Annotated in this window: 112 protein-coding genes and 4 tRNA genes (1 of these 116 only partly in view); 93 read left to right on the forward strand and 23 right to left on the reverse strand. The window is 70.9% G+C overall.

Going from position 1 to position 112089, the window contains the following annotated elements; all coding sequences use genetic code 11:
* Positions 1–324 precede the first annotated feature (324 nt).
* The 3 genes from ACZ4YY_RS18705 to ACZ4YY_RS18715 form a co-directional block, all read right to left on the reverse strand.
* Positions 325–996, reverse strand: coding sequence for a LuxR C-terminal-related transcriptional regulator (locus tag ACZ4YY_RS18705; protein ID WP_468290965.1), 672 nt, complete (start codon positions 994–996; stop codon positions 325–327).
* Between the two features lie 654 nt (positions 997–1650).
* Positions 1651–3018 (reverse strand): sensor histidine kinase, encoded by a 1368-nt coding sequence (locus ACZ4YY_RS18710; protein WP_468290967.1) that lies wholly within the window; start codon positions 3016–3018, stop codon positions 1651–1653.
* Between the two features lie 113 nt (positions 3019–3131).
* Positions 3132–4301, reverse strand: a complete 1170-nt coding sequence (locus ACZ4YY_RS18715) for a sensor histidine kinase (protein WP_468290970.1) — start codon at positions 4299–4301, stop codon at positions 3132–3134.
* 684 nt (positions 4302–4985) lie between these two features.
* Between ACZ4YY_RS18715 and ACZ4YY_RS18720 the strand changes: the two genes are divergently transcribed.
* The 12 genes from ACZ4YY_RS18720 to ACZ4YY_RS18775 all read left to right on the forward strand — a co-directional run bounded on the left by ACZ4YY_RS18720 (position 4986) and on the right by ACZ4YY_RS18775 (position 16876).
* Positions 4986–5384, forward strand: coding sequence for an NADH-quinone oxidoreductase subunit A (locus tag ACZ4YY_RS18720; RefSeq protein ID WP_468291565.1), 399 nt, complete (start codon positions 4986–4988; stop codon positions 5382–5384).
* On the forward strand, positions 5375–5974 hold the full coding sequence (locus ACZ4YY_RS18725; protein ID WP_468290973.1) for an NADH-quinone oxidoreductase subunit B: 600 nt from the start codon (positions 5375–5377) through the stop codon (positions 5972–5974). Before ACZ4YY_RS18720 ends, ACZ4YY_RS18725 begins: the two co-directional genes overlap by 10 nt.
* A complete protein-coding gene (locus ACZ4YY_RS18730; protein ID WP_468290976.1) occupies positions 5971–7818 on the forward strand; it encodes an NADH-quinone oxidoreductase subunit C in 1848 nt (615 codons plus the stop codon). Before ACZ4YY_RS18725 ends, ACZ4YY_RS18730 begins: the two co-directional genes overlap by 4 nt.
* Positions 7815–8783 (forward strand): complex I subunit 1/NuoH family protein, encoded by a 969-nt coding sequence (locus ACZ4YY_RS18735; protein ID WP_468290979.1) that lies wholly within the window; start codon positions 7815–7817, stop codon positions 8781–8783. The genes ACZ4YY_RS18730 and ACZ4YY_RS18735 overlap by 4 nt, the downstream gene beginning before the upstream one ends.
* Before the next feature lie 2 nt (positions 8784–8785).
* A complete protein-coding gene (locus tag ACZ4YY_RS18740; protein ID WP_468290982.1) occupies positions 8786–9337 on the forward strand; it encodes a NuoI/complex I 23 kDa subunit family protein in 552 nt (183 codons plus the stop codon).
* Complete coding sequence (locus ACZ4YY_RS18745) at positions 9334–9960, forward strand: NADH-quinone oxidoreductase subunit J family protein (RefSeq protein ID WP_468290985.1); 627 nt, start codon at positions 9334–9336, stop codon at positions 9958–9960. The genes ACZ4YY_RS18740 and ACZ4YY_RS18745 overlap by 4 nt, the downstream gene beginning before the upstream one ends.
* Complete coding sequence (nuoK, locus tag ACZ4YY_RS18750) at positions 9960–10343, forward strand: NADH-quinone oxidoreductase subunit NuoK (protein WP_468290988.1); 384 nt, start codon at positions 9960–9962, stop codon at positions 10341–10343. The genes ACZ4YY_RS18745 and nuoK overlap by 1 nt, the downstream gene beginning before the upstream one ends.
* Entirely contained in the window at positions 10340–12334 is a 1995-nt protein-coding gene (locus tag ACZ4YY_RS18755; protein WP_468290991.1) for an NADH-quinone oxidoreductase subunit 5 family protein, read from the forward strand. The genes nuoK and ACZ4YY_RS18755 overlap by 4 nt, the downstream gene beginning before the upstream one ends.
* 6 nt (positions 12335–12340) lie before the next feature.
* On the forward strand, positions 12341–13915 hold the full coding sequence (locus ACZ4YY_RS18760; protein ID WP_468290994.1) for an NADH-quinone oxidoreductase subunit M: 1575 nt from the start codon (positions 12341–12343) through the stop codon (positions 13913–13915).
* Entirely contained in the window at positions 13912–15426 is a 1515-nt protein-coding gene (locus ACZ4YY_RS18765; RefSeq protein ID WP_468290997.1) for an NADH-quinone oxidoreductase subunit N, read from the forward strand. Before ACZ4YY_RS18760 ends, ACZ4YY_RS18765 begins: the two co-directional genes overlap by 4 nt.
* A 197-nt stretch (positions 15427–15623) precedes the next feature.
* Positions 15624–16487 (forward strand): zinc metalloprotease HtpX, encoded by an 864-nt coding sequence (htpX, locus tag ACZ4YY_RS18770; RefSeq protein ID WP_468291000.1) that lies wholly within the window; start codon positions 15624–15626, stop codon positions 16485–16487.
* Entirely contained in the window at positions 16484–16876 is a 393-nt protein-coding gene (locus ACZ4YY_RS18775; protein ID WP_468291003.1) for a YccF domain-containing protein, read from the forward strand. The genes htpX and ACZ4YY_RS18775 overlap by 4 nt, the downstream gene beginning before the upstream one ends.
* A gap of 326 nt (positions 16877–17202) precedes the next feature.
* On the opposite strand, the gene ACZ4YY_RS18780 is transcribed toward ACZ4YY_RS18775, so the two are convergent.
* The gene (locus ACZ4YY_RS18780; RefSeq protein ID WP_468291006.1) at positions 17203–18456 is read right to left on the reverse strand and encodes an APC family permease; all 1254 of its coding nucleotides are present in this window, start codon (positions 18454–18456) and stop codon (positions 17203–17205) included.
* A gap of 169 nt (positions 18457–18625) precedes the next feature.
* Between ACZ4YY_RS18780 and ACZ4YY_RS18785 the strand changes: the two genes are divergently transcribed.
* Positions 18626–18892 carry a GlsB/YeaQ/YmgE family stress response membrane protein gene (locus ACZ4YY_RS18785; protein ID WP_468291009.1) on the forward strand — a complete coding sequence of 89 codons (267 nt, stop codon included), beginning with the start codon at positions 18626–18628 and terminating at the stop codon, positions 18890–18892.
* Positions 18893–18961: 69 nt separating this feature from the next.
* Here the strand turns inward: ACZ4YY_RS18785 and ACZ4YY_RS18790 are convergent, their stop codons facing one another.
* Positions 18962–19450 (reverse strand): YajQ family cyclic di-GMP-binding protein, encoded by a 489-nt coding sequence (locus ACZ4YY_RS18790; protein WP_468291012.1) that lies wholly within the window; start codon positions 19448–19450, stop codon positions 18962–18964.
* 225 nt (positions 19451–19675) lie between these two features.
* Between ACZ4YY_RS18790 and ACZ4YY_RS18795 the strand changes: the two genes are divergently transcribed.
* A tRNA-Tyr gene (locus ACZ4YY_RS18795) sits at positions 19676–19757 on the forward strand.
* A gap of 309 nt (positions 19758–20066) precedes the next feature.
* Positions 20067–21284, forward strand: coding sequence for an acyltransferase family protein (locus tag ACZ4YY_RS18800; protein WP_468291015.1), 1218 nt, complete (start codon positions 20067–20069; stop codon positions 21282–21284).
* Between the two features lie 48 nt (positions 21285–21332).
* Here the strand turns inward: ACZ4YY_RS18800 and ACZ4YY_RS18805 are convergent, their stop codons facing one another.
* Positions 21333–21644 carry a hypothetical protein gene (locus ACZ4YY_RS18805; protein ID WP_468291018.1) on the reverse strand — a complete coding sequence of 104 codons (312 nt, stop codon included), beginning with the start codon at positions 21642–21644 and terminating at the stop codon, positions 21333–21335.
* Between the two features lie 98 nt (positions 21645–21742).
* On the opposite strand from ACZ4YY_RS18805, the gene ACZ4YY_RS18810 reads away from it, so the two are divergent.
* A complete protein-coding gene (locus ACZ4YY_RS18810) occupies positions 21743–21955 on the forward strand; it encodes a hypothetical protein (RefSeq protein WP_468291020.1) in 213 nt (70 codons plus the stop codon).
* A 68-nt stretch (positions 21956–22023) separates the two neighbouring features.
* On the opposite strand, the gene ACZ4YY_RS18815 is transcribed toward ACZ4YY_RS18810, so the two are convergent.
* Both ACZ4YY_RS18815 and ACZ4YY_RS18820 read right to left on the reverse strand, forming a co-directional pair.
* Entirely contained in the window at positions 22024–22680 is a 657-nt protein-coding gene (locus tag ACZ4YY_RS18815) for an NAD(P)H-binding protein (protein WP_468291023.1), read from the reverse strand.
* A gap of 65 nt (positions 22681–22745) precedes the next feature.
* Positions 22746–24005 carry an amidohydrolase family protein gene (locus ACZ4YY_RS18820; protein WP_468291568.1) on the reverse strand — a complete coding sequence of 420 codons (1260 nt, stop codon included), beginning with the start codon at positions 24003–24005 and terminating at the stop codon, positions 22746–22748.
* A 268-nt stretch (positions 24006–24273) separates the two neighbouring features.
* On the opposite strand from ACZ4YY_RS18820, the gene ACZ4YY_RS18825 reads away from it, so the two are divergent.
* The 6 genes from ACZ4YY_RS18825 to ACZ4YY_RS18850 all read left to right on the forward strand — a co-directional run bounded on the left by ACZ4YY_RS18825 (position 24274) and on the right by ACZ4YY_RS18850 (position 26864).
* A tRNA-Thr gene (locus ACZ4YY_RS18825) sits at positions 24274–24346 on the forward strand.
* Positions 24347–24392: 46 nt separating this feature from the next.
* Positions 24393–24465 (forward strand) — tRNA-Met (locus ACZ4YY_RS18830).
* A gap of 89 nt (positions 24466–24554) precedes the next feature.
* Complete coding sequence (gene rpmG, locus ACZ4YY_RS18835; protein WP_003948671.1) at positions 24555–24719, forward strand: 50S ribosomal protein L33; 165 nt, start codon at positions 24555–24557, stop codon at positions 24717–24719.
* 96 nt (positions 24720–24815) lie between these two features.
* A complete protein-coding gene (locus ACZ4YY_RS18840) occupies positions 24816–25268 on the forward strand; it encodes an FAS1-like dehydratase domain-containing protein (protein ID WP_468291026.1) in 453 nt (150 codons plus the stop codon).
* Between the two features lies 1 nt (position 25269).
* Positions 25270–25695: a MaoC family dehydratase gene (locus ACZ4YY_RS18845; protein ID WP_468291029.1), complete on the forward strand. Its 426-nt coding sequence runs from the start codon at positions 25270–25272 to the stop codon at positions 25693–25695.
* A gap of 113 nt (positions 25696–25808) precedes the next feature.
* Positions 25809–26864: a UDP-N-acetylmuramate dehydrogenase gene (locus tag ACZ4YY_RS18850; protein WP_468291032.1), complete on the forward strand. Its 1056-nt coding sequence runs from the start codon at positions 25809–25811 to the stop codon at positions 26862–26864.
* 72 nt (positions 26865–26936) lie between these two features.
* On the opposite strand, the gene ACZ4YY_RS18855 is transcribed toward ACZ4YY_RS18850, so the two are convergent.
* Positions 26937–27968: an adenosine deaminase gene (locus ACZ4YY_RS18855; protein ID WP_468291035.1), complete on the reverse strand. Its 1032-nt coding sequence runs from the start codon at positions 27966–27968 to the stop codon at positions 26937–26939.
* A 131-nt stretch (positions 27969–28099) separates the two neighbouring features.
* A complete protein-coding gene (locus tag ACZ4YY_RS18860) occupies positions 28100–29326 on the reverse strand; it encodes a pyridoxal phosphate-dependent aminotransferase (protein WP_468291037.1) in 1227 nt (408 codons plus the stop codon).
* A 216-nt stretch (positions 29327–29542) separates the two neighbouring features.
* Between ACZ4YY_RS18860 and ACZ4YY_RS18865 the strand changes: the two genes are divergently transcribed.
* The 12 genes from ACZ4YY_RS18865 (at position 29543) to ACZ4YY_RS18920 (ending at position 44412) form a co-directional block, all read left to right on the forward strand.
* Positions 29543–29615, forward strand: a tRNA-Trp gene (locus ACZ4YY_RS18865).
* Positions 29616–29725: 110 nt separating this feature from the next.
* Complete coding sequence (gene secE / locus ACZ4YY_RS18870) at positions 29726–30013, forward strand: preprotein translocase subunit SecE (RefSeq protein WP_468291040.1); 288 nt, start codon at positions 29726–29728, stop codon at positions 30011–30013.
* Between the two features lie 79 nt (positions 30014–30092).
* Entirely contained in the window at positions 30093–30962 is an 870-nt protein-coding gene (gene nusG, locus ACZ4YY_RS18875) for a transcription termination/antitermination protein NusG (protein WP_468291043.1), read from the forward strand.
* A gap of 179 nt (positions 30963–31141) precedes the next feature.
* Complete coding sequence (gene rplK / locus ACZ4YY_RS18880; protein ID WP_316750050.1) at positions 31142–31576, forward strand: 50S ribosomal protein L11; 435 nt, start codon at positions 31142–31144, stop codon at positions 31574–31576.
* Positions 31577–31677: 101 nt separating this feature from the next.
* Positions 31678–32403: a 50S ribosomal protein L1 gene (rplA, locus tag ACZ4YY_RS18885; protein WP_468291046.1), complete on the forward strand. Its 726-nt coding sequence runs from the start codon at positions 31678–31680 to the stop codon at positions 32401–32403.
* A gap of 122 nt (positions 32404–32525) precedes the next feature.
* Entirely contained in the window at positions 32526–33368 is an 843-nt protein-coding gene (locus ACZ4YY_RS18890; RefSeq protein WP_468291049.1) for an SCO4651 family lipoprotein, read from the forward strand.
* Between the two features lie 105 nt (positions 33369–33473).
* Complete coding sequence (locus ACZ4YY_RS18895) at positions 33474–34322, forward strand: SCO4651 family lipoprotein (protein ID WP_468291052.1); 849 nt, start codon at positions 33474–33476, stop codon at positions 34320–34322.
* A 282-nt stretch (positions 34323–34604) separates the two neighbouring features.
* On the forward strand, positions 34605–35135 hold the full coding sequence (gene rplJ, locus ACZ4YY_RS18900) for a 50S ribosomal protein L10 (RefSeq protein WP_468291054.1): 531 nt from the start codon (positions 34605–34607) through the stop codon (positions 35133–35135).
* A gap of 125 nt (positions 35136–35260) precedes the next feature.
* Positions 35261–35650 (forward strand): 50S ribosomal protein L7/L12, encoded by a 390-nt coding sequence (rplL, locus tag ACZ4YY_RS18905; RefSeq protein WP_468291057.1) that lies wholly within the window; start codon positions 35261–35263, stop codon positions 35648–35650.
* Between the two features lie 571 nt (positions 35651–36221).
* The gene (gene rpoB / locus ACZ4YY_RS18910) at positions 36222–39707 is read left to right on the forward strand and encodes a DNA-directed RNA polymerase subunit beta (RefSeq protein WP_468291060.1); all 3486 of its coding nucleotides are present in this window, start codon (positions 36222–36224) and stop codon (positions 39705–39707) included.
* 94 nt (positions 39708–39801) lie between these two features.
* Positions 39802–43701: a DNA-directed RNA polymerase subunit beta' gene (locus ACZ4YY_RS18915; protein ID WP_468291063.1), complete on the forward strand. Its 3900-nt coding sequence runs from the start codon at positions 39802–39804 to the stop codon at positions 43699–43701.
* Between the two features lie 222 nt (positions 43702–43923).
* A complete protein-coding gene (locus ACZ4YY_RS18920) occupies positions 43924–44412 on the forward strand; it encodes a DUF1707 and DUF4190 domain-containing protein (protein WP_468291570.1) in 489 nt (162 codons plus the stop codon).
* 665 nt (positions 44413–45077) lie between these two features.
* On the opposite strand, the gene ACZ4YY_RS18925 is transcribed toward ACZ4YY_RS18920, so the two are convergent.
* Entirely contained in the window at positions 45078–46355 is a 1278-nt protein-coding gene (locus tag ACZ4YY_RS18925) for a hypothetical protein (protein WP_468291066.1), read from the reverse strand.
* 129 nt (positions 46356–46484) lie between these two features.
* Between ACZ4YY_RS18925 and ACZ4YY_RS18930 the strand changes: the two genes are divergently transcribed.
* The 37 genes from ACZ4YY_RS18930 to truA all read left to right on the forward strand — a co-directional run bounded on the left by ACZ4YY_RS18930 (position 46485) and on the right by truA (position 71406).
* On the forward strand, positions 46485–47477 hold the full coding sequence (locus ACZ4YY_RS18930) for a glycosyltransferase family 2 protein (protein ID WP_468291069.1): 993 nt from the start codon (positions 46485–46487) through the stop codon (positions 47475–47477).
* A 252-nt stretch (positions 47478–47729) separates the two neighbouring features.
* Positions 47730–48101 carry a 30S ribosomal protein S12 gene (gene rpsL / locus ACZ4YY_RS18935; protein ID WP_003948652.1) on the forward strand — a complete coding sequence of 124 codons (372 nt, stop codon included), beginning with the start codon at positions 47730–47732 and terminating at the stop codon, positions 48099–48101.
* A 2-nt stretch (positions 48102–48103) separates the two neighbouring features.
* Entirely contained in the window at positions 48104–48574 is a 471-nt protein-coding gene (gene rpsG, locus ACZ4YY_RS18940; RefSeq protein WP_168371942.1) for a 30S ribosomal protein S7, read from the forward strand.
* A gap of 39 nt (positions 48575–48613) precedes the next feature.
* Positions 48614–50740: an elongation factor G gene (fusA, locus tag ACZ4YY_RS18945; protein WP_468291072.1), complete on the forward strand. Its 2127-nt coding sequence runs from the start codon at positions 48614–48616 to the stop codon at positions 50738–50740.
* A gap of 155 nt (positions 50741–50895) precedes the next feature.
* Positions 50896–52089, forward strand: a complete 1194-nt coding sequence (gene tuf / locus ACZ4YY_RS18950; RefSeq protein WP_468291074.1) for an elongation factor Tu — start codon at positions 50896–50898, stop codon at positions 52087–52089.
* A gap of 810 nt (positions 52090–52899) precedes the next feature.
* Positions 52900–53379, forward strand: coding sequence for a hypothetical protein (locus ACZ4YY_RS18955; protein ID WP_468291077.1), 480 nt, complete (start codon positions 52900–52902; stop codon positions 53377–53379).
* Between the two features lie 493 nt (positions 53380–53872).
* On the forward strand, positions 53873–54181 hold the full coding sequence (gene rpsJ / locus ACZ4YY_RS18960) for a 30S ribosomal protein S10 (RefSeq protein WP_003948644.1): 309 nt from the start codon (positions 53873–53875) through the stop codon (positions 54179–54181).
* Positions 54182–54198: 17 nt separating this feature from the next.
* Positions 54199–54843, forward strand: coding sequence for a 50S ribosomal protein L3 (gene rplC / locus ACZ4YY_RS18965; RefSeq protein ID WP_014674369.1), 645 nt, complete (start codon positions 54199–54201; stop codon positions 54841–54843).
* A gap of 8 nt (positions 54844–54851) precedes the next feature.
* On the forward strand, positions 54852–55508 hold the full coding sequence (gene rplD / locus ACZ4YY_RS18970) for a 50S ribosomal protein L4 (protein ID WP_468291080.1): 657 nt from the start codon (positions 54852–54854) through the stop codon (positions 55506–55508).
* Positions 55508–55927, forward strand: coding sequence for a 50S ribosomal protein L23 (gene rplW, locus ACZ4YY_RS18975; protein ID WP_385066698.1), 420 nt, complete (start codon positions 55508–55510; stop codon positions 55925–55927). Before rplD ends, rplW begins: the two co-directional genes overlap by 1 nt.
* A 40-nt stretch (positions 55928–55967) precedes the next feature.
* Entirely contained in the window at positions 55968–56804 is an 837-nt protein-coding gene (rplB, locus tag ACZ4YY_RS18980) for a 50S ribosomal protein L2 (protein ID WP_030788280.1), read from the forward strand.
* Between the two features lie 12 nt (positions 56805–56816).
* A complete protein-coding gene (rpsS, locus tag ACZ4YY_RS18985) occupies positions 56817–57098 on the forward strand; it encodes a 30S ribosomal protein S19 (protein WP_033528345.1) in 282 nt (93 codons plus the stop codon).
* Positions 57099–57140: 42 nt separating this feature from the next.
* Positions 57141–57488: a 50S ribosomal protein L22 gene (gene rplV / locus ACZ4YY_RS18990; protein WP_030778516.1), complete on the forward strand. Its 348-nt coding sequence runs from the start codon at positions 57141–57143 to the stop codon at positions 57486–57488.
* Complete coding sequence (gene rpsC, locus ACZ4YY_RS18995) at positions 57488–58312, forward strand: 30S ribosomal protein S3 (RefSeq protein WP_391998786.1); 825 nt, start codon at positions 57488–57490, stop codon at positions 58310–58312. The genes rplV and rpsC overlap by 1 nt, the downstream gene beginning before the upstream one ends.
* A 5-nt stretch (positions 58313–58317) precedes the next feature.
* The gene (rplP, locus tag ACZ4YY_RS19000) at positions 58318–58737 is read left to right on the forward strand and encodes a 50S ribosomal protein L16 (RefSeq protein WP_468291085.1); all 420 of its coding nucleotides are present in this window, start codon (positions 58318–58320) and stop codon (positions 58735–58737) included.
* Positions 58737–58961, forward strand: coding sequence for a 50S ribosomal protein L29 (rpmC, locus tag ACZ4YY_RS19005; protein ID WP_007494763.1), 225 nt, complete (start codon positions 58737–58739; stop codon positions 58959–58961). The genes rplP and rpmC overlap by 1 nt, the downstream gene beginning before the upstream one ends.
* Positions 58958–59242 carry a 30S ribosomal protein S17 gene (rpsQ, locus tag ACZ4YY_RS19010; protein ID WP_263231444.1) on the forward strand — a complete coding sequence of 95 codons (285 nt, stop codon included), beginning with the start codon at positions 58958–58960 and terminating at the stop codon, positions 59240–59242. Before rpmC ends, rpsQ begins: the two co-directional genes overlap by 4 nt.
* 97 nt (positions 59243–59339) lie before the next feature.
* Positions 59340–59708 carry a 50S ribosomal protein L14 gene (gene rplN / locus ACZ4YY_RS19015; RefSeq protein ID WP_003998823.1) on the forward strand — a complete coding sequence of 123 codons (369 nt, stop codon included), beginning with the start codon at positions 59340–59342 and terminating at the stop codon, positions 59706–59708.
* Positions 59709–59710: 2 nt separating this feature from the next.
* Positions 59711–60034, forward strand: coding sequence for a 50S ribosomal protein L24 (gene rplX / locus ACZ4YY_RS19020; protein ID WP_055632348.1), 324 nt, complete (start codon positions 59711–59713; stop codon positions 60032–60034).
* Positions 60034–60591: a 50S ribosomal protein L5 gene (gene rplE / locus ACZ4YY_RS19025; protein ID WP_016434630.1), complete on the forward strand. Its 558-nt coding sequence runs from the start codon at positions 60034–60036 to the stop codon at positions 60589–60591. Before rplX ends, rplE begins: the two co-directional genes overlap by 1 nt.
* Positions 60592–60596: 5 nt before the next feature.
* Positions 60597–60782: a type Z 30S ribosomal protein S14 gene (locus tag ACZ4YY_RS19030; RefSeq protein WP_003948630.1), complete on the forward strand. Its 186-nt coding sequence runs from the start codon at positions 60597–60599 to the stop codon at positions 60780–60782.
* A 210-nt stretch (positions 60783–60992) separates the two neighbouring features.
* The gene (gene rpsH / locus ACZ4YY_RS19035) at positions 60993–61391 is read left to right on the forward strand and encodes a 30S ribosomal protein S8 (RefSeq protein ID WP_468291089.1); all 399 of its coding nucleotides are present in this window, start codon (positions 60993–60995) and stop codon (positions 61389–61391) included.
* 24 nt (positions 61392–61415) lie between these two features.
* Positions 61416–61955 carry a 50S ribosomal protein L6 gene (rplF, locus tag ACZ4YY_RS19040; protein WP_468291092.1) on the forward strand — a complete coding sequence of 180 codons (540 nt, stop codon included), beginning with the start codon at positions 61416–61418 and terminating at the stop codon, positions 61953–61955.
* A 2-nt stretch (positions 61956–61957) separates the two neighbouring features.
* Entirely contained in the window at positions 61958–62338 is a 381-nt protein-coding gene (rplR, locus tag ACZ4YY_RS19045; protein ID WP_468291095.1) for a 50S ribosomal protein L18, read from the forward strand.
* Positions 62339–62381: 43 nt separating this feature from the next.
* A complete protein-coding gene (gene rpsE / locus ACZ4YY_RS19050) occupies positions 62382–62987 on the forward strand; it encodes a 30S ribosomal protein S5 (RefSeq protein ID WP_003998815.1) in 606 nt (201 codons plus the stop codon).
* A 2-nt stretch (positions 62988–62989) separates the two neighbouring features.
* A complete protein-coding gene (rpmD, locus tag ACZ4YY_RS19055) occupies positions 62990–63172 on the forward strand; it encodes a 50S ribosomal protein L30 (protein ID WP_009190145.1) in 183 nt (60 codons plus the stop codon).
* A gap of 2 nt (positions 63173–63174) precedes the next feature.
* Positions 63175–63630 carry a 50S ribosomal protein L15 gene (gene rplO / locus ACZ4YY_RS19060; RefSeq protein ID WP_067018996.1) on the forward strand — a complete coding sequence of 152 codons (456 nt, stop codon included), beginning with the start codon at positions 63175–63177 and terminating at the stop codon, positions 63628–63630.
* A gap of 241 nt (positions 63631–63871) precedes the next feature.
* Entirely contained in the window at positions 63872–65185 is a 1314-nt protein-coding gene (secY, locus tag ACZ4YY_RS19065; protein WP_468291098.1) for a preprotein translocase subunit SecY, read from the forward strand.
* On the forward strand, positions 65185–65847 hold the full coding sequence (locus ACZ4YY_RS19070; RefSeq protein ID WP_468291101.1) for an adenylate kinase: 663 nt from the start codon (positions 65185–65187) through the stop codon (positions 65845–65847). The genes secY and ACZ4YY_RS19070 overlap by 1 nt, the downstream gene beginning before the upstream one ends.
* A gap of 136 nt (positions 65848–65983) precedes the next feature.
* Positions 65984–66820, forward strand: coding sequence for a type I methionyl aminopeptidase (gene map, locus ACZ4YY_RS19075; RefSeq protein ID WP_468291104.1), 837 nt, complete (start codon positions 65984–65986; stop codon positions 66818–66820).
* Positions 66821–67017: 197 nt separating this feature from the next.
* Positions 67018–67239 (forward strand): translation initiation factor IF-1, encoded by a 222-nt coding sequence (gene infA, locus ACZ4YY_RS19080; RefSeq protein WP_003948620.1) that lies wholly within the window; start codon positions 67018–67020, stop codon positions 67237–67239.
* A gap of 65 nt (positions 67240–67304) precedes the next feature.
* On the forward strand, positions 67305–67418 hold the full coding sequence (rpmJ, locus tag ACZ4YY_RS19085; RefSeq protein WP_003998809.1) for a 50S ribosomal protein L36: 114 nt from the start codon (positions 67305–67307) through the stop codon (positions 67416–67418).
* A 198-nt stretch (positions 67419–67616) separates the two neighbouring features.
* Positions 67617–67997 carry a 30S ribosomal protein S13 gene (gene rpsM / locus ACZ4YY_RS19090; protein ID WP_003974244.1) on the forward strand — a complete coding sequence of 127 codons (381 nt, stop codon included), beginning with the start codon at positions 67617–67619 and terminating at the stop codon, positions 67995–67997.
* Positions 67998–68065: 68 nt separating this feature from the next.
* Positions 68066–68470, forward strand: coding sequence for a 30S ribosomal protein S11 (gene rpsK / locus ACZ4YY_RS19095; RefSeq protein WP_010354218.1), 405 nt, complete (start codon positions 68066–68068; stop codon positions 68468–68470).
* A gap of 275 nt (positions 68471–68745) precedes the next feature.
* The gene (locus ACZ4YY_RS19100) at positions 68746–69768 is read left to right on the forward strand and encodes a DNA-directed RNA polymerase subunit alpha (protein ID WP_003966937.1); all 1023 of its coding nucleotides are present in this window, start codon (positions 68746–68748) and stop codon (positions 69766–69768) included.
* A gap of 180 nt (positions 69769–69948) precedes the next feature.
* The gene (gene rplQ / locus ACZ4YY_RS19105; RefSeq protein WP_468291107.1) at positions 69949–70467 is read left to right on the forward strand and encodes a 50S ribosomal protein L17; all 519 of its coding nucleotides are present in this window, start codon (positions 69949–69951) and stop codon (positions 70465–70467) included.
* 84 nt (positions 70468–70551) lie between these two features.
* Complete coding sequence (gene truA, locus ACZ4YY_RS19110; RefSeq protein WP_468291110.1) at positions 70552–71406, forward strand: tRNA pseudouridine(38-40) synthase TruA; 855 nt, start codon at positions 70552–70554, stop codon at positions 71404–71406.
* Between the two features lie 8 nt (positions 71407–71414).
* Here truA and ACZ4YY_RS19115 read toward each other — a convergent pair whose 3' ends face one another.
* Positions 71415–72293 (reverse strand): hypothetical protein, encoded by an 879-nt coding sequence (locus ACZ4YY_RS19115; RefSeq protein ID WP_468291113.1) that lies wholly within the window; start codon positions 72291–72293, stop codon positions 71415–71417.
* Positions 72294–72623: 330 nt separating this feature from the next.
* On the opposite strand from ACZ4YY_RS19115, the gene rplM reads away from it, so the two are divergent.
* The 3 genes from rplM to glmM all read left to right on the forward strand — a co-directional run bounded on the left by rplM (position 72624) and on the right by glmM (position 75200).
* Positions 72624–73067, forward strand: coding sequence for a 50S ribosomal protein L13 (gene rplM / locus ACZ4YY_RS19120; RefSeq protein WP_031034795.1), 444 nt, complete (start codon positions 72624–72626; stop codon positions 73065–73067).
* 44 nt (positions 73068–73111) lie between these two features.
* A complete protein-coding gene (gene rpsI / locus ACZ4YY_RS19125; protein WP_468291116.1) occupies positions 73112–73624 on the forward strand; it encodes a 30S ribosomal protein S9 in 513 nt (170 codons plus the stop codon).
* A gap of 217 nt (positions 73625–73841) precedes the next feature.
* Positions 73842–75200: a phosphoglucosamine mutase gene (gene glmM, locus ACZ4YY_RS19130; protein WP_468291119.1), complete on the forward strand. Its 1359-nt coding sequence runs from the start codon at positions 73842–73844 to the stop codon at positions 75198–75200.
* Between the two features lie 190 nt (positions 75201–75390).
* Here glmM and ACZ4YY_RS19135 read toward each other — a convergent pair whose 3' ends face one another.
* A complete protein-coding gene (locus ACZ4YY_RS19135; RefSeq protein ID WP_468291122.1) occupies positions 75391–76332 on the reverse strand; it encodes a DUF389 domain-containing protein in 942 nt (313 codons plus the stop codon).
* 44 nt (positions 76333–76376) lie between these two features.
* On the reverse strand, positions 76377–77366 hold the full coding sequence (gene coaA, locus ACZ4YY_RS19140) for a type I pantothenate kinase (protein WP_468291125.1): 990 nt from the start codon (positions 77364–77366) through the stop codon (positions 76377–76379).
* A 158-nt stretch (positions 77367–77524) separates the two neighbouring features.
* On the opposite strand from coaA, the gene glmS reads away from it, so the two are divergent.
* Positions 77525–79372 carry a glutamine--fructose-6-phosphate transaminase (isomerizing) gene (gene glmS, locus ACZ4YY_RS19145; protein WP_468291127.1) on the forward strand — a complete coding sequence of 616 codons (1848 nt, stop codon included), beginning with the start codon at positions 77525–77527 and terminating at the stop codon, positions 79370–79372.
* A 130-nt stretch (positions 79373–79502) separates the two neighbouring features.
* Here glmS and ACZ4YY_RS19150 read toward each other — a convergent pair whose 3' ends face one another.
* Both ACZ4YY_RS19150 and ACZ4YY_RS19155 read right to left on the reverse strand, forming a co-directional pair.
* Positions 79503–81233: a M16 family metallopeptidase gene (locus tag ACZ4YY_RS19150; RefSeq protein WP_468291130.1), complete on the reverse strand. Its 1731-nt coding sequence runs from the start codon at positions 81231–81233 to the stop codon at positions 79503–79505.
* The gene (locus tag ACZ4YY_RS19155) at positions 81230–82204 is read right to left on the reverse strand and encodes a hypothetical protein (RefSeq protein WP_468291133.1); all 975 of its coding nucleotides are present in this window, start codon (positions 82202–82204) and stop codon (positions 81230–81232) included. The genes ACZ4YY_RS19150 and ACZ4YY_RS19155 overlap by 4 nt, the downstream gene beginning before the upstream one ends.
* Positions 82205–82396: 192 nt before the next feature.
* Here ACZ4YY_RS19155 and ACZ4YY_RS19160 point away from each other — a divergent pair, with 192 nt between their 5' ends.
* From ACZ4YY_RS19160 to ACZ4YY_RS19185, 6 genes are all read left to right on the forward strand, one after another.
* The gene (locus tag ACZ4YY_RS19160; RefSeq protein ID WP_468291136.1) at positions 82397–82768 is read left to right on the forward strand and encodes a holo-ACP synthase; all 372 of its coding nucleotides are present in this window, start codon (positions 82397–82399) and stop codon (positions 82766–82768) included.
* Positions 82769–82810: 42 nt separating this feature from the next.
* A complete protein-coding gene (locus ACZ4YY_RS19165) occupies positions 82811–84241 on the forward strand; it encodes an NAD(P)H-hydrate dehydratase (RefSeq protein ID WP_468291139.1) in 1431 nt (476 codons plus the stop codon).
* Between the two features lie 430 nt (positions 84242–84671).
* On the forward strand, positions 84672–85859 hold the full coding sequence (alr, locus tag ACZ4YY_RS19170; protein ID WP_468291141.1) for an alanine racemase: 1188 nt from the start codon (positions 84672–84674) through the stop codon (positions 85857–85859).
* Positions 85860–86014: 155 nt separating this feature from the next.
* Positions 86015–87268: an alpha/beta fold hydrolase gene (locus tag ACZ4YY_RS19175; protein ID WP_468291143.1), complete on the forward strand. Its 1254-nt coding sequence runs from the start codon at positions 86015–86017 to the stop codon at positions 87266–87268.
* A complete protein-coding gene (tsaE, locus tag ACZ4YY_RS19180) occupies positions 87234–87746 on the forward strand; it encodes a tRNA (adenosine(37)-N6)-threonylcarbamoyltransferase complex ATPase subunit type 1 TsaE (RefSeq protein ID WP_468291146.1) in 513 nt (170 codons plus the stop codon). Before ACZ4YY_RS19175 ends, tsaE begins: the two co-directional genes overlap by 35 nt.
* Positions 87747–88101: 355 nt before the next feature.
* Positions 88102–88278 (forward strand): hypothetical protein, encoded by a 177-nt coding sequence (locus ACZ4YY_RS19185; RefSeq protein WP_468291149.1) that lies wholly within the window; start codon positions 88102–88104, stop codon positions 88276–88278.
* Between the two features lie 54 nt (positions 88279–88332).
* On the opposite strand, the gene ACZ4YY_RS19190 is transcribed toward ACZ4YY_RS19185, so the two are convergent.
* Positions 88333–88881 (reverse strand): hypothetical protein, encoded by a 549-nt coding sequence (locus ACZ4YY_RS19190; RefSeq protein ID WP_468291151.1) that lies wholly within the window; start codon positions 88879–88881, stop codon positions 88333–88335.
* Between the two features lie 187 nt (positions 88882–89068).
* Here ACZ4YY_RS19190 and tsaB point away from each other — a divergent pair, with 187 nt between their 5' ends.
* The 4 genes from tsaB to ACZ4YY_RS19210 are packed head-to-tail and all read left to right on the forward strand — an operon-like array spanning position 89069 to position 91629.
* On the forward strand, positions 89069–89725 hold the full coding sequence (tsaB, locus tag ACZ4YY_RS19195; RefSeq protein WP_468291154.1) for a tRNA (adenosine(37)-N6)-threonylcarbamoyltransferase complex dimerization subunit type 1 TsaB: 657 nt from the start codon (positions 89069–89071) through the stop codon (positions 89723–89725).
* Between the two features lie 53 nt (positions 89726–89778).
* A complete protein-coding gene (rimI, locus tag ACZ4YY_RS19200; protein ID WP_468291573.1) occupies positions 89779–90276 on the forward strand; it encodes a ribosomal protein S18-alanine N-acetyltransferase in 498 nt (165 codons plus the stop codon).
* Positions 90269–91372, forward strand: a complete 1104-nt coding sequence (gene tsaD / locus ACZ4YY_RS19205; protein ID WP_468291157.1) for a tRNA (adenosine(37)-N6)-threonylcarbamoyltransferase complex transferase subunit TsaD — start codon at positions 90269–90271, stop codon at positions 91370–91372. Before rimI ends, tsaD begins: the two co-directional genes overlap by 8 nt.
* Positions 91369–91629 carry a hypothetical protein gene (locus ACZ4YY_RS19210; protein ID WP_468291160.1) on the forward strand — a complete coding sequence of 87 codons (261 nt, stop codon included), beginning with the start codon at positions 91369–91371 and terminating at the stop codon, positions 91627–91629. Before tsaD ends, ACZ4YY_RS19210 begins: the two co-directional genes overlap by 4 nt.
* Before the next feature lie 82 nt (positions 91630–91711).
* On the opposite strand, the gene ACZ4YY_RS19215 is transcribed toward ACZ4YY_RS19210, so the two are convergent.
* Together ACZ4YY_RS19215 and ACZ4YY_RS19220 are read right to left on the reverse strand one after the other, a co-directional pair.
* A complete protein-coding gene (locus ACZ4YY_RS19215) occupies positions 91712–92686 on the reverse strand; it encodes a hypothetical protein (protein ID WP_468291163.1) in 975 nt (324 codons plus the stop codon).
* On the reverse strand, positions 92683–94131 hold the full coding sequence (locus ACZ4YY_RS19220) for a M48 family metalloprotease (RefSeq protein WP_468291166.1): 1449 nt from the start codon (positions 94129–94131) through the stop codon (positions 92683–92685). Before ACZ4YY_RS19220 ends, ACZ4YY_RS19215 begins: the two co-directional genes overlap by 4 nt.
* Positions 94132–94505: 374 nt before the next feature.
* On the opposite strand from ACZ4YY_RS19220, the gene ACZ4YY_RS19225 reads away from it, so the two are divergent.
* Both ACZ4YY_RS19225 and ACZ4YY_RS19230 read left to right on the forward strand, forming a co-directional pair.
* Positions 94506–100562 (forward strand): DNRLRE domain-containing protein, encoded by a 6057-nt coding sequence (locus ACZ4YY_RS19225; RefSeq protein ID WP_468291169.1) that lies wholly within the window; start codon positions 94506–94508, stop codon positions 100560–100562.
* 20 nt (positions 100563–100582) lie between these two features.
* Complete coding sequence (locus ACZ4YY_RS19230; RefSeq protein ID WP_468291172.1) at positions 100583–100867, forward strand: hypothetical protein; 285 nt, start codon at positions 100583–100585, stop codon at positions 100865–100867.
* Between the two features lie 161 nt (positions 100868–101028).
* Here the strand turns inward: ACZ4YY_RS19230 and ACZ4YY_RS19235 are convergent, their stop codons facing one another.
* Entirely contained in the window at positions 101029–103512 is a 2484-nt protein-coding gene (locus ACZ4YY_RS19235) for a glycoside hydrolase family 3 N-terminal domain-containing protein (protein ID WP_468291175.1), read from the reverse strand.
* 141 nt (positions 103513–103653) lie between these two features.
* On the opposite strand from ACZ4YY_RS19235, the gene ACZ4YY_RS19240 reads away from it, so the two are divergent.
* Positions 103654–104727 (forward strand): LacI family DNA-binding transcriptional regulator, encoded by a 1074-nt coding sequence (locus ACZ4YY_RS19240; RefSeq protein WP_468291178.1) that lies wholly within the window; start codon positions 103654–103656, stop codon positions 104725–104727.
* 82 nt (positions 104728–104809) lie between these two features.
* Entirely contained in the window at positions 104810–105691 is an 882-nt protein-coding gene (locus ACZ4YY_RS19245; protein WP_468291180.1) for an endo-1,4-beta-xylanase, read from the forward strand.
* 266 nt (positions 105692–105957) lie between these two features.
* Here ACZ4YY_RS19245 and ACZ4YY_RS19250 read toward each other — a convergent pair whose 3' ends face one another.
* Positions 105958–107118 (reverse strand): THUMP-like domain-containing protein, encoded by a 1161-nt coding sequence (locus ACZ4YY_RS19250; RefSeq protein WP_468291183.1) that lies wholly within the window; start codon positions 107116–107118, stop codon positions 105958–105960.
* Positions 107119–107251: 133 nt separating this feature from the next.
* Here ACZ4YY_RS19250 and ACZ4YY_RS19255 point away from each other — a divergent pair, with 133 nt between their 5' ends.
* From ACZ4YY_RS19255 to groL, 4 genes are all read left to right on the forward strand, one after another.
* Positions 107252–108148 carry a polysaccharide deacetylase family protein gene (locus ACZ4YY_RS19255; RefSeq protein ID WP_468291185.1) on the forward strand — a complete coding sequence of 299 codons (897 nt, stop codon included), beginning with the start codon at positions 107252–107254 and terminating at the stop codon, positions 108146–108148.
* Positions 108145–108834 carry a polysaccharide deacetylase family protein gene (locus ACZ4YY_RS19260; RefSeq protein WP_468291188.1) on the forward strand — a complete coding sequence of 230 codons (690 nt, stop codon included), beginning with the start codon at positions 108145–108147 and terminating at the stop codon, positions 108832–108834. The genes ACZ4YY_RS19255 and ACZ4YY_RS19260 overlap by 4 nt, the downstream gene beginning before the upstream one ends.
* Positions 108835–109140: 306 nt before the next feature.
* Entirely contained in the window at positions 109141–109449 is a 309-nt protein-coding gene (gene groES, locus ACZ4YY_RS19265; protein ID WP_039652762.1) for a co-chaperone GroES, read from the forward strand.
* A gap of 122 nt (positions 109450–109571) precedes the next feature.
* On the forward strand, positions 109572–111197 hold the full coding sequence (groL, locus tag ACZ4YY_RS19270; protein ID WP_468291192.1) for a chaperonin GroEL: 1626 nt from the start codon (positions 109572–109574) through the stop codon (positions 111195–111197).
* 82 nt (positions 111198–111279) lie between these two features.
* On the opposite strand, the gene ACZ4YY_RS19275 is transcribed toward groL, so the two are convergent.
* Complete coding sequence (locus ACZ4YY_RS19275; protein ID WP_468291195.1) at positions 111280–111969, reverse strand: ester cyclase; 690 nt, start codon at positions 111967–111969, stop codon at positions 111280–111282.
* 88 nt (positions 111970–112057) lie between these two features.
* Positions 112058–112089, reverse strand: the 3' end of a protein-coding gene (locus tag ACZ4YY_RS19280) for an SDR family NAD(P)-dependent oxidoreductase (RefSeq protein WP_468291198.1). The gene runs 742 nt beyond the window's last position; only the last 32 of its 774 coding nucleotides appear in the window; the start codon falls outside the window, past its right edge; the stop codon is at positions 112058–112060.

Raw genomic sequence — 112089 nt, forward strand, 5'->3', positions numbered from 1 at the left:
GGTGAACCGGTCCCCGGTGAGCTGCATCCCGTCACCCGAGTCACCCGCGAACCTGATGATCACCCGATCGAGACGACGAACATCCTTCGCCCCGCCCGGTTTGCGCTGCTCTCCCACGACGGTTCCGTCGGCTCCGTCGGCCTGTTCCGCTGGGCTGCTGACCTGACTGGTCACTGAACTGGACCTCCCTCGAGGCGGCTGTCCCCGGAGGGACCTTCCCGAAGGCCCTCCAGGATCAACCCTACGTCGGTAAGGGTCGCCTTCCTCGGTGATTCGCTCGACGGTCACTGGTGCGAGCCGGCCCGGCGCCCTGAAAGGCCATGATCACGAGTTCAGGTACGTCAGCACCGCGAGCACCCGCCGGTGGTCCCCGTCGCTCGGCGACAGCCCGAGCTTGAGGAAGATGTTGCTGACGTGCTTCTCGACCGCGCCGTCGCTCACCACCAGCTGTCTGGCGATCGCCGAGTTGGTCCGCCCCTCCGCCATCAGCCCCAGCACCTCGCGCTCCCGCGGGGTGAGTCCGGCCAGCACGTCCTGCTTGCGGCTGCGCCCCAGCAACTGCGCGACCACCTCGGGGTCCAGCGCCGTGCCCCCCTCGGCGACCCGCACCACCGCGTCCACGAACTCCCGTACCTCGGCCACCCGGTCCTTGAGCAGGTATCCCACCCCCCGACTGGAACCGGCCAGCAGTTCCGTGGCGTACCTCTCCTCCACGTACTGCGACAGCACCAGCACCCCGAGCCCCGGATGCGACCTGCGCAGTCGGACGGCGGCCCGCACCCCCTCGTCGGTGTGCGTGGGCGGCATCCGCACATCGGCCACCACCACGTCGGGCAGGGCACCCTCGGCGTCCAGCTCGGTGATCGTCTTCACCAGCGCCTCGGCGTCGCCCACCCCCGCGACGACCTCGTGCCCCCGGTCGGTCAGCAACCGCGTCAGGCCCTCCCTCAGCAGCACCGAGTCCTCGGCGATGACCACCCGCACCCTGTCCTCCACGATCCTCGGCCCCCCAGCCAACCCGCCCGTCCCGTTCACCGGGCCCAGCATTCCAGCATCCGGTTCCACCCGTCCCCGGGCAACGGGAATACGGCCGCGACCCACCGCATTCCGGCCTCCGCGAGGCCGGTTGTCGATCATCGGGGCGGGGCGGGGCGGGGCGCGCGCTCGGCGGAGGGTGGGTGCACTCAGCCCGTCCGCCGTTTGAGGACGAGGCCCTTTCAGGGCCGATGCGGGGCAGCACAGGGGCGCAGCCCCGCCGGGGTCCGGGGTGGGGCTCCTCCGGGGTTCGGGGGGATCCTCCGGGGTCCGGGGCGGGGTCCCGCCGGGGTCTGGGGGTGGGTCCCGTCGGGGTCTGGAGGGTTCCGCCGGGGTCCGGGGTGGGGTCCGGTCGGGGTCTGGAGGGTTCCGCCGGGGTCCGGGGCGGGGTCCCGGACCCCGGCGGCCGAGTGGAATCCCGTAGGGGTCGAAGGGGCGGAGCCCACGGGGACGGAAAGGGGTAGGAGCGGCGGGGGCGAAATCCCCTCACCGCCCCGACCCCGCCCCTCACCGCCCCCTCCGAGGAACCCCTCACCGACGCCCGCTCAGCCCGCCCCGGAACCCCCGCTGAGCCATCCCCCCGAACCCCGCTCGGTCCTGCCTCCGACCCCCCGCTCAGACCCCCGCCGCCCGCCAGGGCAACTCCGCCGTCACCCGCGTGGGCCCGCCCACCGGCGAATCCACCACCAGAATCCCGTCCACCGCATCCACCCGCTCCGCCAAGCCCGCCAGCCCCGACCCGCCGGAGGCCTCCGCCCCGCCCACGCCGTCATCCACGACCTGCACCAACAACCGCTCGTCCACCCGCCACACGTCCACCGACGCCGTCCGCGCCCCACTGTGCTTGCTGACGTTCTGCAGCAGCTCGGAGACGGTGAAGTAGGCGATCCCCTCGATCGCCGGAGCAGGCCGCTCCACCAGGTCCACCTCCACCCGCACCGGCACCGCACACCGCGAGGCCACCGCCGACAGCGCCGCGTCCAGCCCCCGGTCCGTGAGCACCGCCGGATGGATCCCGCGCGCCAGGTCCCGCAGCTCCTGCAACGCCGTCTTCACCTCACCGTGCGCCTCGTCCACCATCCGCGCCGCCGTCTGCGGGTCCTCGTGCAGCTTCTCCTTGGCCAGCCCCAGATCCATCGCCAGCGCCACCAGCCGCGCCTGTGCCCCGTCGTGCAGGTCCCGCTCGATGCGCCGCAGGTCGGCCGCCGCCGCGTCCACGACGACCCCGCGGTCCGACTCCAGCTCCACCACGCGCGACGCCAGCCGCGACGGTCCGAGCAGTCCGTGCACCAGCACCCGGTCGACCGTCGTCAGCGCCCGCACGATCCACGGCACGGCCATGGTGACCAGCAGGCCCACCAGCGCCGTCACCGCGATCTCGAACGGGTTGTCGAGGTAGATCCGGTGCTGCTCGTCCCCGTACAGCTGGAGGCCGTCCTGGCCGCCCCACATCGGGAAGAACCAGAACCACAGCGGGTACGTCAGCATCGACCAGCCGGTGGTCGCGAGGACCACGGTGACGCAGAAGGAGAACGTCGCCCACGGCAGGTACAGCACCGCGTACAGCATGTGCCGCCACGACGTGCCGCTGCGCAGGACGGCGCCCATCCAGGCCAGCGCGCCGCCCTTGCCGCGCTGGCGCAACGGCTCCGGCGCGGCCACCTCCAGGCCGAGCAAACCGCGCGCCCGGACCCGCTCGAGCGCCCCGAACCCCCGGCACGCGGCCAGTCCCGCCGCCAGCACCGGGATGCCGAGGAACGTCACCAGCAGGCCCGCCCCCAGCGAGAGCATCGTGACGGCGAAGGTGAACAGGACGACGCCGATCGGCAGGCTCAGCAGCACGTAGGCGAGCTCGCGCCAGGCCCGCCCCTCGACCGGAGCCCGCAGCGCGAGCGGCAGCCGGTGCCGCCGCCCGCCGTCGCCGGGCCGGTACCCGTCGGCGTACCGGGTGCGGTCCCCGTACTCGCTGTAGTGCGTGGCCATCGGCGTGATCCGTTCTACTCGTCGTCCGCAGGTGTCGTCCCTGTCTCCACCCTCCTCGGCGGCGGGGCCCCTGGGCCATGGAGTCCGTCGGCGTCTCGGGAGGGGGGTTTTCCCTACCTCCCGGCGCCGGTCGCGTCGCTGCGGTCCCGGTCCCGGTCCCGCCAGGGCAGCTCCGCCGTCACCGTCGTCGGACCGCCCTCCGGCGAGTCCACGACGAACAGGCCGTCCACGGCGCCCAGCCGCTCCGCGAGCCCTCGCATCCCCGTGCCGCCGTCGAGCCGCGCGCCGCCCCGGCCGTCGTCCCGCACCTGCAGGAGCAGCCGGTTCTCCACCCGCCACACGTCCACCGAGGCGGCCTCGGCCCCGCTGTGCTTGCTGACGTTCTGCAGCAGCTCGGAGACGGTGAAGTAGGCGATCCCCTCGATGGCCTGCGCGGGCCGGCACGGCAGGTCGACCGTCACCTTGACCGGGACCGTGCAACGGGACGACACCGACGACAGCGCGGCGTCCAGGCCCCGGTCGGTCAGCACGGCCGGGTGGATGCCCCGGGCCAGGTCGCGCAGTTCCTGGAGCGCCAGCTTCACCTCGCCGTGCGCCTCCTCGACCATGGCCGCCACCAGGTCGTCGGCCTGGCCCTCCAGCAGCTTCTCCTTCGCCAGGCCCAGCCCCATCGCCAGGTTGACCAGCCGTGCCTGCGCCCCGTCGTGCAGATCGCGCTCGATGCGCCGCAGGTCGGCTGCGGCCGTGTCCACCACGACCCCGCGGTCGGACTCCAGTTCGGCGATCCGTCGTTCCAGTTCGTCGGAGGGCGAGAGCAGGGCCCGCACCATCGCCCGGTCCGCGTTGGTCAGCCCGCGCGCCACGAACGGCAGCACCGGCCACAGCACGAACAGGGACGTGAGGACGACGGTGAAGGTGACGACCCCCCACGGCAGCCGGATGAAGTCGTACAGCACCGTCCGCCAGGCCACCGGGTCCTTCAGCGCCAGCCACATTCCCTGGAAGAAGTTGCCCGCCCGGCGCAACGGCAGCGGACTCGGCTCGTCGATGCGCACCCCGAGCAGCAGCCGGGCACGCCCGCGCTCGAACCGGCCGATCAGCCGCGCCCCCAGCAGCCCGAGCGCGAGCAGCGGCAGCCCCACCACCGTGACGGTGAGCGCGGCGCCGGTGAGCAACACGGTCATCACATAGGTGAAGCCGACCAGCGACATCGGCAGGTTCGTCAGGAGGTGCGCGATCTCCTTCCAGGTCTGCGCGTCGTAGGCGAGACGGGCGGGCGGCAACGGACGCTCGTCCGCCCCGGCCCCCTTCCCCGGTCCGGTTCCCGGTCCCCACCCGGTTCCCGGCCCTCGACCCGCCCCTGGTTCCCGCCCGGCGGCGGGCACGGTCGGCAGGGGGCGCCCGTGTGCGGCCGCCGCGTGATGCCGGGCCGAGGGGGCCGCAGGGGATGCTGGGGCGATGGGGGACGCTGGAGCCATGGGGGGCGCGGGGGATGCGGGGGCCGCAGGAGGCGTGGGGGATACCGGGTGACCGTGGGATCGGGGAGGCGTGGAAGGGGCGGGGGCGGCCGACGGCGCGGGAGGCACGGCGGACCGGTGCTCCGGGGGCGCGGGGCGCCCGGGGTACCCGGGTGGCGTGGGATGCGTGCGTGGCGCCGGGTGCGCCGGATGATGCGGGGGTGGCGCGGGCGGCGCGGGGTGCGGGGTCGGCCGGTGCGCCGGTCCGGGGCCGGGCGTGGGTGCGGTCATACGGGTCAGCCTGCCGCGCCGCGCGGCCGTCCGCCATGGAGTCCGCCACCTCCGATGCCTGGGGAAAACCCCACCCCCGTTGCCCCGGGCGCCACGGCCTGCTTACCGTGCCTTTATCAGGCCCTAGACTCCCGTGCGTACAGATCGTCGAACAGGCCGAGGCCGACGCCGGAGCCGGGGAGCGAGGGACGGACGGTGTCGCAGACGTCGCACGCAGCGCTGAGGGACTCGACGGTCGTCGTAGCGTCGGACGACTACTTCCACGCCTACGCGGTCGTCGGACTGCTCGCCGCCCTCGGCGTGCTCTTCGTCGCGGTCGCCTTCGGCGCGGGCCGCCTGCTGCGCCCCGTGGTCCCCACCCCCGAGAAGCTCCTGACCTACGAGTGCGGCGTGGACCCCGTCGGCGAGGGCTGGGCCCACACCCAGGTCCGCTACTACGTCTACGCCTTCCTGTACGTGATCTTCGCGGTCGACTCGATCTTCCTCTTCCCCTGGGCGACGGTCTTCGCGGCCCCCGGCTACGGCGCGACCACGCTGGTGGAGATGTTCGTCTTCCTCGGCTTCCTCGCCGTGGGTCTGCTCTACGCATACAAGAAGGGCGTCCTGACATGGACGTGAACCCGTCTGTCTCCGAGCCCGTGGCGCTCCCCGAGCCGAAGCGGCTCGGCGCCCTCGCCCGCCTCGCCCCCGAACCGATGAAGGTGGTCCTGAACTGGGGCCGCCGCTACTCCCTGTGGGTCTTCAACTTCGGTCTCGCCTGCTGCGCGATCGAGTTCATCGCCGCGTCGATGGCCCGCCACGACTTCATCCGCCTCGGTGTCATCCCCTTCGCGCCCGGCCCCCGCCAGGCCGACCTGATGGTCGTCTCGGGCACGGTCACCGACAAGATGGCCCCGGCCGTCAAACGCCTCTACGAACAGATGCCCGAGCCGAAGTACGTCATCTCCTTCGGAGCGTGCAGCAACTGCGGCGGCCCCTACTGGGACTCCTACTCGGTGACCAAGGGCGTCGACCAGATCATCCCCGTGGACGTGTACGTCCCCGGCTGTCCGCCGCGCCCCGAAGCGCTGCTCCAGGGCATCCTCAAGCTCCAGGAGAAGATCGCCCGGGAGTCCCTGGGCGAGCGGTACGGCACCTCGCGCCCCTCGGCGGCCGCGCTGCAGAGCGGGCTGGTGCAGCCCCCGGCCCCGGAAGGTGACGCCCGATGACCGCGGCCGGCTGGCTGCCCGCCACCGCCGAGGATCTCTTCGGCCCCGAGTCCACGGCCGAGGAGTCGTACGAGGTCCTGACCGTCGACGTCCCCCCCGCCTCCTGGATCACGGCGCTGGAGACCGCCCGCGACCGCCTCGGCTGCACCTACTTCGACTGGCTGAGCGCCGTCGACGAACCCGGCACGGGCTTCCGCGTCTCCGCACACGTCGTCGCCCTCGCCCCGGTGCGCCGACTGATGCTGCGCACGACGGTCCCGCACGAGACCCCGGCCCTTCCCTCCGCCGTCGGCGTCTACGCGGGCGCGGCCTGGCACGAGCGCGAGACGCACGAGATGTTCGGCGTCCACTTCACCGACCACCCGGCCCTCGACCACCTCCTCCTCCCGGAGGGCTTCGAGGGCCACCCCCTCCGCAAGGACTTCGTCCTCGCGGCCCGCGTCGCCAAGGCCTGGCCCGGCGCGAAGGAACCCGGCGAGTCCGAGCACGGCGGCCCCAAGCGGCGCCAGATGCTCCCGCCGGGCGTCCCCGACCCCAACGAGTGGGGCCCCCTCAAGGGCCAACTCCCGCCCGCCCCGGCCCGCCCGACCCGGGCCTCGGCCGCAAGCCGCGGCACCGGCGAACGCCCGCCCCGCCCAGCGGGAGAACGCCCGCCCCACCCAGCGGGGGATCGCCCGGCGAGGGCAGCGGGGGATCGTCCGGTGCGGCGTGCGCGGACCGCGGCGGAGGGCTCCGCCAGCCAGGCCCCGACGCCCGCTCCCAACCCGCCCGCTCCGAACACGGCCGCTGACGACACGGCCGGAACGGCGCCGAGGACCACGACGACCCCGTCCGACGTGACCGGTCAGGCGGCTCAGGCCCAGGCGGCCCAGGCGACCGGGTCGCAAGCGGCCGACCAGGCCGGTCAGGCAGCCGTGCCGCAAACGGCGGACTCGGCGGCCGGACCGGAAGCGGCACCGCCCCGCCCGCCGAGGAGCCCGTCCGGCCCGCGTCGGTCCCGGAGCGTGAGCGAGGGCTCGGCGTCCCAACGGGCCGAGACCCCGCCCCCGGCACCGGGGGCGACCCCACCGGAACCGGCGGAAACGGCGGAATCCGCGAAGCCCGCCGAACCGGCAAAGCCCGCCGAACCGGCAAAGCCCGCTGCACCGGCGGAGACGGTGGCACCTGTGAAGCCCGCCGCACCGGCGGAGCCCGAGGAAACCCAGAAGCCCGCCGAACCGGCGGAGACGGCGGAACTCGTACATTCCCCCGAACCCGCGGAGACGGCGGAACCCACGCAACCCGCCGAACCCGCTGAGTCGGCGGAACCCACCGATTCGGCGGAACCCGCCGAGTCCGCAGACCTCCGGCAGTCCGCGGAGCCCGCGGCGACCGCACGGCCCCCGGCGACCGCACGGCCCCCGGCGGCCCCATCGGGCCAGGCGACCGCGCGGCCCTCGGCGGGCCCCCGTCGCGCACGCAGCGCGTCCGCAGGCTCGGCGAGCCAGCGGCAGCAGCAGGCGGCCCCACCCGAGGCCGGCCGAGCCACGCCCGCCCGCCCCGCCACGACCCCCCGCAGCTCCGACGCCCCCTGGCACCGCGCCCGCCCCGCCTTCGACGACCCGGCCCCGGCTCGGGACACGGCCAGGGGCCCGGCCAAGGCCCCTTCCTCCTCGAGTCCCCCGGAGGACACGCCCGCCCCCGACGACACCGCGTCCGACGACACCACGCCCGACGACACCGCGTCCGACGACACCGCGTCCGACGACACCGCGTCCGACGACACCGCGTCCGACGACACCGCGTCCGACGACACCGCCCCCGACGACCCCACCCCCGACACCCCCCGAGGAGGCCGGCAGTGAACGACGCTCTCGACGTCGCCCTGCGACTCCTGGTCGTCTTCGTCGTCTTCCTCACCTTCCCCCTGATCATCGGTCAGACCGAGCACAAGGTGATGGCCCACATGCAGGGCCGCCTCGGTCCGATGTACGCCGGCGGCTTCCACGGCTGGGCCCAGCTCATCGCCGACGGCGTGAAGTTCGCGCAGAAGGAGGACGTCGTCCCCGCGGGCGCGGACCGGCGCATCTTCCAGCTAGCCCCGGCCGTCGCCCTCCTGCCGTACCTGCTCGTTCTCCTCGCCATCCCCATCGGCCCCGGCGAGGGCGCGGTCGGCGAGGTCGTCGACGCGGGCGTCTTCTTCGTCCTCGCCGTGATGGGCGTCGGCGTCCTCGGCTCCCTGATGGCCGGCTGGGCCAGCGCCAACAAGTTCTCCCTCCTCGGCGGCCTGCGCACCGCCGCACAGCTCCTCGCCTACGAACTCCCGATGCTGCTCACCGCCGCCTCGGTGGCGATGGCGGCCGGGACCGTGTCGATCCCCGGCATCCTCGACGCCTTCGAGTGGTGGTGGCTGCCCTGGCAGATCGTCGGCGCGATCGTCTTCTTCGTCGCCGGCCTCGCCGAACTGCAACGGCCCCCCTTCGACATGCCCGTCGCAGACTCGGAGATCATCTTCGGCGCGTACACCGAGTACACCGGCCTGCGCTTCGCCCTGTTCCTCCTCGCCGAATACGCCGGCATCGTCGTCCTGTGCGGCCTGACCACCGTCCTGTTCCTGGGCGGCTGGCACGGCCCCTGGGGCGCCGACGGTCTCGGCTGGGTGTGGACCCTCCTGAAGACCGCGCTCCTCGCCTTCGTCGTGATCTGGCTCCGCGTCACCTACCCGCGCCTGCGCGAGGACCAGCTCCAGAAGCTCTCCTGGACGCTCCTCGTCCCCCTCTCCCTCGCCCAGATCGCCCTCACCGGCGTCGTCAAGGTGGTGATCCAGTAACCATGGCCCCCATCCCAGGGAGTGGCCTGGCCAAGGGCCTGGCCGTCACCCTCCGCACGATGACGCGCAGGACCGTCACCGAGCAGTACCCGGACGTCCAGCCCGACCTTCCACCCCGCACCCGGGGCGTGATCGGCCTGTTCGAGGAGAACTGCACGGTCTGCATGCTCTGCGCCCGAGAGTGCCCCGACTGGTGCATCTACATCGACTCCCACAAGGAGACGGTCCCGGCGGCGACCCCCGGCGGCCGCGAACGCAGCCGCAACGTCCTCGACCGGTTCGCCATCGACTTCTCGCTGTGCATGTACTGCGGTATCTGCATCGAGGTCTGCCCTTTCGACGCCCTGTTCTGGTCCCCGGAGTTCGAGTACGCCGAGACCGACATCCGCGACCTCACCCACGAACGCGACAAGCTCCGCGAGTGGATGTGGACCGTGCCGGCCCCGCCCGCCCTCGACCCCGGCGCGGAGGAACCCAAGGAGATCGCCGCCGCCCGCAAGACGGCGGAGAAGCTCGCCGCCGCGCAGGCCGAGCCGCAGGAGGGCCGGTCGTGACCCTCGCGCAGGCACCGCACGGCTTCCTCTCCCCGACCGGCGTCGAGATCGCCTTCCTCCTCGTCGGCCTGGTCACCTTCGGCGCCGCCCTCGTCACCGTCACCACGCGGCAGCTGGTCCACGCCGCCCTGTGGCTGGTGGTCGCCCTCGGCGGCCTGGCGGTCGAGTACCTCCTGCTCACCGCCGAGTTCATCGCCTGGGTGCAGGTCCTCATCTACGTCGGTTCCGTCGTCGTCCTCCTCCTGTTCGGACTGATGCTCACCCGGGCCCCCATCGGCCGCTCCCCGGATGCCGACTCCGGCAACCGCTGGGCCGCCCTCGCCGTGGCCGTCGCCGCCGCGGCCGCCCTGGTCTGGGTCGTCGTCGACGCCTTCCGCACGACCTGGATCGACCTGGACGGCCCCGCCGCCGGCTCGACCAAGGTCACCGGCGCGAGCCTCTTCCAGCACTGGGTCCTCCCCTTCGAGGCCCTCTCCGTCCTCCTCCTCGCAGCCCTGGTCGGCGCGATCGTCCTGTCCCGCAAGGCGCAGGCGGAGCAGGGCTCTCCTCCTGTGAACGCCCCACCTGCCACCAAGAGTTCCCGGACGGTCACAGAGAGTTCCGAGCAGGAAGGTGCCCGCTGATGCACCTCGCCTATCCCGCCGTCCTCTCCGCGCTCCTCTTCTGCACCGGCCTGTACGGCGTCCTGGCCCGCCGCAACGCGATCCTGGTCCTGATGTCGGTCGAGCTGATGCTCAACGCCGTCAACCTCAACCTGGTCGCCTTCGACGTGTGGCTCAGCCGCACCGCCGAGGAGACCCTGCACTCCGGCCAGGCCCTCACCCTGTTCACCATCGCCATCGCCGCCGCCGAGATCGGTATCGGCCTGGCGATCGTCCTCGCCGTCCACCGCAACCGCGGCACCGCGGACATCGACAAGCTCCGCGACACCGCCGAGGGCCACGAACCCGACGACGGCGACGACAGCGCCACCCCTGCGGCTGAGAAGGCTGAGGCCACCGCGTGACCACGACCACCCTCGCCGTCCTCGTCCCCCTCCTGCCGTTCCTCGGCGCCGTCGCCGGCCTGCTCCTCGGCCGCACGGCGCCCGGCTTCGTCCGCCCGCTCGCCGTCCTGCCGACCCTCACCTCCCTCGTCCTGGCCGCCCTGGTCGCCGCACGACAGGGCGGGGACGCGGCCGTCGACGCGGCCACCGAACTCACCCCCACCGGCTCCATCCCGATCGAACTCGCCCTGCACGTCGACGGCTTCGCCGCCCTCGTCGCCGTCCTCGTCGGCCTCGTCGCCTCCTGCGTGCAGATCTACTCGACCGGCTACCTCCGCGAGGACCCGCGCTACCCCTCGTACGCCGCGCTCGTCTCCCTGTTCACCTCCGCGATGTTCCTGGTCGTCTACTCCGGCGACCTGATCGTGCTGCTGGTCGGCTGGGAGGTCATGGGCATCTGCTCCTACTTCCTGGTCGGCCACTACTGGGAGACCCCCGAGGCCCGCGCCGCCTCGATCAAGGCCTTCCTCGTCACCAAACTCGGCGACGTCCCCTTCCTCATCGGCCTGTTCGCCCTGGCCACCGACGCCGGCTCCTTCCGGATCACGAAGGTCCTCGGCGCCGTCGCCCACGGAGGACTCGACCACCCCACGCTCGTCGCCCTGCTGCTCCTGGCCGGTGTGGCGGGCAAGTCGGCGCAGTTCCCGCTGCACACCTGGCTCCCGGACGCGATGGCGGGCCCCACACCCGTCTCCGCGCTGATCCACGCCGCGACGATGGTCGCCGCCGGTGTCTACTTCATCGCCCGTCTCCTCCCGGTGTTCGAGGCCTCCCAGGCCGCGATGGTCGTCCTCGCCGTCATGGCCGCCGTCACGATGGCCGGCTCCGCTCTCGCCGCGCTCGCCCAGGACGACATCAAGCGCGTCCTCGCCTACTCGACGATCGGCCAGCTCGGCTACATGACCGGCGCCCTCGCCGTCGGCGACCGCGGTGCCGCCGTCTTCCACCTCCTCTCGCACGGCGCCTTCAAGGCGCTGCTGTTCCTCGCCGCCGGCGTGATCATCCACGCCGCCGGCACCAACTCCCTGGCCGCCATGTCCCGCATGAGCCACCTGCGCGACCGCGTCCCCGACGCCTACTGGACGATGACCGTGGCGCTCCTCGCGCTCGCCGCGATCCCGCCGTTCAGCGGGTTCTTCTCGAAGGAGTCGGTCCTGGGCGCCGCCGAGCACGCCTCAACCGGTCACGCCGAGCACGCCCCCGCCGCCGCGGGCTGGATCGTCCTCGTCGCCGGTCTGCTCACCGCCCTCCTCACCGCCGCCTACGCGACGCGCCTGTGGCTGCTGGCCTTCCGCGGCCGGGGCGTCCACGCCCCCGACCACGGCCGCCAGCCGCTGACGATGACCGTCGTCCTGTGGGTGCTCGCCGTGCCCTCGCTCGCCCTGGGCGGGCTCGCCCACCGCTCGCTGCCCGACTGGTTCGACGGCCGTGATCTCGCCCCTACCCTCACCACCTCCGTCCTCGGCACGGGTGCGGCACTGATCGGCGGCCTCGCCGTACACGCCGCCTGGCGGCACCTCACGGCGCTGGCCGCCCGCGTCCCCCTGGGTGCCGTCGCCGCCCACCCCGAGGGCGACGCCGGTCAGGTGGAGGCCGAGGCCATCGCGACCCACGTGCCCGCCTACGGAGACATCGCCTCCGCTCCCGACCCGGCCGACCCCGGCCGACTGCTGCTCGGCCCGCTGCACCGCCACGCGGCCGCCGGCTTCCACCTGGACGCCGTCTACCGGGTGCTGTTCGTCCGCCCGGTGCAGGGCGGGGCGACTCTCGTCCGGTTCCTCGACCGCGAGGTCGTCGACACCTATGTGAGCGGCGCGGGCACCCTGCCCCGCTGGCTCGGTGCCGCCGTACGGCGCGCCCAGACCGGCAACGTCCAGACCTATGTGAGCGCGTTGCTCGCCGGCACCGTCGTCCTGGCGGTCGCCGCCCTCCTCGTCGCCACGGGAGCGTGAGCAGGCGTGATCGATATCAGCGAGTCCGTGATGCAGTTCCTTCTGGCGTTCATCGTCGTCGGCCCGCTCCTCGGCGCCGTCGCCGCTCTCCTGCCGGCCCCACCCGGGCTGAAGGGGAAGTCACCCGAGCAGGCCGTGCTGCGGCACGGCGTGACCGTGACCGGTGCGATCCTCATCGCCGCGGTCGTCCTCGCGCTCGGCTTCGACCACGACCAGCCGTCGAAGATGCAGGCCACGACCGACATCAGCTGGATCCCCGCACTCGACGTGCGCATCCACCTCGGCATCGACGGCATCTCCCTCCCCCTTCTGGTCCTGACCGCGCTGCTGACCTTCCTCTGCGCGCTGTACTCGTACTTCAACCTGCCCTCGGGCCCCAGCCCGAAGGCCTTCGTGGCGCTGCTGCTCGTCCTGGAGTCCGGCACCCTCGCCACCTTCGCCGTCCTCGACCTGCTGCTGTTCTTCCTCGCCTTCGAAATGGTCCTGATCCCGATGTACTTCCTCATCGCCCGCTGGGGCGGCGAGGGCCGGACCCGGGCGGCCTGGAAGTTCATCCTGTACACACTGCTCGGGTCCGTGGTCATGCTGCTCGGCCTGCTCCTGATCGGAATCACGGCGGGCACGTTCGACATGGTGGCACTCGCCACTGACAACGGCCGGTCGCTGACCACGTCGGTGCAGGTCACCGCCGTTCTGGCGGTCGGTATCGGGCTCGCGGTCAAGACGCCGATGTGGCCGCTGCACAGTTGGCTGCCCGACGCCCACACCGCCGCCCCGACCGTCGGCTCGGTCCTCCTCGCCGGTGTCCTGCTCAAGATGGGTACGTACGGGTTCGTCCGGATCCTCCTGCCGGTCGCGCCCGACGGCTTCCACACCTTCGCGCCCTACCTCGCCGCGTTCGCCGTCGTCGGGATCATCTACGGGTCGCTGGCCTGCCTGGCCCTCGCCAAACGGGGCGCGAAGGGCGATCTCAAGCGCCTGATCGCCTACTCCTCCGTCGGCCACATGGGCTTCGTCCTCCTCGGCATCGCCTCCACCACCCCGACCGGCGTCAACGGCGCCCTGTTCGCCAACATCGCCCACGGCCTCATCACCGGCCTGCTCTTCTTCCTGGTCGGCGCCCTGAAGGACCGCACCGGCACCACCGACCTCGACACTCTCGCCGAGGAGACCGGTGCGGCGCTCTACGGCAAGGCACCGCGCCTCGGCGGCCTCCTCGCCTTCGCCGCCGTCGCCTCCCTGGGCCTGCCCGGCCTCGGCGGGTTCTGGGGGGAGATGCTCGCCCTGTTCGGCGCCTTCGACCCGGCCGACGACCTCAGCCGGCCCGCCTTCCTCGCCTTCACCGCGATCGGCGCCTTCGGCACTCTGCTCACCGCCGCCTACCTCCTCGTCGTGGTCCGCCGCGTCTGCATGGGAGCCGTCCCGCAGGACGCGCCGCGGCTCCCCGACGTCCGCCACTACGAGTTCGCCGCCTGGACGCCGCTCGTCGTCCTCACCGTCGTCGCCGGCCTCTGGCCGAAGGCACTCCTCGGCCTGACCGATCCGGCCGTACAGCAGCTCCTCGCAGGAGGCACCCGATGAGCTCCCTGGCCGCCCCCTCCGTGGTCCAGTCCGTCGACTGGCTGGCGATCGCCCCGCCCACCCTCGCGGCGGTCGTCGGCCTCGTCGTCCTCGTCGCCGACCTGTTCGTGTCCCACGGAAGGAAGCCGCTCCTCGGCTGGTTCTCGGTCGCGGGCCTCGCCGCCTCCACTGCCCTCCTGCTTCCCCTCCTCGACGCCGACCGCTCCACCTTCTGCCTGACCGGCGCCCCGCGCGCGTGCAGCTACACCGCCGACCGCTTCACCCTGGTCATCCAGCTCCTGGTCCTCGGCGGAGCACTGCTCGCCGCGCTCCTGTCCGTCACCGCCCTGAAGGACGCGCGCGGCCGCCTGCCCGAAGGCGAGTTCTGGTTCCTGCTGCTGTCCTCCGCCGCCGGCGCCGCCCTCCTTCCCGCCTCCCGCGACCTCGCCACCCTGATCGTCGCCCTGGAGGTCGCCTCCCTGCCCGCCTTCGCCCTCGTCGGCATCCGGCACGGCGACCGCAAGTCCTCCGAAGCGGCCCTGAAGTTCTTCCTGTCCTCCGTCACCGCCACCGCCGTCAGCCTGCTCGGCATCAGCTTCGTCTACGCCACCACCGGAACCCTGCACCTCACCCTGGTCGCCGACCGCATCCGGCACGTCGACGGACAACTGGACACCCTCGCCCAGACCGGCGTCGTGCTCACCCTCGTCGGCTTCGCCTTCAAGACGGCCGCCGTCCCCTTCCACTTCTGGGTCCCCGACACCTACGTCGGCGCGCCCCTCCCCGTCGCCGCCTACCTGTCGGTCGTCGGCAAGGCGGTCGGCTTCTCCGGCCTCGTCCTCGTCACGGTCGTCGCCTTCCCGTCCTACGCCCATGTCTGGGGTCCGGCCCTCGCCGCGCTGGCCGCCCTCACCATGACCGTGGGCAACGTCGGCGCCCTGCGCCAGCAGGCCACGCGCGCGTACAGCGCCGTACGCCTGCTCGCCTGGTCCTCCGTGGGCCAGGCCGGCTACCTCCTCGTCCCGATCGCCGCCGCCGCGTACACCGGCGACCCCGAGCACGCCGTCGGCTCCACCGTCGCCTACGCGCTGATGTACGCCGCCGTGAACCTCGGCGCCTTCGCGGTGGCCGCCCTGGTCGGCCGTGCAAGCCGCGCGAACCGCATCACGGACTACCGGGGCCTGTACGCCAGGAACCCGCTCTCCGCACTGCTCCTGGCCTTCTTCCTGCTCTGCCTCGCCGGACTGCCGCCGGGCATCATCGGCCTCTTCGCGAAGGTCACCGTCTTCTCCGCCGCCGTCGACGCGGGCCTCGGCTGGCTCGCCGTCGTCATGGCCGTCAATGTCGTGATCGCCCTGTACTACTACCTCCAGTGGACGGCCCTGCTGTTCCGCGCCCCCGAGGGCGAACCCCGCGAGCACCGCGTTCCCGCGCCCCTGACGGCCGCCCTCGCCGTCACCGCCGTCCTCGCCATCGCCCTCTCCGGAGCCCCCCAACTGGTCCTGCGCTTCGCCGACACGACGCTGTTCTGAGCCCTCGCCTCGCGCGCCACGTGGGCCGTCACCCGGACGGCCCACGCCCGCCCCTGCCCGCACCAGGGAACTCGCGATCGCCGCCTGGCGTTGTCACAGACGGGAGGGTCCACTGGACGTGTCCCCTAGTGACACCAGCAGGACCGCAGATCAGCGAGCAAAGGGTTGCCCCTGCCGCACGACTTGGAGGGCGTACCGTGCACCGCCGGCACAACGGGCTCAGGACCGCAGTACTCCTCGGAGGACTGTCCGCACTCATCATCGTCATCGGCAGTCTCTTCGGCCGAGCGGGGCTCGTCGTCGCGGTCCTCGTCGCGCTGGGCACCAACGCGTACGCGTACTGGAACAGCGACAAGCTGGCACTCCGCGCGATGCGCGCCCGCCCGGTGAGCGAGTTCGAGGCCCCCGGCCTGTACCGCATGGTCCGCGAGCTCTCCACCCAGGCCCGCCAACCCATGCCGCGGCTGTACATCTCCCCGACCGAGGCCCCCAACGCCTTCGCCACCGGCCGCAACCCGCGCAACGCCGCCGTGTGCTGCACGGAGGGCATCCTGCGCCTCCTCGACGAGCGGGAGCTGCGCGGCGTCATCGGCCACGAACTGAGCCACGTCTACAACCGCGACATCCTCATCTCCTCGGTCGCCGGCGCCCTCGCCTCCGTGATCATGTTCCTCGTCAACTTCGCCTGGCTCGTCCCGATCGGCCGCTCCGACGACGACGACGGACCCGGCCTCCTCGGCATGCTGCTGATCATGCTCCTGGGCCCGCTCGCCGCCTCCCTCATCCAGTTGGCCATCAGCCGTTCCCGGGAGTACGAGGCGGACGCGTCGGGCGCCCAGCTCACCGGTGACCCGCTCGCCCTCGCCGGAGCCCTGCGCAAGCTCGAACTCGGTACCAAGCAGCTTCCGTTGCCCCCCGAGCCCCGCCTCGAGACCGCGAGCCACATGATGATCGCGAACCCGTTCCGGCCGGGCCGGGGACTGTCCAAGATGTTCTCCACGCACCCGCCGATGGCGGAGCGCATCGCCCGGCTCGAGAAGATGGCAGGTCACCAGCAGTGAAGACCATCCTGAACGTCATATGGCTCGTCCTCAGCGGCTTCTGGCTGTTCCTCGGTTACGTGCTCGCGGGCCTTCTGCTGTGCGTCACGATCATCGGCATCCCGTTCGGCATCGCGGCCTTCCGCATCGGCGTCTACGCCCTCTGGCCCTTCGGCCACACCACGGTCGAGCGCCGGGACGCGGGCGCCCCCTCCTGCCTCGGCAACGTCCTGTGGCTGGTCCTGGCGGGCTGGTGGCTGGCCCTCGCCCACATCGTCACCGGCATCGCCCTGTGCGTGACGATCATCGGCATCCCCTTCGGCATCGCCAACTTCAAGCTGATCCCGGTCTCCTTGCTCCCGCTTGGCCGGGAGATCGTCCCGACGGACCAGCCGTTCGCGACGCGCTGACGACACCCTCCAGCACCCGCGCTGTTCACGACCGGCCGGTAATGGTGCCGGAGACTCGTTGCCCATGACCGGCCGGTGGCCCGGGCCGGACTCGCTGTCCACAACCGGACGGTGGCCCGTGCCGGAGACTCGTTGTCCACAACCGGCCGGTTGTCCACAGGCCGCCCCGGGTGTCGGTAGCCTCCCGCACCATGGCCACATGACCCGCGACCGTGAACCACTGTCCCGCGACCGCGGCCGCGCTTCCATGACAGATGGCCGCAGCCCGGCACCCATGACCTGCCCCCCCGTCACCGCGAGCGCGACCGCGCCAGCCGGCCCCGCACTCACCCCTCCCGGCCCACCACCCACCGCCGCACCACGTACGCCGCCACCCCCACCGCCAGCACACCCGCTCCCGCGACCACCGAGGTCCCCGGCAGCGCGAAGGCCAGGACCACACAGCCGAGGAGACCCAGCGCGGGCAGCGCCCGCTGCAGCGGGGCCGCGTCCAGGGTCCAGGCCGAGGCGTTGGCCACCGCGTAGTACGCCAGCACACCGAAGGAGGAGAAACCGATCGCGCCCCGCACGTCCACCGTCGCGGCCAGGGCGGCGACCACCGCGCCCACGGCCAGTTCGGCCCGGTGGGGCACCTTGAACCGCGGGTGCACGGCGGACAGCGCGCCCGGCAGATGACGGTCGCGCGCCATGGCCAGCGTCGTCCGCGAGACACCCAGGATCAGGGCGAGCAGCGACCCCAGCGCGGCCACGACCGCCCCGACCCGGACCACCGGCACCAGCCCCGGCGCCCCCGCCGCCCGCACCGCGTCGGCCAGCGGTGCCTGCGCGTCACCCAGAGCGCCCGACCCCAGCACCGAGAGGACGGCGACCGCCACCCACACATAGACGGCCAGCGCGATGCCCAGCGCCAGCGGGATCGCGCGGGGAATGGTCCGCGCGGGGTCCCGCACCTCCTCGCCCAGGGTCGCGATCCGCGCGTATCCGGCGAACGCGAAGAACAACAGGCCCGCGGCCTGGAGCACCCCGCCGACACCCCCGGAGGCCCCGACGTCCAGCCGCCCCGCGTCGGCCTCCCCCGAGCCGAGACAGACGACGACCACGGCGGCGAGGACCGCCAGCACCACCGCCACGATCACCCGGGTCAGCCAGGCCGACTTCTGGATGCCGCCGTAGTTCACCGCGGTCAGCGCCACCACGGCCGCGACCGCCACCGCGTGCGCCTGCCCCGGCCAGACGTACGCCCCGACCGTCAGAGCCATCGCCGCACAGGAGGCCGTCTTCCCGACCACGAACGACCAGCCCGCGAGATACCCCCAGAACGGGCCCAGCCGCTCGCGTCCGTACACATAGGTGCCGCCCGAGGCCGGGTACCGCGCGGCGAGGCGGGCCGACGCCACGGCGTTGCAGTAGGCGACCACCGCGGCGAGCGCCAGGCCGAGCAGCAGCCCTGACCCGGCGGTGTGCGCGGCCGGGGCGAGCGCGGCGAAGATGCCGGCGCCGACCATCGAGCCGAGCCCGATGACCACGGCGTCCCCGACGCCCAGGGTGCGCCTCAGCTCGGCGGATTCGGACTGCGTCATGGGCCGCACCCTACTGAGCCGGGGAACCGCTGGGCGTCGTCAAGGCGTCGTCCAGGTCGACACGGCGTGAACGTGCGGTGGACGCACTGCGGACGGGCCGAGCGGGCCGCGAGCAACATCACAGTCCGGGGACAGTGCGGGCAACAGCGCGGAAGGGCAGGTTCAGGGCATGGGCATCATCAGCTGGATCATTCTGGGGCTGTTGGCCGGCGTCGTCGCCAAGGTCCTGCTGCCGGGCCGGGACCCCGGCGGTCTCATCGGCACGACCGTCATCGGCGTCGCGGGCGCGTTCCTCGGCGGCTGGATCTCCGCCCGCTGGCTGGACCACCCCATCAGCAAGGACTTCTACGACGGCGCCACCTGGGCCGCGGCGATCGGCGGCTCGCTGGTGCTGCTGATCGTCTACCGCATCCTGTTCGGCCATTCGCGCGACTGAGCGGGCGGCCGGCCGCGGGAGGGGCAGGGAGGGCGGGCACCGTCGGGGCACCCACCCGACCCGTACGACCTACCGGTAGTTCACGAACTGCAGCGCGAAGTCGAAATCCTGACCCTTCAGCAGGGCGATGACGGCCTGCAGGTCGTCGCGGCTCTTGGAGCTGACGCGCAGTTCGTCGCCCTGTACCTGGGCCTTGACGCCCTTGGGGCCCTCGTCGCGGATGAGCTTCGCCACCTTCTTCGCGTTGTCCTGGGAGATGCCCTCCTTGATCTCCGCGAAGAGCTTGTACCTTTTGCCGGAGAGCTGCGGCTCCCCCGCCTCCAGCGCCTTCAGCGAGATCCCGCGCTTGATCAGCTTCGACTCGAACACGTCGAGGACAGCCGTCACCCGGCCCTCGGAGTCCGCCTCCATCAGAATCTTTTCACCGGACCATGAGATCGAGGCGCCGACGCCCTTGAAGTCGTAACGCTGGGAGATCTCCTTGGCGGCCTGGTTGAGGGCGTTGTCGACCTCCTGCCGCTCGACCTTCGAGACGATGTCGAAACTGGAGTCGGCCATGTCCTGTGGCTCCTTGTATCGGGGTGCGTATCGGATGCGTGTCGGCGTCGGTGGGGGCTGCCGCCGAGCCCGCGGGAGGCGCGGGCCGCATCCGGACAAGCCTAGCCACCCGGCCCCCTCGGAGCGGTGCGGAATCCAGGTGGCGAAGCACCCCTGTGCATCAGGTATCGTTTACGTCGTTGCCAGGGAGCACCGCCGAAAAGCGGTTCGAACGGCAGCAACCCCGGCGGTGTGCCCGAGCGGCCAAAGGGAGCAGACTGTAAATCTGCCGGCTCAGCCTTCCCAGGTTCGAATCCTGGCGCCGCCACACGGGAACGAAGGGCCCGTGGCCTACTGACACAGTAGGCCACGGGCCCTTCACCTTGCCCGTCTCCTGCCCGCTCCTCCCCCTCGGCCGCCGCGGTCGTCTCCGTCGTGACGGAGGCCATGGCGTGACGAAGCCCATACGGGGGAGAGGAAACGCCGTTTCACGGGCAGGAGTGCTTCGGTGGTCGGCCGGAAGGGTTCCCGGGCCGAGGAATTTCGCCCGGTCCTCACAACCCTTCCATCCGCCCGCTGGTCATGATGTCAGGCTGGTCACAGCCGACTCACAGACGACGATCCGAACGGTAGACGGATGACGCAGACGCACCCCACAGGAACGGTCGACACGGCCACGGAACGGGAAGGTGAGGGATCGGCCGCCCTGAAGGCCCTGCCGGCGCAGCCGGCCCCGAGCGGGCGGGTCGTCGTGACCGGGTCGTCCGGCCGCGGGCAACGCCTGGCCGCGCTGGACGGGCTCCGCTTCATGGCGGCGCTGGCGGTGGTGCTCTTCCACTTCATCGGGCAGAAGCCGAAGACGATGCAGACCCTGTGGGGTCGGCCGTACGACAGCATCTTTCCCGACGCGCACGCCTACTTCGCCTACGGACGGCTCGGCGTCGACCTGTTCTTCCTGATCAGCGGCTTCGTCATCTGCATGAGCGCCTGGGGGCGCACCCCGCGTGACTTCTTCATCTCACGCGTCACCCGTCTGTACCCGATGTACTGGATCGGGGTCGTCGTGTCGGCGGCGGCCATCTACTTCGCCAACGCCCCGTTCGGCAGCACCGAGCCCCGGGTGCTCTTCGCGAACCTCACCATGCTCCAGAAGCCGCTCGGTGTGGAGAACCTGGACTCGGTGTACTGGACGCTCTGGCCGGAGCTGTGCTTCTACCTCACCTTCGCGGTGGTCGTGTGGAAGGGCCTCACCTACCAGCGGGTCGTGATCTTCTGCGGGCTGTGGACGGTCGGCGCGGTCCTCGCGCCCGCCGCCGACCTGCCGTTGCTGTCGCTGCTGGTCAACCCGCCGTCGGCGCCCTACTTCATCGCCGGCATGGCCTTCTACCTGATGTATCGTTTCCGCCCGACTCCGCTGCTGTGGGGCATCGTCGGCATGTCGTGGCTGTTGGCGCTGCACTTCCTGCTGACGCCCGGCGGCGGCCGCATCAGCTGGAACGAGTGGTCCCCGTGGCGCGGCTGGCTGGTGCTGCTGATCACGTTCTTCTTCCTGGCGATCGCCGCGATCGCGCTCGGCTGGACCAGCCGGATCCGCTGGCGGTGGCTGAGCGTCGCGGGCACCCTCACGTTCCCGCTCTACCTGCTGCACAGCCCCATAGGCCTGACTGTCGCCCACCACTTCGGCGACCGGGTCGACCCCCGGCTGCTGATCGTGGGAACGGTCGTCGGACTGGTCGCGCTCTGCTACGTCGTGCACCGCTTCGTCGAGCGCCCCATGGCCACGGCGATGCGGCGCTGGCTCAAGACGGCCCGGTTCGGTCCCAAGCCGACGGCAACGGCGCCGCGCCGGGGCTGAGCCGACAGGCGACGCCGGCCGGCGCCTGAGGGCCCGCCCGCTCGGTCCTCACTCGTCCGCGCCGGGCGTCGCCCCACCGGTCTCCGGCGCCTCCTGGGGCGTCTTCGCGGCCTGTTTCACCTCGGCCTCGACGCCGTTGCGGGGTCTGCCCTCGTCCTTGGCGTACTCGGTCACCGCGGCCTGGACGTCACGGGCGAGGTCGCGCCAGGCGCGCCACGCCGTTTCGTAGGTGTCGGTCTGGGTCTCCGACCAGGGCGCGGCCGTGGGCGCGCCGTAGGCGTCCCGCAGATGCAGGACCCTGGCGTGTGCCTCGTCGGCCGCGCGCTGCTTCTCCACGAGTTCCTCGAAGGTATGTGCCACATGTACGGATGCTAGGGAGACGGGCGCGTTTGCGCGCGGCGAGCGGGCCGCGCGGCGCGACCTCGTACCCGGGCGGCGCACTGGGGCACACTGAGCCCATGTCCAGCCGCCGCAGAACCTGCCCGGAGTGCCGCCGCGAGATCGCCGTCGTCGCCGGGCGGTTCGCGCGGCACGACCCGCCCGGGACGCGGGAGAGCGGCCGGCTCGTCTCCTGCCCCGGCTCCCGCCGTCCCGCGCAACTGGACGCGGTCCAGCCGTCGCTGGACGGCTACGTCGTGCCGGACATCCCCGGCCAACTGCCCCTGTTCTAGGGGTCCCGAAGCTGTGGAAGCGGCCGCCCCCGTGCCGGGAGCGGCCCGCAACACCCCGGTCCCGTGGCTCAGTTGCCCGCCACCGACTTCACCGCCACCGACACCGGCGTCGACCCGCCGATGAGCTCCAGGGTCAGGCCGGCCGTCGCCGGGGTGTCCAGCAACTCGGCCAGGACGGCGGCCACGTCGTCCCGCGGGACCGAGCCCCGGCCCGTGCGCGCCTCCAGCCGGACCTGGCCCGTGCCCGCGTCGTCCGTCAGCGAACCCGGGCGCAGAATGGTCCAGTCGAGGGCGTCCAGACCCTGGACGTAGGCGTCCGCCTCGCCCTTGGCACGCAGATACACGTCGAAGACCTCGTCGCCCTTGCGGTCGGGGTCGGCGCCGTAGGACGAGACGACCACATGGCGGCGTACGCCCGCGCGGACCGCCGCGTCCGCCAGCAGGACCGCCGCGCCCTTGTCGACGGTGTCCTTGCGGGCCACCCCGCTGCCCGGGCCCGCGCCCGCCGCGAACACCGCCGCGTCCGCGCCCCGCAGGCGCTCCGCGACCTCCTCCACCGACGCCGACTCCAGGTCCAGCACGACCGGTTCGGCGCCCACGGCCCGCAGGTCGTCCGCCTGTTCCGCCTTGCGGATGATGCCCGCGACCTCGTCCCCGCGCGCGGCGAGCAGCCGCTCCAGCCGCAGCGCGATCTGACCATGACCCCCAGCGATGACAATGCGCATGCTTCCGACCGTACGCCCGCCCGCGCGCGGACGCCGCCCGGCCGGGGAGTGACAGGGCCGTGCCACTACGACAGTTCGCCGCGCCCCTGCCGGGGCAGACCGAGCTCCGCGGCCGCCGCCGAGTCGCAGTACTCGCGGACCGCGCTGGTGCGGGCCACCACCCGGCCCCGGTGGATCACGATGCGGCTGTACGCCAGGGACAGCGCGCCGGAGAGCCGGTCGCCGCGGACGGCCAGCAGGTCGGCGGGGAAGCCCGCCTCCACGCGCACCTCCGGCAGTCCCAGGGCCGCACGCGCCGACGTGCTCACGGCGTCGTAGGCGTCCTCGGGGCGCAGGCCGTGGCGGGACGCGAGGAGGTAGGCCGCCTCCATCGGGTCGCCGCGGCCGACGGGGTTCGACAGGTCCCGCAGGGCACCGCTGCCGGCGGCGACCCGGACACCGGCCGCCCGCAGCAGCCGCACGGGGGCGGTGCCGTGGCGTTCGGCGGCGCCGCAACCGCCCTGGGGGAGGCAGACCACCGTCACCCCGGCGGCGGCCAGTCGGTCGGCGGTGCGGTTGGCCGTCTCGGCGGGGAGCCGGGCGAGGCCGGCGCACGGGCCGAGGGTGACGCCGGGGCGCAGACCGCCGGCCATCGCGGCCAGCCGGCCCAGCCGGGCCGGGTCGGTGGCGTCGGTGTGCAGGTCGACGGGGCAGCCGTGCTCGGAGGCGACCTCCAGGACCGCCTCGACGTAGCCCGTCGGATCGGGATCGAGGTCGGGGCAGCCGCCCACCACCGAGGCGCCCATCTTGAGCGCGTCGCGCAGCATCGCCAGCCCGTCGGCGCCGGCCGCACCGGTCAGCACCCGGGGCATGGCCACCGTGGACAGTTCGGCGAGCCCCTGCAGTGCCCGCCGGGCCTGGAGGGCGGCGGTCAGCGCGCCCAGGCCCTGGACGTCGCCGACGCGTACGTGGGCGCGCAGCGCGGTCGAGCCGTGGCCGAGTTGCAGCAGCGCGGCCTCCGTGGCCCGGCGCTGGACGTCCTGCGGGGCGTACGAGACCGGTCCGTCGGTGTCGGCCGACAGCGCGGTGTCGGCGTGGGCGTGGGGCTCGGCGGGGGCGGGCAGGAGGAGGTAGCCGTCGAGGTCCACGCGGGTGCCGGTCCCGCGGGACGGACCGGCCGCCAGGCTGCCGCTCGTGCCGACCGCCTCGATGCGCCCGTGGCCCAGCCGTACGTCCACGGTCCGGCCGTCCGTGAGACGTGCGCCGCAGAGCAGGAGGGCGGCGGGGTCCGGTTGTCCGGACGGCGAGGACGACGAGTGGGGCGGTTGCGGCTGACTGTCGGGCATCGCGCTCCAGGGATCGGCAGTGGGCCGGCAGTGGATCGGCGGCGGGTCGGCGGCGGGGGAGAAGGGCTCGGGCAAGATCACACAGAGTGAGTCGAGCCTAGGACGGCCGTCCGGCGCTGTCGGGGAGGAGCGCAATAGTCGTACCGGTGTGGCCCAGTGGGCCGGAGGTGCTCACGGGCCCGGTGAGGCCTTGGGAAACGGCCTTCGGTGGGGCCCGCGCAATGGATTTGGGTGAACCGCTGCGGACCGTGTAATGTCTTCATCGCTCGCCCCAATAGCTCAGTCGGCAGAGCGTCTCCATGGTAAGGAGAAGGTCTACGGTTCGATTCCGTATTGGGGCTCTGGTGTGAAAGGTTCCCGTCGCGAGGCGGGAACGGATCACATCAAAGCGGTGTAGCTCAGTCGGTAGAGCAAGCGGCTCATAATCGCTGTGTCACCGGTTCAAGTCCGGTCACCGCTACTGACAGTAGCCGATTGCGGGGTCGGTCCTTCGATCGGCTACTCTTGCTTGCGTTAAATCGTCCCATCCGTTCGTCAAGGAGCACTCACGTGGCTGCCACCGACGTCCGCCCGAAGATCACGCTGGCCTGCGTGGAGTGCAAGGAGCGGAACTACATCACCAAGAAGAACCGGCGTAACAACCCGGACCGACTGGAGATGAAGAAGCACTGCCCGCGTTGCAACGCGCACACCGCGCACCGCGAAACGCGATAAATCAGGCTCGTACGTGAGGCCGCCCCCGTGATCGGGGGCGGCCTCACGTCGTTGAGCGACCAGTACCGGTCAGTAGATCCAGGAGGTGCCGAGCCCATGGCGCTCGACCAGTCCTTCGTGGGGCGGACCTACCCGCCCACCGACCCCTACGAGGTCGGCCGGGAGAAGATCCGCGAGTTCGCGGAGGCCGTGGGGGACGCCAACCCGGCGTACACCGACCCGGAGGCCGCCAAGGCGCTCGGGCACCCCGATGTGATCGCCCCGCCGACGTTCGTGTTCTCCATCACCTTCAAGGCCGCAGGGCAGGTCGTCCAGGACCCGCAGCTCGGTCTCGACTACAGCCGGGTGGTGCACGGCGACCAGAAGTTCGCCTACAGGCGCCCCGTGCGCGCCGGGGACCGGCTGACCGTGACCTCGACCATCGAGGCCATCAAGTCCCTGGCCGGCAACGACATCCTGGACATCCGCGGCGAGGTCCACGACGAGGCCGGCGAGCACGTCGTGACCGCCTGGACCAAGCTGGTCGCCCGCGCGGCCGAGGAGGGCTGACATGACGAAGGTCGCCTACGACGACGTCGAGGTCGGCACCGAGCTGCCGGCGCAGTCCTTTCCCGTGACGCGGGCCACGCTCGTGCAGTACGCGGGGGCCTCCGGGGACTTCAACCCCATCCACTGGAACGAGAAGTTCGCCAAGGAGGTGGGCCTGCCGGACGTCATCGCGCACGGCATGTTCACCATGGCCGAGGCGATCCGCGTCGTCACCGACTGGACCGGTGACCCGGGCTCGGTCGTCGACTACGGCGTCCGCTTCACCCGGCCCGTGGTCGTGCCGAACGACGATCGGGGCGCCCTCGTCGAGGTCAGCGGCAAGGTCGCGGCCAAGCTCGACGACAACACCGTGCGGGTCGACCTGACGGTGACCAGCGGCGGGCAGAAGGTCCTCGGGATGTCGCGGGCGGTCGTACGGCTGGCCTGAGGCCACAGGTGTCGGTAAGGGGCGTCCCCCCCGTGCGGGACGCCCTCCGAAGGGCGTTGCACGTGCCGCGTGCGCGGACGGGGCTGTCGGTGCCGTCTCGTAGGCTTGGGCGCGTGCTGGAACTCCACGACGCCCCGCTCGCCCCGCTGACCACCTTCCGGCTGGGTGGTCCCGCCACCCGGCTGGTGACCGCGACGACCGACGCCGAGGTGGTCGCCGCCGTGCGCGAGGCCGACGCCGACGGCACCCCGCTGCTCGTCATCGGCGGCGGCTCCAACCTTGTCATCGGCGACAAGGGCTTCGCGGGCACCGCCCTGCGCATCGCCACCCGGGGCTTCGAGCTCACCGGCACGACGCTGGAGCTGGCGGCCGGCGAGGTGTGGGCCGACGCCGTCGCGCGGACCGTGGAGGCCGGGCTCGCCGGCGTCGAGTGCCTGGCCGGCATCCCCGGCTCGGCCGGCGCCACGCCCATCCAGAACGTGGGGGCGTACGGCCAGGAGGTGTCCGCCACGATCACCGAGGTCGTCGCCTACGACCGCCGCGCGGGGGAGACCGTCGCCCTCTCCGGTGAGGAGTGCGCCTTCTCCTACCGGCACAGCCGCTTCAAGGCCGACCCCGAGCGGTACGTCGTCCTGCGCGTCCGGTTCGCCCTGGAGGACGCGGGCGGACTGTCGGCGCCGATCAAGTACGCCGAGACCGCGCGGGCGCTCGGCGTGGAGCCCGGCGACCGGGTACCGCTCGCCGACGCCCGCGAAACCGTGCTCAAGCTGCGCACCGGCAAGGGCATGGTCCTGGACCCCGAGGACCACGACACCTGGTCGGCCGGGTCGTTCTTCACCAACCCGATCCTCACCGACGCCGACTTCGCGCAGTTCCACGCGCGCGTGAAGGAGCGCCTGGGCGAGGACGCCGTACCGCCCGCCTACCCGGCGGGAGAGGGCCGCACCAAGACCTCCGCGGCCTGGCTGATCGACAAGGCGGGCTTCACCAAGGGCTACGGCGACGGCCCCGCCCGCATCTCCACCAAGCACACGCTCGCCCTGACCAACCGCGGCGATGCCACGACGGAGGACCTGCTGGCCCTGGCCCGCGAGGTCGTGTCCGGGGTGAGGGAGGCCTTCGGGATCACCCTGGTCAACGAGCCGGTGATGGTCGGAGTGAGCTTGTAGGCCGGCCCGCGCGCGCATGCCGGCCCGGCCGGGCGCGGCCGCCGGCGACCCAGCCGCCGGCCGGCCGCGGCGTCAGGACGCCAGCCAGTCGTCGACCCCGCTCAGCAGCTTCTCCTGCGTCTCCTTCGGGGCCGCCGACGCCTGGATCGACTGGCGGGCCAGTTCCGCCAGTTCCTCGTCCGAGAAGCCGTGGTGCGTGCGGGCGATCTCGTACTGGGCGGCCAGCCGGGAGCCGAACAGCAGCGGGTCGTCGGCGCCCAGGGCCATCGGGACACCCGCGTCGAACAGGGTGCGCAGGGGGACGTCCTCCGGCTTCTCGTAGACGCCCAGGGCCACGTTGGACGCGGGGCACACCTCGCAGGTGATGCCCCGCTCCGCGAGCTTCGTCAGCAACCGCGGGTCCTCCGCCGCCCGCACGCCGTGACCGAGCCGGTCGGCGTGCAGGTCGTCCAGGCAGTCGCGGACCGACGGGGGCCCCGTCAGCTCACCGCCGTGCGGCGCGGACAGCAGGCCGCCCTCCCGCGCGATCGCGAAGGCCCGGTCGAAGTCCCGCGCCATGCCGCGCCGTTCGTCGTTCGACAGCCCGAAGCCGACCACTCCCCGGTCCGCGTACCGCACGGCGAGCCGCGCCAGCGTGCGGGCTTCCAGCGGATGCTTCATCCGGTTCGCCGCCACCAGCACCCGCATCCCGAGCCCGGTCTCCCGCGACGCCGTCTCCACCGCGTCCAGGATGATCTCCAGCGCCGGGATCAGCCCACCCAGCCGGGGCGCGTACGACGTCGGGTCGACCTGGATCTCCAGCCATCCGGAGCCGTCGCGCACGTCCTCCTCCGCGGCCTCCCGCACCAGGCGCCGGATGTCCTCCGGCTCCCGCAGGCACGACCGCGCCGCGTCGTAGAGCCGCTGGAAGCGGAACCAGCCCCGTTCGTCGGTCGCCCGCAGTTGCGGCGGCTCCCCGCTGACCAGGGCCTCGCTCAGCGTCTCCGGCAGGTGCACGCCGTACTTGTCGGCCAGCTCCAGCACGGTCGTGGGCCGCATCGATCCGGTGAAGTGCAGGTGCAGATGGGCTTTCGGCAGCTCAGAGACATCACGTACACGCTCCATCCCAGGATCCTGCCGCACGCCCCTCCCGTCCCGGAAGCGGAATCCCCGAACGTGGTCTTGCTCGCACAGACGACGGAGGGCCACCCCCGAACGTTCAGGGGTGGCCCTCGGGGTCCTCGCGCAGGAAGGTGTCAGTCCCTGGCCTCGGCCAGCAGCTTCTGGATCCGGCTCACGCCCTCGACGAGGTCCTCGTCACCGAGCGCGTACGACAGCCGCAGGTAGCCCGGCGTGCCGAAGGCCTCGCCCGGGACGACCGCGACCTCGGCCTCCTCCAGGATGAGCGCCGCCAGTTCCACCGAGTTCTGCGGGCGCTTGCCGCGGATCTCCTTGCCGATCAGCGCCTTCACCGAGGGGTAGGCGTAGAACGCGCCCTCGGGCTCGGGGCAGAGGACGCCGTCGATCTCGTTGAGCATCCGGACGATGGTCCTGCGGCGCCGGTCGAAGGCCTCCTTCATCGTGTCCACGGCCGACAGGTCACCCGAGACGGCGGCGATCGCGGCCACCTGGGCCACGTTCGACACGTTCGACGTGGCGTGCGACTGGAGGTTCGTCGCGGCCTTGACGACGTCCTTCGGGCCGATGATCCAGCCCACGCGCCAGCCGGTCATCGCGTACGTCTTGGCGACCCCGTTGACCACGATGCACTTGTCGCGCAGCTCGGGCAGGAGCGCGGGAAGCGAGGTGAACGTCGCGTCTCCGTAGACGAGGTGCTCGTAGATCTCGTCCGTCAGCACCCACAGGCCGTGCTCCACGGCCCAGCGGCCGATCGCCTCGGCGTCCTCGGCGCTGTAGACCGCGCCGGTGGGGTTGGACGGGGAGACGAAGAGCACGACCTTCGTGCGCTCCGTGCGCGCCGCCTCCAGCTGCTCCACCGACACCCGGTAGCCGGTCGTCTCGTCGGCCACGACCTCGACCGGGACACCGCCGGCGAGACGGATCGACTCGGGGTAGGTCGTCCAGTACGGCGCCGGGACGATGACCTCGTCGCCCGGGTCGAGGATCGCGGCGAAGGCCTCGTAGATGGCCTGCTTGCCGCCGTTGGTGACCAGGATCTGCGCCGGGTCGACCTCGTAGCCGGAGTCACGCAGCGTCTTCGCGGCGATCGCGGCCTTCAGCTCGGGCAGACCGCCGGCCGGGGTGTAGCGGTGGTACTTCGGGTTCTTGCAGGCCTCGATCGCGGCCTCGACGATGTAGTCCGGGGTGGGGAAGTCCGGCTCGCCGGCGCCGAAGCCGATCACCGGACGTCCGGCGGCCTTCAGGGCCTTGGCCTTGGCGTCCACGGCGAGGGTGGCGGACTCGGAGATCGCGCCGACGCGGGTGGAGACCCGGCGCTCGGTGGGAGGGGTTGCAGCGCTCATACGGCCCATGTTTTCAGACCGGAAACCGGCCCGGCACACGGGTTTCACCCAGTGGGCAGCGGGCTGAACACCAGACGGAATCCGACCATGGCCGCTTTCCGTTCGACGGCGCGCCCAAGACCACGTACACTCCTACGTCGTTGGCCTTCAACAGCCGCTCCACCCCCGGTGCACACCGAGCATCCGGTCGGATGCGGTACGTTGGGGGACACACAAAGGGTCGTAGCTCAATTGGTAGAGCACTGGTCTCCAAAACCAGCGGTTGGGGGTTCAAGTCCCTCCGGCCCTGCTACACACACCTTCGCCAGGATGTGTGCGCATGTACGTACAGCAATGCACCGCCGTGCGGCTCAGACCGGGCGCGGCACGGCCACGACCCCGGGGAACAGGTGAGGACGGATGGCGGACGCCGTGGGCTCCATCGACACGCCTGATGCCCAGGACGAGGTGCCTGAGGCCAAGAAGAAGACCCGCAAGGGCGGCAAGCGAGCCAAGAAGGGCCCGCTGAAGCGACTCGCGCTGTTCTACCGCCAGATCGTCGCGGAGCTGCGCAAGGTCGTCTGGCCGACGCGGGGACAGCTCTCGACGTACACGACCGTGGTGATCATCTTCGTCGTCATCATGATCGGCCTGGTGACCGTGATTGACTATGGACTCAGCCACGCCGCCAAGTACGTCTTCGGCTGAGCCGAGAGCGAAGGGCGCCGGGTGATCGGCGCCCCTTTCGCGTGTTCCACCCCTATGTATCCAGGAAGAAGCAGCCACCGTGTCTGACCAGAACCTGAACGACGCCATCGAGCCGCACGAGTCGGCGGACGACGAGCTCGACATCGTCGAGGGCGCGGACGAGGACCTGGACGAGTTCGAGGCTGCCGACGCCGAGGCGGGCGAGCCCGCCGAGGAAGCCGCGCTCCACGTCGAGGACGAGGACGGCGAGGGCGAGGAAGCCGTCGCCGAGGCCGAGGAGGCCGTCGCCGAGAGCGAGGACGAGGCCGCCGAGGAAGAGCCGGCCGAGCCCGTCGACCCCGTCGCCGCCCTGCGCGAGGAGCTGCGCACCCTGCCCGGCGAGTGGTACGTCATCCACACCTACGCCGGCTACGAGAACCGCGTGAAGACCAACCTGGAGCAGCGCGCCGTCTCGCTGAACGTCGAGGACTACATCTTCCAGGCCGAGGTGCCGCAGGAAGAGGTCGTCCAGATCAAGAACGGCGACCGCAAGACCATCCGCCAGAACAAGCTTCCCGGCTACGTCCTGGTGCGCATGGACCTGACGAACGAGTCCTGGGGCGTCGTCCGCAACACGCCCGGCGTCACCGGCTTCGTGGGCAACGCCTACGACCCGTACCCGCTGACCCTGGACGAGATCGTGAAGATGCTCGCCCCGGAGGCCGAGGAGAAGGCCGCCCGCGAGGCCGCCGAGGCCGAGGGCAAGCCGGCGCCGCAGCGCAAGGTCGAGGTCCAGGTCCTGGACTTCGAGGTCGGCGACTCGGTCACCGTCACCGACGGTCCGTTCGCCACGCTCCAGGCCACGATCAACGAGATCAACGCCGACTCCAAGAAGGTCAAGGGCCTCGTGGAGATCTTCGGCCGCGAGACCCCGGTCGAGCTGAGCTTCGACCAGATCCAGAAGAACTAGCTCCTTCTGGACCACATGCCTCCGAACAGGTCAGACGGGCTGATGAAGCCGGTCTGACCTGCTCGGTTTTTGGCCGCGCATCTATACCCGCTATCGTTGTGCGGTATGCCTGCGTCCGGAGCGGCTTGTCGGCTTTCCGAAACGCGGGCAGGACCCGAACCGAAAGGACCCGGAGAGTAATGCCTCCCAAGAAGAAGAAGGTCACGGGGCTCATCAAGCTCCAGATCCAGGCCGGTGCCGCCAACCCGGCTCCGCCGGTCGGTCCGGCGCTGGGCCAGCACGGCGTGAACATCATGGAGTTCTGCAAGGCCTACAACGCCGCGACCGAGTCGCAGCGTGGCTGGGTGATCCCGGTGGAGATCACGGTCTACGAGGACCGCTCCTTCACCTTCGTCACCAAGACCCCCCCGGCCGCCAAGATGATCCTCAAGGCCGCGGGCATCGAGAAGGGCTCCGGCGAGCCGCACAAGACCAAGGTCGCCAAGATCACCGAGGCGCAGGTCCGTGAGATCGCCCAGACCAAGCTCCCCGACCTCAACGCCAACGACCTGGACGCCGCCGCGAAGATCATCGCCGGTACCGCGCGTTCCATGGGCGTCACGGTCGAGGGCTGACCTCCAGCCCCGTAGCACCTTCGTAGAAACGCGGCCTCGGCCGCACGTGGGAGGGCCTGCTCGGCCCCTACCACGACTCCTCAGAACACACAGGAGCAGCAGTGAGCAAGCGCAGCAAGTCTCTCCGCGCTGCGGACGCCAAGATCGACCGGGAGAAGCTCTACGCCCCGCTCGAGGCCGTCCGTCTCGCCAAGGACACCTCCACGACCAAGTTCGACGGCACCGTCGAGGTCGCCTTCCGCCTGGGTGTCGACCCGCGCAAGGCCGACCAGATGGTCCGTGGCACCGTGAACCTGCCGCACGGCACCGGCAAGACCGCCCGGGTCCTGGTCTTCGCGACCGGTGACCGTGCTGCGGCCGCGGAGGCCGCGGGCGCCGACATCGTCGGCTCCGACGAACTGATCGACGAGGTCGCGAAGGGCCGTCTGGACTTCGACGCCGTCGTTGCCACCCCGGACCTCATGGGCAAGGTCGGCCGCCTCGGCCGCGTGCTCGGTCCGCGTGGTCTGATGCCGAACCCGAAGACCGGCACCGTCACCCCCGACGTGGCCAAGGCCGTCACCGACATCAAGGGCGGCAAGATCGAGTTCCGCGTCGACAAGCACGCGAACCTGCACTTCATCATCGGCAAGACGTCGTTCGACGACAGCAAGCTGGTGGAGAACTACGGCGCGGCCCTGGAGGAGATCCTCCGTCTGAAGCCGTCCGCCGCCAAGGGTCGCTACATCAAGAAGGCCGCCATCAGCACCACGATGGGCCCCGGCATCCAGATCGACCCGAACCGCACCCGCAACCTCCTCGTCGAGGAGGACCCGGCCGCGGTCTGAGCCCTCAGGCTCACCGACGTCGGTCACGGGCCCCGCACCTTCCCAGGTGCGGGGCCCGTTCCCATGCCGGGGCGCCGTGCCCTGGGTTAACGTGCGTTCAGGGGACGGCGCAGGGGGGACCGATGAAGAGCACGACGGGGCGGGCGGGGCTCGCGCTCGCGCTCGTGGCCGCGCTGAGCGGCGCGGCGGGCTGCACGTCCTCCGAGAAGCCCCCCGACGACCGGACGGCGGCTCCCGCGTCCCTCGCGGCCCTGCGCAGCGCCGAGCGGTCCACCGGGCGCGCCGAGTCCGCCCGGGTGCGGTCCACGACCGTCATGGGCAGCCAACTGTCCCTGGAGGCCGCCGGAGCCCTCTGCTGGGACGACGGCCTCACCGGCACCCTCACCATCACCTACACCGGCGGCACCACGGCCGAGACCATGCGCGGCCTCGGCGTCACGTCGATGGAGGCCCGCTACCTGCCCGACGCCTACTACGCCCACATCGGAGACGCCTTCGCCGACCGGGCAGGTGGCAAGCACTGGCTCCGGTACGCCTACGACGACCTGGCGGCCCTGGGCGCCGGCGCGGACTTCGCCGCCCAACTGCGCAGCACCACGCCGCACCAGTCGGTGCGGCTGCTGCTCGACTCCGACGACGTCCACCTGGTCGGCACGGAGACCGTCGCCGGCCGGCGCACCACCCACTACTCCGGCACCGTGGAGGTCGCGGACGTCGCCGATGCCGGGCTGCGCGCGCAACTGGAGCGGGCCGGCGTCACCGCCGAGACCGTCGACATCTGGGTCGACGCGGAGGACCTGCTGGTCAAAAAGGTGGAGAGGGGCGAGACGGCGCACGGCGAGTACAGCCAGACCGCGCACTACAGCGACTACGGCACGCCGGTCTCCGCCCAGGCGCCGCCGGCCGGCGACACCGCGGACTTCTCCGAGCTGCTGAAGGAGCAGGGCGGCGGCCCCGCGCGCTAGGAATTCACAGGAACTCACCCCCGCCTCTGGGATACCTTCACACCCTCACCGTGAATCGACCGTGTGTTCACTGTGCTCCGCGCTGTGTTCCTTGGGGGGAATTGAATGAGATCTTCCGTCGGTGTCGTCCTCGGGCTGTCCGTGCTGCTCGTCACGGGGTGCGGCGCCGTGGGTGGCGCGGAGAGCGAGGGCGGTTCCAGGGCCTCCGCCGCGGCCGCCGTCACGCGGGCCGTGGACAAGACGGAACAGGTCACTTCCCTGCGCTACCGGATGACCGGCCGGATGCCCGGGCAGGGCCGGCTGGAGGCCCAGGGCGCGATGGCGACGTCGCCGGAGCCGGTGATGAGCCTGAAGACCACCGTGCTCGGCGGACCCGACGAGGGCACCGCCGAGGTCCGGCTGGTCGGCGGAGCGCTGTACTGGGGGAGTTCCGAGGCCAACGAGGACGGCAAGCACTGGATCAAGTTCGGCGCGCCGGGCGCGTCCACGACCCCGGGCGGCCTGAACGTCAACACCGGCCCGATGGCCGACAAGCTCCGCCAGAACCCGGCCCGCGAGGCCGGTTTCCTCACCGGCGCCGACGACCTGCGGAAGGTCGGCACCGAGACCGTCGGGGGCACCCGCACCACCCACTACCAGGGCACGGCCACCCTCGACGAGATCCGGGAGGCGGCCAGGGGCGAGGACCGCACCACCCGCCAGCGCCGCGAACAGAGCCTCGCCCAGTACGAGAAGCTCGGCGTCGACGAACTGACCATGAACGTGTGGATCGACGACGCCGACCGCACCCGGCAGGTGCGGTTGCAGGGCTTCGGCCGGAAGGGCGAGCTCGACGTCACCGTCACCCTCCTCGACTTCGGCAAGCCGGTGACCGTGAAGGTGCCGCCGGCCTCGGACACCCTGGACATGGCCCGGGAGATCAAGAAGGCCAAGGAGGAGGCCGCCCGGGAGTGAGGCCCCGTACGGGCGATTTGCTTGCCGGCGACCCCTTCACGTACGCTCCTGACGAAGCCAAAGACCGCTGGTCGTTGCTGTGCGCTCGAGAGAGGGTGCGGCAGCCGAAGGATCCGCTGATATGCGGACGACCCGCGCAGGTGACTGTGGAAGTGCTCCCGGACCGGTTCCGCCCGCGGAACGTGTTCGGTCGAGCTACGCCCCGTGCGCCTGCGCCGGGGCGTTTCGTTTGCCCAGCCCCTTCCGAGCGGTCCTCATCACCCGGAAGGAGGCCGACGCTCTATGGCAAGGCCCGACAAGGCTGCCGCGGTAGCCGAGCTGACGGAGCAGTTCCGCAGCTCGAACGCCGCCGTGCTGACCGAGTACCGGGGTCTCACCGTGGCGCAGCTCAAGAACCTGCGCCGTTCGCTCGGTGAGAACGCCCAGTACGCCGTGGTGAAGAACACGCTGACCAAGATTGCGGCCAACGAGGCCGGGATCACGACGCTCGACGACCTGTTCAACGGTCCGACGGCGGTCGCCTTCGTCACCGGTGACCCGGTGGAGTCGGCGAAGGGTCTTCGTGACTTCGCCAAGGACAACCCGAACCTCGTCATCAAGGGCGGTGTCCTTGACGGCAAGGCGCTGTCCGCCGACGACATCAAGAAGCTTGCGGACCTCGAGTCCCGCGAGGTTCTGCTCTCCAAGCTGGCCGGTGCTCTGAAGGGCAAGCAGTCCCAGGCTGCCTCTGTCTTCCAGGCGCTGCCGTCGAAGCTCGTCCGCACCGTGGACGCGCTGCGCGCCAAGCAGGACGAGCAGGGCGGTGCCGAGTAACTCGGCTCGCGAAATGACCGCCGCCTGAGGCAGTCCGCCCGAGGCAGAGGTCGTAGCGGGCCGAACGTACGCCCGCCAGACATGTACATCCGGCACCAGCCGAATTAGTGGAAGGATCGCCCGTCATGGCGAAGCTCAGCCAGGAAGACCTGCTCGCGCAGTTCGAGGAGATGACCCTCATCGAGCTCTCCGAGTTCGTGAAGGCCTTCGAGGACAAGTTCGACGTCACCGCCGCCGCTGCCGCGCCGGTCGTCGTCGCCGGTGGTGCCGCTGGTGGCGCCGCCGCCGAGGCCGTCGAGGAGAAGGACGAGTTCGACGTCGTCCTCACCGGCGCCGGTGACAAGAAGATCCAGGTCATCAAGGTCGTGCGCGAGCTGACCTCCCTGGGCCTGAAGGAGGCCAAGGACCTCGTGGACGGCGCCCCCAAGCCCGTCCTGGAGAAGGTCGCCAAGGACGCCGCGGAGAAGGCCGCCGAGGCCCTCAAGGGCGCCGGCGCCTCCGTCGAGGTCAAGTAACACCCTGCGGCCGACGACGGCCGCGAGCAACGGCTGAAACAGTCCCCTCGGGGTTGTAACGCCGACGCACCGAAGAGCGATCATCCATCCGGGTGGTCGCTCTTCGGCGTTCCTGGGGGCGCGGCCACGGTTGCCTTGCACCCTCGTGCGCGGGGGGTATGGTGATCTTCGTCGTGTCTCCGGGAGCCCTGGTTCGGGCATGGGGGCCTTGACGAACCGAACGCAGCGCGCAATTCTCAGGACGCGTCGTCACACGATCCAGGTTCCGAGGCATGGATCGACGACGAAGAGGGCAGTATCACCGTGCGTTGAGGCAAGCAGACCGAGGGCGTTGAGAACCACGAGGGTGTCGAAAAACCCGCACTGGACATCAGTGTGCCAAGTGGCTACACTGACCCTTTGCGCTGCCTGTTAGCTGTCCCCTGCCCGTCACCAGGGGCATGCCCTCGCCCGACCGCCGATGACAGACATCTCTGACCTGGCATTTCAGCCGAATCAGACGAGCTGTCTCTGTGTGAGGAGAGGGGCCGGTACGCGCGTAGTGAGTCCGAGCCCTCGGAAGGACCCCCTCTTGGCCGCCTCGCGCAACGCCTCGACCGCGAATACGAACAACGGCGCCAGCACCGCCCCGCTGCGCATCTCCTTTGCAAAGATCAAGGAGCCTCTCGAGGTTCCGAACCTGCTCGCGCTGCAGACCGAGAGCTTTGACTGGCTGCTCGGCAACACCGCCTGGCAGAGTCGGGTCGAGGAGGCTCTCGAGAACGGTCAGGACGTCCCCACCAAGTCCGGCCTCGAGGAGATCTTCGAGGAGATCTCCCCGATCGAGGACTTCTCCGGGTCGATGTCGCTGACTTTCCGCGACCACCGTTTCGAGCCGCCGAAGAACAGCATCGACGAGTGCAAGGAGCGCGACTTCACGTACGCGGCTCCGCTCTTCGTGACGGCCGAGTTCACCAACAACGAGACCGGCGAGATCAAGTCCCAGACGGTCTTCATGGGCGACTTCCCGCTCATGACCAACAAGGGCACCTTCGTCATCAACGGCACCGAGCGTGTCGTCGTGTCGCAGCTGGTCCGTTCGCCGGGTGTGTACTTCGACTCCTCGATCGACAAGACGTCCGACAAGGACATCTTCTCGGCCAAGATCATCCCGTCCCGGGGTGCCTGGCTCGAGATGGAGATCGACAAGCGTGACATGGTCGGCGTGCGTATCGACCGCAAGCGCAAGCAGTCGGTGACCGTCCTCCTGAAGGCGCTCGGCTGGACCACCGAGCAGATCCTCGAGGAGTTCGGCGAGTACGAGTCCATGCGCGCCACCCTGGAGAAGGACCACACCCAGGGCCAGGACGACGCGCTGCTCGACATCTACCGCAAGCTCCGTCCGGGCGAGCCTCCCACGCGTGAGGCCGCGCAGACGCTGCTCGAGAACCTCTACTTCAACCCCAAGCGCTACGACCTCGCCAAGGTCGGCCGCTACAAGGTCAACAAGAAGCTGGCCGCCGACGCGCCGCTCGACGCCGGTGTCCTGACCGTCGAGGACGTCATCGCGACGATCAAGTACCTGGTCAAGCTGCACGCGGGCGAGACCGAGACAGTCGGCGACAACGGTCAGACGATCGTCGTCGAGACCGACGACATCGACCACTTCGGCAACCGTCGTCTGCGCAGTGTCGGCGAGCTCATCCAGAACCAGGTCCGCACCGGTCTGGCCCGGATGGAGCGCGTCGTCCGCGAGCGCATGACGACCCAGGACGTCGAGGCGATCACGCCGCAGACCCTGATCAACATCCGGCCGGTCGTCGCCTCCATCAAGGAGTTCTTCGGCACCAGCCAGCTGTCGCAGTTCATGGACCAGAACAACCCGCTGTCGGGTCTCACCCACAAGCGCCGTCTGTCGGCTCTTGGCCCGGGTGGTCTCTCCCGTGAGCGGGCCGGCTTCGAAGTCCGTGACGTGCACCCGTCCCACTACGGACGCATGTGCCCCATCGAGACCCCTGAAGGCCCGAACATCGGTCTGATCGGTTCGCTCGCCTCCTACGGCCGCGTCAACGCGTTCGGCTTCGTGGAGACGCCGTACCGCAAGGTCGTCGACGGTCAGGTCACCGACGAGGTGGACTACCTGACGGCCGACGAGGAGGACCGCTTCGTCATCGCGCAGGCCAACGCCACGCTCAGCGACGACATGCGGTTCGAGGAGTCCCGGGTCCTGGTCCGCCGTCGTGGCGGCGAGGTCGACTACGTCCCCGGTGACGACGTGGACTACATGGACGTCTCGCCGCGCCAGATGGTGTCGGTCGCGACCGCCATGATCCCGTTCCTCGAGCACGACGACGCCAACCGTGCCCTCATGGGCGCGAACATGATGCGTCAGGCCGTGCCCCTGATCAAGTCCGAGTCCCCGCTCGTCGGCACCGGCATGGAGTACCGCTCCGCCGTCGACGCCGGCGACGTGGTCAAGGCCGAGAAGGCGGGTGTGGTCCAGGAGGTCTCCGCGGACTACATCACCACCGCCAACGACGACGGCACGTACATCACGTACCGCCTGGCCAAGTTCGCCCGCTCCAACCAGGGCACCTCGGTCAACCAGAAGGTCATCGTCAACGAGGGCGACCGGATCGTCGAGGGCCAGGTCCTCGCCGACGGTCCGGCCACCCAGAACGGCGAGATGGCGCTCGGCAAGAACCTGCTCGTGGCGTTCATGCCGTGGGAGGGTCACAACTACGAGGACGCGATCATCCTGTCGCAGCGCCTCGTGCAGGACGACGTCCTCTCCTCGATCCACATCGAGGAGCACGAGGTCGACGCCCGTGACACCAAGCTCGGCCCCGAGGAGATCACCCGGGACATCCCGAACGTCTCCGAGGAGGTCCTCGCCGACCTCGACGAGCGCGGCATCATCCGCATCGGTGCCGAGGTCGTCGCCGGTGACATCCTCGTCGGCAAGGTCACGCCCAAGGGTGAGACCGAGCTGACGCCGGAGGAGCGCCTGCTGCGCGCCATCTTCGGTGAGAAGGCCCGCGAGGTCCGCGACACCTCGCTGAAGGTGCCGCACGGCGAGATCGGCAAGGTCATCGGCGTGCGCGTCTTCGACCGCGAGGAGGGCGACGAGCTTCCCCCCGGTGTGAACCAGCTGGTGCGCGTGTACGTGGCGCAGAAGCGCAAGATCACCGACGGTGACAAGCTCGCCGGCCGTCACGGCAACAAGGGTGTCATCTCCAAGATCCTGCCCATCGAGGACATGCCGTTCCTCGAGGACGGGACCCCGGTCGACATCATCCTCAACCCGCTGGGTGTGCCGTCCCGAATGAACCCGGGACAGGTGCTGGAGATCCACCTCGGCTGGCTCGCCAGCCGCGGCTGGGACGTCTCCGGTCTCGCCGAGGACTGGGCCCAGCGCCTCCAGGCGATCGGCGCCGACCAGGTGGCCCCCGGCACCAACGTGGCCACCCCGGTCTTCGACGGTGCCCGTGAGGACGAGCTGGCGGGTCTGCTCCAGCACACCATCCCGAACCGCGACGGCGAGCGCATGGTCCAGCCGACCGGCAAGGCGAGGCTGTTCGACGGCCGCTCCGGTGAGCCGTTCCCGGACCCGATCTCGATCGGGTACATGTACATCCTCAAGCTGCACCACCTGGTCGACGACAAGCTGCACGCCCGCTCGACCGGTCCGTACTCGATGATCACCCAGCAGCCGCTGGGTGGTAAGGCCCAGTTCGGTGGCCAGCGCTTCGGCGAGATGGAGGTGTGGGCGCTGGAGGCGTACGGCGCCGCTTACGCCCTCCAGGAGCTGCTGACCATCAAGTCCGACGACGTCACCGGCCGCGTGAAGGTCTACGAGGCCATCGTCAAGGGCGAGAACATTCCCGAGCCCGGCATCCCCGAGTCCTTCAAGGTTCTCATCAAGGAGATGCAGTCCCTGTGCCTCAACGTGGAGGTGCTGTCCTCGGACGGCATGTCCATCGAGATGCGCGACACCGACGAGGACGTCTTCCGCGCTGCGGAGGAGCTTGGCATCGACCTGTCCCGGCGCGAGCCGAGCAGCGTCGAAGAGGTCTGACGGGAGTTCGGCGGCCTTCGCCATGAAGGCCGCCGGCCCCAGGACCCCCGTATCAGACCCCATGACTTACAACCCTGAGAGGGATTGACGCATAGTGCTCGACGTCAACTTCTTCGACGAGCTCCGGATCGGTCTGGCCACCGCTGACGACATCCGTCAGTGGAGCCACGGCGAGGTCAAGAAGCCCGAGACGATCAACTACCGCACGCTCAAGCCGGAAAAGGACGGACTCTTCTGCGAGAAGATCTTCGGTCCGACCCGGGACTGGGAGTGCTACTGCGGCAAGTACAAGCGCGTCCGCTTCAAGGGCATCATCTGCGAGCGCTGTGGCGTCGAGGTCACGCGCGCCAAGGTGCGCCGTGAGCGGATGGGCCACATCGAGCTCGCCGCTCCCGTCACGCACATCTGGTACTTCAAGGGCGTTCCGTCGCGGCTGGGCTACCTGCTCGACCTCGCCCCGAAGGACCTGGAGAAGGTCATCTACTTCGCGGCGTACATGATCACGTACGTCGACGAGGAGCGCCGTACGCGTGACCTGCCCTCCCTGGAGGCGCACGTCTCCGTCGAGCGGCAGCAGATCGAGAACCGCCGGGACGCCGACCTGGAGGCCCGCGCCAAGAAGCTCGAGACCGACCTGGCCGAGCTCGAGGCCGAGGGCGCCAAGGCCGACGTGCGCCGCAAGGTGCGCGAAGGCGCCGAGCGCGAGATGAAGCAGCTGCGCGACCGTGCCCAGCGCGAGATCGACCGTCTCGACGAGGTGTGGGCCCGCTTCAAGAACCTCAAGGTCCAGGACCTCGAGGGCGACGAGCTGCTCTACCGCGAGCTGCGCGACCGCTTCGGCACGTACTTCGACGGTTCGATGGGTGCCGCGGCGCTGCAGAAGCGCCTGGAGTCCTTCGACCTCGACGAGGAGGCCGAGCGCCTCCGCGAGATCATCCGCACCGGCAAGGGCCAGAAGAAGACCCGTGCGCTCAAGCGCCTGAAGGTCGTCTCCGCGTTCCTGCAGACCAGCAACAGCCCCAAGGGCATGGTGCTCGACTGCGTGCCGGTCATCCCGCCGGACCTCCGCCCGATGGTGCAGCTGGACGGTGGCCGCTTCGCGACCTCCGACCTGAACGACCTGTACCGCCGTGTGATCAACCGGAACAACCGACTGAAGCGCCTTCTCGACCTCGGTGCGCCCGAGATCATCGTGAACAACGAGAAGCGCATGCTCCAGGAGGCCGTCGACGCGCTGTTCGACAACGGTCGTCGTGGCCGTCCGGTCACCGGTCCCGGCAACCGCCCGCTGAAGTCCCTCAGCGACATGCTGAAGGGCAAGCAGGGTCGATTCCGTCAGAACCTGCTCGGTAAGCGCGTGGACTACTCCGCGCGTTCCGTGATCGTCGTCGGTCCGCAGCTGAAGCTGCACCAGTGCGGTCTGCCGAAGGCGATGGCGCTGGAGCTCTTCAAGCCGTTCGTGATGAAGCGCCTGGTCGACCTGAACCACGCGCAGAACATCAAGAGCGCCAAGCGCATGGTCGAGCGCGGCCGCACCGTGGTGTACGACGTCCTCGAAGAGGTCATCGCCGAGCACCCGGTGCTGCTGAACCGTGCGCCCACCCTGCACCGCCTGGGCATCCAGGCCTTCGAGCCGCAGCTGGTCGAGGGCAAGGCCATCCAGATCCACCCGCTCGTGTGCACCGCGTTCAACGCGGACTTCGACGGTGACCAGATGGCCGTGCACCTGCCGCTGTCCGCGGAGGCGCAGGCCGAGGCCCGCATCCTGATGCTGTCCTCGAACAACATCCTCAAGCCCGCCGACGGCCGTCCGGTGACGATGCCGACCCAGGACATGGTCCTCGGTCTGTTCTTCCTCACCACCGACGGTGAGATGCGGGACATCAAGGGTGAGGACCGCTCCTTCTCCTCCGTCGCCGAGGCGATCATGGCCTTCGACGCGGGCGAGCTCTCGCTCCAGTCGAAGATCGACATCCGCTTCCCGGTCGGCACCATCCCGCCGCGTGGCTGGATGCCGCCGGCGCAGGAAGAGGGCGAGCCGGAGTGGCAGCAGGGTGACAGCTTCCGCCTGAAGACCACGCTGGGCCGTGCGCTCTTCAACGAGCTGCTGCCCGAGGACTACCCGTTCGTCGACTACGAGGTCGGCAAGAAGCAGCTCTCCGAGATCGTCAACGACCTCGCCGAGCGCTACCCGAAGGTCATCGTGGCGGCGACGCTCGACAACCTGAAGGCGTCCGGCTTCTACTGGGCGACCCGCTCCGGTGTCACCGTGGCCATCTCCGACGTCGTCGTTCCCGAGGCGAAGAAGGAGATCGTCAAGGGCTACGAGGCGCAGGACGAGAAGGTCCAGAAGCAGTACGAGCGCGGTCTGATCACCAAGGACGAGCGCACGCAGGAACTCATCGCTATCTGGACCAAGGCGACCAACGAGGTCGCCGAGGCGATGAACGACAACTTCCCGAAGACCAACCCGATCTTCATGATGGTGAACTCGGGTGCACGAGGCAACATGATGCAGATGCGTCAGATCGCCGGTATGCGTGGTCTGGTGTCGAACGCGAAGAACGAGACGATCCCGCGTCCGATCAAGGCGTCGTTCCGTGAGGGTCTGTCCGTGCTGGAGTACTTCATCTCCACGCACGGTGCCCGTAAGGGTCTGGCGGACACCGCCCTGCGTACCGCCGACTCGGGTTACCTCACCCGTCGTCTGGTCGACGTCTCCCAGGACGTCATCATCCGCGAGGAGGACTGCGGCACCGAGCGCGGTCTGAAGCTGCGGATCGCCACGCGCGACGCCGACGGCACGCTGCGCAAGGCGGACGACGTCGAGACCAGCGTGTACGCCCGCATGCTCGCCCAGGATGTCGTCATCGACGGCAAGGTGATCGCGCCGGCCAACGTGGACCTGGGCGACGTGCTCATCGACCAGCTCGTGCACCACGGTGTCGAGGAGGTCAAGACCCGCTCGATCCTGACCTGCGAGTCCCACGTCGGCACCTGCGCCATGTGCTACGGCCGCTCGCTGGCCACCGGCAAGCTGGTCGACATCGGTGAGGCGGTCGGCATCATCGCCGCCCAGTCCATCGGTGAGCCCGGTACCCAGCTGACGATGCGTACCTTCCACACCGGTGGTGTGGCCGGTGACGACATCACCCAGGGTCTGCCGCGTGTCGTCGAGCTCTTCGAGGCCCGTACCCCGAAGGGTGTCGCCCCGATCTCCGAGGCCTCCGGCCGCGTGCGGATCGAGGAGACCGAGAAGACCAAGAAGATCGTCATCACGCCGGACGACGGCAGCGACGAGACGGCGTACCCGATCTCGAAGCGCGCCCGACTCCTGGTCAGCGAGGGCGAGCACGTCGAGGTGGGCCAGAAGCTCACCGTGGGTGCCACCAACCCGCACGACGTGCTGCGCATCCTGGGTCAGCGTGCCGTCCAGGTCCACCTGGTCGGCGAGGTCCAGAAGGTGTACAACTCGCAGGGTGTGTCGATCCACGACAAGCACATCGAGATCATCATCCGGCAGATGCTCCGCCGCGTGACGATCATCGAGTCCGGCGACGCCGAGCTGCTGCCCGGCGAGCTGGTCGAGCGCTCGAAGTTCGAGACCGAGAACCGTCGTGTGGTCCAGGAGGGCGGTCACCCGGCCTCCGGTCGTCCGCAGCTCATGGGTATCACCAAGGCCTCGCTGGCGACCGAGTCCTGGCTGTCGGCGGCGTCCTTCCAGGAGACGACCAGGGTCCTCACGGACGCGGCGATCAACGCCAAGTCCGACTCCCTGATCGGCCTCAAGGAGAACGTCATCATCGGTAAGCTCATCCCGGCCGGTACGGGTCTGTCCCGCTACCGCAACATCCGGGTCGAGCCGACCGAGGAGGCGAAGGCCGCGATGTACTCGGCCGTCGGCTACGACGACATCGACTACTCGCCGTTCGGCACGGGCTCCGGCCAGGCCGTTCCGCTGGAGGACTACGACTACGGTCCGTACAACCAGTAAGGCGTAGGTCTGAAGCACTGAAGGGCGGTCATCCCGTGGCGCACGGGGTGACCGCCCTTCGGCGTGTCCGGTTCGCCGGGACACGAGAGAAGCGGCACGGGAGGGAACCGCTGCCGTCCACGGCGCGTTGGGGAATGATGGAGGCATTCACGCCATCCGGGGGAGGTGTCCGTGTCCTATCCAACGCCATGGCAGCCGTGGCAGGGGCAGAGCAGCCAGTCGATGCTCGCCTCCCACGCGGATCGTGAGCGCGCCGTGGACGTGCTCAGAGCGGGGTTCAGCGAGGGACGCCTCCAGCAACCCGAGTTCGACAGACGGGTCGCGCGCGCCTACGAGGCCCGTACGGTCGGCGAGTTGTCGTTGATCGTCGCGGACCTTCCGCAGGGCCCCCTGGGGATGCAGCCGTCCGCCCAGCCGGCGCCGTCGTTCGGTCCGGTGGTGCCGCGCACGTTCCTGCCCGCCCCGCCGCCGCCCACCAACGGCAAGGCGGTCGGCGCGATGGTCTGCGGTGTCCTCACGACCATGACGATGGGCCTGACCGGCATCCCCGCGGTGATCCTCGGGCACTCCGCCCGCGCCGAGATCCGCCGCACCGGTGAGGGCGGCGACGGCTTCGCCATGGCCGGCCTGATCCTGGGCTGGCTGTCCGTGGCCGGGTGGGCGGCGTTCATCGCCCTGATGACCGTGGCCACGATCGCCTCCGGCTCCTGAGGGCCTGAGCTCCCGTGCCTGTGCGGGCGGCCGGCTTCGCCTTGTGAGGCTGTGGTGCGGGCGGTCGCCTTCGCCTTGTGAGGCTGTGGTGCGGGCGGTCGCCTTCCGCGGTCGTCTCCGTGCCGGTCGACCGGTGTCCGTGGTGCGGAGGGCGCGGAGCGCTTGGGGCTCAGAGGGCCCCAGGGACCTGTGGGGGCCCTCGCGCCGGGGTCGGGCTTCCCTGGGGGGCCGGGTGGCGGCCCGGGGGCGTACGAGGCCTCTGGTGGGCTTGAGCGGCTGGGGGTGGGCTGTTTGGCCCTGTACGCCTGAGGCCGTGGTACCGCCGTCGGGAGCCGTGCGTCCTCAGTCCCTCGTCCTCAGCTCCTCCGTGCGGCCTGAGCGGGCTCTGCCTGGCTTCGAGCCCTGCGGACCGACGGAGGGCGCGCCGGCGTCGACCCGCCCGTCGGGCAGAGCTCGCTCCAGCCCGCCGTCATGCGCCCGCCGTCATCAGCCCAGCCCGCCGTCGTCCGCCCGCCGTCATCAGCCCAGCCCGCCGTCGTCCGCCCGCCGTCATCAGCCCTCAGGCCCCCGCGCGAGCCCTCAGGCCCACGCGCGGTTCGGCGGGGCTCACGGGGCTCCCGTGCGGCCCCCGGGGCCTGCGAGCCTTCGGCGGCCGCCGCCACCCCCTACGGGATCCCCAGCTCGAACATCACGTAGTGCGCGTACCAGCCCGAGGCGAGGGCCGCCGTGGCGAAGAAGACCGCCAGGCTCGGCCACTTCAGTCGGCTCATCGCGGCCGCCGGGGCGAGGAGGAGCGGGAAGCAGGGGAGCAGGTAGCGCGGGGTGTTGCCGAACATCTGCTGGGTGCCGAGCACGGTGACGATGCTCGCCAACGTGTAGGCGACCAGCACCAGCGGCGGCTTCCTGCGCAGCATCAGCGCGACCAGGAAGGGCAGCGCCAGCACCAGCTGCACGGCGAGGAGGTCGGGCACGGAGAAGGCGAACAGGTAGTCGTGCTTCCCGACGGCCGTGTTGGCCAGCACGTCCAGCGTGTACGCGCCGAAGTCGAAGTAGTGCGCCCAGCCCTCGCGCTGGAGGGTGAAGTACGCGGTCAGGTCGCCCATGCTGAGGCCGACCCAGGTGACGTAGGTGAGCAGGCCGAGCGGCGCGGCGATCATGGCGTACACCGGTCCCGCCACACCGTGCCGGCGTCGGCTCTCCGGCCGGGCCAGCGTCACCAGCGCGGCCAGTCCCACCGCGCCGATGAGCGCGGCGGACGTCGGCCGGTTGAGGCCGGCGACGAAGGCGAGCAGCCCGGCCGCCACCCAGCGGTGCTTCATCACGCAGTAGCAGCACCAGGCCGCGATCGCCACGAACAGCGACTCCGAGTACACCGCCCATTCGACGCCCGCACCGGGGGCCACCGCCCACAGGCCGGCGGCTATCGTGCCCGCCCGGGTGCCGGCCAGCAGCGACACCACGGCGTAGATGCCGGCGGCCGCCACGAAGGAGGCGATCACCGAGACCAGGATCCCGGCCCCGTACAGCCCGAGCCCGGTGACCTCCGAGACCCCCCGGATCAGCCCGGGGTACAGCGGGAAGAAGGCGACCGAGTTCTGCTTGACCGTGAACAGCCCGCCGGGATCCAGCCGCTCCAGAGGCCGCGGGTCGTAGCCCTTCTCGGCGACCTGGAGATACCACCAGCCGTCCCAGGTGGCGAGCACGTCCCACCAGTGGGCGCCCCCGCCGAAGCGGGGGTTCTTCTTCTGGTACTCGTCCGCAGCTTCCAGCAGGAACGCGAAGACGGTGAGACCGACGAGCTTCGCCGTCCCGTACAACAGCAGGGGGGCAAGGTACGGTCGTAGACCGGCCGGCAGGGTGAGGCGGCGGACCCCTCGGGGCCGCTCCTCCTGCTCGCCGGGCACGGCGGGATCCGTCGCCGCGCCGCTGGAAGCCGTGCTCATGAGTGTGGACCCCCCTCGGCCCCGATCGCCGGGCCCCCGGGGAGGAAGCACTGTCCGGATGATCGTGAAGTGTCAGTCATAAGATCGCAACAGAGTCGCACATGCGCGCCACAGGTTGGGGGAGGGCGGGTGGCTGGGACAGGGCCGACCGTCTTGTCGGTCGTCATACCGATGTACAACGAGGAAGAAGTCCTTCCCGCGTTGGTGAGCAGGCTGCGCCCCGTCCTGTCCGGCCTCGGCGTCGCCTACGAGGTCGTCGCCGTCGACGACGGCAGCACCGACCGCACCGCCGAGCTGCTCGCCGCGTTCCGGCTGGGCTGGCCGCAGCTGCGCGTGATCGGCCTGCGCCGCAACTCCGGCCACCAGGCCGCCCTCACCGCGGGCCTGGACCGGGCCGTCGGCGCGTACGTCGTCAGCCTGGACGCCGACCTCCAGGATCCGCCCGAGAAGATCCCCGACATGCTCGCGCTCGCCCGCGGCGAGGGCCTCGACATCGTCTACGGTATCCGGGCCGACCGGGCCAGCGACACGGGGTTCAAGCGCTGGACGGCCGGTGTCTACTACCGCCTGGTCCGCCGTCTGGCCGGCCCCTCGGTGCCCGCCCAGGCCGGTGACTTCCGGTTGCTCAGCCGGGCCGCCGTCGACGCGCTCAAGGCCCTGCCCGACCAGCAGCGCGTCTACCGCCTGCTGGTGCCGTGGCTCGGCTTCCCCAGCGGCCAGGTCACCTACGAACGCGCCCCGCGTCCGGCGGGCCAGAGCAAGTACCCGCTGGGCAGGATGATCCGCCTGGCCGTCGACAGCGTCACCGGATTCTCGGCGGCCCCGCTGCGCATCGCCACCTGGCTCGGCGGCCTCTCCTTCCTGGTCTGTCTGGCGCTGATGGTCTACACCCTCAGCGCCCACGCCTTCGACCACACGGTCCCCGGCTGGACCTCGCTGTTCACCGGCGTGCTGTTCATCGGCGCGGTCCAGCTGATCTGCGTGGGCCTGCTCGGCGAGTACGTCGGCCGGATCTACACGGCCGTCCAGAACCGTCCGACGTACTTCGTCGGCCATGACACGGCCCGGGAGCCGGAAGAGGGAAGCGCGATACCACACAGCCGGTCGGGTTCGCGAACGTAACCGCTGCATGTCGGCGGTGCTGCTTCTGTTTTGACCGGAGTCATTGCGCTCGGTACGCTCAGACCTTGTGCCTGGGGTGTGCCCTGGCCCTTGTGCGTGCCTTCAACCGCACCCGGGTCCGAGAGCGGCCACCGTGATCTGCGCTCTTTCTGCCTGGCGGCGAGAGTCCGCGGGATTCGACACACCCGACCGCGTGGGTCGGAGAAGTTCCAGGTTAGCTGTACCTATCGGCACACAGAAACCGGAGAAGTAGTGCCTACGATCCAGCAGCTGGTCCGTAAGGGCCGGCAGGACAAGGTCGAGAAGAACAAGACGCCCGCACTCGAGGGTTCCCCTCAGCGTCGCGGCGTCTGCACGCGTGTGTTCACGACCACCCCGAAGAAGCCGAACTCGGCCCTGCGTAAGGTCGCGCGTGTGCGTCTGACCAGCGGGATCGAGGTCACCGCTTACATTCCGGGTGAGGGACACAACCTGCAGGAGCACTCCATCGTGCTCGTGCGTGGTGGCCGTGTGAAGGACCTGCCGGGTGTTCGCTACAAGATCATCCGCGGTTCGCTTGACACCCAGGGTGTGAAGAACCGCAAGCAGGCCCGCAGCCGCTACGGCGCCAAGAAGGAGAAGTAAGAATGCCTCGTAAGGGCCCCGCCCCGAAGCGCCCGGTCATCATCGACCCGGTCTACGGTTCTCCTCTGGTGACCTCCCTGATCAACAAGGTGCTGCTGAACGGCAAGCGCTCCACCGCCGAGCGCATCGTCTACGGCGCCATGGAGGGTCTGCGCGACAAGACCGGCAACGACCCGGTCATCACGCTGAAGCGCGCTCTCGAGAACATCAAGCCGACCATCGAGGTCAAGTCCCGCCGTGTCGGTGGCGCCACCTATCAGGTCCCGGTCGAGGTCAAGCCCGGCCGTGCCAACACCCTGGCGCTGCGCTGGCTGGTCGGTTACTCCCGCGCCCGTCGCGAGAAGACCATGACCGAGCGTCTGCTCAACGAGCTTCTCGACGCTTCGAACGGCCTCGGTGCGGCCGTCAAGAAGCGCGAGGACACGCACAAGATGGCCGAGTCCAACAAGGCCTTCGCGCACTACCGCTGGTAGTCGCAGTCCACATCGAGACCGAGAGAAGACTGAAGCCTTATGGCTACCACTTCGCTTGACCTGGCCAAGGTGCGCAACATCGGCATCATGGCCCACATCGACGCGGGCAAGACGACCACCACCGAGCGGATCCTGTTCTACACCGGCGTCTCGTACAAGATCGGTGAGGTCCACGACGGCGCTGCCACCATGGACTGGATGGAGCAGGAGCAGGAGCGTGGCATCACGATCACCTCTGCTGCCACCACCTGTCACTGGCCGCTGGAAGACGTCGACCACACCATCAACATCATCGACACCCCGGGGCACGTCGACTTCACCGTCGAGGTGGAGCGCTCCCTGCGCGTGCTCGACGGTGCCGTGACGGTGTTCGACGGCGTCGCCGGCGTCGAGCCCCAGTCCGAGACGGTGTGGCGTCAGGCGGACCGCTACGGCGTTCCGCGCATCTGCTTCGTCAACAAGCTCGACCGCACCGGTGCCGAGTTCCACCGCTGTGTCGACATGATCACCGACCGCCTGGGTGCGCAGCCGCTCGTCATGCAGCTGCCGATCGGTGCCGAGGCCGACTTCAAGGGCGTCATCGACCTCGTGACGATGAAGGCCCTCGTCTGGTCCGCCGAGGCGACCAAGGGCGAGATGTACGACACCGTCGACATCCCGGACACCCACACCGAGGCTGCCGAGGAATGGCGCGGCAAGCTGCTCGAGGCCGTGGCGGAGAACGACGAGGAGCTCATGGAGCTGTACCTCGAGGGCGAGGAGCCCTCGGTGGAGCAGCTCTACGCGGCCATCCGTCGCATCACCATCGCGTCCGGCAAGGGCACCGGCACCACCGTGACCCCGGTGTTCTGCGGTACCGCGTTCAAGAACAAGGGCGTTCAGCCCCTGCTCGACGCGGTCGTGCGCTACCTGCCGTCCCCGGTCGACATCGAGGCCATCGAGGGCCACGACGTCAAGGACGCGGAGACGGTCGTCAAGCGCAAGCCCTCCGACGACGAGCCGCTGTCGGCGCTGGCGTTCAAGATCATGAGCGACCCGCACCTCGGCAAGCTCACCTTCGTGCGCGTCTACTCCGGCCGCCTCGAGTCCGGCTCCGCCGTGCTCAACTCGGTCAAGGGCCGCAAGGAGCGCATCGGCAAGATCTACCGCATGCACGCCAACAAGCGTGAGGAGATCGACTCGGTGGGCGCCGGCGACATCGTCGCCGTCATGGGCCTGAAGCAGACCACCACCGGTGAGACGCTCTGCGACGAGAAGCAGCCGGTCATCCTGGAGTCCATGGACTTCCCGGCCCCGGTCATCCAGGTCGCCATCGAGCCCAAGTCGAAGGGCGACCAGGAGAAGCTGGGCATCGCGATCCAGCGCCTCGCCGAGGAGGACCCGTCCTTCCAGGTCCACTCGGACGAGGAGACCGGTCAGACCATCATCGGTGGTATGGGCGAGCTGCACCTCGAGGTGCTGGTCGACCGTATGCGCCGTGAGTTCAAGGTCGAGGCCAACGTCGGCAAGCCGCAGGTCGCGTACCGTGAGACGATCCGCAAGGCCGTCGAGAAGGTCGAGTTCACCCACAAGAAGCAGACGGGTGGTACCGGCCAGTTCGCTCGCGTCATCATCGCGATCGAGCCCATCGAGGGCGGCGACACGTCGTACGAGTTCGTCAACAAGGTCACCGGTGGCCGTGTGCCGAAGGAGTACATCCCCTCGGTCGACGCCGGTGCGCAGGAGGCCATGCAGTTCGGCATCCTCGCCGGTTACGAGATGACCGGTGTGCGTGTCACGCTGCTCGACGGTGCCTACCACGAGGTCGACTCCTCCGAGCTCGCCTTCAAGATCGCCGGTTCGCAGGCCTTCAAGGAGGCCGCGCGCAAGGCCAGCCCCGTGCTGCTCGAGCCGATGATGGCCGTCGAGGTCACCACGCCCGAGGACTACATGGGTGAGGTCATCGGCGACATCAACTCCCGCCGTGGTCAGATCCAGGCCATGGAGGAGCGGGCCGGTGCCCGCGTCGTCAAGGGCCTCGTGCCCCTGTCGGAGATGTTCGGCTACGTCGGCGACCTCCGCAGCAAGACGTCGGGTCGCGCAAGCTACTCGATGCAGTTCGACTCCTACGCCGAGGTTCCGCGGAACGTCGCCGAGGAGATCATCGCGAAGGCCAAGGGCGAGTAACGCACCCCGTTCACACGCTTTAGGCTTGACTCCGGAGCCTCGCGGGGCGAACACCCGCCTCAGCAGGTGCTCGCCCCGAGGCCCGGGCTTTCCAGCAAAGATCACCTGGCGCCGATGAAGTAAGGCGTACAGAACCACTCCACAGGAGGACCCCAGTGGCGAAGGCGAAGTTCGAGCGGACTAAGCCGCACGTCAACATCGGCACCATCGGTCACATCGACCACGGTAAGACGACCCTCACGGCCGCCATTACCAAGGTGCTGCACGACAAGTACCCGGACCTGAACGAGGCCTCGGCCTTCGACCAGATCGACAAGGCTCCTGAGGAGCGTCAGCGCGGTATCACCATCTCCATCGCGCACGTCGAGTACCAGACGGAGGCGCGTCACTACGCCCACGTCGACTGCCCGGGTCACGCGGACTACATCAAGAACATGATCACCGGTGCCGCGCAGATGGACGGCGCGATCCTCGTGGTCGCCGCCACCGACGGCCCGATGCCGCAGACCAAGGAGCACGTGCTCCTGGCCCGTCAGGTCGGCGTGCCGTACATCGTCGTCGCCCTGAACAAGGCCGACATGGTCGACGACGAGGAGATCCTGGAGCTCGTCGAGCTCGAGGTCCGTGAGCTCCTCTCCGAGTACGAGTTCCCGGGCGACGACGTCCCGGTCGTCAAGGTCTCGGCGCTCAAGGCGCTCGAGGGCGACGCCGAGTGGGGCAAGTCCGTCCTGGAGCTGATGGACGCCGTCGACAGCGCGATCCCGGAGCCGGAGCGCGACGTCGACAAGCCGTTCCTCATGCCGATCGAGGACGTCTTCACCATCACCGGTCGCGGTACGGTCGTCACCGGCCGTATCGAGCGTGGTGTCCTCAAGGTCAACGAGACCGTGGACATCATCGGCATCAAGACCGAGAAGACCACCACCACGGTCACCGGCATCGAGATGTTCCGCAAGCTGCTCGACGAGGGCCAGGCCGGTGAGAACGTCGGTCTGCTGCTCCGCGGCATCAAGCGCGAGGACGTCGAGCGCGGCCAGGTCATCATCAAGCCGGGCTCGGTCACCCCGCACACCGAGTTCGAGGCCCAGGCCTACATCCTGTCGAAGGACGAGGGTGGTCGCCACACCCCGTTCTTCAACAACTACCGCCCGCAGTTCTACTTCCGTACGACGGACGTGACCGGCGTCGTGACCCTCCCCGAGGGCACCGAGATGGTCATGCCGGGTGACAACACCGAGATGAAGGTGGAGCTCATCCAGCCCATCGCCATGGAAGAGGGCCTGAAGTTCGCCATCCGTGAGGGTGGTCGTACCGTGGGCGCCGGCCAGGTCACCAAGATCAACAAGTGATCTTGACCTGGTAGCTCCGACTGCGAGCTCCTGAAGGGGCCCGTACGACTCGTCGTACGGGCCCCTTTCGCATGCCCGGCAAGCCCCGGGGCCGGCCCTTCCTCTCCCAGGTCCGCGGGACCGCCAGGGCACGTGCGTCCGGCGTCCAGGGCCCGTGGAGGGTGGGCCCCGCTGACGGGCCCGGTGGTCCGGAACCGTGCCGACGCCCTGGACGCGCCCGCGTGCGCGTCCAGGCCTGCCGCACCATGTCCGTCCGCGCGGCCGTCCAGGAGCGCGTACACGGCCGCACAGAAGCGCCGGGAGGAGCCGGGCGGGGGCTGGCCGCCCCTGCGCGAGCCAGGCGTACCCGGTCGCCTCCGGCCGGCGAAGGGGTGGGCGCGTGGGGGAGCCGTGCCGTCCGGCCCACGCGGCGGGGCAGGGAGGGGCTGCGGCCGGCGCGGCGGGTGATCCGGGCCGGCGGGGTGCCTTCGGCGGTGGGGACGTCGTGGACGCCGGCAGCGGCCGGGTGGACGCAGCTCCACGGACCGCCCGTCGGCCCCTGGCGGATCCGGGAGGGCGACACCGTCCCGCGGCCGCCCTGCCGTTGGAGAGGGCGGGCGAGGAGCCGGGCCGCCGGGAGTCCCCGGGAGCGGCGGGCGGGCGGTCACCGGCCGGATCGTCGACGCCGTCTCGGCACCGGGCGGCGGCCCCGGGGACAGGCGGTGCCGGGACCGGAACGGGGTTGTCCACGCAGGCCGGGAACGAGTACGGATGGATGTCCACGGTGATCGACAGGACAGCGTGGGCGGACGGACGGGGAGGACGGCGGTCATGGCAGAGCCGGTACGACGGGGGAGCCTGTGGGACAGGTTCACCGGCACGGCGTATCCCGACAGCGGCGCGGTGCCGTTGCCGGCCCTGGAGCTCCGCGCCGCGCTGCTGGCCCGCAACGGACCGGACGTGCCCTTCCGGGTGCGCAACGCGCTGCCCGCGGAGAAGGCGGACCTGGTCGCCGAGTGCCGGGTCCCGGCGCTGGACCTGTCCCTCAGGACGCGTCTGCGCTTCGTCGCGGAGCGGCACGAGGTGCGCGTCCTGGAGGAGCGCTGGGACAAGGACCCCGAGGGCGGCCGGCGTTACGGTCGGGGCCCGTCGTTCTCGGTGTCCCGGCAGTGGACGTACGAGCGGGGGCCCGACGGACGTCGCCGCAGGGTGGAGACGCTGCGCTTCGACCCGCGGGAGATGAAGGGGCCCCTCCAGGACGCCGTGCTGGGGGCGGGTTGGGTCTGGCGGGGCGTGCTGCTGCGGTGGTGAGCGGCGAAGTCGCGTGCGACCGGGGGCCGTCCGTCGCGGGCCGGGTCCGCATCCGCACGCCGGGCCGGTTCGCCCGCCCGTTTGACCTACGTCACTCCCGGGGTATTCTCTCCGGCTCGATTGGCGGAGGACCTGCCCCATATGGCAGACTGTCCGAGTTGCTCGGTCGAGTGTTGATGCTGCGCGCCTCCCGCCGGGAGGACCGGAAGCGAGTCCCACAGTACTCGTCGCCCTAACTGCCTGCGGGCAGCACTGGGGCGGACGTACGGGAATCTTCCGGGAAGCGTGGGCGCGGCACCGGCCAGGCACCCGGTGGGCCTTCCGCCCCCGGTCTGCGGTTCCGGAAGGGCCGTGTGCATTCCCCGCAGGGATGTTCGAACAAGGGACATCCGTGTCAGCGGGAGCGCGACACGCCCGACCGCGTGGGTCGGAGGATCGGGTAAGGGAACACCAGGTTCCAGAGCGTTAGAAGAGACAGGACTACTGAGTAGCCATGGCGGGACAGAAGATCCGCATCCGGCTCAAGGCCTACGACCACGAGGTCATCGACTCCTCGGCGAAGAAGATCGTCGAGACGGTGACCCGCACTGGTGCGTCGGTCGCGGGCCCGGTGCCGCTGCCCACTGAGAAGAACGTGTACTGCGTCATCAAGTCGCCGCACAAGTACAAGGACTCGCGCGAGCACTTCGAGATGCGCACGCACAAGCGCCTGATCGACATCCTCGACCCGACCCCCAAGACCGTTGACTCTCTGATGCGACTCGACCTCCCGGCCGGTGTCGACATCGAGATCAAGCTCTGAGGCCGGTGATCTGAGAGATGGCTAAGCAGATCAAGGGCATCCTGGGCGAGAAGCTCGGCATGACGCAGGTGTGGGACGAGAACAACCGTGTTGTTCCGGTCACCGTCGTCAAGGCCGGCCCCAACGTCGTCACCCAGGTCCGCACCAACGACGTCGACGGCTACGAGTCCGTCCAGATCGCCTTCGGCGAGATCGACCCGCGCAAGGTGAACAAGCCCCTCAAGGGTCACTTCGCCAAGGCCGACGTCACCCCCCGTCGTCACCTCGTCGAGATCCGCACCGCGGACGCCTCCGAGTACACGCTGGGCCAGGAGATCACCGCCGAGGTGTTCGAGGCCGGCGTGAAGGTCGACGTGACCGGCAAGAGCAAGGGCAAGGGCTTCGCCGGCGTCATGAAGCGCCACAACTTCCGTGGCCTCGGCGCCGGACACGGCACCCAGCGCAAGCACCGCTCCCCCGGTTCCATCGGCGGCTGCGCCACCCCGGGTCGTGTGTTCAAGGGCCTCCGCATGGCGGGTCGCATGGGCAACGAGCGGGTCACCACCCAGAACCTGACCGTCCACGCCGTTGACGCGGAGAAGGGTCTGCTGCTCATCAAGGGCGCGGTTCCCGGTCCGAACGGCGGCCTCGTCCTGGTCCGCACCGCGGCCAAGGGGGCCTGAGGTAACCGATGAGCACTGTTGACATCCTTTCGCCTGCCGGCGAGAAGACCGGTAGCGTCGAGCTCCCCGCGGAGATCTTCGGCGTGGAGAAGGTCAGCATCCCGCTGATCCACCAGGTCGTCGTCGCGCAGAACGCGGCTGCCCGCCAGGGCACGCACAAGACCAAGACCCGCGGTGAAGTCCGTGGTGGCGGCAAGAAGCCGTACCGCCAGAAGGGCACCGGCCGCGCCCGCCAGGGTTCGACCCGCGCCCCGCAGTTCGCCGGCGGTGGCGTCGTCCACGGCCCGCAGCCGCGTGACTACTCGCAGCGGACCCCGAAGAAGATGAAGGCCGCGGCCCTGCGCCACGCCCTCACCGACCGGGCCCGCCACAACCGCATCCACGTCGTCACCGGCGTGGTCGAGGGCGAGACCCCCTCCACGAAGTCCGCCAGGACGCTGTTCGGCAAGATCTCGGAGCGCAAGAACCTGCTCCTGGTCGTCGACCGCGCCGACGAGGCCGCGTGGCTGTCCGCCCGCAACCTGCCCCAGGTCCACATCCTGGAGCCGGGCCAGCTGAACACGTACGACGTGATCGTCTCGGACGACGTGGTCTTCACCCAGGCCGCTCTCGAGTCCTTCGTCGCCGGCCCGAAGGCCAACGACACCGAAGGGAGTGACGCCTGATGGCTACGCGTCACCCGAGCATCGCCTCCAAGGCCGCCAAGGCCGCCAAGGCCGCGCGCGTCGCCAAGGCGCGCCGCCACGAGGCCGAGGGCAAGAACACCGTCGTCACCGCTCCCAGCAAGGCGTACACGGACCCCCGTGACGTGCTGCTGAAGCCGGTCGTGTCGGAGAAGAGCTACGCGCTCCTCGACGAGAACAAGTACACGTTCATCGTCGACCCGAACGCCAACAAGACCCAGATCAAGCAGGCCGTCCAGGCGGTCTTCTCGGTCAAGGTCACCGGGGTCAACACGATCAACCGCCAGGGCAAGCGGAAGCGCACCAAGACCGGTTTCGGTCAGCGCGCCGCCACCAAGCGCGCGATCGTGACCCTCGCCGAGGGCGACCGTATCGACATCTTCGGCGGTCCGACCGCCTGAGGGCGGTCCGGATCGTCCGATATCGGACGAGGACTGAGAAATGGGAATCCGCAAGTACAAGCCGACTACGCCGGGCCGCCGTGGCTCCAGCGTCGCCGACTTCGTCGAGGTCACGCGGTCCACGCCGGAGAAGTCGTTGGTCCGCCCCCTGCACAGCAAGGGTGGCCGTAACAACTCCGGTCGTGTGACCGTCCGCCACCAGGGTGGTGGCCACAAGCGCGCCTACCGTGTGATCGACTTCCGTCGTCACGACAAGGACGGCGTGCCGGCGAAGGTCGCGCACATCGAGTACGACCCCAACCGCACCGCGCGCATCGCGCTGCTGCATTACGCCGACGGTGAGAAGCGCTACATCCTCGCCCCGCGCAACCTGCAGCAGGGCGACCGCGTGGAGAACGGTCCCGGGGCCGACATCAAGCCGGGCAACAACCTGGCCCTCCGCAACATCCCGGTCGGTACCACGATCCACGCGATCGAGCTCCGTCCCGGTGGCGGTGCCAAGTTCGCCCGCTCCGCCGGTGCCTCCGTGCAGCTGCTCGCGAAGGAGGGCTCGATGGCCCACCTCCGCATGCCGTCCGGTGAGATCCGCCTGGTCGACCAGCGCTGCCGCGCCACGGTCGGCGAGGTCGGCAACGCCGAGCAGAGCAACATCAACTGGGGCAAGGCCGGCCGCAAGCGCTGGCTCGGCGTCCGCCCGACCGTTCGCGGTGTGGCGATGAACCCGGTTGACCACCCCCACGGTGGTGGTGAGGGCAAGACCTCCGGTGGTCGCCACCCGGTCAGCCCCTGGGGTCAGAAGGAAGGTCGTACTCGTTCGCCGAAGAAGGCTTCGAACAAGTACATCGTCCGCCGCCGCAAGACGAACAAGAAGCGCTAGGAGCGGGTTTAGATGCCGCGCAGTCTCAAGAAGGGGCCCTTCGTCGACGACCACCTGATCAAGAAGGTGGACGCCCAGAACGAAGCCGGCACCAAGAACGTCATCAAGACCTGGTCCCGTCGCTCGATGATCATCCCGGCCATGCTGGGTCACACGATCGCGGTGCACAACGGCAAGACCCACATTCCGGTGTTCGTCACCGAGTCGATGGTCGGCCACAAGCTCGGCGAGTTCTCGCCGACGCGCACCTTCCGGGGTCACGTCAAGGACGACCGGAAGTCGAAGCGCCGCTAAGCGCGGGGTGGAATGACCATGACAGACACTGGAAGGACAACCATGGAAGCCAGGGCCCAGGCGCGGTACATCCGCGTCACGCCCATGAAGGCCCGCCGCGTGGTGGACCTCATCCGTGGCATGGACGCCACGGAGGCTCAGGCGGTCCTGCGTTTCGCCCCGCAGGCCGCGAGCGTGCCGGTCGGCAAGGTGCTGGACAGCGCCATCGCCAACGCCGCGCACAACTACGACCACACCGATGTCGACAGCCTCTTCGTCTCCGAGGCGTACGTCGATGAGGGCCCGACCCTGAAGCGGTTCCGGCCGCGCGCCCAGGGCCGTGCCTACCGGATCCGCAAGCGGACCAGCCACATCACCGTGGTCGTCAGCAGCAAGGAAGGAACCCGGTAATGGGCCAGAAGGTTAACCCGCATGGGTTCCGGCTCGGCATCACCACGGACTTCAAGTCCCGCTGGTACGCCGACAAGCTGTACAAGGACTACGTCAAGGAAGACGTCGCCATCCGTCGGATGATGACGTCCGGCATGGAGCGCGCCGGCATCTCCAAGGTCGAGATCGAGCGCACCCGTGACCGCGTGCGTGTGGACATCCACACCGCTCGTCCGGGCATCGTCATCGGCCGCCGCGGCGCCGAGGCCGACCGCATCCGCGGCGACCTCGAGAAGCTCACCGGCAAGCAGGTCCAGCTGAACATCCTCGAGGTCAAGAACCCCGAGACGGACGCTCAGCTCGTGGCCCAGGCCGTCGCCGAGCAGCTCTCCTCCCGCGTCTCCTTCCGCCGCGCCATGCGTAAGAGCATGCAGTCGGCGATGAAGGCCGGCGCCAAGGGCATCAAGATCCAGTGCGGTGGCCGCCTCGGCGGCGCCGAGATGTCCCGCTCGGAGTTCTACCGCGAGGGCCGCGTGCCCCTGCACACGCTCCGCGCGAACGTGGACTACGGCTTCTTCGAGGCCAAGACGACCTTCGGCCGCATCGGCGTGAAGGTCTGGATCTACAAGGGCGACGTCAAGAACATCGCCGAGGTCCGCGCCGAGAACGCTGCCGCCCGTGCGGGTAACCGCCCGGCCCGCGGTGGCGCCGACCGCCCGGCCCGTGGTGGCCGTGGTGGCGAGCGGCGCGGTCGCAAGCCGCAGCAGCAGGCTCCCGCCGCCGAGGCCCCCCAGGCCGAGGCCGGTGCCGCCGCTCCGGCCGAGAGCACCGGAACGGAGGCCTGACCGACATGCTGATCCCCCGTAGGGTCAAGCACCGCAAGCAGCACCACCCCAAGCGCAGCGGCGCTGCCAAGGGCGGCACGCAGGTTGCGTTCGGCGAGTACGGCATCCAGGCGCTGACCCCGGCCTACGTGACGAACCGCCAGATCGAGGCAGCTCGTATCGCGATGACCCGTCACATCAAGCGTGGCGGCAAGGTCTGGATCAACATCTACCCGGACCGTCCCCTCACCAAGAAGCCGGCCGAGACCCGCATGGGTTCCGGTAAGGGTTCGCCGGAGTGGTGGATCGCGAACGTCAAGCCCGGACGTGTGATGTTCGAGATGTCGTACCCCAACGAGAAGATCGCCCGTGAGGCGCTCCTTCGTGCGGCCCACAAGCTGCCGATGAAGTGCCGGATCGTCAAGCGCGAGGCAGGTGAAGCGTGATGTCGGCCGGTACCAAGGCGTCCGAGCTGCGCGAGCTGGGCAACGAGGAGCTTCTGGCGAAGCTCCGCGAGGCCAAGGAAGAGCTGTTCAACCTCCGCTTCCAGGCGGCGACGGGTCAGCTCGAGAACCACGGCCGTCTGAAGGCGGTCCGCAAGGACATCGCGCGGATCTACACCCTGATGCGCGAGCGTGAGCTGGGCATCGAAACGGTGGAGAACGCATGAGCGAGAACAACGTGACTGAGAACACCGAAGCGCGCGGCTTCCGCAAGACCCGTGAGGGCCTTGTCGTCAGCGACAAGATGGACAAGACCGTCGTCGTCGCCGTCGAGGACCGCGTCAAGCACGCGCTGTACGGCAAGGTCATCCGCCGTACGAACAAGCTCAAGGCGCACGACGAGCAGAACGCCGCGGGTGTCGGCGACCGTGTCCTCCTGATGGAGACCCGGCCGCTGTCCGCGTCGAAGCGCTGGCGCGTCGTCGAGATCCTCGAGAAGGCCAAGTAATTCTCCTGCGGGCAAACCCGCAGGACAGTTCCGCCAGGCTCCGGGGGCCGTTCGCTGAACGGCCCCCGGGGAACCGGCAGACAAACAGGAGATAGACGTGATCCAGCAGGAGTCGCGACTGCGTGTCGCCGACAACACTGGTGCGAAGGAGATCCTTTGCATCCGTGTGCTCGGTGGCTCCGGTCGCCGCTACGCGGGCATCGGTGACGTCATCGTCGCCACCGTCAAGGACGCGATCCCCGGTGGCAACGTGAAGAAGGGTGACGTCGTCAAGGCGGTCATCGTTCGCACCGTCAAGGAGCGCCGCCGTCCGGACGGCTCGTACATCCGCTTCGACGAGAACGCCGCCGTCATTCTGAAGAACGACGGCGACCCTCGCGGCACCCGCATCTTCGGCCCGGTCGGCCGTGAGCTGCGCGAGAAGAAGTTCATGAAGATCATCTCGCTCGCGCCGGAGGTGCTGTAAGCATGAAGATCAAGAAGGGCGACCTGGTCCAGGTCATCACCGGTAAGGACAAGGGCAAGCAGGGCAAGGTCATCGCGGCCTTCCCCCGCGAGGACCGCGTCCTGGTCGAGGGTGTCAACCGGGTCAAGAAGCACACGAAGGCCGGTCCGACGGCCAAGGGCTCCCAGGCCGGCGGCATCGTGACCACCGAGGCCCCGATCCACGTGTCCAACGTCCAGCTGGTCGTGGAGAAGGACGGCCAGAAGGTCGTCACGCGTGTCGGTTACCGCTTCGACGACGAGGGCAACAAGATCCGCGTTGCCAAGCGGACGGGTGAGGACATCTGATGGCTACCACCACGACCCCGCGTCTGAAGCAGAAGTACCGCGAGGAGATCGCGGGCAAGCTGCGTGACGAGTTCAAGTACGAGAACGTCATGCAGATCCCCGGCCTCGTCAAGATCGTGGTCAACATGGGTGTGGGCGACGCCGCCCGCGACTCCAAGCTGATCGAGGGCGCCATCCGCGACCTCACCACGATCACCGGTCAGAAGCCGGCCGTCACCAAGGCCCGCAAGTCCATCGCGCAGTTCAAGCTGCGTGAGGGTCAGCCGATCGGTGCCCACGTCACGCTCCGTGGCGACCGCATGTGGGAGTTCCTGGACCGCACCCTGTCGCTCGCGCTGCCGCGCATCCGCGACTTCCGTGGTCTGTCCCCCAAGCAGTTCGACGGCCGTGGCAACTACACCTTCGGTCTCACGGAGCAGGTCATGTTCCACGAGATCGACCAGGACAAGATCGACCGCGTCCGGGGTATGGACATCACCGTGGTCACCACGGCGACCAACGACGCTGAGGGCCGCGCGCTCCTTCGTCACCTCGGCTTCCCGTTCAAGGAGGCGTGAGCGAGATGGCGAAGAAGGCTCTGATCGCTAAGGCTGCTCGCAAGCCCAAGTTCGGTGTGCGTGGCTACACCCGCTGCCAGCGCTGCGGCCGTCCGCACTCCGTGTACCGCAAGTTCGGCCTGTGCCGTGTGTGCCTTCGTGAGATGGCTCACCGCGGCGAGCTGCCGGGCGTGACCAAGAGCTCCTGGTAATCCCCTTATTTAGGGATTCCCCAGGCTCTCGGTAAGCATCTGGGTCGGCAGGGGCCCACCTCCGCATGCCTTAGGCTAGTGGGGTTGGGCGTCTGCCGCCCGTACGACTTACTACGCCGTAGGTCCACCGCGCCGCACCCGTCCCGTCTCGGATCGGGGAGAGGGATGGCGCACCAGGAAACCCCGGCGAGAGAGGCCACAGGCCAATTCATGACCATGACTGATCCGATCGCAGACATGCTGACGCGTCTGCGGAACGCGAACTCGGCGTACCACGACTCGGTGTCGATGCCGCACTCCAAGATCAAGTCGCACATCGCAGAGATCCTCCAGCAGGAGGGCTTCATCACGGGCTGGAAGGTCGAGGACGCCGAGGTCGGCAAGAACCTCATCCTCGAGCTGAAGTTCGGCCCGAATCGTGAGCGCTCCATCGCGGGCATCAAGCGGATCTCCAAGCCCGGTCTCCGGGTCTACGCGAAGTCCACCAACCTGCCGAAGGTGCTGGGCGGCCTCGGCGTGGCGATCATCTCCACGTCGCACGGGCTCCTCACCGACAAGCAGGCCGGCAAGAAGGGCGTGGGTGGGGAAGTCCTCGCCTACGTCTGGTAGCAGAAGGGAACGGAGGAAACAGCTATGTCGCGCATCGGCAAGCTCCCCATCGCGGTTCCCGCCGGCGTGGACGTCACCATCGACGGCCGCAACGTGTCGGTCAAGGGCCCCAAGGGCACGCTGACCCACACCGTCGTGGCGCCGATCGAGATCGCCAAGGGCGAAGACGGCACCCTGCAGGTGTCCCGCCCCAACGACGAGCGTCAGAGCAAGGCCCTGCACGGCCTGTCCCGCACGCTGGTGGCGAACATGATCACCGGCGTGACCCAGGGTTACGTGAAGAAGCTCGAGATCAGTGGTGTCGGTTACCGCGTGACCGCCAAGGGCTCGAACCTCGAGTTCGCGCTCGGTTACAGCCACCCGATCGTCGTCGAGGCCCCCGAGGGCATCACCTTCAAGGTGGAGACCCCGACCCGTTTCTCGGTCGAGGGCATCGACAAGCAGAAGGTCGGCGAGGTTGCGGCCAACATCCGCAAGCTGCGCAAGCCCGACCCGTACAAGGCCAAGGGCGTCAAGTACGAGGGCGAAGTCATCCGCCGCAAGGTCGGAAAGGCGGGTAAGTAACCATGGCATACGGGCAGAAGATCCTGAAGGGCGACGCCTACAAGCGCGCCGCGATCAAGCGCCGTCACATCCGGATCCGCAAGCGGATCAACGGTACGGCGGAGCGTCCCCGTCTGGTCGTTACCCGCTCCAACCGCCACATCGTGGCGCAGGTGATCGACGACCTGAAGGGTCACACCCTGGCGTCGGCGTCCACCCTGGACAGCTCGATCCGCGGCGAGGGCGACAAGTCCGCGCAGGCCAAGCAGGTCGGCGCTCTGGTCGCCGAGCGTGCCAAGGCCGCCGGTGTCGAGGCCGTCGTGTTCGACCGTGGTGGTAACCAGTACGCCGGGCGCATCGCCGCCCTGGCGGACGCCGCCCGCGAGGCCGGACTCAAGTTCTGAGTCCTGGTTCCGTAGCTAGCGGAGACAGAGAGAGGTAATTCCAATGGCTGGACCCCAGCGCCGCGGTGGCGGTGCCGGTGGCGGCGAGCGGCGGGACCGGAAGGGCCGTGACGGCGGCGCAGCTGCCGCCGAGAAGACCGCGTACGTTGAGCGCGTCGTCGCGATCAACCGCGTCGCCAAGGTTGTGAAGGGTGGTCGTCGCTTCAGCTTCACCGCGCTGGTCGTGGTGGGCGACGGTGACGGCACCGTGGGTGTCGGATACGGCAAGGCCAAGGAGGTGCCGGCCGCCATCGCCAAGGGCGTTGAGGAGGCCAAGAAGCACTTCTTCAAGGTTCCCCGCATCCAGGGCACCATCCCGCACCCCATCCAGGGTGAGAAGGCTGCCGGCGTCGTGCTGCTCAAGCCCGCGTCCCCCGGTACCGGCGTCATCGCCGGTGGCCCGGTGCGCGCCGTGCTCGAGTGCGCCGGTATCCACGACGTGCTGTCGAAGTCGCTCGGCTCCGACAACGCGATCAACATCGTGCACGCGACCGTGGAGGCCCTGAAGGGCCTGCAGCGTCCCGAGGAGATCGCGGCCCGCCGCGGTCTGCCGCTCGAGGACGTCGCCCCCGCGGCTCTGCTTCGTGCGCGTGCCGGGGTGGGTGCGTAATCATGGCGCAGCTCAAGATCACGCAGACGAAGTCCTACATCGGCAGCAAGCAGAACCACCGCGACACGCTGCGTTCCCTGGGCCTCAAGCGCCTGGGTGACGTGGTCGTCAAGGAGGACCGCCCCGAGTTCCGCGGCATGGTGCACACCGTCCGCCACCTCGTGACGGTCGAGGAGGTCGACTGATCATGGCGGAGAACAACCCGCTCAAGATCCACAACCTCCGTCCCGCCCCGGGCGCCAAGACCGCCAAGACCCGTGTGGGTCGTGGTGAGGCGTCGAAGGGTAAGACGGCCGGTCGTGGTACCAAGGGCACGAAGGCCCGCTACCAGGTTCCGGAGCGCTTCGAGGGTGGCCAGATGCCGCTCCACATGCGCCTCCCGAAGCTGAAGGGCTTCAAGAACCCGTTCAAGACCGAGTACCAGGTCGTGAACCTCGACAAGCTGGCCGCGCTCTACCCCGAGGGTGGCGAGGTCACGGTCGAGGGCCTCGTGGCCAAGGGTGCTGTGCGCAAGAACAGCCTCGTCAAGGTCCTGGGCCAGGGCGAGATCTCCGTGGCGCTGCAGGTGACGGTCGACGCCGTCTCCGGCTCCGCCAAGGAGAAGATCACCGCCGCCGGCGGTACCGTCACCGAGCTCGTCTGACCAGATCAGGCGTCTCGATGACTTGAGCGATCCCGACCGGGGATACCCCACAAATGGGGTATCCCCGGTTGGTCGTTCCTAGGGGAGCCGTGTCGCCGGTAAGGTGACCAGCACTGCCCACCTTCACAAGATGCTTCCCATGGGGCACCTTGAGCGGCAGTGGACCGTTACACATGTCGTTGTTCTTATTCCTCAAGACCGTCACCCTTGACGCAGACGCGCGGGGGTCGCAGGAGGCACCGTGCTCACCGCGTTCGCCCGGGCGTTCAAGACGCCCGACCTGCGCAAGAAGCTGCTCTTCACGCTCGGCATCATCATCGTCTACCGGGTCGGCACCCACATCCCGATCCCGGGTGTCGACTACAAGAGCGTCCAGATCTGTGTGGACGAGGCCTCCGGCAACCAGGGCCTCTTCGGTCTGGTCAACATGTTCAGCGGCGGCGCGCTGCTGCAGATCACGGTCTTCGCGCTGGGCATCATGCCGTACATCACGGCGAGCATCATTCTTCAGCTGCTGACCGTCGTCATCCCGCGCCTGGAGGCCCTGAAGAAGGAAGGCCAGGCCGGCACGGCGAAGATCACGCAGTACACCCGGTACCTGACCGTGGCGCTCGCCATCCTCCAGGGCACCGGCCTGGTGGCCACCGCCCGCAGCGGCGCCCTGTTCTCCGGCTGCACCGTCGCGTCGAACATCGTCCCGGACCGTGCGATCTTCACGACCATCACCATGGTCATCTGCATGACCGCCGGTACGGCCGTCGTCATGTGGCTCGGTGAGCTCATCACCGACCGCGGCATCGGCAACGGCATGTCGATCCTGATGTTCATCTCGATCGCCGCCACCTTCCCCTCCGCGCTGTGGGCCATCAAGAAGCAGGGCACCCTGGCGGACGGCTGGATCGAGTTCGGCACGGTCATCCTGGTCGGCCTGGTCATGGTCGCCCTGGTGGTCTTCGTCGAGCAGGCCCAGCGCCGCATCCCCGTGCAGTACGCCAAGCGCATGATCGGCCGCCGTTCCTACGGCGGGACCTCGACGTACATCCCGCTGAAGGTGAACCAGGCGGGTGTGATCCCGGTCATCTTCGCGTCGTCGCTGCTCTACATCCCGGCACTGGTCGCGCAGTTCTCCAGCGGCAACTCGAGCTGGAAGACCTGGATCGAACAGCACCTGGTCACGGGCAACCACCCGTACTACATCGTTTCGTACTTCCTGCTGATCGTTTTCTTCGCGTTCTTCTACGTGGCGATCTCGTTCAACCCCGAGGAAGTCGCCGACAACATGAAGAAGTATGGTGGCTTCATCCCGGGCATCCGGGCTGGCCGACCGACCGCTGAGTACCTGTCCTACGTGCTCAACCGGATCACCTGGCCGGGTTCGCTGTATCTGGGCCTGATCGCTCTTGTACCGACGATGGCGTTGGTTGGTTTCGGGGCAAACCAGAACTTCCCGTTCGGCGGTACCAGCATCCTGATCATCGTGGGTGTCGGTCTCGAGACGGTGAAGCAGATCGAGAGCCAGCTTCAGCAGCGCAATTACGAAGGGTTCCTCCGCTGATGCGAATCGTCCTCGTCGGGCCGCCAGGTGCCGGAAAGGGAACGCAGGCCACTCGCCTGGCCGAGAAGTTGCGTGTCCCGCACATCTCCACGGGCGACCTGTTCCGCGCCAACATCAGCCAGCAGACGGAACTCGGGAAACTCGCGAAGTCCTACATGGACGCCGGCAACCTCGTCCCCGACGAGGTCACCATCGCCATGGCCAAGGACCGCATGGAGCAGCCGGACGCCGAGCGCGGCTTCCTGCTCGACGGCTTCCCGCGCAACGTCTCGCAGGCCGAGGCGCTGGACGAGCTCCTCGAGACCGAGGGCATCAAGCTGGACGCGGTGCTGGACCTGGAGGCCCCCGAGGAGGAGGTCGTCAAGCGGATCGCCGGCCGGCGCATCTGCCGCAACGACTCCTCGCACGTCTTCCACGTGACGTACAAGAAGCCCGCGAAGGACGGCGTCTGCGACGTCTGCGGCGGCGAGCTCTACCAGCGCGACGACGACTCCGAGGAGACCGTCCGTACGCGGCTGGAGGTCTACCACACGCAGACCGAGCCGATCATCGACTACTACAAGGCGCAGGGCCTGGTCGTGACCATCGAGGCCATGGGCCCGGTGGACGAGGTGACCGGCCGCGCGCTGAAGGCGCTCAAGCGCGAGGACGGCGCGCAGTAGTCGCTCGTACGTCCCTGGAGCCGCGGTTCCCCGCAAGGGGGGCCGCGGCTGCTGTGTGGGGGCCGTGGCCGCCCGCTCGCCCACGTATCGTTGAAGCGTTCGTCCTGTCCTCCGGTCCAGAAAGGCCGTAGTCCCCATGGTGCAGATCAAGAGCCCCGAGCAGATCGCCAAGATGCGTGCGGCGGGGCTGGTCGTCGCGGCCATCCACGCGGCGACGCGGGAGGCGGCGGTGCCGGGGGCGACGACGAAGGACCTGGACGAGGTCGCCCGCAAGGTGCTCGCCGAGCACGGCGCGAAGTCGAACTTCCTCGGGTACGGCGGCTTCCCCGCGACGATCTGCACCTCGGTGAACGAGGTCGTGGTCCATGGCATCCCCTCCGACGACGTCGTCCTCAAGGACGGGGACGTCATCTCCGTCGACTGCGGCGCGGTCGTCGACGGCTGGCACGGCGACGCCGCCTACACCGCGTTCGTCGGCTCCGGCCACTCCCCGGAGCTGATCGAGCTCTCCCGGGTGACCGAGGAGTCGATGTGGGCCGGCATCGCGGCCATGAAGCAGGGCAACCGGCTCGTCGACGTCTCGCGCGCCATCGAGACGTACATCCGCCGTCAGCCGAAGCCCGGCGGCGGCCGCTACGGCATCATCGAGGACTACGGCGGCCACGGCATCGGCACCGAGATGCACATGGACCCGCACCTGCTGAACTACGTCGACCGCCGCCGCGGCAAGGGCCCGAAGCTGGTCCCCGGCTTCTGCCTGGCCATCGAGCCGATGGTGTCCCTCGGCACCCCGCGCACGGAGGTCCTCTCGGACGACTGGACCGTCATCACCACGGACGGGACCTGGTCCTCGCACTGGGAGCACTCGGTGGCGCTGACCGAGCAGGGGCCCCTGGTTCTGACGGCTCCCGACGCCGGCAGGGCGAAGCTGGCGGAGTTCGGCATCACGGCGGCGCCGGATCCTCTGGCGTGAGCGGGATCGAGGCCGTCCGGACCCCCCTGCGTAATGATCTCCGCGGTGGGGCAGGCTTTCCCGATTCGTGTTTCCGGTTGCGCTGACGTAGACTGACTCGTCGGCTCTCGTGTATCCGCATGTCCGCATGCGGCCGCCGCTCATCGCGGCGGGAAAGCAGGAGAGTCGATCAAGGTAGTCGATTCGAAGGGCGAAGCGTGGCCAAGAAGCAAGGTGCCATCGAGATCGAGGGCACTGTCGTCGAGTCTCTTCCGAACGCCATGTTCAAGGTCGAGCTCCAGAACGGCCACCAGGTCCTGGCACACATCAGCGGCAAGATGCGTATGCACTACATCCGCATCCTCCCTGACGACCGGGTCGTGGTGGAGCTGTCTCCGTACGACCTGACGCGTGGCCGGATCGTCTACCGGTACAAGTAGATCTTGCCCCACGCCCCGCGTTCTCGCGGGGCTGCCGGCAACTGACCCGGAGAACCTCACATCCCATGAAGGTCAAGCCGAGCGTCAAGAAGATCTGCGACAAGTGCAGGGTGATCCGCCGTCACGGTCGGGTCATGGTCATCTGCGAGAACCCGCGCCACAAGCAGCGCCAGGGCTGATCGCACACAGACACACCCCTCTGCCTTCCGCAGATACTTCGCGCGACGCGAGCTGAATATGTTCATACGCAGGGCCCAGGCGGGGATTTTTTCTGCCTGACACCCCCGGTTCGGAGGCCGGGGACCCAGTTCGTACCTCGTACGGCGGCTGGGAGCCGGTCCTGTGGAAGACCTCCGAAGATCACCAGGAGCCATTGAATGGCACGCGTTTCCGGTGTTGACATCCCGCGCGAAAAGCGCGTGGAGATCGCCCTCACCTACGTGTTCGGCATCGGCCGGACCCTTTCGCAGCAGACGCTCGCTGCCACCGGCGTGGACCCGAACACCCGTGTTCGCGACCTCTCCGAAGAGCAGCTCGTCGCGATCCGCGAGTACGTCGACAACAACATCAAGACCGAGGGTGACCTCCGTCGCGAGGTCCAGGCCGACATCCGCCGCAAGGTCGAGATCGGTACCTACCAGGGTCTCCGCCACCGTCGCGGTCTGCCCGTCCGCGGTCAGCGCACCAGCACCAACGCCCGCACCCGCAAGGGCCCGCGTCGCGCCATCGCCGGCAAGAAGAAGCCGGGCAAGAAGTAGTCCGCAGCGGACTCGCCGTCCAGCGGTCTTCGCTGTAGGACCGACCACCTCCCGTAGGAGTTTTCGACATGCCCCCCAAGGGACGTCAGGGCGCTGCCAAGAAGGTGCGCCGCAAGGAAAAGAAGAACGTCGCGCACGGCCAGGCGCACATCAAGAGCACGTTCAACAACACGATCGTGTCCATCACGGACCCGGCCGGCAACGTGATCTCGTGGGCCTCCGCCGGCCACGTCGGTTTCAAGGGCTCGCGCAAGTCCACGCCGTTCGCCGCGCAGATGGCCGCCGAGTCGGCTGCCCGTCGCGCGCAGGAGCACGGCATGCGCAAGGTCGACGTTTTCGTCAAGGGCCCGGGCGCCGGTCGTGAGACCGCCATCCGCTCCCTGCAGGCCACGGGCCTCGAGGTCGGCTCCATCCAGGACGTCACCCCGACCCCGCACAACGGCTGCCGTCCGCCGAAGCGTCGTCGCGTCTGATCCACGCGCTCGCGGCGGCTCGGCTCCGGCTGGGGGTGTGGGGGTCGCCCTCCACATGTCGCAGTACGGCTGCCGTCCGCCGAAGCGTCGTCGGCTCTGACCTGACGGTCGTCGCGTCTCACGCGTCGTCTCGCGGCATCGCGGTTGTGTCGGGCGGTACGGCTCCTTTCGGGCCGTACCGCCCGTACCCTTGCAGTACCCGCACTTTTCACCGGGTGCGGTTTCCGTCGGGCGTCAAATAGCGGGCGTCCACGAAAGAAGGATCTGATCCACACATGCTGATCGCTCAGCGTCCCTCGTTGACCGAAGAGGTCGTCGACGAGTTCCGCTCCCGGTTCGTGATCGAGCCGCTGGAGCCGGGCTTCGGTTACACCCTCGGCAACTCCCTCCGCCGCACCCTCCTGTCGTCGATCCCCGGCGCTGCTGTCACCAGCATCCGGATCGACGGCGTCCTGCACGAGTTCACCACCGTGCCGGGCGTCAAGGAGGACGTCACCGACCTGATCCTCAACATCAAGCAGCTGGTCGTCTCCTCGGAGCACGACGAGCCCGTCGTGATGTACCTGCGCAAGCAGGGTCCGGGTCTGGTCACCGCCGCCGACATCGCGCCCCCGGCCGGTGTCGAGGTGCACAACCCCGACCTCGTCCTCGCCACGCTGAACGGCAAGGGCAAGCTGGAGATGGAGCTCACGGTCGAGCGTGGCCGCGGTTACGTCTCCGCCGTGCAGAACAAGCAGGTGGGCCAGGAGATCGGCCGCATCCCGGTCGACTCCATCTACAGCCCCGTGCTGAAGGTCACGTACAAGGTCGAGGCCACGCGTGTCGAGCAGCGCACCGACTTCGACAAGCTGATCGTCGACGTCGAGACCAAGCAGGCCATGCGTCCCCGTGACGCCATGGCGTCGGCCGGCAAGACCCTGGTCGAGCTGTTCGGTCTGGCCCGCGAGCTCAACATCGACGCCGAGGGCATCGACATGGGTCCGTCCCCGACGGACGCCGCGCTCGCCGCCGACCTGGCGCTGCCGATCGAGGAGCTGGAGCTCACCGTTCGGTCGTACAACTGCCTCAAGCGCGAGGGCATCCACTCCGTGGGTGAGCTCGTGGCTCGTTCCGAGGCCGACCTGCTCGACATCCGCAACTTCGGTGCGAAGTCGATCGACGAGGTCAAGGCGAAGCTGGCGGGTATGGGCCTCGCGCTCAAGGACTCGCCTCCCGGGTTCGACCCCACCGCTGCGGCGGACGCGTTCGGCGCGGACGACGACGCGGACGCCGGGTTCGTCGAGACCGAGCAGTACTGAGAGCTCGGGCCAGACGGTCCGTACCTGGGTGCGGGTGCGCTGTGCTTGATCGCGCAGTTCCCCGTGCCCCTTTCCGAGCGGCCCCCTCGGGGCCTGCTCGGATCTCCGACGGGCGACCGCCTGCTCGGATACTGACCCCGGTACCTGATACGGCCGGGGCAGACACCTAGGAGAATCACCATGCCGAAGCCCGCCAAGGGTGCCCGTCTGGGCGGCAGCGCCGCGCACGAGAAGCTGCTCCTCGCGAACCTCGCGAAGAGCCTCTTCGAGCACGGCCGCATCACCACCACCGAGGCGAAGGCCCGCCGCCTGCGCCCGTACGCCGAGCGTCTGATCACCAAGGCGAAGAAGGGCGACCTTCACAACCGCCGTCAGGTGCTCCAGGTCATCACGGACAAGGGCGTCGTCCACACGCTCTTCACCGAGATCGGCCCGCGCTACGAGAACCGTCCGGGTGGCTACACCCGCATCACCAAGATCGGTAACCGCCGTGGCGACAACGCGCCCATGGCCGTCATCGAGCTGGTCGAGGCGCTGACCGTGGCCCAGCAGGCGACGGGTGAGGCCGAGGCCGCGACGAAGCGTGCCGCCAAGGACGCCGACGAGGCCAAGGCCGCGGAGACGACCGAGGCCGAGGACGCCAAGGTCGAGGACGCCAAGGCCGACGAGGCTCCGGCCGAGGAGTCGAAGGACGCGTAAGCGTTCCGCCGCCCTTCAGGGCGTGGGCGGGTCCGTTCCTTTCGAGGGGCGGGCCCGCTTTCGTGTTGCTGAGAGGATCTCTGTGTGAGTGACGAAGTACAGCCCGGGTGCGTACGGGTGCGGCTGGACCTGTCCTACGACGGGACGGAGTTCTCCGGGTGGGCCAAGCAGGCCGCGGGACGGCGGACCGTGCAGGGGGAGATCGAGGACGCCCTGCGGACCGTCACGCGGTCCCGGGAGACGTACGAGCTGACCGTGGCCGGGCGGACCGACGCCGGCGTGCACGCGCGGGGACAGGTCGCCCACGTCGACCTGCCGGAGAGCGTCTGGCGCGAGCACCACGAGAAGCTGCTGAAGCGGCTCGCCGGACGGTTGCCGCGCGATGTGCGGGTGTGGGCCCTGAGGGAGGCGCCGCGTGGCTTCGACGCCCGCTTCTCGGCCGTCTGGCGGCGGTACGCCTACCGGGTCACCGACAACCCCGGCGGCGTCGATCCGCTGCTGCGCAACCACGTGCTGTGGCACGACTGGCCCCTCGACGTCGACGCCATGAACGAGGCCGCCCGGCGGCTGCTGGGGGAGCACGACTTCGCCGCCTACTGCAAGAAGCGCGAGGGGGCCACGACGATCCGCACCCTCCAGGAGCTGAGCCTGGTCAAGGGTGACGACGGGATCATCACCGCCACCGTCCGGGCCGATGCCTTCTGCCACAACATGGTGCGCTCGCTCATCGGGGCGCTGCTGTTCGTGGGGGACGGGCACCGGGGGCCGGAATGGCCGGGCAAGGTGCTCGCGGCCGGCGTACGGGACTCGGCGGTGCACGTCGTGCGGCCGCACGGGCTGACGCTGGAGGAGGTCGGCTACCCGGCCGACGAGCTGCTGGCCGCCCGCTCCAAGGAGGCGCGCAACAGGCGGACGCTGCCCGGGGCCGGGTGCTGCTGAGGGCCGGGCTACCGGTTCGCCGCCGCCGAGGCCTGGGCCTCGCCGCGGCGGCGGATCTGCTGGAAGGCGAACTCGGCGAGGTCGTCACCGGTGGTGAAGACCTGCGTGTCCTTCGTCGTGACGTCCTTGCCGTCGGTGAAGCCGGTGAGGGTGAAGTAGGCGTAGCGACCGTAGGAGTTGGTCGTCGAGCGGCAGATCGCTGCGTTGCAGAACGCCTTCGCGTCGCCGCCGGTCAGGGCCTTGACGATGCTCTTGTTGTCCGCGTCGGCCTTGGCCTTGAGTGCCTGGGCCTCGGTGTCGAAGACGGCCACGCCGACGGTGACCGCGATGCCGTTCTGCGTGTAGGTGACGCGCATGAGACGGGTGCAGCCGTTGGCGGACAGGACCTTGGGCAGGGTGCCCTGGGCGCCGGTGGCACAGCTCGTCGTGTCGGACTTCGCGGCCTTCTTGTAGACGGTGGAGCCCATCGTCAGCTGCGTGCCCGGGAAGAGGATGTCCGGCCCGTTGGGGGACGTGTCCTTGGCCTTGCTGGAGACGAACTCCTTCGGGTCCAGCGGCGGCGGGGCCGTGGTCGGGGCGAAGGACGGGTCGGTGGACGCGCTCGGCAGATCGGCGGTCGCGGGCAGTGAGGAGGTCGGCCGGTTGCCCGCCTCGTCACCGTCGTTCGCCGACACCACGGCCATGGCCACGGCGGTGCCGACGGCGAGCGTCGCGAGCACGCCCCCGCCTATCAGGAACACCCGGCGGCGCTTGTTGCGCGTCTCGGACGCCTCCGCGAGTGCGGCCCAGTCCGGAGTCGGATCCGTGGCGCCGCTGCTCCACGGCTGCTCGGAGTTCGGTTTCCAGGGATCCCACTGTGACGGAGGTCCCCCCTGCCCATAGCTCATGGGCGGCATCTTAGACGGGGCACGGCGGGTGCTGTTCCGTCTCAACGGTCCCCGCGGGGCCGGGCGTTCGCCGGGTCACGCTGTGTGCGCCGGTCGTGACGTGAAACGGGTGGCCGCGCTCGTTTTGACCCGACCGCGGAGCCACGGGTATCCTGCATGTTCGTTGTGTATTGGCTTGCTCATTCTCACGGGACGGGCCCTTACACCGGTCCACCGGGCCGATGACCAGCGACCCGCACGCGGTATGCGTCACCGCAGTGCGGTCAGGGCTGTCGTGATCGCTTCGGTGACCTTGTCAGGACCACTCACTCGAAGCGAAGGCTACGAACCGTGCGTACGTACAGCCCCAAGCCCGGCGATGTGACGCGCCAGTGGCACGTCATCGACGCTCAGGACGTCGTCCTGGGCCGTCTGGCCACCACCGCCGCCACCCTGCTCCGCGGCAAGCACAAGCCGATCTACGCGCCGCACGTCGACGCTGGTGACTTCGTCATCATCATCAACGCCGACAAGGTGCACCTCTCCGGCAACAAGCGGACCCAGAAGATGGCGTACCGCCACTCCGGCTACCCGGGTGGTCTGCGCTCCGTCCGCTACGACGAGCTGCTGGACAAGAACCCCGAGAAGGCCGTCGAGAAGGCCGTCAAGGGCATGCTCCCGAAGAACTCGCTGGGCCGTCAGATGCTCTCGAAGCTGAAGGTCTACAAGGGTGACCAGCACCCGCACGGCGCGCAGCAGCCGCAGCCGTTCGAGATCACCCAGGTCGCGCAGTAAGTCCGGCCACACCACCCCGAGCTGAAGAGAATCTGAGGAGAACCGTGGCCGAGACCACTGCCGAGCAGCCGCTCGAAGAGCTTGACATCGACAGCTACACCACCGAGTCCGAGGTCCCCGTCGAGGGTGAGTACACCTCGGAGTCGCTGGCCTCCCGCTTCGGCGAGCCCCAGCCGGCCGCCGGCCTGGGTCGCCGCAAGAACGCCATCGCCCGCGTCCGGATCGTCCCGGGCACCGGCAAGTGGAAGATCAACGGTCGCACCCTCGAGGACTACTTCCCGAACAAGGTGCACCAGCAGGAAGTCAACGAGCCGTTCAAGGTCCTCGAGCTCGAGGGTCGCTACGACGTCGTCGCCCGCATCTCCGGCGGCGGTGTCTCCGGTCAGGCCGGTGCGCTCCGTCTCGGTGTCGCCCGCGCGCTGAACGAGGCGGACGTCGACAACAACCGCGCCGCGCTGAAGAAGGCCGGCTTCCTCCGCCGCGACGACCGTGCGGTCGAGCGCAAGAAGGCCGGTCTCAAGAAGGCCCGCAAGGCCCCGCAGTACAGCAAGCGCTGATCACCGCTGCCTGCACGTACTCCGAACGCCCCGGCGGCACGCCAACGTGCCACCGGGGCGTTCGTTTTATCGCAGTCGTGGGCGTATAACGGCACAAGGTGCTCAAAGGCTTGTGTGATCGGATGTTCAGGGCATGCAATGCCTGGACGCGAGAGCCGCGCCGACCATCCGTGACGCCGGCACGACTACCGAAACTGACGCTTCCTCAGGAGGGCAAGTGGGACGACTCTTCGGCACGGACGGCGTGCGCGGTGTCGCCAACGCGGATCTCACGGCCGAGATGGCACTCGGCCTGTCCGTGGCGGCGGCGCATGTGCTGGCCGAGGCGGGCACCTTCGAGGGCCACCGGCCGGTGGCGGTCGTAGGACGGGACCCGCGCGCGTCCGGGGAGTTCCTGGAGGCGGCCGTGGTGGCCGGCCTGGCGAGCGCGGGCGTGGACGTCCTGCGGGTGGGCGTGCTGCCGACCCCGGCCGTCGCGTACCTGACCGGCGTGCTCGGTGCCGACCTCGGTGTGATGCTCTCCGCCAGCCACAACGCCATGCCCGACAACGGCATCAAGTTCTTCGCGCGCGGGGGCCACAAGCTCGCCGACGAGCTCGAGGACCGCATCGAGTCCGTCTTCGAGGAGCACCGCACCGGCGCGCCCTGGGACCGGCCGACCGGCTCGGGTGTCGGACGCGTGCGCTCCTACGACGAGGGGTTCGACCGCTACGTCGCCCACCTGATCGCCGTCCTGCCGAACCGGCTCGACGGGCTGAAGATCGTCCTGGACGAGGCGCACGGCGCCGCCGCCCGGGTCTCGCCGGAGGCGTTCACGCGGGCGGGCGCGGAGATCATCACGATCGGCGCGTCGCCGGACGGGCTCAACATCAACGACGGCTGCGGTTCCACGCACCTGGACAAGCTGAAGGCCGCCGTCGTCGAGCAGGGCGCCGACCTCGGCATCGCGCACGACGGGGACGCGGACCGGTGCCTGGCCGTGGACCACACCGGCGAGGAGATCGACGGGGACCAGATCCTGGCGGTGCTGGCGCTCGCCATGCGGGAGCGCTCCGTGCTGCGGTCCGACACCGTCGTCGCGACCGTCATGTCGAACCTCGGCTTCAAGCTGGCCATGGAACGGGAGGGCATCCAGCTCGTCCGGGCCGCCGTCGGTGACCGGTACGTGCTGGAGGAGATGAAGCAGCACGGGTACGCGCTGGGCGGGGAGCAGTCCGGGCACGTGATCATCCTCGATCACGCGACCACCGGTGACGGCACGCTGACGGGCCTGATGCTGGCGGCTCGGGTCGCCGAGACCGGGAAGACGCTGCGGGAGCTGGCGTCCGTCATGGAGCGGCTGCCGCAGGTGCTGGTCAACGTGCCGGACGTGGACAGGTCCCGGGTCTCCTCCTCCGCGGAGCTCGCGGCCGCCGTCGGCGAGGCCGAGCGGGAGCTGGGGACCACCGGGCGGGTGCTGTTGCGGCCCTCGGGGACCGAGCCGTTGGTGCGGGTGATGGTCGAGGCGGCTGACATCGAGCAGGCCCGGTCCGTCGCCGGGCGGTTGGCCGACGCCGTGAAGTCCGCGCTGGGTTAGCACCGGGAGCGCGGGTTTCCTGCCGGCCGGCCGCGGGTTCGTCGCGGCCGGCCGCGCGGTTCCTCAAGCCCTCAGGGCTCCGAACAGAGGGGACGCCCCTGGTAGCTCCGCTACGAGGAGCTTCCGGCGCCTTGCGATCGCATGCCCCAGACGCCGCGAGCTGAGCGGCCTCCCCTTTTGTTCGGAGCTCTCAGAGCTCCGTCTGGTCGCGTCGGCGTTGTCTCGCCCAGAACCACTTCTGGATCATGAGGGTCAGGGTGCCGGCCAGGATGATGCCCAGCAGGTTCAGCAGGAGCTGTTCCGAGGAGCGCAGGGTCTGGTTGGTGTCGCCGTAGACCAGGGCCACGGCCGCGTTCGCGGCGGCCGGGACCGTGGTCACCGAGATGGCCACGCCGACCAGGGCGCCGGACTTCGCGGACGTGAGGGAGAGGGTGCCGGCGGCTCCGGCCAGGACGGCCACGACGAAGGAGAACCAGTCCGGGGCGTAGATGAAGCCCGTGTTCGGACGGTCGGCTTCCAGCTGCTCCTTGCTGAAGAGGTCAACCGCGTCCATGAAGAGGCTGAAGCCCGCCGTCACCGCCATCGCCGCGGCGAAGCCCACCAGCAGGGCGGTCAGGGAACGCAGGGCCAGTCGCGGGGTGCGCTGGACCACCGCGGTGCAGATGCCCGCCAGCGGGCCGAACTCGGGGCCCACCGCCATGGCGCCCACGATCAGGATCGCGTTGTCCAGGACCACACCGCAGGCCGCGATCATCGTGGCCAGGGTGATGAACGCGAGGTAGGTGACGGAGAGGGTCGACTCCTCGCGCGTCGCGTCGGCGAGGTGCTCCCACAGCACCGCGTCCGCGCCCTCTCCCGGTGCCTCCGCCTCGGCCTCGTCGGCGCGCCGGGACAGTGACAGGTCGATGTTCTCGACGGCGATCGAGCCGCAGGCCTCCAGGTCCAACTCCTTCAGTGAGCTGAGGAGTTCGTCGCCCGCCTCGCGTGCCGCGTCGCACAGCACGACATCGCCGGCCGGGTTGCGCGCGGCGCCCGGAAGCACCACCAGGTGGGCGGTGCCGACGGTGTTCTCGATCAGGCGGACCACGTCGTCGGTCTTCTCGGTCGGCGTGATCAGGCGCAGGTGCAGCATGACGCCCTTTCTAACAGGCCGGTGTCACCGCCCGCCGACCGGCGTCACAGCTTGCGCAGACGCAGCCGCTGCACCTTGTGGTCCGGGCCCTTGCGGACGACCAGGGTGGCCCGGCCGCGGGTGGGGGCGATGTTCTCCACGAGGTTGGGCTTGTTGATCGTGCGCCAGAGGGTGCGGGCGTAGTCGAGGGCCTCCTCCTCGGAGACCTGCGTGTACTTGCGGAAGTAGGAGTCCGGCTTCTGGAAGGCCGTCTGGCGGAGCTTCCTGAACCGGCTGAGGTACCAGCGTTCGATGTCCTCGCCGCTCGCGTCGACGTACACGCTGAAGTCGAAGTAGTCGGCGAGGCCGACCCGGGTGCGGCCGTCCTTGCCGGGGAGGGCCGGTTGCAGGACGTTGAGGCCCTCGACGATGAGGATGTCGGGGCGGCGGACGGTGAGCCGCCGGTCGGGGACGATGTCGTAGATGAGGTGGGAGTAGACGGGGGCCGTCACCTCCTCCTTGCCGGCCTTGATGTCGGCGACGAAGCGGGTGAGGGCGCGGCGGTCGTAGGACTCGGGGAACCCCTTCCGCGACATCAGGCCGCGGGCCTCCAACTCCCGGGTGGGCAGCAGGAACCCGTCGGTGGTGACCAGCTCGACGCGGGGGTGCTCCGGCCAGCGGGAGAGCAGGGCCTGCAGCAGGCGCGCGACGGTCGACTTGCCCACGGCGACGGAACCGGCGACCCCTATGACGAACGGCGTGCCGGACTGGGAGCCCTGTTCGCCGAGGAAGGTGTTCAGGGCGCCGCGCAGACCGTCGGTGGCGCCGACGTAGAGGTTGAGCAGACGCGACAGCGGCAGGTAGATGTCCCGTACCTCGTCGAGGTCGATGACGTCGCCGAGGCCGCGCAGCTTCTCGACCTCCTCGGCGGTCAGCGGCAGCGGCGTCTTGTCGCGCAGCGCGCTCCACTCGCGGCGGGTGAGGTCGACGTAGGGAGTCGCCTCCGGCCTGTGCCGGTGGGCGCTCCGGGGGATCGGGGAGACCGGAGAGATCACAGTCCATTGTTAACGGAGTTTGAACGGGATGGCGGGTGGGGTCCGTCACCCGGCGGCCCGGTTTCCGGTCCGCAGGCGGGCGATTCGGCGGTGGGAATTTCCGAATCCGGGCACGCGAAGGGCCTTTCGGGCGGCGATCCGGTCGTAGGCTGCGGCGCATGTGCGGAATCGTGGGATACGTGGGGTCGCAGTCGGCGCTCGAGGTCGTGATGGCCGGGCTGAAGCGGCTGGAGTACCGGGGCTACGACTCGGCGGGAGTCGCCGTGCTGGCGGACGGCGGGCTCGCCGCCGCGAAGAAGGCGGGCAAGCTCCTCAACCTGGAGAAGGAACTCGTCGACCGGCCGCTGCCGACCGGCGGCACGGGCATCGGCCACACCCGGTGGGCCACGCACGGCGGCCCGACGGACGCCAACGCCCACCCCCACCTCGACAACGGGGGGCGCGTCGCCGTCGTGCACAACGGCATCATCGAGAACTTCGCGCTGCTGCGGGCCGAGCTGGCCGAGCGCGGGCACGAGCTGACCTCCGAGACCGACACCGAGGTCGTGGCGCACCTGCTCGCCGAGGAGTTCTCCGCCACCGCCGACCTGGCGGAGGCCATGCGGCTGGTGTGCCGGCGGCTGGAGGGCGCGTTCACGCTGGTCGCGGTGCACGCGGACGAACCGGACGTGGTCGTGGGCGCCCGGCGCAACTCGCCGCTCGTGGTGGGTGTCGGGGAGGGCGAGGCCTTCCTCGCCTCGGACGTCGCCGCGTTCATCGCCCACACCCGCTCGGCGATCGAGCTGGGCCAGGACCAGGTGGTGGAGCTGCGGCGGGACGGGGTGACGGTCACCGGGTTCGACGGGGCTCCGGCCGAGGTGCACTCGTACCACGTCGACTGGGACGCGTCGGCCGCGGAGAAGGGCGGTTACGACTACTTCATGCTCAAGGAGATCGCCGAGCAGCCCAAGGCGGTCGCCGACACCCTGCTGGGGCGCATCGACGCGGCCGGTTCGCTGACGCTCGACGAGGTGCGGATCCCGCCGGGCGTGCTGCGGGAGGTGGACAAGGTCGTCGTCGTCGCCTGCGGTACGGCCTTCCACGCCGGGCTCATCGCCAAGTACGCCATCGAGCACTGGACGCGGATCCCGTGCGAGGTGGAGCTGGCGAGCGAGTTCCGCTACCGGGATCCGATCCTGGACCAGCAGACGCTGGTGATCGCCATCTCCCAGTCCGGTGAGACCATGGACACGCTGATGGCGCTGCGGCACGCCCGTGAGCAGGGCGCCAAGGTGCTGGCCATCTGCAACACCAACGGCTCGACGATCCCGCGCGAGTCGGACGCGGTGCTGTACACGCACGCCGGGCCGGAGGTCGCGGTCGCGTCGACCAAGGCGTTCCTGACGCAGTTGGTGGCCTGCTACCTGGTGGCGTTGTACCTGGGACAGGTGCGCGGCACCAAGTGGGGCGACGAGATCCGGGCGGTGATCCGGGACCTCGCCCAGATCTCCGGGCAGGTCGAGCGGGTGCTGGAGACCATGGAGCCGGTGCGGGAGCTGGCGCGGTCGCTCGCGGGCAAGAACACCGTGCTGTTCCTGGGGCGGCACGTGGGCTACCCGGTGGCGCTGGAGGGCGCGCTGAAGCTGAAGGAGCTGGCGTACATGCACGCCGAGGGCTTCGCGGCGGGCGAGCTCAAGCACGGGCCGATCGCGCTGATCGAGGAGGACCTGCCGGTGGTGGTGGTCGTGCCGTCGCCTCGGGGCCGGTCCGTCCTCCACGACAAGATCGTGTCCAACATCCAGGAGATCCGGGCGCGGGGGGCGCGGACCATCGTCATCGCGGAGGAGGGGGACGAGGCGGTCGTCCCCTACGCCGACCACCTGGTGCGGGTGCCCGTCACGCCGACCCTGCTGCAGCCGATGGTGGCGACGGTTCCGCTGCAGGTGTTCGCCTGCGAGCTGGCGACGGCTCGGGGGAACGAGGTGGACCAGCCGCGGAACCTGGCGAAGTCCGTGACCGTGGAGTAGCGCGCCTTCGCGGAGCGGCGCGGGGGTGAGTGCGGGGTGTCGCCGGCCGGCCGCGCGGTTTTCCGTGCCCCCGACCGCCCGCGGCGACGGGGGCGCGGCCGGCCGCGGCGACGGGGGCGCGGCCGCCACCTCAGCCCCGTCTGTGCCTGCGCGCCGCGTACAGCTTCCACGACACCAGGACCAGCGGGACCTCCAGGATCCACACGGTCGCCACGACGCCCCATTCCGGGGCCGCCGCCGTCGCCTCGTCCGCGGTGATCACCGCGCAGAGCAGGCCCCAGACCGCCGCGAGGGCCCCGACCAGCCACAGGGCCAGCGTCCAGGGCCAGGTGGAGCGGCCGGAGGTCGTGGTGGCGGTGCGTTCCGGTGGCCGGGGGACGGCGTCGGCGGCGCGGGGCGGCATGCGGACGACCACCTCGGCGGGCACGGCCGCGTCCAGGGCGGCGATGCGTTCCGGGGTGACCCCCTTGTACAGGGTCGGTTCCACGGTGACCGAGAAGGCGTCGTGGCCGGTGAGGACGCGGGCGCCGTCGGGGCGCGCGGTCATGGCCGAGCAGGCGTCGTAGCGGACGGTGACGGGACCGTGGGGTGTGATCAGGCTGACGCCCTCGGTGCCGATGACCAGGGTGACCCGTTCGTCCTCCAGGGACTGGTGGCGGGTGCCGACGACGGCGTCGGCGGAGAACTGGGGGGCCGGGGTGAAGCCCGCCCAGTCGACGCCGCGTCCCGGCACCTGGAACAGCCCCGCGTCCCACGCCTGGCGGGCCACCTCGCGCAGGTCGGTGAGGGTCACCGCGTTCAGTTCGGCCCGGTGCTGCTCGGGGGAGAGGATCCGGTGCCCGAGCAGCAGGCTCAGCGCGTACGACGGCAGCGCGGCGGCCTCCAGGTCGGGGGCGTCGTACCGCTTGAGGAGCTTGGTGCGCACGGAGTCCAGTTCGGACTGCTCGATGCGGCCGGCGCGCAACCGGGCCAGGGTGTCGACGAAGCCGCCGACGACCGCGTCCTGCTTCTGCGGCAGCGCGTCGGCGTACGCGGTGAGGGTGGCGAAGTCGGCGTCGCGCGGGGAGTAGTCGGCCTCCGCCGAGTACGAGTAGCCGCCTTCCTGGCGCAGGTCCTGGAAGAGTGCCCGGCCGAGGACGTCCGCGAAGACGGAGGCGGCGGTGGAGCGGCGCAGCACCGAGGTGAAGACGACGTGGCCGTCGTCGCCGCGGAGGTAGGCGGGGGTGACGGGCAGGGCGCTGGTCGCGGCGGGCGCCGGGAAGCGGGTGCCGGCGGGCAGCGTGAGGTCGAGACCGTCGGGCACGTGGTCGCTGGTGATCCACAGCACCGCGTTGTCCCGGGTGAAGCGTGTGCCAGCCCACTGGCGGACCTGCTCGGGGGTCAGGCTCCAGGTGCCGAGCTCGTTGTAGCTGGACAGGCCGTAGCCGCGTGCGCCGTAACGCCACAGCGGCATCTGGTGGTGGGGTCCGCCGCCGCGGCCGGCGGCCTCCGTGCGCAGGATCTCCTTCTCGGTCTCCAGCCGGTCCATCGGCAGCTCGCGCAGGCCCGCGCAGACGCTGTTGAGGTAGGAGACGACCTCCTCCTCGCCGCCGGTGACGTGGAAGAGGGTGTACGCGTTCGCCGTCGCGCCGTTGTAGTGCAGGTCGGACAGGCCGAGGCGGTGCAGGGCGAGGTGCTCGACGAGATGCGTGATCCCGGCGGTGGCCAGGGTCTCGTCGGCGCGGCCCACCCGGAAGAAGAGGCCGGCGGTGATCTCGTTGCCGGGGGCGGGGGCGTAGAGGGTGGGTATCCCCTGGACGGTGGCGTGGGAGACCAGGCCGTCGAGCGCGGCGAGGCCCTCCTCGTGCAGGTCGGTGGTCATGCGGTGCGGCCCCCTCGGGTCTCCGTGGCCAGTCGGCGGAACGTTTGGAACGACGCCTTCGCGTCGTTCACATAGCTCCACGGGTACTCGGTGGCGCGGTCGCCGAGGAAGGCGAAGTGCGGTGCCGCGTCGGCGAAGTGGCCCCCGAGCGAGAGGGCCAGCGCGAACGCGCTGTGCGCGCCGACCGTGCTCCAGTCGGGCCGGTGGGCGGGGTGCAGCACCGACACCTGGGCGGCGAAGCGCAGGTCGTCGCGGACCCGCACGCCCCGCAGATAGGCCGTGTCGGAGCCGCCGTCCAGGTCGAGCCAGTGCTCGATGTGGGCGAGGGCGACCAGGGTGCCGGTGACCGAACCGTCGGGGGCGGCCTTGGTGCACTCGGCGGCGAAGCCGTGCGCGGCCTCCCAGGAGCCGCCCCACTTGGGGCACACCTGCTGCAGCAGTTGCGTCTGCGCGCGGTAGTGGTGGGGGTGGTGGGCGCTGAGCCGGTCGTAGCGGCGGCGCGCCTCGGCCTGACCCAGTTCGAGGCCGCGGGCGGTCGTCAGCCGGACCGTCCAGGCGGGTGCGTACCCGGGCTGCTCGGCGCAGACCTCGATGAGGATCTGCTCGGCGCGGCGCAGCCAGGCGTGGAACTGGTCGAACTGGTCCCGAGAGACGTGCTGGGCGCGGGCGCCGCTGCGGATGTCCCAGCCGATGTGCACGTACCGCTCGGCGAGGAGCGTGCGCGGCAGCGGGTCGCCGGGCAGCTCGGCGACCGCCCGCTCCAGGAAGTTCTCCACGCCGGGGATCTCGGAGAGCAGCGCGGAGGCCGCGCACAGCCGGTCGGGGGACTCCAGCCCGGTGAAGAAGGCCCGGACGGCGGGCCAGTCGCCGGCCTGCGCGGCGGTGCGCAGCGGGATCAGCTCGGGTGTGTTGTCGTACGGGTCGAAGGTCGGCCCCGCACCCGTGGGTGTGTCGCTGCTGGTCCTGCTCATTCCTCCGCCCCCTGGCGTCGCCCTGCGCCGGCCGGCCCCCCGGGCCTGTGCGCGGTGATGTGCCCGATGTGACTCACATGGCCGATGTGAGTGGTGTGAACATGTGATGTGCGTGTGGTGATCAAGTCGCCGCAGGCTAGCAGGCGGCACTGACAGCGCGGTCGGGGGACCGGGCCTCCGTAAGGTGCGCGTATGAGCATCATCGGGGTCGGTATCGACGTGGCCGAGATCGACCGGTTCGCGGCGTCGCTGGAGCGGACGCCCGGACTGGCGCGCCGGCTGTTTTTGGAGAGCGAGTTGCTGCTGCCCAGCGGGGAGCGGCGCGGGCCCGCCTCGCTCGCGGCGCGGTTCGCGGCGAAGGAGGCGCTGGCCAAGGCGCTGGGTGCCCCGGCGGGGCTGCTGTGGACCGACGCGGAGGTGTACGTCGAGGACAGCGGGCAGCCCCGGTTGCGGGTGAAGGGGTCGGTCGCGGCGCGCGCGGCCGAACTGGGCGTGCAGTCCTGGCACGTGTCGTTGAGTCATGACGCGGGGGTGGCCTCGGCGGTGGTGGTCGCCGAGGGGTGAGCCGCCGCACCGGCGGTGGGCGCGGGTGTGAGACTGGGAGCCATGCGTACTGCCTACTGCGTCGAGACGGTCCGGGCCGCTGAGCGGCAGTCGATGGCACGCCTGCCCGAAGGGGCGTTGATGCAGCGGGCGGCCGCGGGACTCGCCGCCGCCTGCGCCGACCTGCTCGGGCGGGTCTACGGACGGCGCGTCGTGCTGCTGGTGGGCAGCGGGGACAACGGGGGTGACGCCCTGTACGCGGGGGCGCGGCTCGCCCGGCGAGGGGCCGGGGTGACGGCCGTGCTGCTGGCACCCGAGCGGACGCACGCCAGGGGGCTCGCCGCGCTGCGCCGGGCGGGCGGCACCACCGTCGAGCCGTCCGCCGCCGAGGCACCGGTCCGGCGGGCCGACCTCGTCGTCGACGGCATCGTCGGCATCGGCGGCCGGGGCGGGCTGCGTCCGGACGCAGCCGCGCTGGCCGCCCTCGTCGAGGAGTCCCGCGCCGCCGTCGTCGCCGTCGACCTGCCGAGCGGGGTCGAGGCGGACACCGGGGAGGTGCGGGGGCCCGCCCTGCGGGCCGATCTGACGGTGACCTTCGGAACGCACAAGCCCGCCTCGCTCGTCGACCCGGCGCGTGCGTACGCCGGGTCGGTGCGGCTCGTCGACATCGGCCTCGAACTGCCCCCGCAGGCCGACCTGGAGGCGTTGCAGCACGCCGACGTGGCACGGCTGCTGCCGGTGCCGGGTGCCGAGAGCGACAAGTACCGGCGCGGGGTCGTCGGCATCGCGGCCGGGTCCGCGCGCTATCCGGGCGCCGCGGTGCTCGCCGTCGCGGGCGCGCTGCACGGCGGCGCCGGGGCCGTGCGGTACGTCGGGCCCGCCGGGGACGCCGTGCTCGCGCGGTTCCCCGAGACGCTCGTGTCGGACAAGGGGCCCCGGCAGGCCGGGCGGGTGCAGGCGTGGGTCGTCGGACCGGGTGCCGGGGAAGACGCCGGGACCGTCGCGGAGGTGCTGGCGGCGGACGTGCCGGTGCTGGTCGACGCGGACGGGCTGCGGCTGGCGGAGGCCGACGCGGTGCGCGGGCGCACGGCGCCGACGCTGATGACCCCGCACGCGGGGGAGGCCGCCGCGCTGCTCGGGGTGGCGCGGGAGGAGGTGGAGGCGTCCCGGCTGGCCTGCGCGCGCGAGTTGGCGGCGCGCTACCGGGCCACGGTCCTGCTGAAGGGGTCCACGACGGTGGTGGTGGACGCCGCCGGCGGGGCCGCGCGGGTGAACCCCACGGGCACGTCCTGGCTGGCCACCGCCGGCAGCGGGGATGTCCTGTCGGGGCTCGCGGGGTCGCTGATGGCGGCGGGCCTGTCGGCGCTGGACGCGGGCAGCGCCGGGGCGTACCTGCACGGGCTGGCGGGGCGGTTCGCGGCGGACGGGGCGCCGGTGGCGGCCGGCGACGTGGCGAGGGCGGTGGCGGAGGCCTGGCGGGACGTGTGCGCCTGAGGAGTCCTTGCACTGTGCCCGCCCGGGCCGCGCGGCCCGGTATCGCACCTCGCCGCATGGCCGGAAAGCCGTGGTGACTCCGCCACAAGGACTCTCCGCGCCTTGCGATGCACGGCACCGGACGACGCGGCCTGGTCGGGCGCTCACAGTGCAAGGGCCCCTGAGAGCTCCGAACAGAAAGGGAGCCCGGCTCGCGGCGTCCGGCACGCACGCTCGCCTGCCGCGTTGCCGATAGCCCCTGGTGACTTCGCTACGAGGAGCTTCCGTCGCCTTGCGATCGCACGCACCGGACGCCGCGAGCGGATCGCTCCCTTTTGTTCCGTTCGGAGCTCCGAGGAGGCGTGCGGCGGAGGCGGGCGACCGGGTGGACGCGCGGGGGCTCGGGCCCGGCACTGAGGGGGTGTCCGGGCCCTCTGAGACACTGGGCACGATGAGTGAGACTGCACAGCGGCCCGCCGCCGCACCGCCGCGCGCCCGCGCCGAGATCGACCTGTCCGCGCTGCGGGCCAACGTCCGGGCGCTGCGCGCCAAGGCGCCGGGGGCGGCGTTCATGGCCGTGGTGAAGGCCGACGGGTACGGCCACGGCGCGGTCCCGTGCGCCCGGGCCGCCGTCGAGGCGGGTGCCACCTGGGTCGGCACCGCCACGCCCGAGGAGGCCCTCGCGCTGCGCGCGCAGGCGGGGCTGCCGGCGGACGTCAGGATCATGTGCTGGCTGTGGACGCCGGGCGGGCCCTGGCGGGAGGCCGTCGAGGCCGGGCTCGACCTGTCGTTGAGCGGGATGTGGGCCCTGCGGGAGGCCGTCGAGGGCGCCCGGCTCGCCGGGCGGACCGCGCGCGTGCAGCTGAAGGCGGACACCGGCCTCGGGCGCAACGGCTGCCAGCCCGCCGACTGGCCCGAACTGGTCGCCGAGGCGCTGCGGGCGGAGGCCGAGGGGCTCGTGCGCGTCACCGGACTGTGGTCGCACTTCGCGTGCGCCGACGAGCCCGGACACCCCTCCGTCGCCGCCCAGTTGGCGCGCTTCCACGAGATGGTGGCGTACGCCGAGGAGCAGGGCGTGCGGCCCGAGGTGCGGCACATCGCCAACTCCCCGGCCACGCTCACCGTCCCGGAGTCCCACTTCGACCTCGTCCGTCCGGGCGTCGCGATGTACGGCCTCACACCGAATCCGGGCATCGGTTCCCCGGCTGACCTGGGCCTGCGCCCGGTCATGACGCTCACCGCCGCGCTGGCCCTGGTCAAGCACGTTCCGGGCGGGCACGGCGTGAGCTACGGCCACCACTACACGACCCCCGGCGAGACCACCCTCGGCCTGGTCCCCCTGGGATACGCCGACGGCGTCCCGCGGCACGCCTCGGGGGCCGGGCCGGTCCTGGTCGGCGGCAAGTGGCGGACGGTCGCGGGCCGGATCGCGATGGACCAGTTCGTCGTCGACCTCGGCGGGGACGAGCCGGGGGAGGGCGCGGAGGCCGTGCTCTTCGGCCCCGGCGACCGCGGCGAGCCCACGGCGGAGGACTGGGCGCAGGCCGCGGGGACGATCGGATACGAGATCGTCACGCGCATCGGAGCGCGCGTCCCGCGCGTCTATGTGGGTGAGACCCGTGCGGGCGAGTCCGCGTGAACGCCCGCCGCTGAGCGCGCCCCGTGCGTGCGACCCCTGTGAAGGTACGTGTGCGTGGGCATGCGTTCATGTGAACGAGGAACGAGAAGACGGGTGAACGGCCGGTGGGCCGGCACCCGTGACACCACCCGGAACCCGGCGAAGAGGAGCGGTTCGTGAGCGAGAGCAGTGCGGAGGCGGTGGCGAGTGCCGCCTCGGCGGCCGTCGCCGCCTCCGCCACGGGGGCGGCCGGGGGCTGGCGCCGCGCGACCGGTTTCGCCGGCGCCGCGATAGGCGTGGTCGCGGCGGGCGCCGCCGCGGGCGTGGCGCTGGAGCGGATGACCGTCGGCCGCGGGATGCGCGCCAAGGCCCGCCTCGCCCTCGACGCGGCCGGCCCGTACGGCGCCCTGCGCGGCACCCCCGGCAGGGCGCCCGCCGACGACGGCACCGAGCTGTACTACGAGGTCGACGACGTCGAGCCCGAGGGCGGCCCGGCGCCCCGCAGACGCCGGCTCTTCGGCCGCAAGGCGCCGCTGCCCGTCACCGTCGTCTTCAGCCACGGCTACTGCCTCACCCAGGACTCCTGGCACTTCCAGCGGGCGGCCCTGCGGGGCGTCGTGCGGACCGTGCACTGGGACCAGCGCAGCCACGGGCGGTCGGCGCGCGGGGCCGCCCAGCTGCGGGACGAGACGCCGGTCACCATCGACCAGCTCGGGCGGGACCTCAAGGCCGTCATCGACGCGGCCGCGCCCGAGGGCCCGATCGTGCTGGTGGGTCACTCCATGGGCGGGATGACGGTGATGGCGCTCGCGGCGCAGTTCCCGGAGCTGATCCGCGAGCGGGTCGTCGCCACCGCCTTCGTCGGGACGTCCTCCGGGCGGCTCGGCGAGGTGAACTTCGGCCTGCCGGTCGCGGGCGTGAACGCCGTGCGGCGGGTGCTGCCGGGCGTGCTGCGGCTGCTGGGGCAGCGGGCCGAGCTGGTGGAGAAGGGGCGGCGGGCCACCGCGGACCTGTTCGCCGGGGTCGTCAAGCGGTACTCCTTCGCGTCGCGGGACGTCGACCCGGCCGTCGCCCGGTTCGCCGAGCGGATGATCGAGGGCACGCCCATCGACGTGGTCGCCGAGTTCTACCCGGCCTTCACCGACCACGACAAGACCGAGGCGCTCGCCTGCTTCCAGGACATGCCGGTGCTCGTCCTGGCCGGCATCGGGGACCTGGTCACGCCCAGCGAGCACAGCGAGGCCATCGCCGACCTGCTGCCGGACGCCGAACTGGTGCTGGTGCCGGACGCCGGGCACCTGGTGATGCTGGAGCACCCGGAGGTGGTCACCGACCGCCTCGCCGACCTGCTCACGCGCGCGGGTGCCGTGCCCGCAGGGGCTACCGTGGGTGGCTATGGAAGCACCAGCAGCACCGCACAACCCGGCTGAGACCGAGCTCATCGTCAACTCCCCCGAGCAGATGCGCGAATTGGGCCGCCGCCTGGCCAAGCTGCTGCGCGCCGGCGACCTCGTCATGCTCAGCGGGGAGCTCGGCGCGGGCAAGACGACCCTCACCCGGGGGCTCGGCGAGGGGCTCGGCGTCCGGGGTGCCGTCACCTCCCCGACCTTCGTGATCGCCCGGGTCCACCCCTCGCTCGGGGAGGGGCCGCCGCTCGTGCACGTCGACGCCTACCGCCTCGGCGGCGGCCTCGACGAGATGGAGGACCTGGACCTGGACGTGTCCCTGCCCGAGTCCGTGATCGTCGTGGAGTGGGGCGAGGGGAAGGTCGAGGAGCTCACCGACGAGCGGCTCCAGATCAGGATCCACCGGGCCGTCGGGGACACCACCGACGAGGTGCGGCACGTGACCGTCACCGGTCTGGGCGAACGGTGGGCGTCGGCGGACCTGAGCGTCCTGGCGGCCTGAGGCCGGCCTCGGCCCCGTCGGGTGCCGGACGCCGGGCCGGTGTGCGCGGCGCGCGGTGGGGGTGCGGGGCTCGCGGCGCGTTGCCTGCGGTGCGGGGCCTTGCGGTGGGTGGCTTGCGGTTCGGGTTCGCGGTGTGCGGCGGGTGCCTCGCGGTTCGGGCCGCGGTGCGGGTTCGCGGTGTGCGGCGGGTGCCTCGCGGTTCGGGTTCGCGGTGTGCGGTTCGCTGGTTCGTATGAAGGTTCCGACAAGACGTCGGCAAGATGTTGCGTTCGGCGTCTTGTGCGTGGTCACATGGTATCCAGTTCCTGGTTAGGTGCACCTAACCAGACCCGCCCCGGTCCTCCAGGAGGCGCCCATGCCGGCCACCGAGCCCAAGGCCCAGCCGCGGCCCTTCGCACGCGCCGGGGTGTCCATGCGTGATCTGCTGGCCTCCTGTGCGGCGGCGGACGCCGTCTCCCGGCCGCCGCGCGCGCCCGAGCCGTCGGTGGAGGCGGAGCGGCGGGAGCGGATGGGGCACCGCGAAGCCGCCTGACACCAGGTCGCTCGGCGGGCACGCGCCGGTTGTCGGCGGGGCGAGCGCCGTCCCTCAGCGGATCACCACGACGCGGTGTCCGATCGTCGCGAACGTCCACATCGCGGCGGCATCCGCGCGCCTCTCGCGGATCCCGCCCGTCCGCACCATCGGGTTCGGCAGCGGCATCGAGCCGTCCACGGCCGCGCTGAAGCCGATGGGCACCCCGTCGACCTCGGTGAAGCGCACGACGTGCTCCACGGGCTTGCCGTCGGTGCCGGTCACGGTGCTCGACCGGGACGTGACCGCGTAGACCCCCGGCGCCGGGTCCACGCTGCCCGGGGTGACCTCGAACGTCCGCCGGACGTCGCCGTCCGCGTCCACCAGCCACACCCGGTCGTCGTCCACCGAGTACACGACCCGCCGCCCGTTGCCCGAGCCCGTCGGCAGGGCCGCGGGGTCCTCCTCGTTCCGGGGCGCCTTGTGCGCGGCGGCGGGGACGTCGGCCCGCGGCGCGCCGAGATCCGAGGGGGCGGTCACCGCCGCCCGGAAGGCCAGTACTCCGACCGTCCCGAGGGCCGCCGCGGTGAGCCCGGCCACGACCAACGCGCTCCCAGCGGCCACCGGAGACCACCCCTTCGTCGTATTTGGTCCCAATGTTCCGTTTCGCGGTGACGTTAGCAGTCGCGGTGCCCCGGGCCGGGGCGGCCGTGCCGGGAGTGGGGCGTGTCGGGGCCGGCCGCCGCGCGGTGCCCCGGTGTGCCCGCCCCACGGCGCCCTGCACACCCCCGGGGAGCCGTAGGCTGTTGGCGTGCTCTTGCTCGCTCTGGATACCGCCACCCCCGCCGTCACCGTCGCGCTGCACGACGGCACGGACGTCATCGCCTCCTCGAGTCAGGTGGACGCCCGCCGGCACGGCGAGCTGCTGCTCCCGGCCGTCGACCGTCTCCTCGCCGAGGCCGGCCACGGGCTCGACGCCGTCACCGGGATCGTCGTCGGCATCGGCCCCGGCCCCTACACGGGTCTGCGCGTCGGGCTGATGACCGCCGACACCTTCGGGCTCGCGCTCGGCGTGCCGGTGCACGGTCTGTGCACCCTGGACGGCCTCGCGTTCGCCGCCGACATCGCCAGCGGCCCCTTCGTCGTGGCGACCGACGCCCGCCGCAAGGAGGTCTACTGGGCGCGCTACGCCGACTCGCGCACCCGGCTCACCGACCCCGCCGTGGACCGGCCGGCCGACATCGCCGAGCAGGTCGCCGGTCTCCCGGCCGTCGGCGCGGGCGCGCTGCTCTACCCGGACACCTTCCCCCGAGCGCACGAGCCGGAGCACGTCTCCGCCGCCGCCCTCGCCCGGCTGGCCGCCGAGAAGCTCGCGGCGGGCGAGGAACTGCCGGCCCCGCGCCCGCTGTACCTGCGCCGGCCGGACGCCCAGGTCCCCAAGAACTACAAGGTGGTCACCCCCAAGTGACCCGAGCGACCGAGCCCGACACCCCCGCGCCCGAGGCGCCCGTGCTGCGTGAGATGCGCTGGTGGGACATCGACCCCGTCCTCGAACTCGAGAAGAACCTCTTCCCCGAGGACGCCTGGTCGCGCGGCATGTTCTGGTCCGAGCTGGCGCACTCCCGCGGCCCCGAGGCCACCCGCCGCTATGTGGTCGCCGAGGCCGGCGGCCGGATCGTCGGCTACGCGGGCCTGGCCTCCTCCGGCGTCGCGTCCGACGGAGACTCCGTCGCAGGCGCCGACATCCAGACCATCGCCGTCGCCCGCGACCACCAGGGCACCGGCCTCGGCAGCCGGCTGCTCACCGCGCTGCTGCACGCGGCGACCGAGTTCGAGTGCGCCGAGGTCATGCTCGAGTGCCGGGTCGACAACGTCCGCGCCCAGAAGCTGTACGAGCGCCACGGCTTCGAGCCCATCGGCTTCCGACGGGGCTACTACCAGCCGGGGAACGTGGACGCCCTGGTGATGCGCCTCACCGACCCATCGACATCAGTGCGAGGAACCGAGATCAATGGCTGACGAACCCCTGGTCCTGGGGATCGAGACCTCCTGCGACGAGACCGGCGTCGGCATCGTCCGCGGCACCACCCTGCTGGCGGACGCCGTCGCCTCCAGCGTCGACGAGCACGCCCGCTTCGGCGGCGTCGTGCCGGAGGTCGCCTCCCGGGCGCACCTGGAGGCGATGGTCCCGACCATCGACCGGGCACTGAAGGAGGCGGGGGTCACCGCCAGGGACCTGGACGGCATCGCGGTCACGGCCGGTCCCGGTCTCGCGGGCGCCCTGCTCGTCGGCGTCTCGGCGGCGAAGGCGTACGCGTACGCGCTGGGCAAGCCGCTGTACGGCGTGAACCACCTCGCCTCCCACATCTGCGTGGACCAGCTGGAGCACGGCCCGCTGCCGGAGCCGACGATGGCGCTGCTGGTGAGCGGCGGCCACTCCTCCCTCCTGCTGTCCTCGGACATCACCTCCGACGTCCGCCCGATGGGCGCCACCATCGACGACGCCGCCGGCGAGGCCTTCGACAAGATCGCCCGGGTGCTGAACCTCGGCTTCCCCGGCGGTCCCGTCATCGACCGGTACGCGCGCGAGGGCGACCCCGCGGCGATCGCGTTCCCGCGCGGGCTGACCGGCCCGCGCGACCCGGCGTACGACTTCTCCTTCTCAGGGCTGAAGACGGCCGTGGCCCGCTGGATCGAGGCCAGGCGCGCGGCGGGCGAGGAGGTGCCGGTGCGGGACGTGGCGGCCTCCTTCCAGGAGGCGGTCGTCGACGTACTCACCCGCAAGGCCGTACGGGCCTGCAAGGACGAGGGCGTCGACCACCTGATGATCGGCGGCGGGGTCGCGGCCAACTCCCGGCTGCGCGCCCTCGCCCGGGAGCGCTGCGAGGCGGCCGGTGTCCGGCTGCGGGTGCCGCGGCCCAAGCTGTGCACGGACAACGGCGCGATGGTCGCCGCCCTGGGCGCGGAGATGGTCGCCCGCAACCGGTCGGCCTCCGACTGGGACCTGTCGGCGGACTCCTCCCTGCCGGTGACCGACCCGCATGTGCCGGGCGCCGCGCACGCCCAGGGTCACGACCATGTGCACGAGGTCAGCAAGGAGAACCTGTACTCGTGACGGTCGCGCTGATGTGGGAGGCCCGGGCGGCGGACGGCCGCGGCGGGGAACTGCTGGCCTGGGCGCGGGAGCAGACGCTGTCCCCGCGGCCCGTGCGCCGGGAGACCTTCCGGGCCCCGCAGGACCGGGTGCTGGTCATCACCTGGTGGGACGCGGAGTACGACGCCGCACTGCCCGAACTGCTCGAGCCGGACGGCGCCTTGGTGACCCGCCCGGTGCACCGGTGGCGGTTCGAGTCGGTGACGGGCGAGGCCTGACCGTCGGGTGGCGGCGTGCGGAGCGCGCCGCCGGCGCCGGGGCGGCAGCGCGTCTCACTCCGCGCCCGGGCGGCAGCGCGTCTCACTGGGGGGACGACAGCACCCACACCGACGTGATCAGCGTCGCCCCGGACAGCGTGAAGGCCACCGTGCCCACCGGGCTCGCGCCCGTCAGGACGAGGCCCGTCACCAGGCCGAGGGCGGCTGCGGTCGCGGCGAGCAGGAGGCCGTGACGCCACCGGGGCGGAGCGGGACGTACGACGGTGCCGGCCGGGAGGACGAAGGCGTCCCGCAGATCGGCGCGGACCGCCTCGTGGTCGTCGAACAGCACGTTCAGCGGCGGGCGTTCGCGCGGGCGGCCGAGGGGGACGAGGCGGGTGCCGTCCGCCAGGGCCACGACGACGGGACGGCGGCGGCCGGCGCTCGCGTGGTGCACGGTGACCGGTGCGGGCCCTCGGACGTCGTCCAGCGCCGGGTGCCACATGACGCGCTGCCAGCAGGTGCCGGCCTCGCGCGACGACAGTCTCAGCCAGGTCGTCATCGGCTCACGCCACATCGCCGCCGGGCGTCGGCCGAGGCGCACGGCGGCCGTCGCGGTACGGCCGGGCCGCCGCGCCGTCAGCAGGAAGCGCAGGCCGCGCCGGGCCCAGACGCCGGTCAGCAGGAGGGCGACGGCGCCGCCGAGAGCGAGGGGGACGAGCAGGTCGTCCTCGGTGACGGTCTCGTCCCCGTCGGCCGGAAAGCCCCGGGGGTCGGCGGAGGCGGGGTCGTAGGCGACCGGGAAGGGCCGGTCCTCGGCGTAGCGGTCCGTGTCGTAGACGCCGAAGCGCTGTACGTGCTCGCGGCCGGCGCCGTCCGTCCAGCGTACGCGGATGTCGTCCTCGTCTCCGATGCCGTCCTGGACGACCACGCCGGCGGCCGTCGCCGTGGCCCGGTCACGGGCGTCGAGGTGCTGCCGCAGGTGCAGGCCCAGCCAGGCGGCGAACAGGGCGTAGCCGACGAGCGTGACCGCCGCGCCGACCAGTCCGACCCGCAGGGCGGGTCCGGGGGGTCTCATACGGCCCGCTCCTTCGGTGCGGCGGCCCCGGTCAGGGCGCGTATCGGCCCGGTGTCCCCGTCGGCCGCCGCCCGGCCGACCAGTTCGTGCAGGTCGACGGCGGTGTCGCCGCCGGGTGCGACGAGGACCGTGTTCAGCCAGCGGCCGGCGTACGTCCAGCCGGACGTGCGCAGTACCTCCGCGAGGGGCCGGCTCACGGCGGCGGCCAGGACGCTCCGGGTGAGGACCGGGCGGACGGTGTCCGGCGCCCGGCGCAGCCCGGGTTCCAGGCGGCGGGCCAGCCGGGGGCCGGCGCCGTCGGCCATCGCGTCCAGGGCCGCGGCCACCGCCGCCGCCGGGGTCTCCTCGCCGGTCGCCGCCAGCAGGAGCCGGCCGGTGTCGTCGCCGAGTTCGTGGAGACGCTCGTCGGGCAGGTCGAGCAGACGCACCGGGCGCAGGGCCTCGTCCGGCTCGTCCTCCAGGTGTTCTCCGTGCAGATGGGTGAGGTCGCGGACGCACCAGTGCGCGACGGCCGCGGCGGTGCGCAGCCGCAGCGGTTCGGCCCCGTAGGGGGAGTCGGGGTGGGGCGGCAGCGCGGCCGTCCGCTCGGCGAACGGCGGGTGGTCGTCGGCGGCGTACGGGTCGAGGACGTCCTGCTCGGCGGCGGAGCGGGCGGCGCGGCGGACCACGTGCGGGTCCTTCAGGGCGGTGTCGAGGGCGTCGTAGAGGTCCTCCGGGTAGGAGTCCTCCTCGGCCAGCGCCGACAGCCAGGTGTCGCCGAGGCCGTCGAACACGGAGTCCAGCAGGCTCGTCCGCCGCAGCGCCTCGGCGGTCGCCGCGCTGCCCGCGACGCGGGCGGCGTCGGCGTCGGCGGCCGTCTCCGCCCGCCACAGCAGCGGCTGGGTGGCGCGCAGCAGCGGGGCGGCGAGCGGCGCGAGCGGGCGCACGCGGCTGTCCAGGCGGTCCGCCAACCGGCCGCGGGCGGACCGCAGCAGGGTGGCGCGGCGGTCGCGGAGGTGCTGCTCGTGCGCGAGTTCGTGCGCGATCACGGACGCCAGCTGGGCCTCGGTCAGCGCGCGCAGCAGGGGCAGGCCCAGAAGGAGGGTGTAGGCGCGTACGCCGGCCACCCGCGCCGGTCCCAGGGACGCCTGGACGCCGGGCACGATCCGGACCAGGAGCGGCTCGCGGAAGCCGATCCGTTCGGCCACGTCCCGCACCAGAGCGGCCAGCTCCGGTTCCTCGGCGGGGCGTACGGCCCGGCCGGGCAGCGGCTCGCGGCTCCCGGCGGACCGCACGATGTCACCGGCGACCAGGAACAACGGCACCAGCGCCCACCACCACGAGCCCCACCACGCGATCACGAGGAGCAGCACCGACAGGAAGACGGCCCGGGGCAGCCAGGCCAGCGCCAGCATGGACGCGACGAGCAGCCACTCGCGCAGGGCCGAAGGCCGCCGTATGTCCATGGGAGGCGTATTCCTGTCACTCGTGTGAGGGATCTTCGCCGGATTCTGGCACAGGGTGTGGACGAGGTATGAACCGATTCCCGCGCGCCGCCCGCCGGTCATGCGCCCTTTGCCCCCATATCCCGTCAAGAGATGGGCAACCCGCCCTTTGCCGAGTCGAGAACGAAGGCGGTCGCCGGACCGGGACGAAAGGGGCGGCCGGGCGGGCTCGAACCGCCCGCCGACACCCGCTTTTGACCGGTCTTGATCGTTCGCGGACGGACCGTTGACCGGTCCCCGTGCCCGTGGCGGGCCCAAAGCGATGATCACCCGACATGCGTCACAGACACAGATACAGAGGGCGATCCCGGAGCATCCGCAGCACGGCCACGGCCGTGCTGCTCGTGCTCGCCGCCCAGATCGCCCTGGTCGACCAGGGCACCGGGCTGTCCTTCGCCGCCACCGCGAAGGCCGCCCCGGCCACCGGCCGGACGGCCCGGACCGGCACGCCGACGGCACCCGACCAGGCACAGGACGAGGCGTCGGCGATGCTGACGGCCCGCCTGCGCCACCGCCGGATCGAGGTGCTCCCGGAGCGGACGGCCGACTCCACGACCTACGCCCTGCCGAACGGGCGGATGCAGACCGAGGCGTACGCCGGCCCGGTGCGGACCAAGGTCGGCGGCACCTGGAAGAACATCGACACCGCGCTGTCCGACACCGGCGCCCACCTCACCCCCGCCGCGGCCGCCGCCGACATCACCGTCTCCGACGGCGGCGACAGCGGACTCGCCTCGGTCAGCAGGGGCAAGGAGACCTTCGGCCTGGGCTGGAGCGCCGCGCTGCCCACCCCCCAGGTGCGGCGCAACACGGCCTCCTACGCCCTCGGCGGCGGGCAGACCCTCTCGGTCACCGCACTCGCGCAGGGTTTCTCGGAGGACATCCGGCTCGCGCACAAGCCCGACGGCGACGCCGTCTCGTACCGGATCCCGCTGAGGCTGGACGGGCTGAAGCTGTCCCGGGCCGCCTCCGGGCACCTGCTGCTGAAGGACACCGGCGGCAAGCTCGTCGCCGAGGCCCCCGCGCCCATGATGTGGGACGCGAGCAAGGATTCCCGCTCCGGTGAGTCGGCCCACCAGCAGCAGGTGGCGACGAGGATCGACACCGCCTCCGACGGCTCCCAGACCCTCGTCCTGACGCCCGACCCGACGTTCCTGGCCACCGCCGCCTACCCGGTGACCGTCGACCCGACCACCACCCTCGCCGTCACCACCGACACCTGGGTGCAGAACCCGGACTACACCGACTCCCAGATCTCCTCCGAGGAGCTGAAGTCGGGCACGTACGACGGCGGCACGGACACCGCCCGGTCGTACCTGATGTTCGACGCGTCGAAGTTCGCCGGCAAGCACGTCACGGCGGCCACGATGTCGCTGTACAACTACTACTCGGCGACCTGTTCCACCAGCGGCGCGGCCACCCAGGCCCGCCGGATCACCGCCTCCTGGTCGTCCTCGTCGATCACCTGGGGCGCCCAGCCGGCGACCACCACGACCGGCATGGCGACCAACACCGGCCACTGGGGCTTCAACTCCACCTGCGCCGCCAACTGGTCCAACTGGAACCTCCAGTCGATCGTCCAGGCCTGGGCGGACGGCTCCGCCAACTACGGACTGCAGATCCGCAGCGCCGACGAGACGGACTCCACCAGCTGGCGCCGGTTCCGCTCGGCGAACTACTCCACCCCCGGCTACGCGCCGAAGCTCGTCGTGACCTACAACTCCTACGCCACGACCTCCGCTTCGACGATCGCCCCGTCGCAGGTCAACGCCTACAACGGCAAGCGGTACGTGACCTCGCTGACCCCGAGCCTGTCGGCGAACGTTACCGACGCGGACGGCGGCAACGCGCAGGCGCAGTTCGAGATCACCCCGGACCCGGCCTACGCCGACACCACCTACACGTACACCGCGTACGGCAAGACCGTGCCCTCCGGCTCCACCTCCACCCTGGCCGTCCCGTCGGGCTCGGCCTTCCCGGCCGGATCGCACCTGCGGTTCCGGGTACGGGCGTACGACGGGACGGACTACGGCTCCTGGTCGGGTTACACGACGTTCGTGCTGAACACCGCGCTGCCCGCCGCGCCCACCGTCACGTGTGCCACGTACCCGGCGAACGGCTGGACGGCGAAGGCCTCCGGCGCCGTGTCCTGCACGCTCGACACCTCCTCCACCGACGGCGACGGCTACCTCTGGGGCCTGGACGACTCCTCGCTGCCCGACAGGAAGCTGGACACCACCGACGGCAGCGGCGGTGACGCGCAGACCGTCAGCATCGATCCGGCGAACGGCTGGCACACGCTGTACGCGCGCACGGTCGACTCCGGCGGCAACCTCTCCTCGGCGACCACGGGGTACAGCTTCGGCGTCGGCGCGGACGGAGCCGCGATCCTCTCCCCGCAGAACGGGGACACCACGGCCCGACGCCTCACCCTGGCCGCCAGGGGCCTGAGCTCCTACACCGGGGTGACCTGGCAGTTCCGCCGTGGCGAGACCGACTCCTGGCACACCGTCCCGGTCGGCGACGTCACCGCCTCCGGCACCGCCGTCTCCTCCTGGCCGGTCGCCGTCACGGGCGGCACCGCGACCAAACTGGTGTGGAACACGGTCGCCAGCCTCTCCGAGGACGGCGTGATCCAGTTGCGGGCCGCCTTCACGGACGGCACCACCACCGGGAACTCGCAGACCGTCGACGTCACCCTGGACCGCGACGCGGGCACCGCCCCGACCGCCCCGGTGGGACCCGGCCAGGTCAACGAACTCACCGGCGACTACACGCTGTCGGCCACCGACGCCTCCGCGTTCGCGGCCGACGTGGAGCGCACCTACTCCTCGCGCGCCAACGCCACCGACACCGAGGGGCAGGCGAAGATCTTCGGCCCCGGCTGGGTCCCGTCCGTCACCGGTGAGTCGGCCGACTACACCCAGCTGCGCGAGACGTCCCCCACCTCCGTCGAACTGCTCTCCGGCGACGGCGCTTCCGTCGCCTTCACAGCGACGTCCGCCGGCGGCTGGCAGCCGGAGGACGACTTCGCCGACCTGACCCTGACGGGCAGCCTGACGGGCTCGACGTTCACGTTGACCGACACGGACGCCGACACCACGGTGTTCAGGAAGGCGGCCACCGGCGCGACGACCTGGACGCTGTCCTCGTACGCCTCGGCGGTCGACGACTCCACGGTGACCACCGTCTCCGAGACGGTCACCTCCGGGAGCACCACGCTGGCCCGCCCCAAGTACGTGATCTCGCCGACCGGCGCGGCCACGGCGGCCACCTGCCAGGCCACCCCGGCCACGAAGGGCTGCCGGGTCCTGGAGTTCGTCTACGCGACCTCCACCACGGCCACCGGCAGCGTGGCGGGCGACTTCACCGGCCAGGTCAAGGCGATCAGGCTGTGGGCCACCACCCCGGGCGCCGCGGCCGCCACCGCCGAGACCGTCGCCTCCTACGCGTACGACACCTCCGGGCACCTGACCCAGGTGTGGGATCCGCGGATCAGCCCGGCCCTGAAGACGCAGTACACCTACGGCGCCGACGGCCGCGTCGCCACCCTCACCCCCGCGGGTGAGCTGCCCTGGACGTTCACGTACGGCAGCGCGGGTTCCGCGCTCACCGCGGGCGAGGGCATGCTGCTGAAGGCGTCCCGCCCCGCCCTGGCCGTGGGCAGCGCGGACACCACGTCCGGCACGGCCACCACCACGGTCGTCTACGACGTGCCGCTGTCCGGCGCCGCGGCTCCCTACCAGATGGACGCCGCCACGGTCGCCACCTGGGCACAGGACGAGGCGCCGACGGACGCCACCGCCGTCTTCCCGGCCGACTCCGTTCCGTCGTCCAGCACCGGCGCCGACCTGACGGCCTCCGCATACGCGCGGGCCACCGTCGCCTACATCGACGCCGACGGCGCGCAGACCGACACGGCGAGCCCCGGTGGCGGCATCACCACCACCGAACACGACGAGTTCGGCAACACCACCGCCCAGCTCACCGCGGCCGACAGGGCCCTGGCGCTCAGCAGCTCCTCCGACGAACTGACGGAGCTGGGCCTGGCCGGACTGTCCACGGCCGACCGCGCCCGCCAACTGGCCACGGTCTCCGCGTACTCGGCCGACGGCACCCACGTCACCGACACCTACGGGCCGCTGCACCAGGTCACGCTCACCCAGGAACTGCCCGGCTCCACCAGCGACTCCACGCTGCCCGCCGGCTCGGTGGTCCCGGCCCGTGCCCACACCGCCTTCAGCTACGACGAGAACCGGCCCGCCGGCGCGGCGGTCTCCGGCCTGCTCACCTCCAAGGTGACGGGCGCGGCGATCCCGGGCTACGCCTCCGACGCCGAGACCCACACGGTGACCTACACCTACGACTGGGCGACGGGCCAGCAGAAGTCCACCACGGACAGCGCGACCACCGACGTCGTCGCCACCTACGACGCCTCGGGCCGGGTGGCCACCACCCGCACCGAGGGCTCGTCCGGCTCGGACGCCGACACGCTGAACTACACCTACTACAGCGCGACGGCCACGGGCACGTGCGCCTCGGCGGAGTGGGACGGTCTGCTCTGCCGGACCGCCCCCGCGGCGGCGATCAGCGGCGGCGGCTCCAACCCGGTCGACGCGGTCACCACCGTCTACACCTACGACCGCTGGGGCCAGGTCGCGACCAAGGCCGAGACCGCCGCCGGCGTGACCCGTACGACCACCACCACGGTGGACGCCGCGGGCCGCGTCACCCAGCAGACGGTCACCGGCGGGACGGGCACTGCCACCCCCGCCACCACGTCGACCTACGACCAGGACGACGGCCGGCTCGCCACCCGGTCGTCCAACGGCCACACCGTCACGTACGGCTACGACGACCTGGGCCGCCCGGTCTCGTACGGGGACGGCGCGGGCAACACCACCACCACCGCGTACGACACCCTGGACCGCCCGGTCAAGCGCACCGACTCGGCGCCGTCCACGGTGACGTACGGCTACAGCACCGCCGGTGACCTCACGTCCCTGACCGACTCCGTCGCGGGCGCCTTCACCGGAACCTACGACGCCGACGGCACGCTGGTCTCCGAGACCCTGCCCGGGGGGTACGCGCTGAGCGTGGACACCGACCCGGCCGGGCAGTTCACGGGCCGCACGTACACCGCCGCCGACGGCACCACGGTCGCCTCCGACACCGCCGGCTACACGGTCGACGGCCACCGGTCCGGCCACACCCAGACCGACGGCACCACCGTCCAGTCCGCCTACACCTACGACAGCGCCGGCCGCCTCACCCGGGCCGCGGACACCACCACGGCCGGGTGCACGACCCGCGCGTACACCTTCGACGCGAGCAGCAACCGCACGGCGCTGACGACCACGTCGGACGACTGCGACAGCGCCACCGCCGACGCCACCACGGCCACCACGTCGTACACCTACGACACGGCCGACCGCCTGGTGAGCGGCGGCTACCGCTACGACGCCTTCGGGCGCACCACCACGAGCGACACCACGTCCCTCGCGTACTACACCAACGACCTGGTCGCGTCCGAGACGGTCGGCACCAGCCGCACCACCTGGACCCTGGACGCCGCCGGGCGCCTGGCCGGGCAGACGGCCCAGACCGAGGGCGCGGACGGCAGCTGGAGCACGGTCAGCACGACGACCGGCCACTACGGCGACGCGTCGGACAGCCCCGCGTGGAGCATGACCGGCACCGCCGTCGCGCGGTACGTCCGGGACCTCGGCGGGAACCTCACGGCGATCACGACCGCCACGGGCGGTGTCGTGCTCCAGCTGTCCGACCTGCACGGCGACGTCACCGTGCAGGAGCCGCTGGACACGTCGGTGGCCAGTACCGCGCGCCACTACGACGAGTACGGCAACGTCCTCGCCGACTCCACCCAAGGCACCGGGTACGACTGGCTGGGCGCTTTCCAGCGCTCCGGCGACACGCTCAGCGGCTACTCGCTCATGGGCGCCAGGCTCTACGACCCGGCAACCGGCCGCTTCCTGAGCCGGGACGCGGCCTACGGCGGCAACTCCAACGCCTACGACTACTGCTCCGGCAACCCCGTCACCTGCCTCGACCTCACCGGTCTCAGCAAGCACAACTACAACAAGCACGGCTGGCACTGGTGGGGCTATGAGATGGACATGACGAACGCGCGGGGCTGGAAGGTGGTCAACCGGTTCAACGAGCGCGCGGCGACGACCGCGGTGATCGCCGCCATGATCGGCCTCTACGCCTGGGCGACCGGCGTGGGCGCGCTGGCCGCCGCACTCGGTGGCGTCATCTCGGCCTACTACTGGTGGCTCAGCGCCAAGCTGCAGACCTGTCTCTACAACCACCCGCACCGCGGCGTGAAACTCAAGATCAAGTTCGGCTATCCCAGCGTGAGCGCGGAATAGCGGATGAGGAAGAGGAGAACGTGAACAGGATCGTGGACTACACCGCCTTCGCGGTGGGGTGCGCACTCGCTCTCTTGGGCTGCGTCTCCGTCCTCGCGGGCTGGGCGCCGTCCCAGCTCTCGCACGTCGGCCGGCCCCGGCTGTTCGGGCTGTGGTGCGTGTGCACGGGCGTCTTCTGCATGGCTCAACTGCCCGCTCTGCAGAAGCGGGTGGTGGACGCCGGGTCCGTCGCCGTGGACGGTGTCCTGGTGCTGGTGCTCGTCGGCATAGCGGCTCTGTTCTTCAGCGGGCGCGGCCGGAACTGAGCACCGGCCGGCACGTCGACGGTGGGGCCTCCGCAGCCGCGGGGGCCCCACCGGGCGTTCCGGCACCCCCGGCCGCCGGGACAGCTCACGCCGCTCCGGCAGGCCGGCGCCGGGCGGCACCGGGCGGCACCGGGCGGGGCGGGGATCCCCGCACCGCCCCCTCAGCCGCCCGTCACCCGCGCCTCGCACCGCAGCCGCCGGTCCGCCCCCGTCTCGCGCACCGGCCCGGTGAGGTTCAGCCGTGCCGTGTGCCGTACGTCCGCGCTGGAGGGGCCCAGCCGCAGTTCAAGGACGCCCGGTTCGACCACCCGACGGCCGGACCGGTCGGTGAACGCCGACAGGTCGGTGTGGAAGGGGAAGGTCACCCGGGCCGCCTCGCCCGGTTCCAGGGTGACGCGCCGGTACCCGATCAGCCGGACGTCCGGGCGGGTCACGGAGGCCACCGGGTCGTGCAGGTAGAGCTGGACGACCTCGGTCCCGGCCCGGTCCCCGGTGTTGCGGACGGTCAGGGACAGGTCGTACCCGCCGTCGGTGCCGATCTCCGCCTCCGTGCCGATCTCCGCCTCCGTGCCGGTCTCCGCACCCGCGCCGGTGCCCGGACCCGTACCGCCGGCCTCCGCCTGCGTGCCGGTCTCCGGTCTCGTGTGGGCGTGCGCCTGCGTGCCGGCCCCCGCCTCCGTGCCCTCGACGTCCTCCCAGGCGAACGTCGTGTACGAGCGGCCGTGCCCGAACGGGTACAGCGGGGTCGGGTCGAGGTTGCTGACCTGGCCCGCGAGGCCCAGCGGCGGCTGGAGGTAGGTCCACGGCTGGCCGCCCGCCTCACGCGGCACGCTCACGGGCAGCCGGCCCGAGGGGTTGACGCGGCCCGACAGCACCCCCGCCACCGCCGGACCCCCCTCCTCGCCGGGGAAGAAGGCCTGGACGACCGCACCCAGCCGGCCGTGCCAGCGGCCCAGCGCATAGGGGCGGCCGGTGAGCAGCACCAGGACGACCGGGACGCCCGTCGCGACGAGCGCGTCCAGCAGCTCGGCCTGGACGCCGGGCAGCCGCAGGTCGGCCACGTCGCAGCCCTCGCCAGAGGTACCCCGGCCGAACAGGCCCGCCCGGTCGCCCAGGACCGCCACGCAGACGTCCGCCTCCGCCGTGCGCGCCACCGCCTCCTCGAAGCCCGCCGTGTCCGGGTCCGACACCCCGCAGCCCTCGGCGAACGTCACCTTCGCGTCGGGCAGTTCGGTGCGCAGCGACTCCAGCAGCGTCGGGATCTCGATGCCGAGCTCCACCCCGGGGTGATGGGTGAGGACGTGGGAGGGGAAGGAGTAGCAGCCGAGCATCGCGAGGGCGTCCGCCGCCCGCGGGCCCACCACCGCCACCCGGGTGTCGGGGGGCAGGGGCAGCAGGCCGTCCGGGTTGTCCAGCAGGACCACCGACTCCTCCGCCAGCCGGCGGGCCAGCGCCCGGTTGCCCGCCGAGTCGAGGTCGATCCGCTCGGACTCCCACGGCGCCGACGACCCCTGCGCGTCCGACGACTCACGCGCTCCCGGCGGCTCCGGCCGCCAGTCCTCGTCGAGCAGCCCCAGCTCGCACTTCTGCAGGAGCACCCGGCGGGCGGCCCGGTCGACCAGCTCCTCCGGGACCGTGCCCTCCCGGACGGCCGTGACCAGCTCCTCCCCGTAGTACTTCACCGTCGGCAGTTCCACGTCGATGCCCGCCGCCAGCGCCAGCCGGGCCGTCTGCGCGGCAGTGTCCGCCACCCGGTGCAGGGTCTGCAGGAAGCCGATGCCGAAGTAGTCGGCGACGACCGTGCCGGTGAAGCCCCACTCCCCGCGCAGGAGGTCCGTCAGCAGCTCGGGGTCCGCCGACGCCGGGACGCCGTCGCGTTCGGTGTACGCCGCCATCACCGAACGCGCCCCGCCCTCGCGCAGCGCCATTTCGAACGGCGGCAGCGTCACGTCCGCGAACTCGCGGGTGCCCGCCCTGACCGGGGCCAGGTTGCGGGCCCCGGCCGAGGAGGCGTACCCGGCGAAGTGCTTGAGCGTGGCGACGACCCCGGCCGACTCCAGGCCGCGGACATAGGCCGCGCCGACCGTGCCCACCAGGTACGGGTCCTCGCCGATCGTCTCCTCGACCCGCCCCCACCGCGGGTCGCGGACGACGTCCAGGACGGGGGCCAGCCCCTGGTGGACACCCACCGCGCGCAGGTCACGGCCGATGTGCCGGGCCATCTCCTCCACCAGTGGCGGGTCGAAGGAGGCGCCCCAGGCCAGCGGGACCGGGTACGCGGTGGCGCGCCAGGCGGTGAAGCCGGCCAGGCACTCCTCGTGCGCGAGCGCCGGGATGCCGAACCGGCTCGCCCCGGCGATCCGGCGCTGGGCGCGGGCCAGGGCGCGGGCCCCGAGCGCCGGGTCCACGGGGGCGGTGCCGAAGGAACGGGTCAGCTGGCCGAGCCCCCGGGTGATCAGCTCGTCCCAGTCGTAATCGGCGGTCATGTCGTGCTGGTGCGGGGCGACTCCGTCGCCGTCCGTCTCGGCACCCACCCACACGCCGTACAGCTGGGCGGTCTTCTCCTCCAGGGTCATCCGGGAGAGGAGGTCGTCGACGCGGTCGGCGGCCGTCAGGGCGGGGTCACGCCAGGGGGCGGTGGTCATGAAACTCCTGTCAGGGGGTCGGTGAGCCACCAGTCGGGAATCGAACCGTACGAATGTTTCGAGCTGTACTTCGAATGTTCCGGGAACCTATGACCCGGCGAGGGGTTCGTCAAGAGGTCGCGCGGGGATACGATCGCCGCCATGACACCCTCGGAGCCCGCTGAAACGCGGACGGAAGACCGGCCGACACAGCGTTCGACGGCACAGACGGCCACCCTCGCGGAGATCGCCCGCGAGGCCGGCGTCTCGGCGCCGACTGTTTCGAAGGTCCTCAACGGCCGCGCCGACGTCGCCCCCGCGACCCGCACCCGCGTCGAGGAGCTGCTGCGCGCCCACGGCTACCGGCGCCGGCGCGCCGAGGCGACCCGTTCGCCCCTGATCGACCTGGTCTTCCACGAGCTGGAGAGCGCGTGGGCGATGGAGGTCATCCGGGGCGTGGAGAACGTCGCGCGGGACGCCGGTCTGAGCGTCGTGCTGAGCGAGAGCGCCGGGCGGCTCACCCCCGGACGGACCTGGGCCGACCAGGTCGCCGCCCGCCGCCCGCACGGCGTCGTCCTCGTGCTGTCCGGGCTCGACGAGTCCCAGCGCGCGCTGCTGACCAGCCGGTCCATCCCCTTCGTGGTGATGGACCCGGCCGGCGACCCGGGTGCCGACGTGCCGTCCATCGGCGCCACCAACTGGCAGGGCGGGCTGGCCGCCACGCGGCACCTGGTCGAGCTGGGGCACCGGCGGATCGGGGCGATCAGCGGGCCCCCGCAGATGATGTGCAGCCGGGCCCGCGTCGACGGCTACCGGGCCGCCCTGGAGACGGCCGGACTGCCGGTCGACCCGGGGCTGGTCAAGACCGGCGACTTCCACCACGAGACCGGCTACCGGCTCGGCCGCGAGCTGCTCGCCCGCCCCGACCGGCCCACCGCCGTCTTCGCCGGCAACGACCTCCAGGCCCTCGGCCTCTACGAGGCGGCCCGTGAGCTGGGCCTGCGCATCCCGGAGGACGTCAGCGTGGTCGGCTTCGACGACCTGCCGGTGGCCCGCTGGGTGGGCCCGCCGCTGACGACGGTGCGGCAGCCGCTGACCGAGATGGCGGAGGCCGCCGCCCGGCTGGTGCTGGAGCTGGGGCGGTCGCAGGAGGCCCCGCCGGCGACCCGGGTCGAGCTGGCCACCAGCCTGGTGGTGCGGACGAGCACGGGGGCGCCGCCGCTGGCCGGAAGGTGACCTGTTGACGGGTGGGCCGGGCGCCTCCACACTCCCCCGAAGCCAATCGGTTGCACGACCGAAACTTTCGGAGGCACCTGTCATGAGAACCTCCCGAACCCGCCTGGGACGCCGCCTCGCGGCCCTGTGCGCCGGCGCCGCAGCCGTCGGCGCCCTGCTCACCGCCGGCACTCCGGCCGCCCACGCCGCCGACGTCCCGTTGCGCGACCTCGCCGCCGCCAAGGGCAGGGTCATGGGCACGGCGGTCACCGGCTCCAAGCTCACCGGGACCTACGGCGACATCACGGGCCGGGAGTTCAACTGGCTCACCCCCGGCAACGCCATGAAGTGGGGCTCGGTCGAGCCGACCCGAGGGAACTTCGACTGGGCCGAGGCCGACCGGATCGTGGACTTCGCCGAGGCCCACGGCCAGGAGGTGCGCGGCCACACCCTGGTCTGGCACAGCCAGAACCCGAGCTGGCTGACCAACGGCAGCTGGACGCCCGCCCAGCTCGGCACCCTCCTGCACCACCACATCACCACCGAGGCCGGCCGCTACAAGGGCCGGATCGCCGCCTGGGACGTCGTCAACGAGCCCTTCAACGAGGACGGCACCTACCGCTCGACCCTCTCGAAACCGGCGTACCACGCGATCGCCGCGTCGCTCGGGGGCACCACGACACCCCCGACCGGCGCGTGCGCGGCGGTGTACAGCGTCGGCAGTCAGTGGGGCACCGGCTTCACCGGGCAGGTGCGGATCGCCTGCTCGGGTGCGGCGCTGTCGTCGTGGAAGGTGAGCTGGGACTTCGGTGCGGGGCAGCGGATCACGCAGGCGTGGAACGCCGACTGCACCCAGGCGGGGGCGGCCGTCACCTGTTCCAACGCGCCGTACAACGGGACGGTTCCCGACGGGGGTTCGGTGACGTTCGGGTTCAACGGGTCGTGGAGCGGCAGCAATCCGGTACCCACGGTCACCCTGGGCTGACCCCGGCGAGTTCCCGCGAGCCCGTCCGGCACGGCCGCCGCGGGCCCGTCGCCCACCGCGGCCGTCGGCATCCCGGTCCTGGGCTCGGACGCGCGTGGCGGCGCGGAGCACCGGGAACTCGGCGGCGGGGAGAGCGCCGGCGCCCGTTCCGACACGGCGATGGTCGTGCACATCGGGGCCGGCCGCACCGGGAACCGGCGGCTACGCGGCGGTGGGAGTCCCTCGACCGGGGGTGAGCGCGGGGCGGACGCAGTGCGGGCGGGCGGTCAGACGGGGTGGCCGACGAGCATGGTCGGCGCCCCCGCCACCCGGGTGAGGAACACGGTCGCCGCGTTCGGCCCCTGCGGCTTGACCTTCCTGCGCAGTTCCTCCGGTTCCACCGCCGACCCCCGCTTCTTCACGGTCAGGACGCCGACCCGCCGCTCCCTCAGCAGGGCCTTCAGCCTCTTGACGTTGAAGGGGAGCTGATCGGTGATCTCGTAGGCGGTGGCGTACGGGGTCACGTGCCGTTCGTCGGCGGTGACGTAGGCGATGGTGGCGTCGATCAGGCCGCCGTCGACCTCCCGGGCGACGTCGGCGACCAGGTGCGCGCGGATCACGGCGCCGTCGGGCTCGTACAGGTAGCGCCCCGGGGGCCGCACGTGCGGGTCGGGCAGGCCGGCGCCGAGCAGGGTGCGCGGCCCCGGCAGCAGGGTCGCCCGCACCGCGCCCGGCGCGGTCCCGAACCACAGCACCGCCTCCTTCACGTCCCCGCCGTCCGAGACCCACTCCGCCTCGGCCTCGGCCGGGACGGCGTCGTGCGGGATGCCGGGCGCGACCTTGAGCGCGGCGCGCGGCGCCCGCAGCGCAGCGGCGACCGCCCAGGACAGGGGCGGCGAGTAGGCTTCGGGATCGAAGATCCGCCCGCGTCCGCCCCTGCGGGCGGGGTCGACGAACACGGCGTCGTACGCGGCCGTGTCCACCTCGGTCACGTCCGCCTCCCGGACCTCGATCAGCTCGGTGAGTCCCAGCGCCTCGGCGTTGGCCCGCGCCACGGCGGCCGTTCCCGGGTCCCGGTCCACCGCGAGCACCCGGATCCCCGCCCGGGCCAGCGCGATCGCGTCACCGCCGATCCCGCAGCACAGGTCGGCGACCGAGGTCACGCCCAGCTCCCGGAACCGCCCGGCGCGGTGGGCGGCGACCGACGCCCGCGTCGACTGCTCGACCCCGTGGGGTGTGAAGAACATCCGCTCCGCGTCCTCGGCCCCGAACTTCGCCGCCGCCCGCTGCCTGAGCCGCGCCTGGCCGAGGGCCGCCGACACCAGGTCGGCCGGATGCGCGCGGCGCAGCCGGGTGGCGACGGTGAGTTCGTCGGCCGGGGCGGTGCCGCGCACGGCGTCGAGGAGGGCGCGGCCCTCGGGGGTGAGGAGGGGAGCGAGGTCGTTCACCGGCTCATTGTGGGCCAGTCGGTGGACCGTGCGCTCGCGCCCGCGGTGTCGGGCCCGGTTCCGGCGACGCGGACTGCGAGGATCCGACGCCATGGGATCAGTCGGATCAGTAGGACAAAACGATAATGCGGGGATGGCTCGCGTCGGGGTCCGCGGCGCCCTCGTCCTCCTCGCCGTCGCCGCCATCGCCTCCGGCTGCGCACCGGGCGGCCGGGGCGACGGAAGCCGCCCGGCCCCCGGCCAGGAGCCGCCCCGGTCCCAGCCCGGCCGCGCCCTGCACTCGTACGCCGCCACCCTGCGCGCCGCCTCCGCCGCCCGGGCCGCCGCGGCGAGGCGGTGGGGGCTGAAGAAGGTTCCGCTGACGGCCCCGGCCCCGCCCGAGCGCAAGCCGCGGATCACCACCCGCGAGGGCTTCGAGGTCGACGGCCACGAGGAACTCGACCTCCCCCCGGTCTTCACCACCGTCCCCACCCGGGACAAGGTCGTCTTCCTCACCATCGACGACGGCGCCGAGAAGGACCCGGCGTTCCTGCGCATGATGAGCGACCTCAAGATCCCGTACACCGCCTTCCTCAGCGACTACCTCGTCAAGGAGGACTACGGCTACTTCAAGAAGATGCAGGCCGCCGGGGTGTCGCTGAACAACCACACCCTCCACCACCCCTACCTGCCCGGACTGTCGTACAGCCGCCAGAAGCGCGAGATCTGCGGCATGCAGGACGTCGTCCAGAAGCGCTACGGCACCCGCCCCGAGCTCTTCCGGCCGCCCTTCGGCAACTACAACGGCGCCACCCTGCGCGCCGCGAAGGCATGCGGCGTGAAGTACGTGCCCCTGTGGAGCGAGGAGGTCTTCGTCGACCGCTGGGAGTACCGCGAGTGGGACCGCGACCTGCACCCCGGGGACATCGTCCTGAGTCACTTCCGCGGTCGCGGTGACTGGAAGGGCACGATGCCCGACATGATCCGCCGTTTCCTCGACCTGGTCACCGCGAAGGGGTACGCGGTGGCGCGCCTGGAGGACTACCTGTGAGGTGGCGGGGACCGGTGGCCGCGGCCCTGACGGCGCTTCTCCTGACGGGCTGTGCCCGCCTCGCGCCCCCCGCGCCCCCGCCCGCCCCCGGCCCGCGCGCCGTGCTCCCGCCGGTCGTGGACCACGTCCCGACCCGCGACAGGGTCGTCTTCCTCACCTACGACGACGGCGCCGAACGCGACCCCCGCTTCATCGACCTGGTCCGCGAACGCCGACTCCCGGTGAGCATGTTCCTCACCGACAGCGTCGCCGGCCCGGGTTACGCCCACTTCGCCCGCCTGCGCGCGGTCGGCGCGAGCCTGCAGAACCACACCCTCGACCACCTGGCCCTGCGCGGCCTGCCCTACGCCGGCCAGCGCGCCGAGATCTGCGGCCAGCAGGACAAGCTGCGCTCCCGCTTCGGCCTGCGCCCCCGCCTCTTCCGCCCGCCCTACGGCGCCTACGACACCACCACGCTGCGTGCCGCCGCCGACTGCGGCGTCACCGCGATCGTCCTGTGGCGCGCCTGCATGGGCCCGACCGACCTCACCTACACCCACGGCCCCCACCGCCTGCGCCCCGGCGACGTCATCGCCGTGGACCCCGACGCGTTCCCGGCGCCGGCCCTGCGCGACCGCACCACCCGTCTGCTGCGGCACATCAGGGAAGAGGGCCTGAGGGTGGGCCGGTTGGAGGACTACCTCTGATCGCCGCCCGGAGGGCGCCGTGGAGACGGGCGGGGCCCGTGGAGCGGCAGTCCACGGCACCGCCCGCCCCGGCCGACGGCAGCCGGAACAACCCGCGAGTCCGCCCCGAAAACCCGCCGACGCGCGGCGGCCATTGGCACTCCGCTTGACCGAGTGCTAACCCCGGTCATAGTCTCAGCCCTGGCACTCCCCCCTGGAGAGTGCCAACACAGCGACGGGCAGGTCCGGCACCCGCGACGACGGATCGACCTGGTCGCCACCTCAGACAGTTAACCCCGTGAGATCTCCGAAGGGGGAGGTCGGATCGTGACGACCGCCAGCTCCAAGGTTGCCATCAAGCCGCTCGAGGACCGCATCGTGGTCCAGCCGCTCGACGCCGAGCAGACCACGGCCTCTGGCCTGGTCATCCCGGACACCGCGAAGGAGAAGCCCCAGGAGGGCGCCGTCCTCGCCGTGGGCCCGGGCCGCTTCGAGAACGGCGAGCGCCTGCCGCTCGACGTCAAGGTCGGCGACGTCGTCCTGTACAGCAAGTACGGCGGCACCGAGGTGAAGTACAACGGCGAGGAGTACCTCGTCCTCTCGGCTCGCGACGTCCTCGCGATCATCGAGAAGTAAGTCATCTCGAAGCACACATTGCTTTGAACCACTGCGCCCCTGGCCCCCGCGACCATTGATCAGCCGGGCGCCCGGGGCGCAGTGTCATTCCACCCGATAATTCCGAGAGGGCTCCCGCTGTCATGGCGAAGATCCTGAAGTTCGACGAGGACGCCCGTCGCGCCCTCGAGCGCGGCGTCAACAAGCTGGCCGACACGGTCAAGGTGACGATCGGCCCCAAGGGCCGCAACGTCGTCATCGACAAGAAGTTCGGTGCCCCCACCATCACCAACGACGGTGTCACGATCGCCCGTGAGGTCGAGATCGACGACCCGTACGAGAACCTCGGCGCCCAGCTGGTGAAGGAGGTGGCGACCAAGACCAACGACATCGCGGGTGACGGCACCACCACCGCCACCGTCCTGGCCCAGGCCCTGGTCCGCGAGGGTCTGAAGAACGTCGCCGCCGGCGCCTCCCCGGCCGCCCTGAAGAAGGGCATCGACGCCGCCGTCAAGGCCGTCTCCGAGGACCTTCTCGCGTCGGCCCGCCCGATCGACGAGAAGTCCGACATCGCCGCCGTGGCCGGGCTGTCCGCCCAGGACCAGCAGGTCGGCGAGCTCATCGCCGAGGCGATGGACAAGGTCGGCAAGGACGGTGTCATCACCGTCGAGGAGTCCAACACCTTCGGTCTGGAGCTGGACTTCACCGAGGGCATGGCCTTCGACAAGGGCTACCTGTCGCCGTACTTCGTGACGGACCAGGAGCGCATGGAGGCCGTCCTGGAGGACCCCTACATCCTCATCAACCAGGGCAAGATCTCCTCCATCGCCGACCTGCTGCCGCTGCTGGAGAAGGTCATCCAGACCAACTCCTCCAAGCCGCTGCTGATCATCGCCGAGGACGTCGAGGGCGAGGCCCTCTCCACCCTCGTCGTGAACAAGATCCGCGGCACCTTCAACGCCGTCGCCGTCAAGGCCCCCGGCTTCGGTGACCGTCGCAAGGCGATGCTGCAGGACATGGCGACCCTGACCGGCGCCACGGTCATCTCCGAGGAGGTCGGCCTCAAGCTCGACCAGGTCGGCATCGACGTGCTGGGCACCGCCCGCCGCATCACCGTCACCAAGGACGACACCACGATCGTCGACGGCGCCGGCAAGTCCGAGGACGTCCAGGGCCGCGTCGCGCAGATCAAGGCCGAGATCGAGAACACCGACTCCGACTGGGACCGCGAGAAGCTCCAGGAGCGCCTCGCGAAGCTGGCCGGCGGCGTGTGCGTGATCAAGGTCGGCGCCGCCACCGAGGTGGAGCTGAAGGAGAAGAAGCACCGTCTGGAGGACGCCATCTCCGCGACCCGCGCCGCGGTCGAGGAGGGCATCGTCTCCGGTGGTGGCTCGGCTCTGGTCCACGCCGCCAAGGTGCTCGAGGGCGGCCTGGGCAAGACCGGCGACGAGGCCACCGGTGTCGCCGTCGTCCGCCGCGCGGTCGTCGAGCCGCTGCGCTGGATCGCCGAGAACGCCGGCCTGGAGGGTTACGTCATCACCTCCAAGGTCGCCGAGCTCGACAAGGGCCAGGGCTTCAACGCCGCCACCGGCGAGTACGGCGACCTGATCAAGGCCGGCGTCATCGACCCGGTCAAGGTCACCCGCTCCGCCCTGGAGAACGCCGCCTCCATCGCCTCCCTGCTCCTGACGACCGAGACCCTGGTCGTCGAGAAGAAGGAAGAGGAAGAGCCGGCCGCCGCGGGCCACGGCCACGGCCACTCCCACTGAGCGAACCGCTCGCAGAAGGCCCCCGCTCCTTCCCGGAGCGGGGGCCTTCCCCGTTCGCCGTCCCTCGCGGGCTTCGGACCGGCTACCGACCGAGTACCCCCAGCTGCTCCATCAGTCCCGCCCGGTCGTACTGCCACCAGCCCTCGCAGATCATCCCGCCCCGGAACCGGTGCCAGGTGGTGCCGGTCATCGTGACGTCCATCCCGGTCGCCGGGATGCCCAGGAAGTCGCCCTTGTGCTTGCCGGCCCAGGTCCAGCGCGTGCACACCAGGTCGTCCTGGGCGATCTGGGCGTCCACCCGGAACGAGAAGTCGAAACCGCGCCGCCAGCCGACGACCTCGTCGCGCGCCCCGCGCACTCCGACGTCCTGGGGATTGGCGGGGTCGTGGTCGACATAGTCGTCCGAGATCCGCTCGAACAGCCGGTCCAGGTCACCCCGTCCGGCCTCCTCGAAGAACTCCCGCGCCACCCCACGGTTGAGCTGCTCGTCCCGCACCACTTCGAGATCGGTGAAGGTCGGCATCTCGTCGCACAGGGCCACCATCTCGCGGAAGATCCGGTCGGTCTCCGGGAGGTTCGAGTTCCGCATCGCCTCCTCGTACGACGGGAACTCCACGATCTCGATCAGGTGCGACGCGTCCGACCGGTCCTTGCCGACGAGCGCGTGTGTCGCGGTCCGCTTCCCCTTGGTCTGTTCGACCCACGAGTCCAACAGCCGGTTCATCTCGTCGAACCGGCTCGTCCTGCAGTCGATGAGCTGTACGAACGTCATGGCGCCGCCTCCGGCCCCCCTGGGTCCGGTCATGTCACGCCCATTTTCCCACCGGAACGCCGACGCCACCCGCTCACCGCCCGCCCCGCTACTGGGGCCCGTACTTGCGTCCCGTCTTAG

It is taken from the genome of Streptomyces sp. NPDC030143, assembly GCF_055573695.1.

Excerpts from the sequence above, each read along its gene's own strand:
- ACZ4YY_RS18710 (WP_468290967.1), bottom strand. The coding sequence starts at position 3,018 with ATGGCCACGCACTACAGCGAGTACGGGGACCGCACCCGGTACGCCGAC.
- ACZ4YY_RS18725 (WP_468290973.1), top strand. The coding sequence starts at position 5,375 with ATGGACGTGAACCCGTCTGTCTCCGAGCCCGTGGCGCTCCCCGAGCCG.
- ACZ4YY_RS18730 (WP_468290976.1), top strand. The coding sequence starts at position 5,971 with ATGACCGCGGCCGGCTGGCTGCCCGCCACCGCCGAGGATCTCTTCGGC.
- ACZ4YY_RS18740 (WP_468290982.1), top strand. The coding sequence starts at position 8,786 with ATGGCCCCCATCCCAGGGAGTGGCCTGGCCAAGGGCCTGGCCGTCACC.
- nuoK (WP_468290988.1), top strand. The coding sequence starts at position 9,960 with ATGCACCTCGCCTATCCCGCCGTCCTCTCCGCGCTCCTCTTCTGCACC.
- ACZ4YY_RS18765 (WP_468290997.1), top strand. The coding sequence starts at position 13,912 with ATGAGCTCCCTGGCCGCCCCCTCCGTGGTCCAGTCCGTCGACTGGCTG.
- ACZ4YY_RS18780 (WP_468291006.1), bottom strand. The coding sequence starts at position 18,456 with ATGACGCAGTCCGAATCCGCCGAGCTGAGGCGCACCCTGGGCGTCGGG.
- ACZ4YY_RS18785 (WP_468291009.1), top strand. The coding sequence starts at position 18,626 with ATGGGCATCATCAGCTGGATCATTCTGGGGCTGTTGGCCGGCGTCGTC.
- ACZ4YY_RS18790 (WP_468291012.1), bottom strand. The coding sequence starts at position 19,450 with ATGGCCGACTCCAGTTTCGACATCGTCTCGAAGGTCGAGCGGCAGGAG.
- ACZ4YY_RS18800 (WP_468291015.1), top strand. The coding sequence starts at position 20,067 with ATGACGCAGACGCACCCCACAGGAACGGTCGACACGGCCACGGAACGG.
- ACZ4YY_RS18810 (WP_468291020.1), top strand. The coding sequence starts at position 21,743 with ATGTCCAGCCGCCGCAGAACCTGCCCGGAGTGCCGCCGCGAGATCGCC.
- ACZ4YY_RS18815 (WP_468291023.1), bottom strand. The coding sequence starts at position 22,680 with ATGCGCATTGTCATCGCTGGGGGTCATGGTCAGATCGCGCTGCGGCTG.
- ACZ4YY_RS18820 (WP_468291568.1), bottom strand. The coding sequence starts at position 24,005 with ATGCCCGACAGTCAGCCGCAACCGCCCCACTCGTCGTCCTCGCCGTCC.
- ACZ4YY_RS18840 (WP_468291026.1), top strand. The coding sequence starts at position 24,816 with ATGGCGCTCGACCAGTCCTTCGTGGGGCGGACCTACCCGCCCACCGAC.
- ACZ4YY_RS18845 (WP_468291029.1), top strand. The coding sequence starts at position 25,270 with ATGACGAAGGTCGCCTACGACGACGTCGAGGTCGGCACCGAGCTGCCG.
- ACZ4YY_RS18855 (WP_468291035.1), bottom strand. The coding sequence starts at position 27,968 with ATGGAGCGTGTACGTGATGTCTCTGAGCTGCCGAAAGCCCATCTGCAC.
- ACZ4YY_RS18860 (WP_468291037.1), bottom strand. The coding sequence starts at position 29,326 with ATGAGCGCTGCAACCCCTCCCACCGAGCGCCGGGTCTCCACCCGCGTC.
- secE (WP_468291040.1), top strand. The coding sequence starts at position 29,726 with ATGGCGGACGCCGTGGGCTCCATCGACACGCCTGATGCCCAGGACGAG.
- rplK (WP_316750050.1), top strand. The coding sequence starts at position 31,142 with ATGCCTCCCAAGAAGAAGAAGGTCACGGGGCTCATCAAGCTCCAGATC.
- ACZ4YY_RS18890 (WP_468291049.1), top strand. The coding sequence starts at position 32,526 with ATGAAGAGCACGACGGGGCGGGCGGGGCTCGCGCTCGCGCTCGTGGCC.
- ACZ4YY_RS18895 (WP_468291052.1), top strand. The coding sequence starts at position 33,474 with ATGAGATCTTCCGTCGGTGTCGTCCTCGGGCTGTCCGTGCTGCTCGTC.
- rplJ (WP_468291054.1), top strand. The coding sequence starts at position 34,605 with ATGGCAAGGCCCGACAAGGCTGCCGCGGTAGCCGAGCTGACGGAGCAG.
- rplL (WP_468291057.1), top strand. The coding sequence starts at position 35,261 with ATGGCGAAGCTCAGCCAGGAAGACCTGCTCGCGCAGTTCGAGGAGATG.
- ACZ4YY_RS18920 (WP_468291570.1), top strand. The coding sequence starts at position 43,924 with ATGCTCGCCTCCCACGCGGATCGTGAGCGCGCCGTGGACGTGCTCAGA.
- ACZ4YY_RS18925 (WP_468291066.1), bottom strand. The coding sequence starts at position 46,355 with ATGAGCACGGCTTCCAGCGGCGCGGCGACGGATCCCGCCGTGCCCGGC.
- rpsG (WP_168371942.1), top strand. The coding sequence starts at position 48,104 with ATGCCTCGTAAGGGCCCCGCCCCGAAGCGCCCGGTCATCATCGACCCG.
- fusA (WP_468291072.1), top strand. The coding sequence starts at position 48,614 with ATGGCTACCACTTCGCTTGACCTGGCCAAGGTGCGCAACATCGGCATC.
- ACZ4YY_RS18955 (WP_468291077.1), top strand. The coding sequence starts at position 52,900 with ATGGCAGAGCCGGTACGACGGGGGAGCCTGTGGGACAGGTTCACCGGC.
- rpsJ (WP_003948644.1), top strand. The coding sequence starts at position 53,873 with ATGGCGGGACAGAAGATCCGCATCCGGCTCAAGGCCTACGACCACGAG.
- rplC (WP_014674369.1), top strand. The coding sequence starts at position 54,199 with ATGGCTAAGCAGATCAAGGGCATCCTGGGCGAGAAGCTCGGCATGACG.
- rplD (WP_468291080.1), top strand. The coding sequence starts at position 54,852 with ATGAGCACTGTTGACATCCTTTCGCCTGCCGGCGAGAAGACCGGTAGC.
- rplW (WP_385066698.1), top strand. The coding sequence starts at position 55,508 with ATGGCTACGCGTCACCCGAGCATCGCCTCCAAGGCCGCCAAGGCCGCC.
- rplB (WP_030788280.1), top strand. The coding sequence starts at position 55,968 with ATGGGAATCCGCAAGTACAAGCCGACTACGCCGGGCCGCCGTGGCTCC.
- rpsS (WP_033528345.1), top strand. The coding sequence starts at position 56,817 with ATGCCGCGCAGTCTCAAGAAGGGGCCCTTCGTCGACGACCACCTGATC.
- rplV (WP_030778516.1), top strand. The coding sequence starts at position 57,141 with ATGGAAGCCAGGGCCCAGGCGCGGTACATCCGCGTCACGCCCATGAAG.
- rpsC (WP_391998786.1), top strand. The coding sequence starts at position 57,488 with ATGGGCCAGAAGGTTAACCCGCATGGGTTCCGGCTCGGCATCACCACG.
- rplP (WP_468291085.1), top strand. The coding sequence starts at position 58,318 with ATGCTGATCCCCCGTAGGGTCAAGCACCGCAAGCAGCACCACCCCAAG.
- rpmC (WP_007494763.1), top strand. The coding sequence starts at position 58,737 with ATGTCGGCCGGTACCAAGGCGTCCGAGCTGCGCGAGCTGGGCAACGAG.
- rpsQ (WP_263231444.1), top strand. The coding sequence starts at position 58,958 with ATGAGCGAGAACAACGTGACTGAGAACACCGAAGCGCGCGGCTTCCGC.
- rplX (WP_055632348.1), top strand. The coding sequence starts at position 59,711 with ATGAAGATCAAGAAGGGCGACCTGGTCCAGGTCATCACCGGTAAGGAC.
- rplE (WP_016434630.1), top strand. The coding sequence starts at position 60,034 with ATGGCTACCACCACGACCCCGCGTCTGAAGCAGAAGTACCGCGAGGAG.
- ACZ4YY_RS19030 (WP_003948630.1), top strand. The coding sequence starts at position 60,597 with ATGGCGAAGAAGGCTCTGATCGCTAAGGCTGCTCGCAAGCCCAAGTTC.
- rpsH (WP_468291089.1), top strand. The coding sequence starts at position 60,993 with ATGACCATGACTGATCCGATCGCAGACATGCTGACGCGTCTGCGGAAC.
- rplF (WP_468291092.1), top strand. The coding sequence starts at position 61,416 with ATGTCGCGCATCGGCAAGCTCCCCATCGCGGTTCCCGCCGGCGTGGAC.
- rplR (WP_468291095.1), top strand. The coding sequence starts at position 61,958 with ATGGCATACGGGCAGAAGATCCTGAAGGGCGACGCCTACAAGCGCGCC.
- rpsE (WP_003998815.1), top strand. The coding sequence starts at position 62,382 with ATGGCTGGACCCCAGCGCCGCGGTGGCGGTGCCGGTGGCGGCGAGCGG.
- rpmD (WP_009190145.1), top strand. The coding sequence starts at position 62,990 with ATGGCGCAGCTCAAGATCACGCAGACGAAGTCCTACATCGGCAGCAAG.
- rplO (WP_067018996.1), top strand. The coding sequence starts at position 63,175 with ATGGCGGAGAACAACCCGCTCAAGATCCACAACCTCCGTCCCGCCCCG.
- ACZ4YY_RS19070 (WP_468291101.1), top strand. The coding sequence starts at position 65,185 with ATGCGAATCGTCCTCGTCGGGCCGCCAGGTGCCGGAAAGGGAACGCAG.
- map (WP_468291104.1), top strand. The coding sequence starts at position 65,984 with ATGGTGCAGATCAAGAGCCCCGAGCAGATCGCCAAGATGCGTGCGGCG.
- rpmJ (WP_003998809.1), top strand. The coding sequence starts at position 67,305 with ATGAAGGTCAAGCCGAGCGTCAAGAAGATCTGCGACAAGTGCAGGGTG.
- rpsM (WP_003974244.1), top strand. The coding sequence starts at position 67,617 with ATGGCACGCGTTTCCGGTGTTGACATCCCGCGCGAAAAGCGCGTGGAG.
- rpsK (WP_010354218.1), top strand. The coding sequence starts at position 68,066 with ATGCCCCCCAAGGGACGTCAGGGCGCTGCCAAGAAGGTGCGCCGCAAG.
- ACZ4YY_RS19100 (WP_003966937.1), top strand. The coding sequence starts at position 68,746 with ATGCTGATCGCTCAGCGTCCCTCGTTGACCGAAGAGGTCGTCGACGAG.
- rplQ (WP_468291107.1), top strand. The coding sequence starts at position 69,949 with ATGCCGAAGCCCGCCAAGGGTGCCCGTCTGGGCGGCAGCGCCGCGCAC.
- ACZ4YY_RS19115 (WP_468291113.1), bottom strand. The coding sequence starts at position 72,293 with ATGAGCTATGGGCAGGGGGGACCTCCGTCACAGTGGGATCCCTGGAAA.
- ACZ4YY_RS19135 (WP_468291122.1), bottom strand. The coding sequence starts at position 76,332 with ATGCTGCACCTGCGCCTGATCACGCCGACCGAGAAGACCGACGACGTG.
- glmS (WP_468291127.1), top strand. The coding sequence starts at position 77,525 with ATGTGCGGAATCGTGGGATACGTGGGGTCGCAGTCGGCGCTCGAGGTC.
- ACZ4YY_RS19150 (WP_468291130.1), bottom strand. The coding sequence starts at position 81,233 with ATGACCACCGACCTGCACGAGGAGGGCCTCGCCGCGCTCGACGGCCTG.
- ACZ4YY_RS19155 (WP_468291133.1), bottom strand. The coding sequence starts at position 82,204 with ATGAGCAGGACCAGCAGCGACACACCCACGGGTGCGGGGCCGACCTTC.
- ACZ4YY_RS19160 (WP_468291136.1), top strand. The coding sequence starts at position 82,397 with ATGAGCATCATCGGGGTCGGTATCGACGTGGCCGAGATCGACCGGTTC.
- ACZ4YY_RS19165 (WP_468291139.1), top strand. The coding sequence starts at position 82,811 with ATGCGTACTGCCTACTGCGTCGAGACGGTCCGGGCCGCTGAGCGGCAG.
- alr (WP_468291141.1), top strand. The coding sequence starts at position 84,672 with ATGAGTGAGACTGCACAGCGGCCCGCCGCCGCACCGCCGCGCGCCCGC.
- tsaE (WP_468291146.1), top strand. The coding sequence starts at position 87,234 with ATGGAAGCACCAGCAGCACCGCACAACCCGGCTGAGACCGAGCTCATC.
- ACZ4YY_RS19185 (WP_468291149.1), top strand. The coding sequence starts at position 88,102 with ATGCCGGCCACCGAGCCCAAGGCCCAGCCGCGGCCCTTCGCACGCGCC.
- rimI (WP_468291573.1), top strand. The coding sequence starts at position 89,779 with ATGCGCTGGTGGGACATCGACCCCGTCCTCGAACTCGAGAAGAACCTC.
- tsaD (WP_468291157.1), top strand. The coding sequence starts at position 90,269 with ATGGCTGACGAACCCCTGGTCCTGGGGATCGAGACCTCCTGCGACGAG.
- ACZ4YY_RS19215 (WP_468291163.1), bottom strand. The coding sequence starts at position 92,686 with ATGAGACCCCCCGGACCCGCCCTGCGGGTCGGACTGGTCGGCGCGGCG.
- ACZ4YY_RS19220 (WP_468291166.1), bottom strand. The coding sequence starts at position 94,131 with ATGGACATACGGCGGCCTTCGGCCCTGCGCGAGTGGCTGCTCGTCGCG.
- ACZ4YY_RS19235 (WP_468291175.1), bottom strand. The coding sequence starts at position 103,512 with ATGACCACCGCCCCCTGGCGTGACCCCGCCCTGACGGCCGCCGACCGC.
- ACZ4YY_RS19240 (WP_468291178.1), top strand. The coding sequence starts at position 103,654 with ATGACACCCTCGGAGCCCGCTGAAACGCGGACGGAAGACCGGCCGACA.
- ACZ4YY_RS19245 (WP_468291180.1), top strand. The coding sequence starts at position 104,810 with ATGAGAACCTCCCGAACCCGCCTGGGACGCCGCCTCGCGGCCCTGTGC.
- ACZ4YY_RS19255 (WP_468291185.1), top strand. The coding sequence starts at position 107,252 with ATGGCTCGCGTCGGGGTCCGCGGCGCCCTCGTCCTCCTCGCCGTCGCC.
- groL (WP_468291192.1), top strand. The coding sequence starts at position 109,572 with ATGGCGAAGATCCTGAAGTTCGACGAGGACGCCCGTCGCGCCCTCGAG.
- ACZ4YY_RS19275 (WP_468291195.1), bottom strand. The coding sequence starts at position 111,969 with ATGACGTTCGTACAGCTCATCGACTGCAGGACGAGCCGGTTCGACGAG.